The organism is Furfurilactobacillus curtus, assembly GCF_054657915.1.
In genome coordinates this window covers 1725312-1840654 of the sequence record NZ_BAAHXU010000001.1, presented here as the reverse complement: position 1 = coordinate 1840654, position 115343 = coordinate 1725312, and the positions used below count along the sequence as shown (strand labels likewise).

Annotated in this window: 102 protein-coding genes, 1 other RNA gene and 1 other annotated feature (2 of these 104 cut by a window edge); of the genes, 29 read left to right on the top strand and 74 right to left on the bottom strand. The window is 44.0% G+C overall.

Translation table 11 applies throughout. From position 1 onward, the window contains the following. On the top strand, positions 1-1872 hold the 3' portion of the coding sequence (gene helD, locus ACYQ0Y_RS08585) for an RNA polymerase recycling motor HelD (RefSeq protein ID WP_459935474.1). The gene continues 396 nt to the left of window position 1, outside the view; 1872 of the gene's 2268 nt are visible here — the last part of the coding sequence; its start codon lies beyond the left edge, outside the window; its stop codon occupies positions 1870-1872. A gap of 19 nt (positions 1873-1891) precedes the next feature. Beyond that, a complete protein-coding gene (locus tag ACYQ0Y_RS08580; protein ID WP_407883327.1) occupies positions 1892-2365 on the top strand; it encodes an RrF2 family transcriptional regulator in 474 nt (157 codons plus the stop codon). Positions 2366-2454: 89 nt separating this feature from the next. Here ACYQ0Y_RS08580 and ACYQ0Y_RS08575 read toward each other — a convergent pair whose 3' ends face one another. From ACYQ0Y_RS08575 to ACYQ0Y_RS08550, 6 genes are all read right to left on the bottom strand, one after another. Further along, complete coding sequence (locus tag ACYQ0Y_RS08575) at positions 2455-3627, bottom strand: cation:proton antiporter (protein ID WP_407883325.1); 1173 nt, start codon at positions 3625-3627, stop codon at positions 2455-2457. A 488-nt stretch (positions 3628-4115) separates the two neighbouring features. Continuing rightward, positions 4116-5450, bottom strand: a complete 1335-nt coding sequence (locus ACYQ0Y_RS08570; RefSeq protein ID WP_407883324.1) for a dihydrolipoyl dehydrogenase family protein — start codon at positions 5448-5450, stop codon at positions 4116-4118. A gap of 64 nt (positions 5451-5514) precedes the next feature. Next, positions 5515-6510, bottom strand: coding sequence for an ABC transporter ATP-binding protein (locus ACYQ0Y_RS08565; RefSeq protein WP_407883322.1), 996 nt, complete (start codon positions 6508-6510; stop codon positions 5515-5517). Next, positions 6510-8042: an ABC transporter permease/substrate-binding protein gene (locus ACYQ0Y_RS08560; protein WP_407883320.1), complete on the bottom strand. Its 1533-nt coding sequence runs from the start codon at positions 8040-8042 to the stop codon at positions 6510-6512. Before ACYQ0Y_RS08560 ends, ACYQ0Y_RS08565 begins: the two co-directional genes overlap by 1 nt. 274 nt (positions 8043-8316) lie before the next feature. Continuing rightward, positions 8317-9567: a tyrosine--tRNA ligase gene (tyrS, locus tag ACYQ0Y_RS08555; RefSeq protein ID WP_407883318.1), complete on the bottom strand. Its 1251-nt coding sequence runs from the start codon at positions 9565-9567 to the stop codon at positions 8317-8319. A gap of 75 nt (positions 9568-9642) precedes the next feature. After that, positions 9643-9827, bottom strand: a binding site (T-box leader). Positions 9828-9932: 105 nt separating this feature from the next. Further along, the gene (locus tag ACYQ0Y_RS08550; protein ID WP_407883316.1) at positions 9933-10427 is read right to left on the bottom strand and encodes a hypothetical protein; all 495 of its coding nucleotides are present in this window, start codon (positions 10425-10427) and stop codon (positions 9933-9935) included. A 365-nt stretch (positions 10428-10792) separates the two neighbouring features. Between ACYQ0Y_RS08550 and ACYQ0Y_RS08545 the strand changes: the two genes are divergently transcribed. Further along, on the top strand, positions 10793-11014 hold the full coding sequence (locus ACYQ0Y_RS08545) for a hypothetical protein (RefSeq protein WP_407883314.1): 222 nt from the start codon (positions 10793-10795) through the stop codon (positions 11012-11014). A gap of 65 nt (positions 11015-11079) precedes the next feature. Here ACYQ0Y_RS08545 and ACYQ0Y_RS08540 read toward each other — a convergent pair whose 3' ends face one another. The 3 genes from ACYQ0Y_RS08540 to ACYQ0Y_RS08530 all read right to left on the bottom strand — a co-directional run bounded on the left by ACYQ0Y_RS08540 (position 11080) and on the right by ACYQ0Y_RS08530 (position 13817). Beyond that, entirely contained in the window at positions 11080-11301 is a 222-nt protein-coding gene (locus ACYQ0Y_RS08540) for a hypothetical protein (protein WP_407883312.1), read from the bottom strand. A gap of 202 nt (positions 11302-11503) precedes the next feature. Next, positions 11504-13048 (bottom strand): BCCT family transporter, encoded by a 1545-nt coding sequence (locus tag ACYQ0Y_RS08535; protein WP_407883310.1) that lies wholly within the window; start codon positions 13046-13048, stop codon positions 11504-11506. A 190-nt stretch (positions 13049-13238) separates the two neighbouring features. Continuing rightward, on the bottom strand, positions 13239-13817 hold the full coding sequence (locus ACYQ0Y_RS08530) for a sugar O-acetyltransferase (RefSeq protein WP_407883459.1): 579 nt from the start codon (positions 13815-13817) through the stop codon (positions 13239-13241). A 163-nt stretch (positions 13818-13980) separates the two neighbouring features. Here ACYQ0Y_RS08530 and ACYQ0Y_RS08525 point away from each other — a divergent pair, with 163 nt between their 5' ends. Continuing rightward, positions 13981-14532, top strand: a complete 552-nt coding sequence (locus ACYQ0Y_RS08525; protein WP_407883309.1) for a M15 family metallopeptidase — start codon at positions 13981-13983, stop codon at positions 14530-14532. A gap of 302 nt (positions 14533-14834) precedes the next feature. Here the strand turns inward: ACYQ0Y_RS08525 and ACYQ0Y_RS08520 are convergent, their stop codons facing one another. Beyond that, entirely contained in the window at positions 14835-15650 is an 816-nt protein-coding gene (locus ACYQ0Y_RS08520) for an SPFH domain-containing protein (protein ID WP_407883307.1), read from the bottom strand. Positions 15651-15669: 19 nt separating this feature from the next. Beyond that, positions 15670-15990, bottom strand: coding sequence for a type II toxin-antitoxin system antitoxin (locus ACYQ0Y_RS08515; RefSeq protein ID WP_407883305.1), 321 nt, complete (start codon positions 15988-15990; stop codon positions 15670-15672). 159 nt (positions 15991-16149) lie between these two features. Between ACYQ0Y_RS08515 and ACYQ0Y_RS08510 the strand changes: the two genes are divergently transcribed. Together ACYQ0Y_RS08510 and ACYQ0Y_RS08505 are read left to right on the top strand one after the other, a co-directional pair. Continuing rightward, entirely contained in the window at positions 16150-17928 is a 1779-nt protein-coding gene (locus ACYQ0Y_RS08510) for an ABC transporter ATP-binding protein (RefSeq protein WP_407883303.1), read from the top strand. 91 nt (positions 17929-18019) lie between these two features. Further along, positions 18020-19447: an MFS transporter gene (locus tag ACYQ0Y_RS08505; RefSeq protein WP_407883301.1), complete on the top strand. Its 1428-nt coding sequence runs from the start codon at positions 18020-18022 to the stop codon at positions 19445-19447. 142 nt (positions 19448-19589) lie between these two features. Here ACYQ0Y_RS08505 and ACYQ0Y_RS08500 read toward each other — a convergent pair whose 3' ends face one another. The 7 genes from ACYQ0Y_RS08500 to ACYQ0Y_RS08470 all read right to left on the bottom strand — a co-directional run bounded on the left by ACYQ0Y_RS08500 (position 19590) and on the right by ACYQ0Y_RS08470 (position 23811). Further along, positions 19590-19949 carry a hypothetical protein gene (locus ACYQ0Y_RS08500; RefSeq protein WP_407883299.1) on the bottom strand — a complete coding sequence of 120 codons (360 nt, stop codon included), beginning with the start codon at positions 19947-19949 and terminating at the stop codon, positions 19590-19592. Positions 19950-19974: 25 nt separating this feature from the next. Then, entirely contained in the window at positions 19975-20595 is a 621-nt protein-coding gene (locus tag ACYQ0Y_RS08495) for an isochorismatase family protein (RefSeq protein ID WP_407883297.1), read from the bottom strand. Between the two features lie 274 nt (positions 20596-20869). Then, positions 20870-21628, bottom strand: a complete 759-nt coding sequence (locus ACYQ0Y_RS08490; protein WP_407883295.1) for a DUF1003 domain-containing protein — start codon at positions 21626-21628, stop codon at positions 20870-20872. 367 nt (positions 21629-21995) lie between these two features. Then, complete coding sequence (locus ACYQ0Y_RS08485; RefSeq protein ID WP_407883293.1) at positions 21996-22121, bottom strand: hypothetical protein; 126 nt, start codon at positions 22119-22121, stop codon at positions 21996-21998. A 105-nt stretch (positions 22122-22226) separates the two neighbouring features. After that, positions 22227-22760, bottom strand: a complete 534-nt coding sequence (locus tag ACYQ0Y_RS08480) for a GNAT family N-acetyltransferase (RefSeq protein ID WP_407883291.1) — start codon at positions 22758-22760, stop codon at positions 22227-22229. Positions 22761-22763: 3 nt separating this feature from the next. Beyond that, on the bottom strand, positions 22764-23303 hold the full coding sequence (locus ACYQ0Y_RS08475) for a GNAT family N-acetyltransferase (RefSeq protein ID WP_407883289.1): 540 nt from the start codon (positions 23301-23303) through the stop codon (positions 22764-22766). Then, positions 23293-23811: an ASCH domain-containing protein gene (locus ACYQ0Y_RS08470; protein ID WP_407883287.1), complete on the bottom strand. Its 519-nt coding sequence runs from the start codon at positions 23809-23811 to the stop codon at positions 23293-23295. Before ACYQ0Y_RS08470 ends, ACYQ0Y_RS08475 begins: the two co-directional genes overlap by 11 nt. Positions 23812-24031: 220 nt before the next feature. Here ACYQ0Y_RS08470 and ACYQ0Y_RS08465 point away from each other — a divergent pair, with 220 nt between their 5' ends. Next, positions 24032-25207 carry a DUF998 domain-containing protein gene (locus tag ACYQ0Y_RS08465; RefSeq protein ID WP_407883285.1) on the top strand — a complete coding sequence of 392 codons (1176 nt, stop codon included), beginning with the start codon at positions 24032-24034 and terminating at the stop codon, positions 25205-25207. A 51-nt stretch (positions 25208-25258) separates the two neighbouring features. Here the strand turns inward: ACYQ0Y_RS08465 and ACYQ0Y_RS08460 are convergent, their stop codons facing one another. The 10 genes from ACYQ0Y_RS08460 to ACYQ0Y_RS08415 all read right to left on the bottom strand — a co-directional run bounded on the left by ACYQ0Y_RS08460 (position 25259) and on the right by ACYQ0Y_RS08415 (position 32462). Continuing rightward, on the bottom strand, positions 25259-26044 hold the full coding sequence (locus tag ACYQ0Y_RS08460; protein ID WP_407883283.1) for a tyrosine-protein phosphatase: 786 nt from the start codon (positions 26042-26044) through the stop codon (positions 25259-25261). Between the two features lie 2 nt (positions 26045-26046). After that, positions 26047-26817: a CpsD/CapB family tyrosine-protein kinase gene (locus tag ACYQ0Y_RS08455; RefSeq protein ID WP_407883281.1), complete on the bottom strand. Its 771-nt coding sequence runs from the start codon at positions 26815-26817 to the stop codon at positions 26047-26049. Positions 26818-26844: 27 nt separating this feature from the next. After that, the gene (locus ACYQ0Y_RS08450; protein WP_407883279.1) at positions 26845-27744 is read right to left on the bottom strand and encodes a YveK family protein; all 900 of its coding nucleotides are present in this window, start codon (positions 27742-27744) and stop codon (positions 26845-26847) included. Positions 27745-27904: 160 nt separating this feature from the next. Beyond that, on the bottom strand, positions 27905-28156 hold the full coding sequence (locus ACYQ0Y_RS08445) for a YaaL family protein (RefSeq protein WP_407883277.1): 252 nt from the start codon (positions 28154-28156) through the stop codon (positions 27905-27907). Between the two features lie 24 nt (positions 28157-28180). Continuing rightward, on the bottom strand, positions 28181-28780 hold the full coding sequence (gene recR / locus ACYQ0Y_RS08440) for a recombination mediator RecR (RefSeq protein ID WP_407883275.1): 600 nt from the start codon (positions 28778-28780) through the stop codon (positions 28181-28183). 22 nt (positions 28781-28802) lie between these two features. Next, entirely contained in the window at positions 28803-29108 is a 306-nt protein-coding gene (locus ACYQ0Y_RS08435; RefSeq protein ID WP_407883273.1) for a YbaB/EbfC family nucleoid-associated protein, read from the bottom strand. Between the two features lie 39 nt (positions 29109-29147). After that, positions 29148-31067: a DNA polymerase III subunit gamma/tau gene (dnaX, locus tag ACYQ0Y_RS08430; protein ID WP_407883271.1), complete on the bottom strand. Its 1920-nt coding sequence runs from the start codon at positions 31065-31067 to the stop codon at positions 29148-29150. A 109-nt stretch (positions 31068-31176) separates the two neighbouring features. Further along, positions 31177-31263, bottom strand: an RNA gene (gene ffs, locus ACYQ0Y_RS08425) — signal recognition particle sRNA small type. A 75-nt stretch (positions 31264-31338) separates the two neighbouring features. Beyond that, complete coding sequence (locus tag ACYQ0Y_RS08420; protein ID WP_407883269.1) at positions 31339-31851, bottom strand: nucleoside deaminase; 513 nt, start codon at positions 31849-31851, stop codon at positions 31339-31341. Then, the gene (locus tag ACYQ0Y_RS08415) at positions 31848-32462 is read right to left on the bottom strand and encodes a class I SAM-dependent methyltransferase (protein WP_407883267.1); all 615 of its coding nucleotides are present in this window, start codon (positions 32460-32462) and stop codon (positions 31848-31850) included. Before ACYQ0Y_RS08415 ends, ACYQ0Y_RS08420 begins: the two co-directional genes overlap by 4 nt. A 224-nt stretch (positions 32463-32686) precedes the next feature. Here ACYQ0Y_RS08415 and nrdH point away from each other — a divergent pair, with 224 nt between their 5' ends. The 10 genes from nrdH (at position 32687) to ACYQ0Y_RS08365 (ending at position 41462) form a co-directional block, all read left to right on the top strand. Then, positions 32687-32920, top strand: a complete 234-nt coding sequence (gene nrdH, locus ACYQ0Y_RS08410) for a glutaredoxin-like protein NrdH (RefSeq protein ID WP_407883264.1) — start codon at positions 32687-32689, stop codon at positions 32918-32920. 84 nt (positions 32921-33004) lie between these two features. Continuing rightward, positions 33005-35170 (top strand): class 1b ribonucleoside-diphosphate reductase subunit alpha, encoded by a 2166-nt coding sequence (gene nrdE / locus ACYQ0Y_RS08405; protein ID WP_407883262.1) that lies wholly within the window; start codon positions 33005-33007, stop codon positions 35168-35170. Positions 35171-35216: 46 nt separating this feature from the next. Beyond that, positions 35217-36176, top strand: a complete 960-nt coding sequence (gene nrdF, locus ACYQ0Y_RS08400) for a class 1b ribonucleoside-diphosphate reductase subunit beta (RefSeq protein ID WP_407883260.1) — start codon at positions 35217-35219, stop codon at positions 36174-36176. 310 nt (positions 36177-36486) lie between these two features. Next, on the top strand, positions 36487-37062 hold the full coding sequence (locus ACYQ0Y_RS08395; protein ID WP_407883258.1) for an LOG family protein: 576 nt from the start codon (positions 36487-36489) through the stop codon (positions 37060-37062). Positions 37063-37067: 5 nt separating this feature from the next. Then, positions 37068-37643: a VanZ family protein gene (locus ACYQ0Y_RS08390; protein WP_407883256.1), complete on the top strand. Its 576-nt coding sequence runs from the start codon at positions 37068-37070 to the stop codon at positions 37641-37643. Continuing rightward, entirely contained in the window at positions 37624-38034 is a 411-nt protein-coding gene (locus ACYQ0Y_RS08385) for a peptide deformylase (RefSeq protein WP_407883254.1), read from the top strand. The genes ACYQ0Y_RS08390 and ACYQ0Y_RS08385 overlap by 20 nt, the downstream gene beginning before the upstream one ends. A 36-nt stretch (positions 38035-38070) precedes the next feature. Further along, on the top strand, positions 38071-39054 hold the full coding sequence (locus ACYQ0Y_RS08380; protein WP_407883252.1) for a LacI family DNA-binding transcriptional regulator: 984 nt from the start codon (positions 38071-38073) through the stop codon (positions 39052-39054). Between the two features lie 336 nt (positions 39055-39390). Further along, entirely contained in the window at positions 39391-40263 is an 873-nt protein-coding gene (gene scrK, locus ACYQ0Y_RS08375) for a fructokinase ScrK (RefSeq protein WP_407883250.1), read from the top strand. A gap of 22 nt (positions 40264-40285) precedes the next feature. After that, positions 40286-41038: a DUF6198 family protein gene (locus tag ACYQ0Y_RS08370; protein WP_407883248.1), complete on the top strand. Its 753-nt coding sequence runs from the start codon at positions 40286-40288 to the stop codon at positions 41036-41038. Between the two features lie 31 nt (positions 41039-41069). Further along, positions 41070-41462, top strand: a complete 393-nt coding sequence (locus ACYQ0Y_RS08365; RefSeq protein WP_407883246.1) for a VOC family protein — start codon at positions 41070-41072, stop codon at positions 41460-41462. Between the two features lie 168 nt (positions 41463-41630). Here ACYQ0Y_RS08365 and rfbB read toward each other — a convergent pair whose 3' ends face one another. The 14 genes from rfbB to ACYQ0Y_RS08295 form a co-directional block, all read right to left on the bottom strand. Next, positions 41631-42659, bottom strand: a complete 1029-nt coding sequence (gene rfbB / locus ACYQ0Y_RS08360; RefSeq protein WP_407883244.1) for a dTDP-glucose 4,6-dehydratase — start codon at positions 42657-42659, stop codon at positions 41631-41633. Between the two features lie 673 nt (positions 42660-43332). Beyond that, positions 43333-44856 (bottom strand): lipopolysaccharide biosynthesis protein, encoded by a 1524-nt coding sequence (locus ACYQ0Y_RS08355; RefSeq protein ID WP_407883243.1) that lies wholly within the window; start codon positions 44854-44856, stop codon positions 43333-43335. 29 nt (positions 44857-44885) lie between these two features. Beyond that, a complete protein-coding gene (locus ACYQ0Y_RS08350; RefSeq protein ID WP_407883241.1) occupies positions 44886-46115 on the bottom strand; it encodes a hypothetical protein in 1230 nt (409 codons plus the stop codon). 34 nt (positions 46116-46149) lie between these two features. Next, positions 46150-47160 carry a glycosyltransferase family 2 protein gene (locus ACYQ0Y_RS08345; RefSeq protein ID WP_407883239.1) on the bottom strand — a complete coding sequence of 337 codons (1011 nt, stop codon included), beginning with the start codon at positions 47158-47160 and terminating at the stop codon, positions 46150-46152. Continuing rightward, positions 47120-48097: a Stealth CR1 domain-containing protein gene (locus tag ACYQ0Y_RS08340; protein ID WP_407883237.1), complete on the bottom strand. Its 978-nt coding sequence runs from the start codon at positions 48095-48097 to the stop codon at positions 47120-47122. Before ACYQ0Y_RS08340 ends, ACYQ0Y_RS08345 begins: the two co-directional genes overlap by 41 nt. After that, positions 48090-49232 carry a glycosyltransferase gene (locus ACYQ0Y_RS08335; protein ID WP_407883235.1) on the bottom strand — a complete coding sequence of 381 codons (1143 nt, stop codon included), beginning with the start codon at positions 49230-49232 and terminating at the stop codon, positions 48090-48092. Before ACYQ0Y_RS08335 ends, ACYQ0Y_RS08340 begins: the two co-directional genes overlap by 8 nt. A gap of 82 nt (positions 49233-49314) precedes the next feature. Next, positions 49315-50403, bottom strand: coding sequence for a glycosyltransferase (locus ACYQ0Y_RS08330; RefSeq protein WP_407883233.1), 1089 nt, complete (start codon positions 50401-50403; stop codon positions 49315-49317). Further along, positions 50403-51152, bottom strand: a complete 750-nt coding sequence (locus ACYQ0Y_RS08325) for a glycosyltransferase family 2 protein (protein ID WP_407883231.1) — start codon at positions 51150-51152, stop codon at positions 50403-50405. The genes ACYQ0Y_RS08330 and ACYQ0Y_RS08325 overlap by 1 nt, the downstream gene beginning before the upstream one ends. Positions 51153-51182: 30 nt before the next feature. After that, positions 51183-51845 (bottom strand): sugar transferase, encoded by a 663-nt coding sequence (locus ACYQ0Y_RS08320; RefSeq protein ID WP_407883229.1) that lies wholly within the window; start codon positions 51843-51845, stop codon positions 51183-51185. Between the two features lie 15 nt (positions 51846-51860). After that, positions 51861-52799 (bottom strand): NAD-dependent epimerase/dehydratase family protein, encoded by a 939-nt coding sequence (locus tag ACYQ0Y_RS08315; RefSeq protein ID WP_407883227.1) that lies wholly within the window; start codon positions 52797-52799, stop codon positions 51861-51863. A 349-nt stretch (positions 52800-53148) separates the two neighbouring features. After that, positions 53149-55722 carry a bifunctional lysylphosphatidylglycerol flippase/synthetase MprF gene (mprF, locus tag ACYQ0Y_RS08310; protein WP_407883225.1) on the bottom strand — a complete coding sequence of 858 codons (2574 nt, stop codon included), beginning with the start codon at positions 55720-55722 and terminating at the stop codon, positions 53149-53151. A gap of 173 nt (positions 55723-55895) precedes the next feature. Then, positions 55896-56852, bottom strand: coding sequence for a beta-galactosidase small subunit (locus tag ACYQ0Y_RS08305; RefSeq protein ID WP_407883223.1), 957 nt, complete (start codon positions 56850-56852; stop codon positions 55896-55898). Next, positions 56833-58731: a glycoside hydrolase family 2 TIM barrel-domain containing protein gene (locus ACYQ0Y_RS08300; RefSeq protein WP_407883221.1), complete on the bottom strand. Its 1899-nt coding sequence runs from the start codon at positions 58729-58731 to the stop codon at positions 56833-56835. The genes ACYQ0Y_RS08305 and ACYQ0Y_RS08300 overlap by 20 nt, the downstream gene beginning before the upstream one ends. A gap of 866 nt (positions 58732-59597) precedes the next feature. Beyond that, positions 59598-60047, bottom strand: a complete 450-nt coding sequence (locus ACYQ0Y_RS08295) for a MerR family transcriptional regulator (RefSeq protein ID WP_407883220.1) — start codon at positions 60045-60047, stop codon at positions 59598-59600. Between the two features lie 265 nt (positions 60048-60312). On the opposite strand from ACYQ0Y_RS08295, the gene ACYQ0Y_RS08290 reads away from it, so the two are divergent. Further along, positions 60313-61827 (top strand): MDR family MFS transporter, encoded by a 1515-nt coding sequence (locus tag ACYQ0Y_RS08290; protein ID WP_407883218.1) that lies wholly within the window; start codon positions 60313-60315, stop codon positions 61825-61827. Next, the gene (locus tag ACYQ0Y_RS08285; protein ID WP_407883216.1) at positions 61827-62564 is read left to right on the top strand and encodes a DUF4811 domain-containing protein; all 738 of its coding nucleotides are present in this window, start codon (positions 61827-61829) and stop codon (positions 62562-62564) included. The genes ACYQ0Y_RS08290 and ACYQ0Y_RS08285 overlap by 1 nt, the downstream gene beginning before the upstream one ends. Positions 62565-62984: 420 nt before the next feature. On the opposite strand, the gene ACYQ0Y_RS08280 is transcribed toward ACYQ0Y_RS08285, so the two are convergent. Further along, positions 62985-63218 carry a hypothetical protein gene (locus tag ACYQ0Y_RS08280; RefSeq protein ID WP_407883214.1) on the bottom strand — a complete coding sequence of 78 codons (234 nt, stop codon included), beginning with the start codon at positions 63216-63218 and terminating at the stop codon, positions 62985-62987. 16 nt (positions 63219-63234) lie between these two features. Here ACYQ0Y_RS08280 and ACYQ0Y_RS08275 point away from each other — a divergent pair, with 16 nt between their 5' ends. Then, entirely contained in the window at positions 63235-64251 is a 1017-nt protein-coding gene (locus ACYQ0Y_RS08275; RefSeq protein ID WP_407883212.1) for a coiled-coil domain-containing protein, read from the top strand. 1358 nt (positions 64252-65609) lie between these two features. Here ACYQ0Y_RS08275 and tkt read toward each other — a convergent pair. The 6 genes from tkt to helD (ACYQ0Y_RS08245) all read right to left on the bottom strand — a co-directional run bounded on the left by tkt (position 65610) and on the right by helD (ACYQ0Y_RS08245) (position 75295). Next, complete coding sequence (gene tkt, locus ACYQ0Y_RS08270; RefSeq protein ID WP_407883210.1) at positions 65610-67643, bottom strand: transketolase; 2034 nt, start codon at positions 67641-67643, stop codon at positions 65610-65612. 469 nt (positions 67644-68112) lie between these two features. Further along, entirely contained in the window at positions 68113-69414 is a 1302-nt protein-coding gene (locus ACYQ0Y_RS08265) for an APC family permease (RefSeq protein WP_407883209.1), read from the bottom strand. Between the two features lie 176 nt (positions 69415-69590). Beyond that, positions 69591-70175, bottom strand: coding sequence for an aggregation-promoting factor (gene apf / locus ACYQ0Y_RS08260; protein WP_407883207.1), 585 nt, complete (start codon positions 70173-70175; stop codon positions 69591-69593). Positions 70176-70576: 401 nt separating this feature from the next. Further along, positions 70577-71788 carry an MFS transporter gene (locus ACYQ0Y_RS08255; protein ID WP_407883205.1) on the bottom strand — a complete coding sequence of 404 codons (1212 nt, stop codon included), beginning with the start codon at positions 71786-71788 and terminating at the stop codon, positions 70577-70579. Positions 71789-71939: 151 nt separating this feature from the next. Continuing rightward, on the bottom strand, positions 71940-72866 hold the full coding sequence (coaA, locus tag ACYQ0Y_RS08250) for a type I pantothenate kinase (protein ID WP_407883203.1): 927 nt from the start codon (positions 72864-72866) through the stop codon (positions 71940-71942). 110 nt (positions 72867-72976) lie between these two features. Further along, entirely contained in the window at positions 72977-75295 is a 2319-nt protein-coding gene (gene helD / locus ACYQ0Y_RS08245) for an RNA polymerase recycling motor HelD (RefSeq protein ID WP_407883201.1), read from the bottom strand. A 587-nt stretch (positions 75296-75882) separates the two neighbouring features. Here helD (ACYQ0Y_RS08245) and ACYQ0Y_RS08240 point away from each other — a divergent pair. The 3 genes from ACYQ0Y_RS08240 (at position 75883) to ACYQ0Y_RS08230 (ending at position 79795) form a co-directional block, all read left to right on the top strand. Continuing rightward, entirely contained in the window at positions 75883-76530 is a 648-nt protein-coding gene (locus ACYQ0Y_RS08240) for a VTT domain-containing protein (protein ID WP_407883200.1), read from the top strand. Between the two features lie 25 nt (positions 76531-76555). Further along, a complete protein-coding gene (locus tag ACYQ0Y_RS08235) occupies positions 76556-78418 on the top strand; it encodes a monovalent cation:proton antiporter family protein (protein WP_407883198.1) in 1863 nt (620 codons plus the stop codon). A 720-nt stretch (positions 78419-79138) separates the two neighbouring features. Further along, positions 79139-79795 carry a histidine phosphatase family protein gene (locus tag ACYQ0Y_RS08230; protein WP_407883196.1) on the top strand — a complete coding sequence of 219 codons (657 nt, stop codon included), beginning with the start codon at positions 79139-79141 and terminating at the stop codon, positions 79793-79795. A gap of 206 nt (positions 79796-80001) precedes the next feature. Here the strand turns inward: ACYQ0Y_RS08230 and ACYQ0Y_RS08225 are convergent, their stop codons facing one another. From ACYQ0Y_RS08225 to ACYQ0Y_RS08185, 9 genes are all read right to left on the bottom strand, one after another. Continuing rightward, positions 80002-80310, bottom strand: coding sequence for a hypothetical protein (locus ACYQ0Y_RS08225; protein ID WP_407883194.1), 309 nt, complete (start codon positions 80308-80310; stop codon positions 80002-80004). 100 nt (positions 80311-80410) lie between these two features. After that, a complete protein-coding gene (locus ACYQ0Y_RS08220) occupies positions 80411-81406 on the bottom strand; it encodes an alpha/beta hydrolase fold domain-containing protein (protein ID WP_407883193.1) in 996 nt (331 codons plus the stop codon). Positions 81407-82221: 815 nt separating this feature from the next. Next, entirely contained in the window at positions 82222-83190 is a 969-nt protein-coding gene (locus ACYQ0Y_RS08215; protein WP_407883191.1) for an ABC transporter ATP-binding protein, read from the bottom strand. A gap of 16 nt (positions 83191-83206) precedes the next feature. Continuing rightward, complete coding sequence (locus ACYQ0Y_RS08210; protein WP_407883189.1) at positions 83207-84328, bottom strand: ABC transporter ATP-binding protein; 1122 nt, start codon at positions 84326-84328, stop codon at positions 83207-83209. A gap of 12 nt (positions 84329-84340) precedes the next feature. Further along, positions 84341-85363, bottom strand: coding sequence for an ABC transporter permease (locus ACYQ0Y_RS08205; RefSeq protein ID WP_407883187.1), 1023 nt, complete (start codon positions 85361-85363; stop codon positions 84341-84343). Further along, entirely contained in the window at positions 85363-86292 is a 930-nt protein-coding gene (opp3b, locus tag ACYQ0Y_RS08200; protein ID WP_407883185.1) for an oligopeptide ABC transporter permease, read from the bottom strand. Before opp3b ends, ACYQ0Y_RS08205 begins: the two co-directional genes overlap by 1 nt. 183 nt (positions 86293-86475) lie before the next feature. Beyond that, positions 86476-88113, bottom strand: coding sequence for a peptide ABC transporter substrate-binding protein (locus tag ACYQ0Y_RS08195; protein WP_407883183.1), 1638 nt, complete (start codon positions 88111-88113; stop codon positions 86476-86478). Between the two features lie 374 nt (positions 88114-88487). Continuing rightward, positions 88488-88877: a hypothetical protein gene (locus ACYQ0Y_RS08190; RefSeq protein WP_407883457.1), complete on the bottom strand. Its 390-nt coding sequence runs from the start codon at positions 88875-88877 to the stop codon at positions 88488-88490. A 187-nt stretch (positions 88878-89064) separates the two neighbouring features. After that, positions 89065-90702: a peptide ABC transporter substrate-binding protein gene (locus tag ACYQ0Y_RS08185; RefSeq protein WP_407883181.1), complete on the bottom strand. Its 1638-nt coding sequence runs from the start codon at positions 90700-90702 to the stop codon at positions 89065-89067. Positions 90703-90933: 231 nt separating this feature from the next. On the opposite strand from ACYQ0Y_RS08185, the gene hflX reads away from it, so the two are divergent. Further along, complete coding sequence (hflX, locus tag ACYQ0Y_RS08180) at positions 90934-92214, top strand: GTPase HflX (protein ID WP_407883179.1); 1281 nt, start codon at positions 90934-90936, stop codon at positions 92212-92214. An 88-nt stretch (positions 92215-92302) separates the two neighbouring features. Here the strand turns inward: hflX and ACYQ0Y_RS08175 are convergent, their stop codons facing one another. The 9 genes from ACYQ0Y_RS08175 to ACYQ0Y_RS08135 form a co-directional block, all read right to left on the bottom strand. Continuing rightward, the gene (locus tag ACYQ0Y_RS08175) at positions 92303-92458 is read right to left on the bottom strand and encodes a hypothetical protein (RefSeq protein ID WP_407883177.1); all 156 of its coding nucleotides are present in this window, start codon (positions 92456-92458) and stop codon (positions 92303-92305) included. A 421-nt stretch (positions 92459-92879) separates the two neighbouring features. Then, the gene (locus tag ACYQ0Y_RS08170; protein WP_407883175.1) at positions 92880-93533 is read right to left on the bottom strand and encodes an amino acid ABC transporter permease; all 654 of its coding nucleotides are present in this window, start codon (positions 93531-93533) and stop codon (positions 92880-92882) included. 11 nt (positions 93534-93544) lie between these two features. Then, positions 93545-94183, bottom strand: a complete 639-nt coding sequence (locus ACYQ0Y_RS08165) for an amino acid ABC transporter permease (RefSeq protein WP_407883173.1) — start codon at positions 94181-94183, stop codon at positions 93545-93547. Beyond that, positions 94183-95013 carry a glutamate ABC transporter substrate-binding protein gene (locus tag ACYQ0Y_RS08160; RefSeq protein ID WP_407883171.1) on the bottom strand — a complete coding sequence of 277 codons (831 nt, stop codon included), beginning with the start codon at positions 95011-95013 and terminating at the stop codon, positions 94183-94185. Before ACYQ0Y_RS08160 ends, ACYQ0Y_RS08165 begins: the two co-directional genes overlap by 1 nt. Positions 95014-95030: 17 nt before the next feature. Then, positions 95031-95768: an amino acid ABC transporter ATP-binding protein gene (locus ACYQ0Y_RS08155; RefSeq protein WP_407883169.1), complete on the bottom strand. Its 738-nt coding sequence runs from the start codon at positions 95766-95768 to the stop codon at positions 95031-95033. Between the two features lie 158 nt (positions 95769-95926). Next, a complete protein-coding gene (locus ACYQ0Y_RS08150) occupies positions 95927-96808 on the bottom strand; it encodes a DUF6681 family protein (RefSeq protein ID WP_407883167.1) in 882 nt (293 codons plus the stop codon). A gap of 47 nt (positions 96809-96855) precedes the next feature. Further along, the gene (locus tag ACYQ0Y_RS08145; protein ID WP_407883165.1) at positions 96856-97269 is read right to left on the bottom strand and encodes a hypothetical protein; all 414 of its coding nucleotides are present in this window, start codon (positions 97267-97269) and stop codon (positions 96856-96858) included. Positions 97270-97372: 103 nt separating this feature from the next. Further along, positions 97373-97816, bottom strand: a complete 444-nt coding sequence (locus ACYQ0Y_RS08140; RefSeq protein WP_407883164.1) for a Fur family transcriptional regulator — start codon at positions 97814-97816, stop codon at positions 97373-97375. Between the two features lie 75 nt (positions 97817-97891). Further along, positions 97892-98452, bottom strand: coding sequence for a guanylate kinase (locus tag ACYQ0Y_RS08135; RefSeq protein WP_407883162.1), 561 nt, complete (start codon positions 98450-98452; stop codon positions 97892-97894). A 628-nt stretch (positions 98453-99080) separates the two neighbouring features. On the opposite strand from ACYQ0Y_RS08135, the gene ACYQ0Y_RS08130 reads away from it, so the two are divergent. The 4 genes from ACYQ0Y_RS08130 (at position 99081) to ACYQ0Y_RS08115 (ending at position 104100) form a co-directional block, all read left to right on the top strand. Further along, positions 99081-100463 (top strand): APC family permease, encoded by a 1383-nt coding sequence (locus tag ACYQ0Y_RS08130; protein ID WP_407883160.1) that lies wholly within the window; start codon positions 99081-99083, stop codon positions 100461-100463. 227 nt (positions 100464-100690) lie between these two features. Then, entirely contained in the window at positions 100691-101440 is a 750-nt protein-coding gene (locus tag ACYQ0Y_RS08125) for a WxL domain-containing protein (RefSeq protein ID WP_407883158.1), read from the top strand. Between the two features lie 114 nt (positions 101441-101554). Further along, positions 101555-102571: a WxLIP family cell surface protein gene (locus ACYQ0Y_RS08120; RefSeq protein ID WP_407883156.1), complete on the top strand. Its 1017-nt coding sequence runs from the start codon at positions 101555-101557 to the stop codon at positions 102569-102571. An 11-nt stretch (positions 102572-102582) separates the two neighbouring features. Beyond that, positions 102583-104100, top strand: a complete 1518-nt coding sequence (locus ACYQ0Y_RS08115) for an Ig-like domain-containing protein (RefSeq protein WP_407883154.1) — start codon at positions 102583-102585, stop codon at positions 104098-104100. 100 nt (positions 104101-104200) lie between these two features. Here ACYQ0Y_RS08115 and ACYQ0Y_RS08110 read toward each other — a convergent pair whose 3' ends face one another. The 5 genes from ACYQ0Y_RS08110 to ACYQ0Y_RS08090 all read right to left on the bottom strand — a co-directional run bounded on the left by ACYQ0Y_RS08110 (position 104201) and on the right by ACYQ0Y_RS08090 (position 109916). Further along, a complete protein-coding gene (locus ACYQ0Y_RS08110) occupies positions 104201-105280 on the bottom strand; it encodes an ABC transporter substrate-binding protein (RefSeq protein ID WP_407883152.1) in 1080 nt (359 codons plus the stop codon). Then, the gene (locus tag ACYQ0Y_RS08105) at positions 105277-106101 is read right to left on the bottom strand and encodes an ABC transporter permease (protein ID WP_407883150.1); all 825 of its coding nucleotides are present in this window, start codon (positions 106099-106101) and stop codon (positions 105277-105279) included. The genes ACYQ0Y_RS08110 and ACYQ0Y_RS08105 overlap by 4 nt, the downstream gene beginning before the upstream one ends. Next, positions 106091-106909: an ABC transporter permease gene (locus tag ACYQ0Y_RS08100; RefSeq protein ID WP_407883148.1), complete on the bottom strand. Its 819-nt coding sequence runs from the start codon at positions 106907-106909 to the stop codon at positions 106091-106093. The genes ACYQ0Y_RS08105 and ACYQ0Y_RS08100 overlap by 11 nt, the downstream gene beginning before the upstream one ends. After that, a complete protein-coding gene (locus ACYQ0Y_RS08095; RefSeq protein WP_407883146.1) occupies positions 106906-108006 on the bottom strand; it encodes an ABC transporter ATP-binding protein in 1101 nt (366 codons plus the stop codon). The genes ACYQ0Y_RS08100 and ACYQ0Y_RS08095 overlap by 4 nt, the downstream gene beginning before the upstream one ends. A gap of 290 nt (positions 108007-108296) precedes the next feature. Continuing rightward, positions 108297-109916, bottom strand: coding sequence for a peptide ABC transporter substrate-binding protein (locus ACYQ0Y_RS08090; RefSeq protein WP_407883144.1), 1620 nt, complete (start codon positions 109914-109916; stop codon positions 108297-108299). 498 nt (positions 109917-110414) lie between these two features. On the opposite strand from ACYQ0Y_RS08090, the gene ACYQ0Y_RS08085 reads away from it, so the two are divergent. Further along, entirely contained in the window at positions 110415-112847 is a 2433-nt protein-coding gene (locus tag ACYQ0Y_RS08085) for a Xaa-Pro dipeptidyl-peptidase (RefSeq protein ID WP_407883142.1), read from the top strand. Positions 112848-113104: 257 nt separating this feature from the next. Here ACYQ0Y_RS08085 and ACYQ0Y_RS08080 read toward each other — a convergent pair whose 3' ends face one another. Continuing rightward, positions 113105-114964, bottom strand: coding sequence for a heavy metal translocating P-type ATPase (locus ACYQ0Y_RS08080; protein WP_407883140.1), 1860 nt, complete (start codon positions 114962-114964; stop codon positions 113105-113107). A gap of 173 nt (positions 114965-115137) precedes the next feature. Continuing rightward, a protein-coding gene (locus ACYQ0Y_RS08075) for a hypothetical protein (protein WP_407883138.1) crosses the window boundary here: on the bottom strand, positions 115138-115343 show its 3' portion. 121 nt of this gene lie beyond the right edge of the window; the window shows 206 of its 327 coding nt (coding positions 122-327); its start codon lies beyond the right edge, outside the window — the gene reads right to left on this strand; it ends in the stop codon at positions 115138-115140.

The following is a 115343-nucleotide window of genomic DNA, read 5'->3' as shown; positions in this document are numbered from 1 at the left end:
TCGGTGAACTATAGCACGCCTGCAGGCCGACAAACCACAAACCTAACTAAAAAACGCCAATTCACCATTAAGAATGGTCAAATTATCAACATGTTTGATACCAACGAGACCGTTGGTGACGAAATGCTACAAGCCGTGCTTGGCCAACAAAACGATGCAGTCATGCAAAATATCGTTGCTACCATTCAAAAAGAGCAAAATGACATTATTCGCGACACCACCTCGGACTTACTTGTCGTTCAAGGCGTGGCCGGATCAGGCAAGACCTCTGCCATTCTACAACGAATTGCCTATCTGTTGTATCACAGTCGCACAGCCACCGAGCATACTTTACAAGCGGATCAAATGGTGCTCTTTTCTCCGAATCGTCTGTTCAGTCACTACATCTCAGAAGTTTTGCCGAGCCTTGGAGAACGTAACATGCGCCAAGTGACCTTAGCTGATTTTCTGACCCAACGGCTTCAAGGACTAAACGTTGAGACGCTATTTGAACGCTATGAAGCTGACGCCGCCCAAACCAATTCGCTGTTTCCCGATGTCCGCGATTATTTAGAAAGCCCTGCTTCCGTCAACGACCTGTCGACCTATTGTCAGAATTTAACGCCAGCTGAGCTACGCTTTAACGATGTTTTGTTAGATGGTCGTCTCTTTTTCACTAAAGAAACCATTGCCGCTATTTATGCCAGTCAGCCGGACACCATGGGGACGCCGGCTAAATTTTTAGCCACTAAAAATACGCTTATCAAACAATTAAAAGCCCGTATTCGTAGTGAAGCCAAGGCGGATTGGGTTAATGAAGCGCTAGATAATTTGGACACCGAACACTACCATAACTTACTTGGCAAACGGTTAGGCACGTTCAAAAATGTCGATGCAGAATTAAAGTACGCCGCACGTCTGATTGTTCGACGCCAATTTGAGCCAATCTATGATGCGCTATTTAACAATTACTTCTTAGATATTTATCGCCAATACGATCACTTTCTTCAACAGGTTCATCCTCAGTCTGTTGATGCTGAACATTGGGCGATGCATGAGCAGGACTTCGACACCGACATTGAATATCACCGACTCGGTTTAGTGGATGCTGTCCCGTTACTATTCATTCGAGACCTAATTACCGGCGGCGGACAAAATCGTAGCATTGCCTATTTGTTCATTGATGAAATGCAAGATTATTCACTGACACAAATGTGTTATTTCAAACACGCCTTTCCAAAAGCAAAATTCACGTTGCTTGGGGATAGTGAACAAGCCCTGTTCAATCGGCTGCAAACGCCAACTGACTTGTTGAATCACCTCGCCAGCGCATTTTCAGCCAAACACCCTAACTTAATCACGCTAAATCGAAGTTATCGCTCAACTAAGCCAATCACCGAATTTGCAAAGGGCTTATTACCAAACGGTGATCAAATTCAAGCCTTTAATCGACCAGGTGACCTCCCACGCATTTTTATGCGCTATAATGAAACAGATACATTGGCGGTAACACGGCAATTAGCGCAACGTGAAGTAGCTCAATCTGGTACTGTAGCCGTCTTAACTAAAGATCTTACCGCCGCTCGGATCGTTTATCGCGAACTGCATAGTCATGTCAATGTCACTTTACTCAATGACACAGATCGCACTTTACCCAGCGGTGTTGTCGTCTTACCCGTTTACTTAGCCAAAGGCTTGGAATTTGACAGCGTCATTGCTTACGATGTTTCCCAGCAAAATTATCCAGATGACTCGGCAATTGGGGCGCTCTACACAATCGCATCACGTGCGATGCATCATCTAATCCTCGTTTCCAACGGGCCTGTGAGTCCAGTCATTAGTACGATTCAATCACAGCTGATGATGATTGAACATGTTGTCAAAGAATCATGATTTTTAGAAAGAGGCGCTTATGAAACTCGATTTTTCTGTGGCCGTCCACAGCTTACTTTACCTTGATGAAAATAGTCCACGGAAAATTACGAGTGCAGAACTGGCCAAATCGTTACAGCTTAATCCAGTCATGATTCGCAACATTTTGTCTGTGCTTCACAAACAGGGATATATTGAGGGTTCAGTTGGCAAGAATGGTGGCTATTTACTCCAACGGCCGTTGGCTGAAATGAATGTCGGTGCATTATACGATCTGACGATTCCCCCCACGATCAGCTACGCGCGTTTCATCACCGGCGACTCAAAGGGTTTAGTTGCCAATGATACCGATGACAGCGATATTTCTGCCAACATCAATGAAACGCTCACGGATTTATTCACGTTAGCCGATGCTGACTATCGGCGTTTTTACCACCGCTTTTCCATGACCGACCTAAAAACCGATTTACATCAACATGGTCATTTCATCGACCTAGTAAATCAATTAAGTTAAAAGCAAGCTGAAAATCGCTCTTTCAATGAAAAAAGTTGTCATCCCAAATCGGGAGACAACTTTTTTTACATGTGCTCTTTTCACTAACCTTACTCTGACTTTGTCGCTGCTACACGTTGCTTGCTTAACGACCAGCGTAATAGTAACGGCGCAACTAAAGTGGCCAGTACGATCACAAAAATCATATCCACATACATTGGTTTGGCAAGCAAATGTGCATTGAAACCAATTTGAGCGGTGATCAACGCCATCTCACCACGGGCCACCATCCCCGTTCCAACCACGCGCCCACTATCGCGATTAAAACCCGTGACTTGAGCTCCAAACTGTCCACCGACCCATTTGGTCAACACGGCTAGGGCCGTCATCAATAAAATAAAGGGTAATGAAGCGACAAAGTTGGTAAAATCGACACTCAATCCGATGCTAACGAAAAATACTGGAACAAAAAAGGCGTTACTGATCGGCTCTACATGCTCGTCAATTACTTTTTTCACGGATGTCTGGGCGACTGCAATTCCTGCAAAAAAGGCACCAATGGCACCAGATAAACCGACTAGTTCTGCTAGGTAAGCCATCGCCAAACAAATCACAATAGCAGTCACCGTCCGCGCCGTCGGGATTAATAATCGTTCGCTAATACGGGTCAAGAGCGGCGCAACCCAGCGCACCAGCAGGTACACGGCAACGAAAAAGGCTGCTTGAAAGACCAATTGCAAGCCTAGGTTAGTAGATGGCCCATGGCTAGCTGAGCCACCCAATACTGCCACCATCAAGCTCAACAACAGCACGCCAATAATGTCATCAGCGACCGCCGCCCCTAAAATCGTTGCTCCTTCCTGCGTATCTAATGCGTTAAACTCCCGCAGCACCACCACCGAGATACTGACCGACGTCGCCGAGAAGACAACCCCGATGAACAGTGCCTCACTCCAGCCATAGCCAAATAGTAAACTGGTTGCACCCATTAGGACCACGGGCAAGATGACGCCACACATCGCCACGGCTAATGCCGGCCGTAAATAGCGTCGCAACTGGCCGATGTCACTTTCCAACCCAGCCATAAACATCAATAAAATCACACCCAGTTCGGCAAATTGCGTGAGGGTGGTCGATGACTGAACCCAATTTAGCACCCCTGGGCCAATTACAATCCCGACTAACAATTCACCAATAACCGCCGGAACCCCGAGACGGGCTGAAAAATGCCCCGCAATGGTCGTTGCCGTCAATATTAAAATCAAGGTTCCAATAAAGTTCATTCATGCATCCTTTCGTTAGATCCCGTTCCTCTTGCCCAAACGTTGGGCAAAACACGCTCTAGTGTATTCTATTCTAGCGTATTTTTACGCTTGCGCCTATCAAAATCAATTGATCCAATGCCCGCTACGTTCAGATTGGTCTGCTTTTCCGGGAACCCACTACATTTCAACGCGATGCTTGATGCCGTTTTGTAAAAATCGGCATTACCCTTGGTCTGGGCAACAAGCTGTTGGCAGGCTTAACCGCAGGTGCCGGACACAAAAGAGTTTGGGACAAAACTAATATCTAAATAGCCAAAACGCGGAACATAAGTCATATGTCTCCGCCTAAAAGCGAACTGTCAACGATGAATAAACCATCACCATTTGCAGTTCGCTCTCAGTGCATCGTCACTTACCGACTTATGTCCCGCGCTCTAAACGCCATGATTTGGGTAAATTTGAGTAGCTCTAATTATCTTAATTCTATATAAAAGATATTGCTCGGCTTAAAACAGGTAACTTAAATCGGATGCAGGCGTTGGATAAGCCATGATTTGATTGTTCACGTCAGCCACCGTCGCCCCTTGATTAATGAGCGCCGTGAGATAATTGATTAACTCATCTGCGATCGTACTCAAAGCGCTGGCACCAACTAAGCGTCCTTGCCGATCCAAAACAACCTTAACTTTGGCCAATGGATCATGAATTCGTTGATACGTGTACCAATGCGTCATATCAAGCGCCTTAACTCGTCGGTCAGTGGTCGTGGTGGTCTCTGCTGGACTAACCCCAACTTGCGCCAGGCGTGGCATCCCAAATACCACCGTTGGAATCGCAGGATATTGGATGGCCTCAGAATGAGCGCCAGTTAAAGTATCAGTTAAGTAGCGTGCCTCAAAGCCAGCCACAGGCGTTAACTTCGGTATGGATTTTTTAGCCACAACGTCACCTAACGCATAAATATGCTCGTTAGTCGTCTGTAAATGGTCGTTCACAACGACTCCATGCCTATCCGCGGAGACACCGACCGCTTCTAGATTCAAAGTGTCGACATTAGCAATTCGTCCAGTTGCCGCTACTGCAGCCGCCACCGTTAAGTCAAACTGTTGATCACCAGTTAATTCAATACCGGTACTGGTTTTGGCCACCTTAGTTAGGGTCACATTTTCGTGAAAATGAACACCGGCCTTAGCCAATTGATCACGCAAATCTTTCACTAACTCTGCGTCAAAAGCGCGTAAAGCACGATCGTGTCGTAAAATCACATGCACGTCTGCACCTGCCGCATTGGCAATGTCAGCCAATTCAAAAGCAATGTAACCACCGCCAATAAACGCAATCTGTTTTGGCAATTGACGCCAATTAAGGAAGTCCGTGCTGGTTTGAAGTAATTGCGCACCATCAATGGCTGGCCGTACCGGTCGTTGACCAGTCGCTAAAATGAATTGTGCCGCTGTCAGCGTCTCTTCACCAACTGCTAGGTGGCCAGCGGATGTAAAGGCCGCGTGACCATAAAATGTTGTAATTTCACTGTGCTGTAATCCTTGTAGTGTGTCATCAGGAATGGCATCCGTGTATGCAAACTTATTGCGCATTAAATCAGGCCAGTTGATCGTCGTCGTCCCATCTAGTCCGGCGTGAGCCAACTGTTCAGCATGACGTTTAGCTTCGACGGCCGCCACAAGGATCTTTTTAGGATCACATCCGCGGTTGGGGCAAGTACCACCCCACAAATTTTCTTCAACAATCGCAACGTTTTTGCCAGCAGCTTTCAGACCATAAGCTAACGCTAAGCCACCTGGACCGCCACCGATCACAATTTGATCAAATGATTGCATCATCCACCTCCATTTTCTCCAGTGTAACGACTTCACCACGGTAACGAAAGTAAACTGCTCTAAGGTTCTAGCGCTGGCCCAAATACCGCACGATATCAGCAGCCGTGACAAATCCTAACTGACGTTTACCATCCACTACACGCAAAGCGGTGGCATCATCTAATTGGCGGTATACTTCCCCTAGAGTTGCATCCGCGGTCACGGTCACTGTAGTCGCATTGGAATCATCCAACTGTTGTTGTGCAAACCCCATCATTACGAGCTTGCTAACGTATACATCGCGATCTTGCTTAGCAACACTTTGCGCAAAGAATTGTTGCACAAAATCATTGGCCGGATGCTGAGCGATTTCCGTCGGCGTAGCAACTTGTAAAATCTTGCCCTCGCGCATGACAGCAATGTGATCACCCATCTTAAGGGCTTCGTCCATATCATGGGTCACAAAGATAATCGTATCATGGCGGGCTTCGTGTAAATCAAGAACCAAGTCTTGTAACTGCGTTCGCGAAATCGGATCCAAGGCTGAAAAGGCTTCGTCCATCAACACTAATGGTGGATCAGAAGCGATTGCTCGGCAAATCCCGATTCGCTGCTGTTCACCACCGGACAGCTCTTGTGGCATTCGTGTCCGATACGTCGCTGGATCTAATCCTACCGATGTTAGTAATCGATCAATCAGCGCATCAATCTCTGCTCGAGCAACACCTTTCATTTCTGGAATTACCGCAATGTTTTCAGCAACAGTCATCGTCGGAAACAACGCAATTTGTTGCAAGACATAGCCGATATTCCAGCGTAGTTGTTGCAAGCCGATCGTTTCTATATCTTGGCCTTGAATCGTAATTTGCCCACTAGCCTGCGGTTGCAGTTGATTAATCATCTTTAAGGTCGTGGTTTTGCCGCTACCCGAGGTTCCGACTAACACAAAAATTTCACCTTGTGGGATGGTCGAATTGAGATCATCGATAACGGCTTGTCCATCAAACACTTGACTGACATGGCTAAAAGCCACCATTGGCGGATTCTCATCAACTGCGGATTTAAGTTTAGCTGACTGCTGCATCAACGATCACCAGCTTTCAATAGGTGGTTAGCCACCAGATAACGTTTCGCCACTGAGGCAGATGATTGGTGTTTCACATTCACTTCATAATTCATTTCTTGCATCTGTTTTTCCGTAATCCGCCCCGCCAGCTTGTTGAGGCTTTTGACGACACCAGGATATTGTTTAGCCAAGCTTGCTTTCATCAATGGAGCTCCTTGATAAGTGGGAAAGAAATGGCGATTATCTTTGAGCACTGTTAAATGATACTGACGCAATTGACTATCGGTTGAATACGCGTCCACAAGATTAACTTTACCGGTATGAATTGCATCATAACGCAAAGTTGGTTCCATCGATTGTGCGGATAAGTGTAAGCCATAACGCTGGTTGATCCCTGGCAGTCCATCCGGTCGATCAATAAATTCCAGTGTCATCCCCGGCTTCAATTGATTTTCCACCTGCTTTAACTCACTGATGTCATGCACATCCCATTGCTTGGCGTCCTGACTACGAATGGCTAAAGCAAAGGTATTGTTATACGCCATCGGTTTCAAATAGGTCAGATCATCTTGCTGTTTCAAAGCTGTCGCAGCCTTTTGATAAGTCTGTTGCGCCGTTAACCCTTTATCGTTAACCGGTTTTTGCAATAAGCTTTCTAATACTGTGCCTGAAAATTCTGGGTAGATGTCTACTTGATCATGCCTAAGTGCATTAAATAAGAAACTTGTCTTACCAAAATTGGGCTTTAACGTCACTTTCACTCGTGGATTATCCTGCTCAATTAAATCTTGATACATATGAATGAGAATATCCGGTTCTGAACCAAGCTTACCAGCGATGACCAATTGCCTTTGTGGTTGGCGCACTAAATTCACCACACCAGCTGCGCCGAAGCCAAGCAAGATCACTAAGCCACCGATGACTAACCGTTTTAATGAAACTTTTTGTAACCGCATGATCACCCAACTCAAAACAATCGCTAGTAAAGCAGACCCCAGCGCCCCAATTACGGTCAACGTGGTATTGTTGCGATCAATCCCTAATAAAATGAATGTTCCGAGGCCACCAGCGCCGATCAGAGCTGCTAACGTGGCGGTACCAATAATCATCACCATTGCCTGGCGGATTCCTGAAATAATCACGGGCGCAGCAATCGGTAATTCAACTCGCACAAGTTTACGCGTCCGACTCATACCGAACGCAGTAGCTGCTTCTTCGATTGACGGATCAATTTCATCAATCCCGATATATGTACTTTGAAAAATTGGCAGTAGTGCGTAAATCACTAAAGCAATCACTGCCGGAACCGCACCAATTCCCACAATTGGAATCAACAAACCAAGTAACGCTAACGATGGGATAGTTTGTAAGACACCAGCAACTTGGAGCAGAACCGCTGCCACGCGTTGGTGTCTCGTGGCCCAAATGGCGAGCGGGATGGCAATTAACATCGCAATAAGTAACGCGATTAGCGATATTTCGATATGTTGCCACAAAGCCGTGATTAACGCCACGCGTCGATCAATTAGTGTTTGAATAAATTGATTCATGACTCTATGTATCCTCGTTTTCTGACAATTTAATGAAAAGCCGTCGTACAGGTCACAAAAATCACAACGCGACAGGGACAACTGTACATCTACCGGAAACTATTTGTCAATTTGTTCGCACTAGATCAGTGTAAAACCCACCAAGTGTTTCTGGGCGTTAGCAAGAATCAGACTTTGGCTGAACAAAAGACTCAGTGCAAAACAAAAAAACGCCAATTAATCCCCAAGGTGGAGGAGACTAATTAGTGTTTATTTACGCAATATACGTCAAAATTTACGCCGTTCGGGCTAAGAAATAACGTTTCTTTCCCCGGCGAACGATCACAAACTTGCCATCGAACATCTGGCTAGGATCAATAACTGCTTCTAAATCTGTTTGCTTATCACCATTGATTGTGATTGCCCCATTCGTCACATCTTCGCGCGCTTGTCGGCGTGAAGCTTCAATGCTGCTGTCCACTAAGAAATCAACAATATTCTGTGGTGCTGCCACTGTCGTCACACTTGGAAAGGCTTTGAAACCTTGTTCGATTTCATCAGCTGTCAGCGCTTTGACATCTCCAGAAAATAACGCAGCTGTGATCTTTTGTGCTTGTGCCAAAGCTGCATCGCCATGGACAAATCGCGTAACTTCTTCGGCTAACCGGCGTTGCGCGACGCGTTTCCACGGCTGACTTTGGACCTGTTCAGCCAAGTCGTTAATTTCTGATTCATCTAAGAAGGTGAAGTATTTCAAGAACTTCACGACATCCGTGTCCTCTTGGTTAAGCCAGAATTGGTAAAATTCATAAGGTGTTGTCTTTTCAGGATCTAGCCAGACGTTACCACCTTCCGATTTACCAAACTTGGTACCGTCAGCCTTTAATAGCAACGGAATCGTCAAGGCAAAAACCTGTGTCTGTGCCCCTTCAACTCGTCGAATTAGATCAAGCCCAGCGGTAATGTTACCCCATTGGTCACCACCACCGATTTGTAATTGGACGTCTTGTTCGCGATATAACGTCAAAAAGTCGATTGACTGTAGAATTTGATAGGTGAATTCGGTAAACGAAATGCCCACTTCCAAACGTGATGCCACGATCTCCTTGTTGAGCATCGTCTTCACATTGAACAACTTGCCGTAATCACGTAAGAAATCGAGTAAAGTTAATTTTGACAGCCAGTCATAGTTATTGACCAATCTAAATTGATCTTCACCAAACAATTTAACTAATTGATGCTTCAACGCCGCTTGGTTATGACGAACTTGATCCATCGACTGCAGGACGCGTTCCGCTTTTTTACCAGATGGATCACCGATAGAACCCGTAGCACCACCAATGACAATCACTGGTTTATGACCGGCCAATTGAAAACGTTTTAAGATCATAAATGGAATCAAATGGCCGATATGCATAGAATCCCCCGTTGGATCAATGCCACAATATAATCCGATTGATTTCTTCGCAGTTAATTGTCGCAAGCCATCTTCATCACTCGTTTGATTAATTGCACCACGCCAACTCAATTCGTCAATAATATTCATTATCCCAACTCCTCATCTATTTTAATACCAATCCCAACCAGGTACAGGTGCATAAAAAAGTCCCCTGCAAGTTATGCAAGGGACGAAATTTTCCGCGGTACCACCCAAGTTATTACATATCTGTAATCACTCTCATCGATATCGGAGATGCACCGTCACAGCTAAAACCCGTGTTGTACTTCATGAAGATAACCTGATCGGTTCTCACCACCACCGACTCGCTAAACAGAGAATCACTTCACTACTAGACTCGAATGAATCACACGCTAACTGTTAATCTGGTGTTATTGTACTGATCTCTTTAACGGCTGTCAATGCAGAGTGAAAGCCAGTCCGCTTTGAAGGCCGACCAGCCATAATTGGTCTCATTTGACATAGAAAATATAATCCAGCGTGGTCGGATTTTCTTCCGGTTGAAACCTTTGCGGATCATAACGCTCGTAAGCATAAGGCAAATGTTCCCAATCCGCTTCTGTCATCATGTGGCGCAGAATCAGTTCTTGTTTAGCAGCATTCATCGCCCGATCGCCAAACAAATCACCAGTATCAGGATTGCCGTTGACCCAAGCGATAGCGGCAGAACTAGCCGGCACCGTAATTGCTTTAAAACCATCTGGAACCTGTTGGCTCTTGCGGAACCACTTGCCAATCCAGTACGTAGGTGTTGCGCCATCAAAGACCAATAACCCAATTTTGGCAGGATCTAATGGCTTGTTGACCGTCTCCAGCCGTTTAAATTTATCAGAAGTTTCCCAATCCAACCAAGCATAGTTATAAGACCCTTGTTCTTGATGATCATAAGGTAAGCCAAATAGTTGGCGTTCTGGTTCGGACACAAGTTCACGATGTGTTACTTTCATATTCATTGATCTCCTTTAACTGAGAAGTCTCTCCTGACTTTAGCTAATCCACGTCAAGAATACAAGAAGGAGCGCTGAGCTTAATAAATTTAAAACAGACCTATTTACATATATAAAAGAGTTAATATATGTCTACTTTATTTCAATTATGCTTTTGATTTTTCAATCATCACTCATTGACCACAACTTTAGCTCAATCAGACACATTATTTGAAACAGTTTTAAAAGCGATGCTAGACTGAATTTAGACCAAGCCAGTTTCATTTACCCTCTTACATCACTTTCACACATGGTTAGTCATTACAAACAATCTTTTAATTACGTTGCGTCCCGTACGTTTAGTCACCTTGAGATCGGAGGTGGTGATGATGCTAGTGGTCCTCGTTAATCGACAAACGCAAAAACGGCAGGTAATTCATGACCTAGAGTCGATCGCCTTAGTTGATCACGATCATGAAGTTCATCGACCACAATACTACATCCCCAATGCCAGACAACAATTGACGGCAATCGCGTTTATTTTGACTAGAACTCACGATGATGCGGTTCAATATGCAACTCAGGATTGGGAATTACGCCACGATTGAATCATGGCGTTCAACGATCAACTGATTTCGACATACAAAACGCCTTGCGATTGCAAGGCGTTTTGTTAATGCTTGTATAAATAAGTATACGTTCCATCCTCATTTTTGCGGAAAGTAAACTCGTGGTCTTGTGTATCACTAGTTCGCCAACGAGTTACGCCGTAATGGATCGAGTCAGATTCTTGTAAACGCGTTAGCACTCCGCCAACTAATTCACGATCATCATTAAATGATCCGCGTAACACTCCCTTTAGCGCAGGTAGAAATTCATCCAAGTTGGTAATCATCCGGCTCACTCCCTTAGCTCATTCTCTCTTAGACCTCCTTTATTTTACCAAAAAAACCGGTTTATGTGAACACTATCACAAAAGGTCATTAAGTCAGAATGAGCTAAGTGTAAATTACAATGAAATTCACCGGAATGACCACGATGACACCAATTTGATTAATCAAGACATCAGTGTTGACCAACGTAAACTTGGCACACGCTTAAACCGTTCCATTTCCGGAAATTCTCGCTCGCATCCGTTCACGTCGCTCATTAGCTGGTGCAATCATTGCGGCCTTCTTCATGGCCGGATCAGTCGTCACTGCCTGGTAAATGGTCACCAACAACGCCATCGCGACAAAAATCAAGGGGAACCCAGCAATGGTACAGATCGCTTGCACCGTCGTGAAGCCACCAACTAAAACAATGCCTAACGAAAAGACGAGGAAAATGACGACCCAGGCCATCCGATTCCACCGAGTTGGCTGTTGCCGTCCGGTCAGTGTCAGGCTGGTGAAAGAAGCGACGATGAATGCTGACGAAGAAATAGTCGTGGCCAAAAAGACAAAGCAAGAGAGACAAAATAGTAACAACATCACGATTTTAAACGGTAAGGTCTGAATCATGGCTGCCAACACGGCTGCTTGTCCCTGCGTATTCAAAATATGCACTAAATCAAGGGTCCCCGACTGTTGTAACCATAGGGTGTAACCGCCGAGCACCGCATAAAAGCTCAGGCAGCCACCAACCCCATAGGTCAACATCCCAACGATGACTTGGCGAATGGTCTTTCCTCGTGAAATTCGCGCGATAAACAGGCCCATCACCGGCATGTACGCTAACCACCAGCCCCAATAAAACATTGTTTGTCGTTGGGCGAATCCGTTAACGCCGGGATTAGCCTTATTGGCCGATAATGCAGCAAAATGTTGAATCAATAAGCTTAAGGTTTGTCCTTCTCCATTAAGCAGACGCCACGTTGGCCCAACTAACAACACGATGATCAAAAAGCCAATCGCTAAATAAATGTGCCAAGCTGATAGTCGTTTAATTCCCTTATTCAAACCAGCATAGACAGTTAGCGCAAAGAGAATAAAGAGAACACCAAACAACGTCAGTTTTAACCAAATCGTATCTGCAACGCCAGTTAAGGCGCTGAGCACCTTGGCAATAACAGGAATCTCCATCCCAATAGATGAGCCAATGCCACCCATAATGCCAAAAACGACCAAGAAGTCAATTATTTGACGAACTAGATGACGGCTTCGACCTGGGCCGGCAAGCATCGGCATAGCTGAGCTCAATCGCTGAATTGGCAAACCTTTGACATGCATCGGATAGGCGATTGCAATCGTCGCTGTTGCAAACATCATCCACGCCATTGGCCCCCAGTTGAATTGCCCACACACATTAGCATAAACATACGCCGCTGTAGAAAATGGCTTGGCGCCAAAGGCAGGATGTTGTAAATAAGCTAACGGGTCCGTCGCACTCAGCATCAAGATACTGGCATCAATTCCTGTCGCAAAAACCATGCTCCCCCACTGAAAGCCACTATAGTCTGCTTTAGTACCCGCTTTGCCGAGCTTGATGTGGCCGTACTTCGAGAATGCCAAGGCCATAAAGAAACAAAAATTAACAATGTAAATCAATAGATATAACCACTCGGTGTGGCTTGTTAATAAGGTCAAAATCGCGTTCATAGATTGCTGAACGGCTGAGCCGCCAATGATTAATACCAATGAAACTAACCCAAAGAGAATCATGGTTGGAACAAAGACAGCTCGATCGACATTTTGACGCTTTAAAATTTTAAGTCGCTTCTTTCTTTTTTAAACAAATTTCTGGTTACCAACAAACGGGCACATAAAAACGCTATGCATGTCTGATTTTCATCACCTGCACAGCGTTTGGTCGCTCGATACAAATGCGATTAATCCATAATAAGGATTAATCCTAAATAGGGTTGTCACCTGGTGATCCACTCGGAACTTGTTTGATCACTCGCGCGGGATTACCTGCAATCACAACATTATCACCAAAGCTTTTCGTGACAACCGAACCAGCCCCGACGACCACGTTATCACCTAAGGTCACGCCTGGTAAAATCGTCACGTGTCCGCCTAACCATGCGCTATTGCCAATCGTAATTGGCGCACCAAATTCCACGTCGGCATCTCGGGCCACCGGATCCAGTGGATGAACGGGGGTATACAGACCCACATCGGGGCCAAAATAACAATGATGACCGATCGTAATCGGACAAGTATCCAAAAACGTATTGTCATAATTCGCATAAAAATGGTCGCCGATGTGAATATTCCAACCATAGTCACACTTAAAAGCGCTCTCGACAAAAAAGTCGGGACCTGTGTCAGCTAATAACGTCTGCAACCGATGATTACGCTTTTCATTGTCCGTTTGCGCGTTAATTTGTTGCAATTGGGCACGCATAAATTTGCGTCGTTCAGTTAGTTCTTGATCAAACTGCTCGTATGGCTCACCAGCAGTCATCCGCTCTCGACTTGTTTTCATAACTTTCATGTTATTAACGCTAGCACTCTTTCATTTTTCATGCAAAGTTCATTTGCGGAACAATGCCCGTTTAACGGCATTACCACGGGCATAACGCCCTTTACTAGCTTTTTTATCCGCAACCGTGTCATAATTAATGAAAACGTATTCACGGAGGTTAACCATGAGCCAAGAACCTGAATTCATGAATATCCAAACCGTCAATCCTCATATTATTGTCGATTTGAAATACGCAACGACTGACAACTTCACCCATCAAAAAATTTATGACTTTACAACTGCAATTGCGCGAACACCCACAGCTAAAAAACTCGGCACAGCCGCTAACCAACTCTATCAACAAGGCTACCGGATAAAGGTCTGGGATGCCTATCGCCCGGTCAGTGCCCAAGCTAAACTCTTCGAGGTTTATCCCGATCCACAATGGGTATTACCGCCTGATCCCAATAAAAGTCACCAAAAAGGGGTGACCTTCGATCTAACATTGACTGATCTAGATGGCAATGAGCTGCCGATGCAAAGCGCATTTGATGCATTTGGTGAGACCGCCCGACGCGCTTACCATCGCAGCCCTGAAATTGAAGCCAACTACCAAGTCCTCAACCGAGCCATGATTGGCGCAGGCTTTCTCGGATACAGTGAAGAATGGTGGGATTATCGCGACAGTAACATGGACGCGATGGGCCCAGCTTCCGCGGATCCGAATGACTTTTAACAGAGTGTGAGCCATCACGGGTGAAGGTGAGCACCAACGGACAAGCGTAATTGGGCGGTCTTGGCCCGGTTATGCTTGTTGGTTGGGCGCAACCTTCAGTGATGGCGAGCACGTTTTCATCAGCGTGTGAGCCAGGCCGGGTTGAGTCCGAGCAACAACAGACAAGCGTAATTGGACGGTCTTGGTCCGGTTACGCTTGTTGGTTGTGCACAGGACTCAGGTCTGGCGAGCACGTTTACACACAATAAAACAACCGGTCCGCTTCATAGGCGGCCCGGTTGTTTTATTGTGTCAATTAACACCTATTTCGTTTCCTTCAGTAGTTTGCCAATCACTGGCACCTGGCCAAAATCAGTGGCGCTGTCAGTCGGCACTACGACTAGATTGGCACTCGAATTTGCCAATTGAGCGTACGCATTAATCGACTGGTTAGCAAAATACTTATCCGTCGCGTTGCTAAGACCGGCCTGAACTGTGTCAATCCGATAACGCTCTGCATCTGCTCGTGTTCTAGTGGCTGTAGCTTCCGCCGATGCCGTAGCCATTAAGGCATCATTTTTGGCTTTATTGGTGAGTTGGATTGAGCGTGCTTCCCCTTCCGCTTGCGCGATCACTGCTACCCGCTGACGATCGGCGGTTAATTGTTTGTCCATCGCTGCTTGAATCGCTTTAGATGGGGTCAATTCATCAATATTAATCCGATCCACGTTAATGCCATACGTGTTAGTAAGATCGCCGATGGCTAGTGCCAACTCTTGATTAATTTTAGCTGTTGAACCCAGCGCTTCATTCAATTCCATTCGACCGATAATATCTCTTAGATGTCCACGCACGAGTTGCGCCATTGATTCAACCGAGTCGGTATTATCATATTGGTATTTCATGGCATTCGTAACGTGAAAGTTCAGCGTCAGACTTGCTGATACATCCGCATTGTCTTTGGTGATGATCGAATAATTAGGTAAGGCCAACGGTTCCATCGCCAAACTGACATTTCGGATTTTTTGAATCATGGGTACATAAAAGTGCAGCCCTGATTCCACACTATGACCATAACGACCTAGTGTTTCTACTAATCCTTGATTGTTTTGTGGCACAATTTTAATTCCAAATGGCATAAGTCATTCCCCCTGTATGTTAAACGCGTTTCAACGTTAAGATGTTGCCATTACTCTCAATCACCGTGTAAACTGCATTTCGATCCACCGACTCGTTGGCATCGATTAAATAGCGATAAAAAATTCCGGCAATTGAAACTAATCCCGTATCAACCATGAGCGCCGTGCCAGACACGGTTTGTCCAATAATTTGTCGTTGTTCAAAGGTTACTTTGCCCACACTAGTCCCTAGAACCTGAACAATATGCGCGTTCACACTACGCCCTTCTCGCCGTGCCACATTCGCCAACTGATCATAAAGTGCCTGATCCAATCGCAACAAGAAGCGTTTTTCGGCCATTTTGACCACTCCCTTTATATCGTAATGATATCACAATGATATCATTAGGTAACTTTTTTCTTATTTGTTAACCGCCCCAACCGCCTAACTCGCGAAGTACAAATGTTTGGCTCAAACCAGCGAATAGCTTACCGTTAGATCAAAAAAGGTAGGCTGCTTATGAAGAATCAAACGACGACCACGTCAGTCACAACGGGCCAGATGTTTCGTTTTGTCTTCGGTCAGGTTCTCAATCGACGTTGGCTATTAGGACTTAATGTTCTCGCATTGACCGTCATTTCATTATTGGAATTCGTCATTCCACAATATGAACAATACATCATTGACCACGTCATCCCTCGTCGTGACCTTGGCCTTTTAACAGAAGTGGTCTTAGGTCTCTTAGGCACCGCCATTGCCTTAGGTGTTTTAAATTATCTATCCACCTATTATATGGGGATCATGAGTCAAGGAGCCATCACCAACTTACGAACCGAGTTGTACCAATACACCTTGCGTTTGGATACGCACTTTTTTGAATCCAGTAAAACTGGGGATTTAATGGTTCGCTTAACCAGTGACATTAGCAATTTGCAGAGTCTCATCTCCGCGAATATGTTGTCCATGATTGGTAGCATCGTTACCTTTATATTCGTTTGGATCTATATTTTTATCATTAACTGGCAAATGGCCGTCGCGGTTACGTTGACATTCCCCTTGATGTTTCTTATCTACCGCGTTTTTCGTACACGGATTCATAACGCTTTTCGTGCGGCCCGAGCGTCGCAAGCGCAGATGTCAAACCAAATGCAAAATACCTTAACCCAAATTGATTTGATTAAGAGCTACACCAATGAAGATCTAGAGGAGAATCGCTTTGGTGCCTATGCCCAAACGAACAAACAGGACATGATCAACGCCACTCAAAACCAAGCAATTTTCTCTCCCTTGATTGATTTTGTAAACTACCTTGGTGTGGCAATCATCTTGGCGCTCGGGGCGTACTTTGTGATTCGCCGGCAGCTAACGGTTGGACAATTGGTGGCTTATCTGAGTTATGTGGCCATGTTACAGGGGCCAATTCGTGCTTTTACTCAAATCCTTAATCAACTCCAACAATCATTGGTTTCTTATGGCCGGGTTATGGATATTTTGGCTCTCAAGCCTGCCATTACCAACGCGCCTAACCCCGTGAACTTTCCTGCAATCAAGCAAGGTGTAACCCTAGATCATGTGTCGTTTACCTATCCAGACAGCGACGTTTCTGAAAATGGCCCGGTTTTGCCGGCGGTTACTGACATCACGTTTACGATTCCTTTTGGTAAAACCACGGCTTTGGTTGGCCACTCTGGCTCTGGCAAAACAACGCTAACACGCTTGATTGACCGCTTATATGACATAGATAGCGGCACGATTGGCTTTGACAGTGTCCCGATTAAAGATATCCGTCTAAGCTCGCTTCGCAAAAACATTGCGATCGTCTCTCAAGATGTCTACATCATTGATGGATCCATTCAGGACAACATTCTGTACGGTCGTGAGAATGCCACTGATGATGAAGTCTGGCAGGTGGCACAAATGGCTGATATTGCCGACTTTATTCACAGTCTGCCGGATGGGTTAGCGACGCAGGTGGGTGAACGTGGCGTCAAATTGTCTGGGGGACAAAAACAACGGCTGTCAATCGCTAGAGCATTGCTTAAGAATGCTCAAATTGTCATCCTAGATGAAGCCACCGCTAGTCTAGATAACGAATCAGAAAAAGCGATCCAACATGCTTTAGAAAACCTCATGAAAGCTCGAACTTCACTTGTCATCGCTCATCGTCTATCCACTATCCACAGCGCTGATCAAATCATCGTCATGGATGACGGTCATTTGGTTGAACAAGGCACTCATGAATCACTGCTAAAGGCCAATGGCGCTTACGCCAAGCTCTACAACGCTCAATTCAGCTAGCCACGATTATCAAGGAAACTTCTTCGCCAAAATGTCCAGTAGCGCTTATAGTTAGGTTAGTTAAGTGTTTAATAAAAGGCGGCGATCAGCGATGAAAAAGCAAAACACACTTCAAATCACACTAATTCTTGGCCTATTCTCGCTCATGAGTAGCATTTCTGGTTCCAGTGTCAACTTGGCATTACCCAAGATTAGCACTGCATTGGGTGTTTCAAATTCAGCTTCCGTATGGGTTTTACAAACCGGCTTAATCACGACCGCCATTCTACTCGTTTTATTCGGTCATTTAGGTGATTTAATTTCTAAGAATTTCATCTTCCTCTATGGTGGGCTTATCTTCATCATTGGGTCTACCTTGTCCGGACTCGCCCCAGCATTTTGGCTATTGCTGGTGGGACGTGTGGTTCAAGCAGTAGGATCAGCGATGATCATGGCCAATTCCATGGGCATTGTGACTGACGCCACTAACAACCAGCAGCGAGCTGAGGCACTCGCAACGATTTCAATGTTCACCTCGGTGGGCTCCATTTCCGGGCCGGCGCTGGGGGGCTTTTTAATGGCTGTCTTCTCATGGCGAGGTATCTTTTTATTTAATGTGCCGTTCGGATTAATTGTTTTATTCGTCGGTTTTCGTGATTTACCGACACCGCATGAAACACTGCACGCCATTCGTCAGTCTGCTCATGGTTCAAATTGGACTGGTCAGAATTTATTCACGATCGGGATGATTATTTTCTTTCTCAGCAGTCAATTTTTCCAGGGCACTATGAGCAATGTTTTGTTGGGTGTCCTTCTACTCGTCGTCGGAGGCGGAATAACCATTGCCGCCTTCATTCAAGATGATCGATCCAAACAACCCTGGATTTCACCACAAGTGATGCACAATCCAACCTACATGGTGTCGATTGCCACCTTATTTTTAACGATGATGGTCAATGTTTTCTCCAATGTTCTGTTAACATTTTATCTTCAAAATTACTCTGGTTTGTCACCACTCGTCAGCGGACTAATCATGGGACTTCAATCGGTCATTATGCTATGTGTATCTCCTTTAGCTGGCTTTCTTGCGGGACGGATTGATCGTAATTTACTAGCGCTAACTGGTTTAATCTTTTTAACGATCTCTCAAGTCGGTTACGTTTTGTATCCTGCTAACTTGGATTGGGAACGCATCATTGTCCCAATCTTAATTAACGGTTTCGGCATGGGCTTCTTCTTATCGCCTAACAATGCTCTTACGATGAGTGTCGTGAGCCATGAACTCTCTGGCGTGGCTGGCTCATTTAGTTCATTAGCTCGAACACTAGGGATGACCACTGGAATTAGTCTAGCTTCATCAGTCCTATTCATTCAACTTCCTGGCGTTCACCAGATCACTCGTACAGTCGGGCCTGCTTTCCTGCGGGCCTTCAGCAATGTATTCTTACTAGCGACTGGGCTATCTGCATTAGCCGCCATTCTAGTCATCTATCGCATGGTTAAAGCCCGCCAACAAAGAAGTGTTACAACCGCTAAATAATTTTTTTGCTGCAGGACAAGGTAGCAAACTTAGCTAACGCTGATAAACATAACCATCTGTCATACGAGTCAAAAAGAAAAATCCTTAACTCTAAAACCGAGTTAAGGATTTTTTCGTTGTTAACGATGTTTATATTTCAAAATTAATAATCAACCTTGACCGCTTTGATCTGTTCAATAAGGCCATCCATCGTTTTCACCGCAGCTTGGTACTTGGTCATATCGTCTGCACCGAACTTAGCGTTGAAGCCCTCTAAGCCACCAGCGGCAAATTCATACTCGTATTGGTAAACATCTTCGTAAGCAGCTGCAAACGCTTTTAACAATGGATGATTTTCTTCGCCGCCTAATTGTAAAGCCATTTGAATCACCCGAAAATCGGTGTACGCCATCTCAAACTGAACTGCCCAAGCGCGCATAAATTCATGTTGCGCCTGAATGTGTAGAAAGTGATGATCGACGGTCCATTGTAGTCGATCAATGGAATCTTTAACATCTAACATATCTTTGCCTCCTTTTGTCTAGTTATTAGCTTAATTTCAGGAAAACACCTGCTTCAGTCATTAAGTTAGTAAAGTCGGGTACTGTCTCAGTCCTGTTCCAATCACGCTGTAATTCACACGCTAATTGAGCAATCGTGGTCGGTTGCGCTCCAGCAGCGGTAACCCGTTGAATCGCAGTTTCATGCGCAGTGACTGAAGTTCCTCCCACCGCGTCCACAACCGGAAAGACCTCGAACCCTTCCCGCATTGCATCGAGGGTTGGAAAGGTCAAACAAGCTTCCGTCCATAAAGCGGCAATAATAATTTTGTGTTTACCCGTTGCTTTCACTGCATTGTAAAAATCTTCATCTTCCCAGGCATTAATTGAAGTCCGATCATATGATTTAACATTGGGTAAAACAGCCTTCAATTCAGGAATCGTATCTTGATTGCGACCGGTAGCAACATTAACAGTTGAGAGGATCGTCGGAATATGAAAGGCGTTAATAATTTTCTGTGTGACGACAATGTTTCGAATTAGTTGAGCCCGGTCCATCGAATTAATTGAATTGATTTGTGTTGGTTGATAATCGATCACCGTAAAGACGGTATCGTCAGGATTCATCAATTCATCTACATGAAAATCACGTTTTGGTTTACTTGTCATAAGTGCACATTCCTTTCCACATCAAATTAATTGAGCCGTGGGTTGATACAACGATTCCCCTACTGTTCTAATATTAAAATAAGCGACATCGAAATGAATCGCAATTTTTCGTACTTATAAGCTCGTACCAACTCAATTCAACGCTCATGGATACGCTACTCAGCATGCCTTGCCAAGTACAATAGTATTCACGATTAGGAAAAAGATTAGATTAGCGCGGCTTACAATACGATTGCACAAAAAAACGACCACCAATGGTAGTCGCGATCAAAATCTATTTCGAAGGTGGTAATTGCTGGTCAAAGGATGTCTGCAGACGTCGTAGTTCATTGACCTGAGATTCAATAGAACCCAACATTTCTGTTTGAATCTTTTGAATCGCCAACAGATTCGGCTGATCTTGTTGGATAAGATGATCGACCTTAGAATGGAGCACGCGAATTTCTTCTTCTGATTTCAAATTCACGTGATAGTCATTAATCGACTGTAACCGATCATATTCAGCCGCCCGATTTTGACTCATCATGATGAGCGGTGCCTGAATCGCCGCCACCATGCTTAAGAACAAATTCAATAGAATGAAAGGATAAGGATCAAAATGGACACCAAACAGGTGCAACGAGTTAATCACAATCCAACCAATCATGACCGTAATAAATGAAATAATAAAGGGCCAGCTCCCACCGAAGTGCGCGACAGCATCCGCAACCCGCTGACCAACTGTTAGTGAATGTTCCAATTGCTCCCGAACATCGATCGCTTGATAGGTGTCTTTTGCTAAAACACGCGTCAACTTTTGATTAAGCTTATGATTTTGCCGATAGTCTTTGGCAATCATTTGATCCATTTTTAATAAACGATAATGAACCAAATGTTCACTACAGATAAAATCTTGGTTTGTCGCCTTGGGAAAGTCCTGACGAATCAACGCCTTTAAGGAACCATCCAAGTCTTCTAGGAAAACACCATCTACTAGATCAAACGACTTCTGATCAACCAGACAGTGAACTGAACCACCGTTAAATTCTTGCATGAGAGCATTCCTCTCGCTTAGTTGCTAAATTTGACGCGTCCACAGTTAGCTAGGCGGGATCTATGTCCGTCTTCTGACTGCAAACACGCGGGACCATCGTCGCTGGTTGAACCAAGCTGATAATCTGTTGTAAACATATTGCCCACCTGCCTTTCCTAATTGCCAAGTAACTTACGCCCTCATTATATCGGCCCAACGCTTCACTTTTCAAGTCTTTTGCCATTAAAGAAAGCAGTGCCAAGCAAGCCGGGGGTATCGAGCGCTACCACAGACAACAGGTCGATGGAACTTGACAATGAAATCTGAGCGAAACAAAAAAACCACCACTTAATCGCGATGATTTTTCGTCTAAGGCATATTACATTAGCTATTCAGTCAAATCTTCCTTTAGTGTTTTTGTCCGCGGTGGTCGACGAATCGCAACTTTGAAGTCGCTCCAAATTAGAACCACTGCCGTCAAGATCATTAATAAAATTGCTAATAGGGTTTCCATCTAGCAAGCCCCCCGTTCCTAATAATTTAAGTGATTGTACCACGGTTTGCTCATGATGGGAATTCTTTTGTTTGAAATAAGCTTTAACTAATCAAAGCCACTCGTTTACTGACGCCAATCCGAACGCAACAATCCGTAGACATAACGATCTAGCCATCGTCCGTCAGCCAATAGTGCTTCACGATCAGTTGCTTCTCGTTTAAAGCCCACCTGCTCATAGACATGGATCGCCATGGGATTATTTTCGTTAACTGACAAATTAATTTTAAATAAGCCCAATTCACCGAATCCCCAAGTTAACAAACCTTCGATTGCTTCGCGACCGTAACCATGATTGCGTTGGGCACCCACAAAAATGCCAATTCCCAATTCGGCTGTTTGGTCCGCTAAGCTCACGTTAGTCAATTCAATCCAACCCAACGGCTGATCCGTCGATTGCAGACGCATCACAAAGATAAAGTGGGTCGGATTAGTGGCATTTAACATATTAATAAAACGTTGCGGCGAACGCGGGGTTTCAACGTCCCAAGCACTTAACTGAGCAAAATTATCGTCCAATTGATGGCGAGCAAAATAGGTTGCATCACCCGGATAAGCCTCTGTCAGCAACAAACGCTCCGTTTTAAATAAAGATTTCATTGATTAACCCTCACTTCGCCAATCATTCTGCAATAACCCATACAAATTCTGATCCACGCGTTGCCCCGATATGAAGCGTTGCTGTCGCAGTGTGCCTTCCTTATTAAAGCCGACATGCTCAAATAAGTGTTGCGCAGACAAGTTATCCGCGTTAATCCACCCCCGTACTTTATGCAAATTGAGTTGATTAAAGGCAATTTGTAAGGCGAGCTGGATTGCTTCTCGGCCGTACCCTTGATGTCGATTTTGTTCATTTAAAACGGCAATACTGAGCACTGCACCACGATTTTTAAGCTGCATGTCCGATAATCTTAACCAGCCCAACAATGCTTGCGTTTCACGAAGACGAACCATTAATGTCATCACAAGCGACTGCGATGAAAATTCTTGCACAAATCTAGCAGCGTCACGTGGCCATCGATTATCTGTCGCCATCGCAATCAAAGCAGGATCAAATTGGGTTTGTACCAATATATCAGCGTCCGTTGATTTGAACGCAGCTAAGCTAACCCGTGGACCGATGAAGTCATTTTCAATTACCATTTTCATTCATCCCCAAATCCGTTGGCGTCACGACTAACTCAAACACCTCACAAGAGACCGACAATTGATCGCTAAATTTAATCGCCTCCTGCGCTAATTCTTGTCGCCAAAACGCTTCATGTGCGCTCCGCCAATTGGCGAGGGTTCGGTCTCCTTCCCCCTCGTGATAGGCATGCTCAGCGGTTACTCGATTAAACGGCATTGTTTCTTGAACAACCGTCTTTATAATCGCCACCGGCTGTTGTTGACCATCCAAAACAATATCGTAATCCCCAACTTGTACCGGTGGCTCATTGATTGGGTCAGTAACGGCTGATGAAGTCGCCGTTTTAATGCCCTGGACCACCAATTGGGCTAAATCGTTAGCCATCTGAGGATTGTTGCCAAATCCCCACGGTTCTGGTTGCGGTAAAACAGGCAAGTCGTTACTGTTCAAAAACCGTTGCCAAAAGCTTGCGATCGTCGCTAATTTCACCGGATCGTGAGCTTGATCGAATACTTCAGTCATCCTTATCACACCTCAATTAACCTCAACTCATCCAATAAACTGGTTTTAAGATTAGATTTATATTAGCATACTCATTTTAATGTAATCAAACATTTTTCAAATGACCCGCTTCGTTCACTAAGATGTTTTTCCGTGGGGGTTTTCATGCGCAATCGTTTTAAAACCTGTAAAATGAAACACAGTACTTGTTTGACAACCATTCGTAAAAAAGGAAATCATTATGTCCTCAGACAATCATAAAATTGCACTACCAGCTGCTGTCATTAAGCAGCTTCGCCTTCATGTCGGCGACCAATTACAAATCACCGTGCCGGCTGATGACAGTCAACAGGTGACGTTAAAAGCCCAACACGCCACACGAGAACAACAGACTTTGCCGACGCGCTGGTTCCTAATTCCATCAATTTTAGCTAGTCTCATCTTTTTCGGTTACTTTGCCAGTCGTAACCAAACACAAATTGCGTTAACTGGTAATGACTCGATTGCTAGTGCCGTGATTACATTGGGATTGATTACCGGTTCGTTATCTTTTATCTTTTTTTACTTCATTCAAAAGCGCGACATTCAACGTTGGCTAACAGGTTCACTATATTGGCGCAGTTTTCCTACTATCCTACTATCTTTTATTGTCATTTTAACTGTTGCCGTGTTGGGATTTTTCTGGTTTATGGGGATTTTATTTAAAAGCGTCACCTTTGACCAATTTACATCTACCTTTCTCTTCTTTTTGTTCGTCAGTTTAATTAATTATTTGATGATTCTCTCAGTAACAGCCCTATCGGCCAATATGATTTTCCTATTGCTAATTTCCGTCATTGTTGGCGGTGCCCTATCTGCCATGATCACAAATAGTAATAAACGTTGGTGGGAACATAACATCAGCTTCTTGGGGACCCAAAAAGCCAGTTACAGTTGGCAATTTAATTTGACGTTGATTGTATCGGCGCTATTAACTTTGGCATTAGTCGATTTTATTTTTGTCAATTTGCAGAAACGCTTTGGCACAACTCGCCGACTCATCACATTGCGAATTTTGTTAACTTTAACGGCGCTTTCATTAGCAGGCGTGGGCGTATTTGCCAATAATGGCCGCGGATGGTTGCATCTGATCCACGATCAAATGGCTTCACTGATGGTCTACTGCATCATTGCTATTATTATTGGCATTCGCTACTTTCTACCCCGCTTAACGCCTGAATTCATCACGTTATCCTACGTCATTGGTGGATTACTTGTCACCGCCTCGTTACTATTTCAGCCGATTGGTTACTTATCACTGACGGCCTATGAATTAATCGGCTTTACCATGGCATTTGCCTGGCTGCTACTATTATTGCAGCGGCTCCAACGACTCGTCGTCGGCGAACAAGCCACCTATACCGTTACAATTGAATAATAAAAAATGCCACACCAACGTCTTCACAGACATTGGTGTGGCATTTTAGGATTATCGTCTAAACCCAAACAGACCGCGCCGTTTTGTTTTAATTTCTGAAACAATGGGGCGTTCTACGGGGTTGCCATTTAAAATATTTTCGGCACTGCGCTCAAAAAGTTCCGCTCGATCGGCGCCAAAATCTTTAGTCAACTTTTCAAATGCCTGCCGCATCTCATACTTACGACCGGGTAAATGATGGGCATCCGACGCTAACACATTGACTTGCCCAGCTTCAATGAGTTGGTAACTAAAGTTGGCAACTTTTTTGCCAAATGTCCCGACATAACTACTGGCCGTCAATTGAGCTAAACAATCGTGCTGTCCGATTAGTTCAAGGAGTAATTCTGGCTTAGCTAAGATGGCCGTATTGCGTTCTGGATGAACAATCACTGGGATCACGCCACGTTGCTCAATTTCAGCAATCATTGCCTTGGTGTAGGCTGGCACTTCATTGTCTGGAAATTCCAGCATCATGTACTTGCCAGTCTCGTCTGCATACAGAATATCATCTTGATCTATAGCGGTCAGTAAATCACCATTAATCCGCACTTCTTGACCAGGAAACACTTTTAAATCAATGCCATTGAGTTGTAATTGCTCAGCAAACTTAGCGGTGGCCGTTAGTACATCCGCCTTATGGTTTACGTAAACCCCATTGAGATGATGTGGCGTTAATAAAGCATGGGTCACGCCGTTATCAACTGCGTCAGCCGCCAGTTCTAATGATATTTCCATGTTCTTAGACCCATCATCCACACCGGGTAATAGGTGACAATGCAAATCAACAACTGCCATGATTATTTATCCTTCTTCGTCTCCGTACTCCCGTAACCATATCCGTAGCCATAACCGTAACCGTAGCCATAACCGCTGCGTTCTGATTCTCCAGTGCTATCGTTCATAACATAGCCTAACACGTTCGCGTGAGCCAAATCCAATAGTTCCTTAGTTCGCGATAAAGCAGCTTTATTGGTGACCCCGAAACGAACGACCAACACCACGCCGTCAACTTTAGCGGTCAATAGTTGGGCGGCAGTCACAGTTAGCATTGGCGGCACGTCAAAGACGACCATGTCAAAGTCATCATGCATTCGCTTAATCAAGGTGTCCATCCGTTTAGAGTTCAACAATTCTGATGGGTTGGGAGGCACCGGTCCACTAGTCACCACATACAGATTTTCAACAGGCGTCGTCTGGACCAGGTCGCGGTAATTTTCGACCTTGTTCTGTGCGAGGATGCTCGTCAGTCCATTCACATTTTCGACGCTAAACGTCTTGTGCACGGTTGGCCGTCGCAAATCAGCATCCACAAATAATACCCGTTTGCCTTGTTGGGCCCACGTAATGGCCAAGTTAGCTGAAACGGTTGACTTGCCTTCACTGGCATCAGCCGACGTAAACATGATGGTTTTTACAGGATGTGTCACTGATGCAAATTCAATATTGGTTCGAATCGTACGGAATTGTTCTGAGACGATTGCTTTTGGGTGAACAGCCGTGATGACTTTCGCCCCGTTTAGCATCGTGTCTTCAGAAAGTTTTTTTGTCTTACGATGAAATAATGCCATTTTTCTCTCCTTCAACCTATAACGCTGCTAAACTCGACTTGATAAATGCTTTGGTTCTCCACTACGGCCACTATTACTGTCAGACCGAGGTTGTAGGACATCAGCAATCACCTTGGTAATCTTCTGTTGACCAGAAATTCGGGTCACATGCCCTAAGTTAGTCAATCCCAGCATCTCATTCAAAGCTGCTTCGTCTTTAACCGTCCGATCAGTCAATTCACGAACAAAGGCAATAACCAGACCTAGCATTAGTCCAAGAACAATACCAGCCACCGTTAATAAAGTTGTACGTGGAGAAATCTTTGTTGGATTTGCGACTGCTTTGGAAACAATGGTCACATTATTCACAGATAAAATTGATTTAATTTGTCGTTTAAAGACCTGGGCCGTCACATTGGCAATCCGGGCCGCTTCGGCCGGATCAGTAGCTTTTACAGTCACCGCAAAGACCTGCGAGTTCTGTTGATTGCTGATACTAATTGCTTTTTTCAGTTGTGTTGGTGAAACGTTGTAAGTTTGCGCACTACTTGATCGTGTCACCGCTGGCTTAGCAGCTTGCACCAGAATTCGGGTGCCATCCGCATTCGTTCGATACTTGGCCTTTACCGCTGGTTGTTCCACAATTTTAGCAGGATGGGCCAGTTCGCGACTCACACCGTTTAAAATCACCGGATTCGTAATGATATCTTTGTAGGTCGTGATCATTTGAATATCCGCTTGTTGATCCGAATATTGCGCGCCATTGTTAGTACTGTTGTCGCTCTTCCGACTAACCAAAATTTGTGTGTTGGCACTGTATTTAGGTGTCATCACAAACGTCGCGGTGGCCCAAACGGCTGCCCCAGCAATAATTCCTAGTAAAACGATTCCCAAAAAGTGCTTCTGAACCACGCGCCAAGCCTGCATTAGGCTCATGTTTTGTTCCATAACCAAACTCCTTAATTCCTCAGATACTTATGTAGTTTACCGCAACCGCATTCTTAAAATAAGAATACAGCAATACTATCATACAAAAAAAAACTGTGAATTACTTTAAAATTCACAGTCGTTACAAAGAAGTAATATAAAAGTTATCAAAATAGATACTTTATTCATCAAATACAGAAGCTTGCAACCGACCGCGGACCTGACGAATCCGAGCCTCGCGAAACAATAATAAATATTTTTGTCGTGCTAAGGCAGTTTGGGCGATTAATTCACGTCCATTGTCATCCTCAACGACGGCATTTTGAGTTTCTGTTGCCCGATCCCAGACGCGCTTAGCATAATCGATATCATCCAGGAGGACTTCATTATATTGCGCGCGCATTCGTGAACGCCGATGACTAAACCACATCATTACTCCTCCATAAAGTGAGACCCTTTACATTTCTGTACGTCCTTCAACAGCTTTCAATAAAGTCACTTCATCCGCATAATCAATGTCGGAACCGACGGATAGTCCATGGGCCAGTCGCGTAACCTTGATTCCCGCTGGCTTAATCAACCGTGATAGATACATTGCGGTTGCTTCTCCTTCTGGCGTTGCGTTAGTGGCAACAATAACTTCTTGAACTTCGCTGTGCTCCTGCAAGCGTTTAACTAAACTGGTGATATTGATATCCTCAGGTCCCTTGCCTTCAATTGGCGAAAGCACCCCATGCAAGACATGATACAATCCATGATACTCACGCATTGCTTCCATCGACATGATGTCCTTGGGTTCTTCAACCACCAAAATGGTTGTCTGGTCGCGGGTCTTATCCGAACAAATGACACACGGATCCGCTTCCGTAATATTGCCACAAATCGAACAAAAATGCAGATCACGCTTCGCTGAAATTAAGGATTTCGCAAAACCAGTGACATCATCACTATCCATATCAATCGTGTAAAAAGCCAACCGGGTGGCTGTTTTGGCTCCAATTCCTGGCAACTTCATATAGCTTTCAATCAGTTGGGCAATTGGCTCTGGGTAATCCATTCTCTACCTCACTTACACCTGACTACAGGCCCATACCACGGGAATATTTCCCCATGGTGGCTTGCGTCGCTTCATCAATTTGGCTCATGGCATCGTTAACCGCTGCCAGTACCATGTCAGCCAACATATCGGGATCATCTGGGTCGATTGCAGCTGGGTTGACGACCAAATCAGTCATCTTGTGTTCCCCAGTAAAGGTTGCCGTCACTAAATCATCAGGTGCTTTGCCGGTAAACGTCTGCGCGTTTAATTTTTCCTGATCGACCTTCATTTGTTTTTGCATCTTTTGTGCTTGACGCATCAAGCTTTGCATATTGCCACCCATCATAAGTTGTTACCTCCATAAAATGTTTTTAACGACATTACCTTAATCATCTTTAACGGTCACATTATCGGCGCCAAAAATTGCTTGGGCTTTAGCAACAATATCATTCACTGGTTCACTAATGCCATCATTTTCTTCATCAGTCGACTGGACATCCTCAGAACTACCCACGTTTGGCGCAGTTGCCATCGAATCAGCCGTTGTCACAACAGCTTGCGAACTGGCTGACGTGTTATTCGTGTCACTACCAGTAGTTAATTCGTCTTTGTGATCAGTTAAGAAATCCTTGCGAATCTGCGGCCACTGGTCCTCTGGTACGAATAAAACCGTTGTCACTTCACCCGTCAATCGATTAAGATCATCCTGCAAGGTTTGTCGAAGTTCATCATCGCTGGCCGCCTTATCAAAGAAAAACGAATAACTAAAGGAGACGATAACTCCTTCGCCACTGGCGGCTACTGGCTTGGAGACATTCATCATCGCACGCTGCGTGATGGGTAACATCCCCAACAATTGATCCCAGACCTCCCGCATCGCATCTAGGTCACGCTTAGTTGCTGACCGTAGCACCGGATAAATTTTAGCCAAATTGACGCCACTTCCTTGATGGCTAGCTGGGGACGCTGGTTTAGCTTTAGCTTGTCCGGCTGACTTAGCTGATCGGACTGGTGATGAACTAGCTGACATCGAAGTAGTTGTAGCTGTGCTATCGTCAGGAGTAGCTTGGACAATGGCTGTTTTGGTAGCTGGTTCACTCATCAATTGCGCTAACTGTTGTTTGAGCACGGTGACCTGTTGTTGCAGTGCGACAACCGATGCTGAATCGGTCGTTGACGTTGCTGGCGTCGCGCCATCTGTAATGGGGACTGACTGATCAGCATGTGCTTTAATCTGCGCCAATTTTACCGTTAAGACTTCCAAATAGACATCTGGATGCGTGGTAAACCGTAACTGTGTGGAAACCTCATTCAGCGCGTTGATCATTTGATAGAACACATCAGGCGCTGTTGACTGGCTCAATTGCTGAAACGCTTCATTGTTTCGATCACTGCCGGTCACCATCGCGGGGGCTTCTTGGTACAACAACAAGTCACGCACATAGCTAATTAAATCTTCGACAAAGCGGCCCGCGTCTTTCCCATCATCGAGAACTTTCTGCAGTGCGGCTAACCCAGCGGTCGGATCGTGGTCAACAACTTTTGCGACGTAATCAGTCAACAGTGACTCTGTCACACTCCCCGTGACTAGCAAGGCATTAGTTAGGGTTACGATATTGTCGCCAAAGGAAAGGGTCTGATCTAAAATGCTCAAAGCATCGCGCATGCCACCTTCAGCCGCATTAGCAATAACGCGTAAGGCATCAGCCTCGTAACTCACTTGTTTTTGGTCCAAGATAAACGTCATGCGATCGATCGCTTCTTGAGCTGTGATCCGTTTAAAATCAAACCGTTGCGTGCGCGAGATAATCGTCGCCGGAATTTTTTGTGGTTCTGTGGTCGCCAAGATAAAGATCACGTTAGCTGGCGGTTCTTCGAGCGTTTTCAATAGGGCATTGAAGGCGCCAGTAGATAACATATGAACTTCATCAATGATATAGATTTTATAGGTTGCTTGAGTTGGCGCGTATTTCGCCTTATCCCGAATATCACGAATCTCTTCAACACCATTATTAGAAGCCGCATCAATTTCGATAACATCATTCAAGGTGCCATCCGTAATTGCCTGACAAATTTCACAATGGTTACACGGTTCCCCGTCCTGCTGGTTGGGACAGTTAATCGCCTTGGCAAAAATCTTCGCCGCTGACGTCTTTCCGGTCCCCCGCGGGCCACAAAAAAGATAGGCGTGACTAGTCTGATTCGTCATAATGGCATTTTTTAATGTTTGCGTAATGACTTGTTGCCCAACAATTTCGTCAAATCGTTGCGGTCGCCACACGCGATAAAGTGCCTGATAGCTCATGCGATCCGTCTCCATTCTCCGATTAAACCAACAAAATTCTCTTAACAGTATACTGGTTTTTGACGTAAATAAAAAGCGTTCAGCCCATGGCCAAACGCGTTAATGTCTTATAAACATGAAGCACAAACCGCCGCAGACTTAGTGCTGCTACCTTCCGGTCCTGACACAATTCGTGAGGGCGACCTTGCCTCATGGCCTTTCGGCAACTATATATACTACCTTACTCATCCCAAAATTGCCACCACTTTGTCCGAAAACATCCCGATAAAAATTAATGTTGTCGCGGCTTAGGCTTACCACGCCCCAAACGAATTGCTTTAAAGAACGTTTGCATCAAACCACTAGCAGCTTCAGCCATGATGCCTTCATGAACCTCAACTTGATGATTGAACCGCCCATCCTCCAGCAATTGGTAAAGCGAACGCACCGTTCCAGCTTTAGGGTCGCGAGCGCCAAAATAGACCGCGCCAACCCGCGCATTAATGATTGCGCCACTACACATCGGACATGGCTCAATGGTGACAAATAACTGACAGTCCGACAAACGCCACGTCTTTAACGTGTGATTGGCTTCACTGATGGCCATTATCTCAGCATGTAAAGTGGCATCTTGGGCGTGCTCCCGCAAATTATATCCGCGACCAACAATTTGGCCTTCATGCATCACGACCGCGCCAATGGGAACTTCGCCCACGCTACCAGCAATCCGTGCCTGCGCCAAAGCTTCTCGCATGCCAAAGTCAATTTGGTCGTCTGTCAATTCGATGCTTTGACGATTGCTCATGCCGCTGGCTCCGTCAAAACTGACCGCAAGATATAGTAGCCTTTATCTTTTTTGACCACTTCACAATTACCAAACGTCGCGGCCATTAGTTTCTTTGCCGATGGTGCGCCTTGCTTTTTTTGTAGCACCACCGTTAAGGCACCACCAATAACTAAATGACCTTGGGCACCGGTGATCATATCGTCAACAATTTGCTTGCCAGCCCGCACCGGCGGATTCGTTAAAATCGCTGCGTACTGTTCGGTGACCGCTTCATAACGATCTGACGTAAAGATGTGAGTATTGGTTAATTGATTTTGTATTGCATTTCGCCTGGCCAGCGCTAGCGCACGCTCGTTAACATCGACTAAATCAAGTTGTCGCTCCGGGTAGGCTGCAGCCACTGCTAGCCCAATTGGGCCGTAACCACATCCGAGATCTAAAACCTTACCTGACGGAACGTGGTCTAGATCAACGGTGCTTAATAAAACACGTGAACCATAGTCAACCGTGCGCTTTGAGAAAACACCATTGTCCGTGGTGAAATGCAATTCGTGACCTAATAATTGAAAATTCCACGTCGCTTCGTGGTGGACTGTCTCCGGATTTGGCGTATAATAATGATTATTCATTGCTTGTCATTGACCTCATTTCTGATTTTATTTTACGGGATTGACGCTCACTTGCAACGCGAAAAAAATTTAAAATCGACCAGCCTTACTCGCACACCATATCTTGTGGTCATCTTCAAAAAGACGACACAAAATGTGGTGTTTTTAGTTGCATTTACGGTGGCAGACTTTATACTAATAGTCATCAAGAAGTAATTTACACCCGCAGAGAGGAAGTGGCCATTATGGCTAAAGTAACGGTTTTTACGAAGGATAATTGCATTCAATGTAAGATGACAAAGCGTTTCTTGACCGAACACAACGTGGAGTTTGAAGAACGTAATATTAATCAGCACCCTGAATTAATCGACTACTTAAAGGGTCGAGGCTTTCAAGCAATGCCAGTGGTTGATGCGAATGGTTTGGATGCTGTCTCTGGTTTCCGACCAGACGTACTTGCTCGCCTTGCGACCGCATAGTTAAAGACACAAGTCGTAATTTCTGGCGCACGTGAACGTTGCGTGCGTCTTTTCTTTTAACAAAAATCTGGAGGCGTGGCTGGCATGGCTTTAAAAGACTTAACTGATGTGACTTATTACGACCTAAATAACGAGATTAACATTCCGGTGAACGGTCAAATTCAACTCGACAAGGACCAACAAGCCCTCGATGCGTTCATCAATGAAAACGTCAAACCCAATACAATGACGTTTGGTTCGTTGCGGGAACGTTTCGACTACTTATTAGATCATGAATACATCGAACGGGACTTCTTCGAGAAATACGATTTTGCCTTTGTCGAAAAGTTATACGACTACTTACGCGCCCAAAATTTCCACTTCAAGACCTTTATGGCTGCTTACAAATATTATGCGCAATACACCTTACGGACCAATGATAACCAAACCTATTTAGAAAATTTCATTGATCGAGTCGCCATGAATGCCCTTTTCTTTGCCGACGGCGATGAACAATTAGCCATGGATTTAGCTGATGAAATCATCCATCAGCGTTACCAACCGGCCACCCCTAGTTTCCTAAATGCCGGCCGGGCCCGCCGCGGTGAATTAGTCTCCTGTTTTGTCTTATCTTTAACCGATGACATGAACTCGATCGGACGGGGCATTAACTCTGCACTTCAGTTGTCTAGAATTGGTGGCGGCGTTGGCATTAACCTGTCAAACTTACGGGAAGCTGGCGCCTCCATCAAAGGCATCGCCAACGCTGCTTCTGGCGTCGTACCAGTCATGAAGTTGTTGGAGGATTCTTTTTCCTATTCGAATCAATTAGGCCAACGCCAAGGTGCCGGGGTCGCTTATCTATCTGTCTTTCATCCTGACATCATCGGCTTTTTGGGGACGAAGAAAGAAAACGCCGATGAAAAAGTTCGAGTCAAAACGCTCTCATTAGGGGTTACAATTCCTGATAAGTTCTATCAGTTAGTCGCTGATGACGCTGACATGTACCTCTTTTCACCGCAAAGTGTCGAAAAAGAGTACGGCACACCATTTTCTTACGTGGATATCACCAAAGAGTACGATAACTTGGTGGCCAACCCGAACATCAATAAAAAGAAAATTCGCGCCCGAACTTTGGAAACAGAAATCAGTAAGTTACAGCAAGAATCCGGCTACCCATACGTAGTTAACATTGACACGGCTAACATGCATAACCCGATTGATGGCAAAATCATCATGAGTAACTTGTGTTCTGAAATTCTCCAAGTCATGACGCCTTCAACCCTTAACAACAAACAAGAATATGAAGTTTTGGGAAAAGATGTCAGTTGTAACCTTGGTTCCACTAACATCGTTAACTTGATGGCCTCACCTGATTTCGGCCACTCCGTTGAAGCGATGGTCCGCGCCCTCACCTACGTCACAGACCACAGTGATATCGACGTGGTGCCTAGTGTACAATACGGCAACGACCAGAGTCATGCGATTGGTTTGGGTGCCATGGGGTTACATGCTTACTTTGCCAAAAATCATATGCAATATGGTGATGAAGATGCCCTAGATTTCACTAAAGTGTACTTCATGCTACTCAACTACTGGTCTCTAAAAGCCTCCAACAAAATTGCCGCCCAACGTCATCAAACTTTTGGTGGTTTTGAAAAATCAGATTACGCAAATGGCAGTTACTTTGACAAGTACATCAGCGAAGATTGGGGACCAAGCCGCCAAAAAGTTGCCAAGTTGTTTGACGGAATCTTCATCCCAACTAAGGCGGATTGGGCCGCGCTAAAAGAAGCTATCATGACGGACGGCTTGTATCACCAAAACCGCATGGCAATCGCCCCAAATGGTTCCATTTCTTACATCAATGACACGACAGCCAGTCTGAATCCGATCGTAAACCGCATCGAAGAACGTCAGGAAAAGAAAATCGGCAAGATTTATTACCCAGCCCCATATCTGTCTAATGACACGATGCCATATTACAAGTCTGCTTATGACATTGACATGCGAAAAGTCATTGATGTGTACGCGACCGCCCAAGAACACATCGATCAGGGCATGGCCTTAACCTTGTTCATGCGGTCAACCATCCCAGCAGGCCTATACGATTGGAAAGCTGGTCGCACCGATAAAATGACTACTCGAGACCTCAACATTCTTCGTTACTACGCTTGGAAAAAAGGTTGTAAGTCGGTTTACTATGTCCGGACATTCACGGATAATGATGGTGAAGTCGGTGCTAATGAATGTGAAAGTTGCAGTATCTAAAAGTTAATCCAGATTAAGCGACTGCCAGCGAGTAAGGAGAGTTTTTATGGAAAACGGTTATTATAAGGCCATTAACTGGAATCAAGTTTCAGATGAAATTGACAAAGCAACGTGGGAAAAGTTAACGGAACAATTCTGGTTAGACACACGGATCCCCGTTTCTAATGACATGGACGACTGGCGCACCTTAGATGACGATCATAAATGGGTCGTCGGTCACGTCTTTGGTGGCTTAACCTTGTTAGATACGTTGCAGTCTCAAGATGGGATGGCTGCCTTACGTCGTGACGTGCGAACGCCTCACGAGACGGCGGTCTTAAACAACATTCAATTCATGGAATCCGTCCATGCCAAGAGTTATTCCACCATTTTCGAAACATTGAACACGCCTGATGAAATTGATGAAATTTTTGATTGGAGTGACTCAGAAGACCTATTACAAAACAAAGCCAAACGGATCTACACGTTATATCATGACGACGGAAATCCGTTGAAGAAAAAGATTTCCAGTGTCTTCTTGGAAACATTCTTATTCTACTCTGGCTTCTACACACCGTTGTACTACCTAGGCCACAATAAGTTAAACAACGTGGCGGAAATTATTAAATTGATTTTACGGGATGAATCCGTGCACGGTACCTATATCGGCTACAAATTCCAGCTGGCAATGAAAGACCTGACTGACAATCAACAGCAAGAACTCAAGGACTGGATGTATGACTTCTTGTACTATCTTTATGACAATGAAGAAAAGTACACTCACCTTGTCTACGATCGCGTTGGCTGGGCCGACGATGTCTTGAAGTTCATCCGTTACAATGCCAATAAAGCCTTGATGAATTTAGGTCAAGAACCGCTCTTCCCTGAAGGCGCCGAAGATGTAAATCCCGTCGTCATGAATGGTATTTCCACTTCCACCTCTAACCACGACTTCTTCAGTCAAGTCGGTAACGGTTACCGACTCGGCAATGTTGAAGCGATGGACGATAACGACTACAAGATATAAAAACCGCCTCATAAAAAGGCGACCGGCCTGCTCAGTCCAAGAGCAAGCTGGTCGCCTTTTTTAGGTTACAAGGGGTTGGCCACTTAGATCAGTATCGATTTAGATTGGTCTACTTTTGAACTAATTCACTTATTTTTTGAAAGTCATAGTGCCTACCCGCATTTTGACTAATTAAGGTTGGAAGTGAAACTTTACTGTTGTCCCAAACTCGTTTCAATAAAATTCATTATCCTGTTCACTGTGTTGTCTCATCTGTACAAATCATCATGGTATACTAATCCACAGAAGTTTTTAACGGAGGTGTCAACCCATGGCAAAGATCAATTCACTCTGCGTCTTTTGTGGCTCGTTACCCGGGAGTCACCCAGAATATGCCATTCAAGCAGCGCTGTTGGGTGCTTATTTAGCGGACCATCATATCCGCCTGGTTTATGGCGGATCGTCTGATGGTTTAATGGGCACTGTCGCCAATGCAACCATCGATGCCGGCGGACGGGTAACCGGAATTATGCCGCGTTTTCTCAAAAAAATCAGCACTGAAAGTAATAACCTCACCGATTTGGTCGAAGTGAGTACCATGGATGAGCGTAAAGAAAAAATGCTAGAGCTCTCCGACGCATTTATCGTCTTACCCGGTGGTTTCGGCACCTTTGAAGAACTAGGCACCATGTTGTCATGGAGTAAAATTGATATTCATACCAAGCCAATTGCACTCTTTAACATCGATCACTTCTATGATTCTCTATGGCAATGGTTTGTCGACGCAGCAGAGGCGCAGTTCTTACCGATTAGTGATTTGAAACTGATGGTCAATGCCAGCTCCATCGACCAAATTTTCGACTACTTTGCCACGTTTAAACACGTGACAATGATGCCGCACGCGTGATTGCCATGCCATTATTGATTAAATTTATACCGCTGATCTTAATCTTAACCAGCTTCCAAATTTGGTTCACAGCCTACCTAGGGAAGCTCCCAAGCGCAAACGTGTGGCAAAAGATCACGCTTATTTCCGCTAATGTCTATGCTTGGTGTGGGTTGGCCTTAGTCTTTATGCCGGCATTATTTCCGTTATCCTTTAGCCACTTTCATTATGTCTATCACACGATTGGACAAGCGATCGTAATCACCCACCCCTATCAAACGATTGACAGTCAACAAATCTTTAATGTCCTGATGACATTTCCTGCCGGTGTCTATTTACGACTTTTTGGTGTTCGGCGTCTTCGCTTGCGCCAGGTCATCTTGATCGGGTTAGCCCTAGGACTGACGAACGAAGCTGGTCAATTTATCCTCGATCAGCTGGTCAACCTCGGTCGCTCTGTGGCAATTGACGATCTGCTAAATAATGCCTTGGGGTTAGTGCTTGGTTTCTACTCGTTAACGCGACTTCCCACCTTACGTCAACTCTTTCACTTACCGCATTCCCTTACTCAACGAGGTCACCATGATTCAACCAATCAATAAAAACCCTTTAACCTTGTCCCAGATAGCTCCCTCAGCGACCCTTGCTGACCAGCAAGCTGTCATCGACCTAGTCGACACTTTGCGCGCTCACCAAAATGAAGCAGTCGGCATGGCGGCCAATATGATCAGTGTGAATCGGCGAATCATCGCCATCTATCTAGGCCCATTAGTGTTGCCACTGATTAATCCAGTCATCACCCAAAAAACGAGGACTTACACCGCGACCGAGGGCTGTTTGTCTTGGCCAGGTCAACGGCAAACCACCCGCTATCAAACAATTACGGTCGACTACTTAGACGCTCGCTTTAAGTCGCACACCCAGACATTCACTGATTTAGCTGCCCAAATTATTCAGCATGAAGTGGACCATTGTGATGGCATCGAAATTTAAGCTGGTCTGCCGTTTATCCAAAAAGGAGCTCCTGTCATGACGCAACGAGTCACCATTGCTGATATTGCAAAACGAACCGGGCTAGCATCATCGACTGTTTCACGCGCACTGCGGGATAGTCCACGCGTTAAGTTAGCGACTCGCCAGCGCGTGCAGCAAATCGCCAATGAACTAAACTTCCGTCCCAATACGCTGGCCCAAAGCATGCGTAATCAACGCACAAACGCAGTCGGTGTTGTGGTTAGTAACATTTTAAATCCATATTTCACTGAGTTGCTGCGGGGCATTAGCGATGAATTGAGTCGAGTTGGTGATCACTTAATCTTATTCAACACGGATGAACAGGCCATCAAAGAAACTAACGTGTTAAAAACGTTGACCGGGCAAATGGTTGACGGGTTAATCGTCGCTAGTACTGGCGGCATTGACAATTACGAAGACCTCACGGAAACAACCCCTACCGTATTTGTTGACCGCCTCCCCAACACTGCCAGCATTAATCGCTATGACGCCATTTTGACCGATAACCCAACGGCCGCAGCCGGATTAACCCAATGTTTACTAGACAGCGGCGCTCACAGGGTTGGTTTTCTTGGCGGTCAAGTGACTTTTTCGGCTAACGAACGTTTAAACGGTTATCAACAAGCGTTATTAACTAATCAGTTGCCGGCAAAACGCAATTTAGTTCGGTACACAGATTATACGCTAGCGACGACCACCCATGCGGTCCATGAATTACAGCAACAAGCGCACGTCGATAGCTTACTGGTGACGGACACTGTTATTTTGGCACAAGTCTTAACTGCACTGCACGCCATGGCTCAACCAATCACTTTAAAACTGGCCACTTTTGACTACTTGCCGTGGTTTGATTTTTTACAAGTCCCTTTAGTGGCAGCCCAACAGGCCACTTATCAGATGGGTCACGCGGCGGTCACCACACTACTGCAACGGATCGCTCAACCCGACGTACCAATCACGCTGACGCGCTTTCCAGTAACTTATCATCAAAATTTCTAATATATTGACCAAAATAGGGCCCTAGAAAGCGGTGATCAAAACCGCTTTCTAGGGCCCTATTTCGGTCTTCATGAAACTAAGGCCTAGTTTTCATAAATGTCGGCCGTTTTCAAAGACAATCGATTGTCCTCTGGATTTTGTAGGGATTGCTGTTTTCAAGAAAAAGTTCGATCTGCCAGCTAAGCCGATGAGACTGGGATTTAAGCCCCTTTTCCGTTAAACAGGAAAAAACGATTTTTACACAAAATTCGATTGTTGTAAATCCAGCGACCGGTTAAGATACATTTATGTAAGCGTTTACTGAATGCTAATTTCGCCTTATGAAAGGAACACATTATGTTATTAGGCAGTATTGAGGCCGGCGGTACGAAATTTGTCTGCGCAGTCGGCGATGAAAATTATCGGACCAAAGATCAAGTTAGTTTCCCCACCACCACTCCAACAGAAACCTTGCAACACTGCATCGACTACTTTAAATCATTCGACATTCAAGCGCTGGCAATTGCCTCGTTTGGTCCGATTGAATTGCGGCGCCACGATCCAAAATTTGGCTATATCACTAATACACCCAAGCCTGGCTGGGCAGACACTGACTTTGTCGGCACCTTGAAGCAAGCCTTCGATCTACCCATTTATTGGACAACCGATGTGAATGGCTCCGCTTATGGCGAATATGTGATGACCACGCTCACCAATGAACGCATTAACTCGCTGGTCTATTACACCATTGGTACCGGTGTTGGCGCTGGTGCCATCATTAATGGCGACTTTGTTGGCGAGCTTGGGCACCCTGAAATGGGCCATGTCTTGCTTAAACGACATCCGGATGATCTGGATTTTGCCGGCATCTGTCCATTTCACGGCGACTGTCTGGAAGGTCTCGTCGCTGGGCCAACGTTTGAAGCACGCACCGGTCACAAAGGTCAAGATGTGCCCTTGACCGATCCAGTGTGGGACATCATGGCTTACTATGTCGCCCAAGCGGCCATTCAAACGACATTGACGCTACGTCCCGGCAAGATTGTCTTCGGTGGTGGTGTCGTCAGCGAACCCTTCCTCGACAAAGTCCGTACACAATTCGCCGACTTATTAAATGACTATGTTGCCGTTGGTAACCTCCATGATTATCTAACCATGCCAGCCATCAAACACAACGGTTCGGCCACGCTCGGTAACTTTGCTTTAGCGCTACGTGAATATCAAGCTTAACGACTTTGAAGGAGGAAACATCATGTCATCAAACTCAACCCGAACGATTTCAATGTCAAAAGCGATCGGTCTCTTTATCCTGTCATTAGTGATTAACTCGGCCGGCAATGTGCTCACATTGGTCACGACCGCCAAAATTCACCCTTCCTTTTTAGGCTCTGCTTACTGGACCGCCGCCGAAGCTAACTTAGGCCACGCCATTCATTGGAACCTATTCTGGGCCTTTCTCGTCTTTGGCATGCTCATTACTGTGCTCAACGCCATTTTGGTTGGTCACTGGGAATGGCGCCGGGCAGTTGGTAATTTGATCTTTATGGTGCCCTTCTCGGCGTTAATTCAAATCTTTGCTGATTTCTTCAGCGGTAACGATCCGCAATTATTTGCAGGCCTGCCGATGGCTCATGGTCCGTTAATGATCGGTCTATACGTCATCTTAAACTTCTTTGGCGTCGTGTTGATCGCCATCGCGATTTCGATTTATCAACGCGTCAATCTGGTCCTCCATCCGGCCGATGATTTGATGCAGATTTTACGTTTTAAATACTGTCATGGTAACGCTACAGTCGCCATGTGGATGTCTTACATTCCACCGACCTTGATGGCCATCCTCGCCTTTGCGATCACCCGCCAATTTACCAACCTTGGCATCGGCACCTTATTCGCTCTCTTATTCCAAGGTGGATTGACCGGCATCGCCGATCACTTCATTTTTCCTCACTTGACCCACCAAGCCGTTGACGTTGGTGTACCTGACCCAAGTCACGCCACAATTTAACTCGGCTTAAAGCTGAAAGGAAGTCATACTTATGAGTCTCACAGATTATGTTGACGATGTTCAACACATCGGTATCCCCACCACAGATTTAACTCAATCAATCGCCTTTTGGAGCAGCTTGGGATTCACCAAAGTCGGCCAATTCAAAAATGGTGAGGGACAAGTCGCTTTCATGCGGCTCAATCACCTCACCATCGAAACCTGGACGATGGCTGAAACTCCGATGCGGCCTGGCGCCATCAACCACATCTCATTAAACACCACTGATGCAGATAAGACATTCGCTACGGTCAAAGCAGCCGCTTTCAAGTTGATTGATCAACACGTCCAAAGCTTGCCGTTTTGGGAGCATGGGATTAAGTACTTCAATATTGAAGGGCCTAATGGAGAGATCGTGGAATTTTGTGAGATTGTAAAGGGATAAAACAATATGGAATGGCGCTGATCCACATATCTCGTGTTGATCGGCGCCATTCCATATTGTTAATTGCGATTCAGAAACTGCTGTAAAGCTTCCTGCCAACTAATGATCTCAAATTCGGTTGCTTCACTTCATGTCAACGATCAGAACCCCCATCTCGACTTTTCCTTATTACTGACCATTTTCCGCGTACTTCGCTTCCACAGCGGCTTTATCCTTTTGCCACCAATCTTGATGGTTAGAATACCAATCAATGGTATTCTTCAAACCAGCGCGAAAATCGGTGAATTGTGGACGCCAACCAAGTTCTTCGCGTAACTTAGTTGAATCAATGGCGTAACGTAAATCATGCCCAGGACGATCCTTGACTTGATCATAAGCGTCGCTTGGCTGTCCCATCAACTCAAGGATCATCTCTAAGACCGTCTTATTATCCTGTTCGCCATCTGCACCAATCAGATAAGTTTCGCCAATCTGTCCCTTGGTTAAAATCAACCACACTGCGGCGGAATGATCATTCGTATGAATCCAGTCTCGCACATTCTTGCCACTACCATATAACTTCGGCCGTTCGCCACTGAGAATATTAGTGATTTGGCGAGGAATGAATTTTTCAATAAATTGGTAAGGCCCGTAGTTATTGGAACAGTTCGAAATTGTTGCTTGTAAACCAAATGAACGCACCCAGGCGCGAACTAGCAGATCGCTACTAGCTTTTGAGGAAGAATATGGACTTGAGGGTTTGTAACGGGACGTGGGTGTAAATTTCTCACCGACTCCTTCGCCATGACCCGGCAAATCTTCTCGAAGTGGCAAATCACCGTACACTTCATCCGTTGAGATATGGTGGAAACGTTTATTATATTTCCGGGCCGCCTCAATCAATGTGTAAGTGCCAATAATATTGGTTTGAATAAATGGGGATGGATCTTTAAGCGAATTATCGTTATGACTCTCCGCTGCATAATGCACGACCGCATCTGTTCCTTTAACTAACTTATCCACAATAATTGGATCACAAATATCACCGACCACCAGTTCAACACGATCACCTAGTAAATCGGCAATATTCTCCTTATTGCCCGCGTAGGTCAATTTGTCCAGAACCGTGACCTCCGCTTCTGGATGATTGTCATGAACATACCGAACAAAATTAGAACCAATGAACCCGGCACCACCAGTAACTAGAATTTTCACCATAACTCCTTTAATTATAGTATTCCATCTCTTCTATCTTCACTATTCTACACGGTCGTCAAATACCCGCTGCACCTAATAATGCCGATTAACTAAAAAGAAAGAAAACACTATTTCGATGTTTTATAAAAACATGACACCTTCAAAAAAAACACTTTTGAATCAAGTGTTTTTTAAGAACGTCGGTTAATCGTGTTTTAGTTACTAACTTAGCAGTTACACCCGCTTCGTAACCAAATTGATTTTTTGTTATCTAAGCATTTATAAACCAAAGAAAAAACATCCTGTTCCTAAGGCAACGCCTTAAGTAAACCAGGCCACCTACCACGGAAAAGGATAAAGGTTGTCGAAAAGAAATCAAGATTAAAAACATCTTTCACTACAGTGGCTAAATTCATCAATGCCCTTACGTAAATCAATTTACCGTCATCACGTAGATATTCTACTACCATGAGTCAATTAGTCTTTCAAGGACTTCTATTAAGAATAAGGTGATTGATCAATACCAATTTATGATGATTCAAGCATAGTAACTAAGAAAACGTAATTATAGACGATCATTTGTTACTGCTGACGTTCAAAATGATCACGTTCTTCACTTTACCAATGTGCTTTCAAAATTTACAAAGAGCCTGTTTTCATTTCACTTTCAACTTTGTTCATGATGAACTGGAAATTAATTTCTGCGAGCCAGCTGACATATTCTCCTATACAGCTGTGAAAATAGCGGATTCTTAAAAAAGAATAAGCAATAAGTCAAAGTAGCAATGGAAAAACTAATAGAAAAGGAAATTATTTGGCCAAGCAATGTTGCTTTAAATATAATTGTCTCAAACCAGTAAACTAGGCTAAACTCAATCACAAGAATCAAGAAAGGAATGCCAAATTTACCATACTTTGTCAGACTTAAACTCGGTATGATATGCCGAAATACGGACAACGGTTCATACCAAATAACAACGACAATAGTCGACAAAATAGTCCCTAAAATTATTCCTTCTATCCCAAGGTGGAACAATTTTAAAAAACATAATGATAAAAACAAATTTATTATCGCCTCAAATGGAGCTTTCCATTTTTGTGCCCATTGTAAACCAAATGAATCGGCAAACATCCAAGAGGGCGTTCTTATGAGCGTCAACCAAAGATTAAATGATATTAGCCACGTTAGAAAAAACGGAAAAACATTCTTTTCCCCTAACCAAATCCTAACGAACGGAGTAACAAGACCAAAAAAGAAGAAGAAAATAAAAGTCGATAAACTATATATACTGAAACTAATTTCCATAAATATTCTTCTGTTTTCAACTTCTGTACTTTCAACCCCCATCTGACCGATACTTGGCGTAATGGCTTTAGAAATTGTTTGCATAATTTGACTGATAGCGGCCGTTAAGACAGTATAGTTTGAATACATTCCAACAACAACTAGGTTAGTAAACATCGACAAAAGTATATTGTCAGAACTAATCACGACCACGCTGCCAACTTTGTTTGAAACTCCACCAATACCATTTCGCCAAAGAGTGCTCATTTGGTTAGTCGTCACACTCGTTTCAACGCTGTTCAAAACCTCAGCATAATGTCGTTTAACAAATTCTGTGATAACAACATTTGTCAGCACTGTTCCTAAAACCTGAATAACCATATAAACGACAGGATTAGGCACGACTAATAGCTGAATGATTTGAATTAGATCAACCACGATTATAAAAGCCGAGGTAACACCACTGACTATATAACTCTGCTGATCAGCTATTAATAAGGATCTATTATATGTATTCAAATAACCAACTACAGCATTTAATACATAGAGAAAGTAAATTGTATAAACACCAGAAAGGTTAACCCTCGTTCCGATGATGCTTGGAATGAATGGAACAACTGTAACTCCAATTAAAAATACTAAAAGTGCAATAAGCCTGTATACCTTTTTATAAAGTTTCAGTATTCCCTTAACAACAGGAAAATTCTTTTCATGGAAAGGCTGATAAAACAAAAATACAAAAACTGTATCTAAGCCTAAATCCGCTATTGAAATGACAGAAAGTAAGCTAGCATATACACTGTTTAATCCTAAATATTCTCTACCGAGAAATCTAACAAAAAAAATTCTAACAACTAAAGATAAGATCAGTTGAACTGCATATCCGCCAGTAGAATATAAAACATTTCTAAAAGCTCTTTTGGTGTTTGACATTATTCAACCTCGATATCTACTTCTAAAATTTACAGCCGAAACCATACTATTCCATAAAAATTAGCATGAAGTGCACTAATGTTGTAAAACAAATTCAAAATGAACACAAATGTCAATATTAATAACGGAGCATATAAAAACGGACCACTAGTAAATCTAGAAGTCGTGACAGCAGTCAACAAAACGAACAACATAGGGACCAAAACAGCTAACCTCATGCCAAATGAAATAGAAATCAATGAGATAAGAAAGTAAATTTCAAAAATAGTACAAATTCTTTTTAAAGACTCTACTTTTTGTCTGAACAGTGGATTCATTTCCTGCTGTTTTAACATCATCGAGCTCATTGAAATTGCAACTAACCCAAGTGTGAGCGCTAAAAAAAAATGAACAAGTCGTTGGGGAGACAAGTAGTAATCAAAAGTCGTTGATTGATATCCGTTAAGTCGATTAGAGATCATTCTAAGATAGCTATTATTATTTTGAAAGACATTCAATAAAATCAATACCAAACCAAACACAGAGGTTCCTATCAGTGAAACCCATTTGCTGAAAAAATTTTTTTGATTTAGGATGATATATACTATAACGGGAATCACAAGAATCATCACACCTGGATGAATTAAAATTGGAACTATCAACCAAAACAAATGTGAATATCTCGTTGAAGCTGTCTTAGTATCTAAAAAACAAGCATCAACAATGCTAAAGAGAGCTAAAGCACAGGCAAGAGAAAATCGCATACCACTGATTAATTCTAAATAATTCAGCCAAGTTACACTAGATAAAAGAACAAGAATTTTTGCCAATCTTGTAATTTCAAATATCCTAGCAAATTTCCAAACAGTATAAAAAACTGCGGTAAATGTCACACCAGCAACTATAAAGGGTAACGCTTCAACTTGTAACCAACGAGCAACCACGTACATTAGACCAGTAAACAATGGATAGTTCAAATAATCTGGGGCCCACATTTTCAACCAATATTTCAGACCACTTAGTGGAATATTCTGCATACCTTTCACAACAAAAAAGATTCGAGTAGCATCATCAGTGATTAAAGGTTGAAAAAAAAGTGCAGGGTACGCTAATGAAAAACCTCCAATAGCTGAGACCAAAATAGATTCCTTACTGAAGGCCAAAACTAAGACGCTGCCTAAAAAGGAAATTATTGGTGAAAAATAAAAGCTGGAAAAAAGCAATAAAAGTACCGTAAACTTCAAAAGAAACTTAGGGACAGCGTTCTGCGCCTGAACCATCAAAAACCTCCTCATGTTACCTGTAATTGTCTATTTACCGGAAATAAATAAATCTCAGTAAGACATTAATAATAAGGTAGTAAAATGTTTTTAATCTCAAATATAAACTAATTCGTCTAGTTGAACCGGAGAACGAAAAAAGCATTCGCAACAATCGATTAGCATTACTTGCGACTAGTCTTGATCGGACAAATTTGATGTTTAATGAAGAAACCCACAATGCCTGGATAAGCATTCGTTCGTTATTAAGACAAAGTACCTTTTTAGAAACACCCATTTTATTTAATGAATTATTGACTAGCCACAGTGATAGTAATTTGTCACTAAGGTTAGTATACGTGATCGAATGTGTGATGCTGTCCTTACGCTGCACATAGTTATAGACAACTCGATTTAAATATAGAATACTGTGGATATTCTCATTTTCCAATAATTCAAAAACGAATGGCATATCCTCATAGTTCATTTGCCTAAATCTAAGTGTTCGTATCAATGATGTCCTAATGATTTTTGTCGGCAAATAACCTGCAACAGGATCCGTGCCTCCACCAATTATTGCATGTATATAATCCGCTTTACTCAAAGAAATATAAAAGCTATCGTCCTTAAACAGATGTCTATTAAGCTCAGTTCCATCGTCATCAACCTGAGCATAACCAAAAGACAAAATATCCACGGATGTTTGCTCTAAAATCATAAAGATATCTTTTAAATACACGCTGTTTAGAAAATCATCGCCATCATAAAAATAAGTATAAGTTCCATTAACCTGTTTTAGACCAACGTTTCTAGCTGCTGACAATCCCATGTTTTCTTGCGTTACAACCGTAATATTGGAAAACTGATTAGATAGTTGATGACCGATCAGCTCAGTATCGTCTGTCGAGCCATCGTTGATTATAAAAATTTCAACTTTTTCATTATTCAAAAAAAATGACAGGCTTGTTACAGCCTTGGTTAAAAAAAATTCAACATTATATGCAGGAATAATGATCGATAATAATTTACTTTTCATATTTTGATTTTTGTGGATAGTTTGTCTCAAGAAAATCGTTCACCTTGTTAAACGCCTCTTCATTTGCGCATCCATCATCGTTAATAACAACAACCTTTGATTTTTTTTTGATTTTTGGTATCTGTTTTTGAAAATCGCTAAGGGTAAAAAACTGTCCTTTTAAAAAACCAGGAGCAAAATTGCCATTCACATTCCTCAAATACCTTATTGCCCATTCGTTAATATCAGTGAATTCGCGAAAACGATGGTTCCAAGTGCTTGCAAAATTTTCAAAAAAAGTATCATAAGCTTGTTCAAAATCCGCTTTTCTAAAGGGCATTATCAAATGTTGGTTATAAAATCCCAAAAAGCCTCCATACGGTAAGGACAAAAATGTTCGTAGATTTTGAACACCATAATGATAGTTAAAAAACAATCCCAAGTGCTTCTTCATCACTTTTCTCTTAGAGAAATGCTGATTAATCAATGCCACTCCATTAGAAGAAATGTGAAAAAAACCATCAGACATTGGTACCGTTCCCGTCTCAATTAATGAATCAACAGGTAATCCATTCCTAAAGAAATCAGTTCTTTTTGTGCGATTCACGACTAACGTCTCGTCGTTAAAAACGATGAAGAAATCACCCAACTCCTTTATATTACCGATACTCGTTAAAATAACATTAGAATTAAAGGTAGGCAATGCTCCGACGATAAAATCAGAGTGGTCAACAATGATGACTTTTTCTTTATTAATCCACGATGGGACTTGGTGATCAGTAAGAAGAAAAATGCGACCTACCCAACTCATGTTTTTGTCGATAGATCTCAACACATATTTTAAAGTTCCATAATCACGGTATCGGTTACTTGTATTGTTTTCATCATTTAATAACGTTTTTGATTCGTTAAATCGTTGTCTTTTCCTCTTCCAATCTGAATCCTCCCCGTCTACCCATGGGATTACGACGTCAATCTGCTTATCCATCTTTCATTGCCTCGTCAAACACTTCATAATATTTATGTAAAACTTGTTCTAACTCAAACCTTTTAACTAGCGGCTCGATTGCTTGCTGCCTTTGGCTCAAGCTCTTAAGACTTTCAGTGATTTTCATGGCCAAATCGGCCTCTGTAACTTTACTTGGAATCATCACGTCGGACAAGCCGTTCAGGATTTCTTTGCTTCCAACGTTTTCAGTTGCAATAACTGGAGTTCCAAGGATAAGGCTTTCGATTATTGAGGTTGGATAGCTCTCCACTAATGACGTAGAAATAAACATCTGACTATTTTTTACGTACGGCGTCGGATTTTTTTGAAATCCAAGAAAGTATAGTCCTTCAGTCTGACCAAATTGCGATTTCAAATTATTCAATTCTCTTCCATCACCAATAATCGTCAATGAAAGAAGAAAATCATTTTTCCGAGCCTGTAAAAAGCCCTTAATTAATAAATCAACCCTCTTTATTGGGTCCATCCTTCCTACTGTTATTAATCGAATCGTTCCCTTCGTTTTTTCTTTCCATTCCGTAAATTCACTATTCAGTATATTGGCTTGCTTTCGAATGCGTTCTGTATCAATTGGGTTTGGAAGAATTGCTGTAGGCCACAAAAAATCAGAACCAAATCTCCTTTTAAACGATACTTCTCCTCCACGAGACACAAAAATTATTTTTTGAAATTGTTCGTATGCCTTCTTTTGAGCATCCATATTCCTAAAAAAAATATCAGTCCAAGGATTGGAGCTGAGATCCGTATGTACCCAAGCAATTTTAGGTCCATCTAATACGGACGAGATTTCTGTAGCAATTCCTTCCAAATATGCCACGGTCAAGTCTGCTCTACCTAATCGTCTTTGAATTATCATTTTAGCAAGCAAAGGGAAATATTTCAAAGCCTTAAAAAAAGAAGAACGTGCAACCTTGGAAAAAAAGCCCTTCTCCAAAGGAACTATGTTCCTGATTGAGACATCTTCAGGAACCTCATCTAGAAGTTGTCCTTCTTTAGTGTGTAAAACTAATTCAACAGAATAGCTATTTCGATCATAGTTTTTTAAAAAATCAATAAGTGTTTTTTCTGCCCCACCAAATTTTAAATTTTGTATAACAATTCTAATTTTTTTCACTCTGCTTATCCTCGAAAAATAAAAGTGCAACACGTTCATTCATTTCCCAAATGTTAACTACTCTATTACTCATTTCTTACGACTATTTTCTGTAAAGAGTCATTAATTTTTTTGCAGCCACTTTATTATCGTAAAAAAACAATCTTGAAGTAGTTTTTACAATTTGTTCGCTTTTAAAAATTTCTGTTATCCAAAAGCGAAATGAGCCTGATGATATAGGTAAAAAAAGACACTCGTTTGTTAACTTAATTTCGGAAGAAATGTTCTGAGAAAAAATGGATTTCAATCCTGCAGCTTGTGCTTCAATGCCTACAGTTGGCAACCCCTCATATAATGAGGGTAACAAAAATATATCGCTCATGCTTAACAACTGATCAATATCTGTTCTTTCACCTAAAAAGACAATAATATCTTCTAACCCTTTAGCCCTTGAAAGGCTTTCCAATTCGTCCAACAAGCTACCTGTTCCGACAATAAATAATTTAAAGTTATTTTTTTGTCGCTGATTCATTGAATCGACAAGATCAATTAAAAAAGTCTGATTTTTTTGTTTCTCCAGCCTTCCAATGTTAATCCCAACAACAGTGTTTTCCTCAATGCCCATCTTTTCTCTGTTGCTTTTGCGATACCGTTTGGCATCTACGAATTTAGCTAAATCAATACCATTAGGAACAATTAAAAATTGCTTACCTAGGAACAAGCTGTTCCCTGCGTCTTCACTGACCGCTACTAGATCCGTTGCAGTTGTAATAAGTAATTTCTTTAGAAAAAAAGCTAATAGTAAATGTGTCCGTGTGAAACCCTTTCCATCTGACGTTGCATGACTGACCGCAACTCTCGTCTTGATCCCACAAATAAGGGCTAGAAGTAAATTAATACCACCACCAAAATAAATCTCATTTTCTACTGCAAAAAAGTTTTTAGTCCGAAGCAGTCTAAAAAGTTCCTGAATATATTTGAAAAAATGCCGATTTGGGTCCGGTAAAACAAAAATTTTGCCACCCATTTTCTTGATTTCATCATTATACGGAGTGACGTCCTTGTACGTATCATATATGACGAAATCAAACACAAATTCGGACAAATCAACAGTTCTAAAAATATTCATCATGAAAGATTCGGCCCCACCTAAACCCATCCTTCCTTGAAAATGAAGAATTCTTTTGACCATCAGATTTTCCTTTCGATTTGAGAAATTAAATACTTGGTAAAGTAATAACTTGCCTTCAAATAACCAAATCCTAAAAAATTATAAAAAATCTGAAAAGTCCATTTTGCGGCCTTTACTTTATTTGAAGTTTTTGACTGGTGCACCAAGTAATCAGCTAGCGGATCTGTAGAAAAACGAAAAAAAGTCAGATTATGGTCCCGTGCTAAACTAAGCCACAGCGCATAATCTTCGTGATCAATTTTCGGAAAATTTATCCATTTTTTTAGGACAACTTTTGTATCTAAAATGACCGTGAGCATTCCAATAGGATTTCCACTCAACAAATCATTGAATTTATACTTCGAATGTTTTGAAGTAACAATTGCGGTTGGCCGACCATTACGTATCTTACGATACGTTCCAAAGGAGGCCGAAACTTCATTTTTTTCCATGAAATAAAGTTGATTTTCTAATTTTTTTTTATCCCAGCGATCATCACTATCTAAAAAAGCGATGTAGCGTCCCAAACTATTTTTGACGCCAATATTTCTAGAATTAGAAATTCCCAAGTTGCGTTGTAAATTAACTACTTTCACACGCTCATTGACTGCATATCTACTCAATAACATTGCCGTATCATCAGTTGACCCATCATTTACAACAATTAATTCAAGATTAGAATAACTTTGCTGTAGAACAGAATCAATAGACTGATTAACTGTATCAGCAGCATTGTACACCGGCATAATAACAGAAACCAAATCTATCATTATTAATTCACACCAATTCCCTTCGAAAATTCATCTGGCGCCGTCTCCAGTTAATATGACTCTTAAAGTTCCAAACATAATGTGAAAGTCCATTCGATAACTCACATGCTCGATATAGTAATTATCAAGTTCAGCTTTTTTCTTAGGAGTTAGCTCGTATCCTCCGTGAATTTGCGCATAACCACTTAATCCAGGCAAAACTCGAAGTCGTTGTTCAAACCCAGGACACTCATCACTAAATTTATGAGTCATTAAAGGTCGTTCAGGTCTCGGCCCGATGAAACTCATTTCACCCTTAAGTACATTCCAAATTTGTGGTAATTCATCAATACGCGTCTTCCGAATGAACTTTCCTACAGCAGTGACACGCGGGTCATTTTTCTGGGCCCACATAGCACCAGATTTCGATTCTGCATCATTACTCATTGATCTAAGTTTAGTGATTTTAATAACCTTTCCCATATATCCGACCCTTTTTTGGGAGTAAAATACGCCCCCCTTGGATGTAAGCCCGACTAATAAACCAAAGAGAAATACAATGGGCAGAGCAAACAAGCCAAGGATAAGTGCAAAAACAAAATCAAATATCCGCTTTACACGAACGTATTCACCACTAACTGGTGAACCAATTTTTTCAACAAAAAGCAAATCATAAGTGCCATCATTTCTTTCGATAACATGTGTTACTTCCATAGTCTCTCCTCCACATCAATTGAGATTAATATATTGCCAATACCTCGTTAATCCTTCTGAAACAGAAATTTTGGGCATGTATCCTAATTCTTTCAGCTTATCAACACTAGCCACTGATACTTTTATATCTCCTGTCCTAGCATCCTGCATTGAGACATTAATATCCGTCTGTGCAATCTTCTGATATGTTCTCACTATTTGATTTAAAGAAGTTTCATGACCAGTTGCAATATTAAAAACATCACCTTTAACATTGCTCCCAAAAGTTAGTAATTCAAGCGCATCTAAAACATCACTTATATATACAAAGTCACGAGATTGCTCACCATCACCGAAAATCTTGAACTCGGTACCTTTTTGTAGCGCCTCAGTCAGGATAGAAATTACGCCCGAATATGGTGACTTAGGATTTTGCCGTGGACCATAAACGTTAAAAAATCGAACTGTGACAAAGTTCAACTTGTACAAATTTGCATATGTAACCAAATAGCGTTCAGTGGCAAATTCGTCAATTGCGTATGGCGTAATTGGAGAAACTTTAGAGATCTCTCGTTTCGGTAACTCTTGTTCATTACCATAAACAGCCGCTGACGAGGAAAAAAGAACCTTTTTAGGCTTCAAACCATTAGTTCGTATTGCCTCTAGTATGTATATGTTAGCCTCTTGATTAACTTCATGTGTATAAAGTGGGCGCTCAATCGAATCAGCAACGCTGGCCACGGCCGCCAACAAGAAAATATACTCAAAATCATTATCGACAAGTAATTTTTCCATAAAGCCATGATCAATAATTGAATGTTCATAAAAAGTAACTTGTTTAGAGTCTGGAATGTTTTCTTTAAGACCCATTGAAAGATCATCGACAATGGTAATTTGATGCCCTTCACCAATTAATCGTTCAGCTAAGTTAGAACCAATGAAACCGGCTCCCCCTGTAATTAAAACTTTACTCATTTTTATGTGTTCTCCTTCAGCACTATAACTATCAAAAGTTAACTAGACTTAAGTATAAGCCAGAAGTCCTTAATTATGGGCATTGTTACAATATTGAAATGAATTCATCATCATACTACTCTATTTGTCTAATCAAATATTCGCAAGCTTAAATAATGTGAATAACTTTTATCTTAAAGCAGTGAATAGCTAAAATAAACTTACATTGCTATTTCACAGCGTTTTGAAATCGTATACATTCAAGACTGCCAATTTAAGTCTCGTTAAGAAAAAAACTTACTGCTAGTTTCTTAGCAAAAAGAAACCGGTAGTAAGTTTTACAAAAACATTTCATTTGAGTAGAGCCATTCTATTTCCGCCTAAAGATCAGCACCCGCTTCTCGCCATTATTTCGCTTTGCATTTACCACGGCCGTAATCTGCATCATGGTAAAGACCAGCGAACTGCGCCGTCGATAAGCGATGTACTTTCCGTGCCAGGAGGTGACGTACTTTTCTTTATAATTACGCAACCCTTGGAATCCATAGAACCGGTAGCCGTATTCATAGATCAAGTGGGCGATGCGTTCTTCAATGAAGCTAAAACGCGACACGCCGACATTAGCTAACGGGGTCATCCCCATATTAAAGTCCTTAAACCCTTGGGCGGCGTTTAACTGTAATAGGTGAATGAACATGACATCCATTGTGCCAGATGGCGCGTCTTTGCCGTAGCGCATCAAGTCGATCGAGGCAACATCGGTATGAGTGGGCATATTCGTTGTAAAGGCGATAATGTGCCCATCTTGATTACGCATGACGTAGATTGACGCCTGGTTGAGATAGTAGTCATCAAAGAAGCCCAAGGAGAAGCCACTCTCGTTTTGACCGTCAAGCCATGCATTGGAGATCTCACGCAATTCAGCCAATGTTTGCTCACTAAATGGCGGCTGTAGTTCCTCAAAGGTAATCCCGTCGCGATCGAATTTACTCATCAGGTTGCGATCAGTTTTACGTTTTTTACCATCCATACTAAACGATGGCAAATCAACGAAGCCTTCTTCACCAAATTTGAAGAAGTCGTACCCTTTTTCATGGAGGCTCATCGTCATGTCTTCATCGATCTCGTAAAAGACAATCGAATATCCTTCTTTATCAGCGACATCCAAAAAGTCATCAATCGCGGCATCGCGATAAGCTGGATCCCCGACCGGCTCGCCCATCACAATCAAGCGATCGGCCTTTTTTTGGTACATGAAGAACACTTTATCTTCGCCATCCACTTGATAGAAGTACAACAACTTATCCTTGAGATAGGCTAGATGACTAACTTCATTGCCACCATACGTTTGAATGACGTGATCAACACGACTAGCATCAAACGGGGTTGTGAAGATCGACGATTTACCGTTGTGCAGATACCAATACACGACCACCAGAATCACCATCGCAATGGCAATCGCCGTTAAACCGCTAAACCAAACGCGTTCTGTGGGAAACAAAGCCGCGCGTGGAACATGATGGAGTCGTTGATAATTGGGGGTGTTATATACCCCGACAACAATGTACGTGATAAAGATCCCGACAAAGCTGAGTCCATCGACTAAGATGGCGCCCCAAGAATATTCGAAATGTTCGCGATAAAATTCCTTATGCGACAGCCACAAAGCAAACAGCACGGCCACTAAAAAGACCGAAATTTTAATGGAAGGATCCTTCCACAAAGTATTGAGGGTCGCCATAATCAGCACAATTGTGGTTGGCCAAAATGCCCGTTTGACCCGCGAATTGACCCCTCGTGCTAAGCCAATTAGGAGAAAACCCATGATGATATTAGTCGCTTGATTGGCAAAGTAGACGACGTAGCCATAAAAGGCCCCATAAATCTTGTTATATTCCTGCAGATGGGGAAAGGTCGAAACTAAGATAATCATCACGCCTGAGAACCACAGAAATAGGGTTAAGAAAACGTGCGCCACTCGACGGAAAAGCTGCAGTGGTAGACCCTCAAACGCCTTATTAAAGCGGCTTCCAGCATCGTTAACAAAGAATACGACCCCGACCAAAAATGGCAAGATGTAGTAAAAAATCCGGTATAACAGCAGCCACACGAGCGCATCAGCTTTACCGACCCCGATAAAACCCAGACCGGTAATCATGAAGGTGTCAAAAGACCCGATTCCACCAGGAATCATCGACACAACCCCAGCCACTGAGGCCACCGCAAACATTGGCACCACAGCGGCCAAATCAACCTTAATGCCCATTAAATAGCCAATAAAGATAAAGAACAAGGTGCAGCTCAACCACTCAAAGCTCGATCCAGTCATTAACGAAAGTTGGCGGCGCCATGTTAGATCATTGAAGAATTCAGAGTCGGTAAACCGGGTGGTCAATAAGACGACTGGAAAGTACAGCGCTCCACCGACGAGCCAAATCCAATAACGAGCAAAGATGGTCCCGATGCCCAGGACAAACACTTGAAAGAGGGCAATCCAGCAGACCAGTGACAATCCGGTCAATAAAAAGAGCGCAATTTTGGAAATTGCAAAGAGAATTTCTTTGCGTGTTGCCCCTTTACTATAGAAGTTGGCTCGCAGACTGGCCCCTAGTAGTCCACCGAAGCCAGCGATGTTCGTGAAAGTGTTAACGGTCCAGCCAGAGCGAATCACATAGCCCCGTTTAAACGTCCCGGGGAGAAATTTCACAATATTAAAATCGTAATTTAACATCGGCGTGACCGCAATAAAGCCGACCACTAGCATCACGAATAAGCTAGTCATCGATTGATTAGCAAAGATCGCGGCCACTTGTGCACCACTAATCTGCTGCAGATCACGGCCAATCTCGTGAACAACATACAGCAACACCGAAAAAACAAAAAGTAATCGTAAAAGCATCATGTGGCGATTAATGGCCGCCCACGCGTTACGCAAAATTTGCATCTGGTTTCTCTCTCCCCGTCATTGGACAAGTTGTCCCAGTAAAATGTTGATTTTAGTGTACCATGTTCCATGCTAACGGTTGAGCTCTGGCCCTCCTGATTTTAGATAAACATCATAAGTTAGCCAACTTTTCATATAAAAACAGCTGTCAAAGACAGCTGTTTTTATTTAGACTATTCTGGCCTAATCACAAAATCACATTCATGATCCATCGTCGCGTCAATATGATACGGTGCTGCAACATCTGCGCCCCAACTGTCGATGCCACCAACACCACGAACAGCGCCGAATAGACTCAGCACGGTACGTCGTGGAATTGGCAACTCTTCAATGTGTGTCGCATTTTCTAACTCGAATGGCGTGTATGGTAAACAACTAAAGGCAAATGTTGGCGTGCCCACTATAGCGAGTGAAAACGGAGCTGCATCAGGGTCTGCGTTATTTAACGTTTGTCGGCGGGTCACGGTCAGTTGCTTGGTATCCATGTGCATCCCCATTTCTTGCGGGACCAAGTAAGGCGTCACGGGTAGGCCATCCACATGGTAGGTTCCAGTTGTGCCGCCAGCCATACGGTCCGGATAGGTTTCTCCAGATAACCCAGTGTAGTCAAAACTACTGGCAACAGTGGGCATCGTTAACCGCAAGCCAAACACGGGTAATTCAGGCAACTCAGACTGACCGCCAAAGTGTTCGTGAATCGCTAATGTGCCATCTGCGCGAACTGTGTACGCAATAGCTACCGTCGTACTGGGCACGGTCGTCGTTTGGTAGGTGAAGGTTACGATCACTGATGACGCCATTTCGTGATTCGAAAACCGATTATTTTCTGGCGCTAACGGTAAGCCCAGATCAACGCCATCAACTTGAACGTTAATCGCCACACATGGTGAGAACAAATCAGCGCCCAACCACATAGCGGACCGTTCGGAAAAATGGTTGCCGCGATCATTGTCCGTGGTAGCGCGCCAAAAAGCCGGCCGAGCCACCCGATACAGCCATTCTTTGCCGTCAATGGCTAGTGATTCTAATCCCCCACGATCATAACTAAAACCATAGTAAACATGCGGGCCATGCACGCCTAACACCCCATCGCCGTAAATTACACGTAGGTTATCTGTCGTATTTGCCATAGTAGTAGGCCACCTCCTGTAAAGCTGGTTTTGGTGTCCGATCTGCGAACATCACCCCGTCACCAGAAAATTCATAATCCGAGTGGCGATCGTCAAAATCCCCACCATATCGCAGAACTGGTTGACCGGTAACTTCATCATTGACCCACAAAGCCTGATCGATAAAGTCCCAGATGAACCCGCCAGCATAACTAGGGAACTCATCAAATAAGGCCATGTAATCACCAAGACCGCCGAGCGAGTTGCCCATATCATGCATATACTCGCAATCTAAGAACGGTTTGGTGGGTGATTCCATCAAGTATTGGCGAATTTCAGTTGGAGCGGCATACATGCGACTTTCCACATCAGAAATCTGTTCTTCATACGCGGGATTTCGAATGACCCCTTCATAATGGGTTAACCGACTGGGATCAACCGACTTATAATAGGCGTTCATAGCGGCAATATCCTCGCCAGCATAGGATTCATTACCTAATGACCAGAATAAAATTGCCGGGTGATTTTTAAACGTTTCATAGTTGTTAACAGCGCGGTCTAGCACCGCAGCCCGCCATTGTGGCAATGATCCTGGCACATTGACAGATGGTTCAACAGCACCGAGTTTCTGCCAAGTCCCGTGTGTTTCTAGATTATTTTCCGCCATCATGTAAATACCGGCTTGGTCACACAAATAATACCAGGGAATCTGATCGGGATAATGACATGTTCGCACCGCATTGATGTGTGCCTGAGCGAAGGTTTTTAAGTCGGCTTGCATATCAGCCATTGAGATCACCCGTCCGTGATCGGCACTCCACTCGTGGCGGTTGACACCATTTAAAATTAACCGCTGACCGTTAAGTAAAATCACGTTATCTTTAATTTCAATGCGACGAAAACCGACACTTGCTGGTACTGCCTCAACCACGTGACCGGTGACGTCTATGATGGTTAAGACGAGCTGATACAGGTATGGATCATGATGATCCCAACGATGGACTTGCGGCAATGTCAAGCGATCAAAGGTCACTGTCGCATCGGTTGTCTTAACTGCCTGTTGTTGAGTGGCAATCGTTGCCCCAGTAGCATCGAGCAAGCGCAATTCGATATGTTGACCAACTTGTCGTTCACCACTTAAAGCAGCTTTAACCGTTAACAAGCCTGTTTCAAAGTCATCGCTGAGTGTCGGTTTAAGCGTCAAATCTTCTAAATGAATTTTTGGCCGGCTAACTAACTGAACACTGCGAAAGATCCCCGAAAATCGAAACATATCTTGATCTTCTAAAAATGAGGCCGTACTCAGCTTGAACACGGCAACGGCTAGCAGGTTATCGCGTGATTTAACATACGGCGTTAAATCAAATTCCGATCGGGAAAAACTATCTTCCGCATAACCGATAAAATGACCATTGAGCCACACATACATCGCCGTTTGCACACCATCGAACTGAACAGCAATGCGCTGATGAGCCCACTGCTGCGGTAAATCAAAGTGCGTCACGTAAGCGCCCATTGAATTGTCAGGGGCTTGACTGAACATCCCAGCCTCCACATTTTGCCCCAACGTATAAGCTGCCCGGCGATATTCTTTACCTTCCCACGGATATAGCGTGTTGATGTACTGAATTTGCGCGTCATTGTGCAATTCGATATGCCCTGGGACGGTGATCGTGGTGAAATTGCGACGATCATCCTCCGGTTGGAAAAAGTGTTGTGGGCGCGCTTGCGGATTAGGTGCAAACTTAAAATCCCATTCCCCATCCAGTGACTGTGTTAACGAACTAGTCTCAGCTTTCATTTCTTGCTCATTAATATAGAAGAAATGATCACTATGTGCTGGCAATGTCCCGACCCGAAAAACCTGCGGATCATCCAACCAGCTAAGTTGTGGTTCCATCTGTTAACCTCCATGATTCTTGCGTTGACAGTTTTAGAAAGCGGTTACATTTATATGGTACCGCAAGTCACTACAAACTGCAGGGGTGATGCACAAGATGAGTCAAGTGGCTCATCATCAATTGCTAAACGGCGCCGGGTCATTAAACCAAACCGCTATGGTTACCAAACAGGAACACTGTCGAGCTCCAAAGACCTGAGGCTTGTGCTTAACCCGTAATCACCAATTGGCAAAAGACGCCAACTGGTGGTCACTGGTTAATGCTCAGCCTCAAACCGGCCTTTTCCGCTCTGAATATAAAAAAACACCCCACCAGATTCCCTTAACTGGTGAAGTGCCGTAACAGGTAGTTGATGACACCATGAAAACGGTAATTTTCATGAAACATATTGTTTTAAATACGATCACTAATCACCCCGGAAGGATGATTCTCGAGCGCATTCCGCGCGATTTATCGAACCTTTTCTACAAAAAGTTGTCCAAAAAACACTCACAACATGAAGCAATGGCCCAGCCGTAAAGATCGGCCATCTCCTGGGAATTTTTGGGTCATCAACTGCGATCCCTGTTACACCCTCAGCTTAGCATGTACAGCCGCGTGCGACAAGTGAATAAAATCAGAGTGCTCGCAAGACCGGGTGAGTCTGAGCAACAACGGACAATCGTAATGGGGCGCTTTTGACCCGGTTGTGATTGTTAGTTGTGCACAGGACTCAGGTCTTGCGAGCGCGTTTTCGATAGCATGTGAGTCATCACGGGTGAAGCCAATCGCCTACAGGAAATCGTTCTCATAACCTAATCAGATCATGACTGTTCATCACGCACCGTCCTGACGCTTGGCAGCTGTTCAAGTCACGCCCACATCCTTATTCCAGTCGAAAATGGGTTCCTGATGAATCCACTTGCGCAATCAGGTGCTTGGTCGGTTCCGAGTCAAATGAACCAAAATCAATAATGTGACTACCATCATCCACTAATTGCACACTTTCTATTCGATCAGTAACCAGGTGCTTTAATGTTTGAATCACATCACGATGTTGTGCCATTTTTTGGGCAGCAGTTGCTAATGTGTAACCCTCGTCCAGGTAAGCCTTCATCGCTCGAACCTTAAAAACAGTTTCGTATTTATACTTTCGATTACCTTCACTCTCGCTCAAGCAGTTAATGTAACCTTTGTCTGTCCAATACCGCAATTTAGTGGTTGTAACGCCTGTTGCTCGGGACAAATCACCAATACCGATAGTAATAATATCGTCATGTTTAAAAATTTTTGCTAACCAGGCTTTGGAGCCTTCGCCCCCTGCAAATTGTTCCATGCTGTTACCTCAATTATCTATTGACGTTTAGTAGCTTTTTAGTTAATGAATCTGTTATGACTAATATATAAAAAATATAATTATCCTTAGTGCTATTTTCTAAAGGACTGATGTCTTAGTTAATCATCCAAAGTACTGACATTTCCTTGAACTATTATATATTTTGAAATATCATTGTCAACTTGCTTGACACTAATCACATGAAGTCTTATATTAATCCTCGTGCTTTTTAAACATGAATTTTGTAATGAAAGAAGGAACTCCTATGGCAAAAGCCGTCGATACCAACGGCAAACCGTATAACCGTGCCTTAATGGTTGTCGTTTTGCTAATTGGGACATTTTGTACCGTCCTGAATCAAACTATTTTAACGACCGCTTTCCCAACTTTGATGAAAGCCTTCGATATTTCTACTTCGACCGTTCAGTGGCTAACCACTGGTTTCTTAATGGTCAACGGGATCATGATTCCGATCTCTGCTTACTTATCAAGTCGTTTTAATTCAAAATGGCTGTACATCTCCGCGATGGCGATCTTTGAAATTGGGACAATCATCGCCTTCACTGCGCCAAGCTATGGTGCCTTGCTTACCGGACGCTTGGTGCAAGCCGTGGGGGTCGGGATTGCGATGCCATTGTTACAGACTCTGATGCTAACGATTTTCCCCGCTAGTTCTCGTGGTGCCGCCATGGGATTGGCCGGAATTGTTATCGGGGTTGCACCTGCTATTGGACCAACTCTATCTGGATGGGTCATTGATCAATATCAATGGCGTGATTTATTTGGCATGATTATTCCGATCGTGGCCGTTGTCATTGTCGGCGCATTATTCTTTATGAAGTCGGTTATCGAAACAACCAAGCCACGACTAGACTGGCTATCTGTTGCGATGTCGACACTTGGATTTGGTTCATTATTATATGGCTTCTCATCCGTTGGGGACGATGGGTGGACATCTGTGAAGGTCATTTCAACACTCGTGCTTGGCGTTATCATCATTGCCTTATTCGTTTGGCGCCAGTTGACTATGGACCACCCTTTCCTTCAACTACGTGTCTTTAAGTCTAGCGAATTTACCATTGCCGCAATTCTAAGTTCTGTCGTGATGATTGCCATGACTGGGGTTGAAATGGTCTTACCATTGTACTTGCAAATTGTTCATGGGATGAGTGCCTTTCATTCTGGACTAACCCTTTTACCGGGTGCCCTGATGATGGCGGTAATGAGTCCCATCACCGGCCAAACTTTCGACCGAATTGGTGCTAGGCGTCTCGCTATCGCTGGGCTATTTCTTCTAACCGCGGGTACTTTACCTTTTGTCATGATCACCAAAACCACGCCAACGATCTACGTAACTTTCTTGTACGCGGTTCGCATGTTTGGGATTTCCATGGTCATGATGCCAGTGACGACGGCTGGGATGAACGCGCTGTCCTTTGATTTGATCTCTCACGGAACCGCGGTTAACAACACAACCCGGCAGGTGGCTACTTCCATCGGGACTGCCGTCATGGTTTCAGTTCTTTCAAACGTCACTAAGAACGCCATGCCTGCCCACCACGTGCTTACTCAGACCCCGCTGGTCTACAAGGTTCGTGCGATTAATGCAACCTTAAGCGGTTACCACGCAACTTTTTGGGTAGCGATCGGCTTTTGTATTCTCGGCTTTGTCTTGGCTTTCTTCCTTAAGGGATCCAAACGAGCTTCAACTCACGTCACTCAAGCGAACACAGACGGCTTAAAGACTCCTGCAGCCACTGATAATGGAGGTGAAGCCTAATGATTTTAGTCACCTTAGTTCTCGGTGCCATCGCCTTTTTCGTTTGTTTTGTCTACATTAAACCAGTTATCTGGCGAACGGTTGGGACGTTGTTGGCGCTTGTCTTCCTCATTCCATCCTTACTCATGATCAACTTAAACGATCACGATCACTTTGGCATGAAGAAAGTGACCACCACTACAACTAAAGTCATCTATTCCGCCGATCCAACCGGCAAAATGAACATGATGCTTTATCAAAATATTGGTACTAAAGGCACCGAAAATACGCAGATTTATGCGACCAAAAAGGGTCAAAAGAAGCCCGGTCATACGCAGGTTAACGAAAATACGTTTAACCACGTCAAGTCAACGACTGCTTCAACGGCTACTTTAACCACCAAAGAAACGCGGTGGGTCTACAAGAACAACGCGACCAAATTGTGGTTTAACGTCGCTAATAATAACCACGAATTGATTAAACGAACGAACACGTTCCATCTACCTAATGACTGGGTACACTTATCAACAACGCAAGCCAAACAGCTGAAAGCACAAATGGCTAAACAGCAGACCCCTGCTGCCCAAGCGCAAGTCAAACAACAGGCCGCTGCATTCGTTAAGCAACAGATGCAAGCCGCCATCGCAAAAGATCCTAGTTTGGCCAATAACCAAGCTAAGCAACAACAATTGAGCAAACAATATGCCGCTCAATTCCAAAGCCAACTGATTAAAAAGGCTGTGGCAAATTTGAAGTAAAATGTCATCTTAACACTGGTGATCACCAAGAAATCACCTTTCTTCAATCCAGAAAGTGACGTTTACTCCAAAAGTTTGCATTAAATAAATTTACTAATTAGGCAGTTAATTCTCGTTCAAAATTGAACGGTGATTAGCTGCCTAATTTTGCTTGGATTCGCCCTCAATTCTAATAATCAATTTCATACACTGACTGCTTGATATAGTTCGTAGTCTGAGCGGCTGGCGGTCTTAACCAATTAATCCCGCTTGTGGAACCCGACAAAATCTGAGGGCAAGCCGGTGGTGTCGAACAACCACGAACATGTTAATTTGAGTCTGACTATAAAAAATCTCCTCACCTTCTCAGCCGTCCGTTTCTAAAACCGGTTAGCTGAAAGACAAGGAGATTTTTTTCATAATGCAACAGTTGATGAAAAGCTATTTGCGTTTTCTAACTGGAAAGACAGTCAATGTCGCAGCGGCCAAGATCGCAAACAACTCAACTTGCTGGTCAATTGAATCGCGGTGAGTGGTGCTTGTCTTCGGTAACGCAGATTTTGGATTCAATGATGAATGTAAATGTGATGCATCTAGCCGATTAACCCCAGCCGGATCTTTGATTACGTCTTGTGGTGTCGTTGTGACCGGCTTGGCTGACCGATTATTAGCCACAGAGGTGTCAGAACTGGTGGTTAAATTGTTGCTAGTAGCCGAAGAATCAGCTGAACTAGAGTTAACGGAACTAGCAGCGGACGAATCAGCCGAACTGGAGTTGGCGGAACTAGTAGCGGACGAATCAGCCGAACTGGAGTTAGCGGAACTAGCAGCGGACGAATCGACCGAACTAGAGTTAACGGAACTAGTAGCTGACGAATCAGCTGAACTGGAGTTGGCGGAACTAGCAGCGGACGAATCGACCGAACTAGAGTTAACGGAACTAGTAGCTGACGAATCAGCTGAACTGGAGTTGGCGGAACTAGTAGCGGACGAATCAGTTGAACTAGAGTTAACGGAACTAGCAGCGGACGAATCAGCCGAACTGGAGTTGGCGGAACTAGTAGCGGAAGGATCGACCGAACTAGAGTTAACGGAACTAGTAGCTGACGAGTCAGCTGAACTGGAGTTGGCGGAACTAGTAGCGGACGAATCGGCTGAACTGGAGTTGGCGGAACTAGTAGCGGAAGAATCGGCTGAACTGGAGTTAGCAGAACTAGTAGCTAACGAATCGGCTGAACTAGAGTTAGCAGAACTAGTAGCTAACGAATCGGCTGAACTGGAGCTAGCAGAACTAGTCGTTGACGAATCAGCTGAACTGGAGTTGGCAGAACTAGTCGTTGAAGAATCGGCTGAACTGGAGCTAGCCGAGCTAGTAGCGGAAGAATCAGCTGAACTGGAGTTAGCAGAACTAGTAGCGGAAGAATCGGCTGAACTGGAGTTAGCCGAGCTAGTAGCGGAAGAATCGGCTGAACTGGAGTTAGCAGAACTAGTCGTTGAAGAATCAGCTGAACTGGAGTTGGCCGAACTAGTAGCGGACGAATCGGCTGAACTAGAGTTAACGGAACTAGTAGCGGACGAATCAGCTGAACTGGAGTTAGCAGAACTAGTAGCGGACGAATCGGCTGAACTAGAGTTGGCCGAACTAGTCGCTGACGAATCAGCTGAACTAGAACTAGCTGAACTATCTCCATCAATTTTGGTAACATAAACATTATTTACCCTACCGGTTGTTGCTTCGGCGATTGTTTCCTGTGGATTGGCAAGTTGATAACCAGTCGGAATATTTTGAAAATCATTGTAAACAATTTGAATATAAATATAGTCCCAAGAGCCAACTTGTTGACCAGTTGCTTGATCAATGTAGTTATAAGTAGTCGTGATACTATCATATTCCTTGTTGTATTCAGCTAATGAAATTACCGGAATATGGTAATCGAAGGTAATGTTATCATCGGTGGAAATTCCATAGTCTTGCGTATCTGAGTGCCAGTAACTGGCATGATATTGACCGGCATAAATTGGGAATCCATGAACATCTAATGCTGGATGATTGAATTCTTGTTTAGAAATTGTCGCGACTACAGTTCCATCTTCTTCTAGGTAAACGACACCATGATCAACCTTTGCATCACTTGTTGCTGAAGAAGAAGTAGCTGAGCTAGTAACTGAAGAGTCAGCCGAACTAGTAGCTGACGAATCGGCCGAACTAGAGTTAGCAGAACTAGTGGTTGACGAATCAGCTGAACTGGAGTTAACGGAACTAGTCGCTGACGAATCAGCTAAACTGGAGTTGGCCGAACTAGTAGCCGAAGAATCAGCTAAACTGGAGTTGACCGAACTAGTAGCCGAAGAATCAGCTGAACTGGACTTGTCTGAATTTGTACTCGATATCCCAGATGATAATGCTGTAGTAAAATTCAATATATGGTTATTCGTCTCGAGGGGTTGTTGTGTTAGTTGATTACTCGCCTGTACCTTCATAGAGGTTGCTAGAAAACCTGTAAAAGCCAAACTTAGCGTAGCCGAAAACAGCCAAAATTTATTTGCCCTTTTTGTTATTAGAAACTGGTTTGATCGTCTACTCATTTTGTATTCCTCCATTTACTCAACAGTGACAGACTCTGGCTCAATAGCCGTATCGGTCGATAGGCTGTTTTTTGGCATTAGGGTCGTTATAGGTCTCCACAACTAACCAAGATTTAACTAGGTGACTCGATATTGTTTTTATCATGATTCTTCCCCCCAGAAGAAAAAATAAGTGATTTCATTCACGAATTATAAAAATATTAGCTTTCCTTATGAGGTAGTATAATGCACAAAATGTTATATTTCAATTTTGAATATTTTCTTTAATGTACGATAAAACTTAAACCGCCGCAGTATCAGTCAAGACATGTTGCAAGAAGCTCCAAGAAGCGTGGTTAATCCACAGCAACAAAATACTAATACCCATATGAATTGATTCAATCTAAATACTGAGGGAGATGCCGATAGCAGTGAATAATTAAAGCGACCAAAAAAGAGTGTTTGGGACAAAACCCAAACACTCTTTTTGATCTAGATTGTTTATCTCGTTGAAGCAAAGTCTGACAAAGCATGTAACCGTGTGTTCACTAATGATGCATAGGTGTCGACAATCGTATCAGTAGTAAAGTGGAAACGTTTGACCACTTCGCTACCCTTACCACTCAGGCCAAAGCTGTCGATCCCGATCACTTTCCCATCTAGCCCGACATACTTGCCCCAATCTGTGGTCCGACCCATTTCAATCGCCACACGATTTCGCACATCATGAGGCAAGACTGTTTCACGGTAAGATTCTGGTTGGGCGTCGAACAGATCCATACTTGGCATTGAAACAACGCTGACATCCTCACCACGATCTACTAATCGCTGTTGGGCAATGATCGCTAATTGAACCTCTGACCCAGTTGCGATTAAGATCCCATCTGGCGTGCCCCCTTTTTGTGGTGAAATCACGTAGGCCCCACGGCTCACCCCTTCTGGATGCAGTTTAGCCCCAGCTAGAACGGGTAGGGTTTGACGAGATAGAATTAACGCTGTTGGGCGATCATGGGTTCCCATCGCCTGCTGCCATGCCGCAATCGTTTCATTGGCATCGGCCGGTCGAATCACCGAAAGCCCAGGCATCGCACGCAATGCGGCCAGTTGTTCAATCGGTTCATGCGTTGGCCCATCTTCCCCAACCGCGATTGAATCGTGCGTGAAGACATAAGTGACCGGTAACTTCTGCAGAGCCGCCAAACGAATCGCCCCGCGCATGTAATCTGAAAAGACCATAAAGGTACTGCCATACACCCGTGTACCGCCATGCAGCGCAATCCCGTTCATGGCACAACCTTCTGCAAATTCCCGCACGCCAAACCACAAATTACGATTGACCGCGTTATCCACATCAAACCGACCATTATCCTTCAAATCAGTCTTATTGGAAGCAAACAAATCAGCCGAGCCACCCCACAATGAGTGTTCTCGCTTACCTAATGTCTGCAACACCTTGGCGGAGGTCAACCGCGTAGCTTCAGCATCGCCAAGTTCATAGTCATCGGTTAAATCACTGAGATCAACACTCTTAATTTGACGCACATCATCCGCAAAATAGGCCGCCAATTCAGGATATTGCATCGCATAGCTTTCCATCATGTGGTTCCATTGTGCCTCAGCCTTATGCCCACGACGTCGAATCGAACGATAAAAGCGTTCATACACTTCGCCTGGAACGTAAAACGGCGCGTATGGCCAATCGTAGGTTTCTTTAGTGGCAGCTAAAGCTGTTTCACTCAACGGCGCGCCATGAACTTTATTGGTGCCTGCTTGTGGTGAACCATAGCCAATGGTTGTTTTGACTTCGATAATAGATGGGCGATCTTCAGCGGCTTGCGCTTGTTTAATCGCATGATCAATCGCGTTTAGGTCATTGCCATCCCCCACGCGGTGGTAGTCCCAACCATAACTTTCAAACCGTTGATGAATATTTTCGTTAAATGCATTCGACAAGGGACCGTCGAGTGAAACGTCATTGGAATCATATAACACAATTAATTTGCCCAGTTTCAAACGACCGGCCAGACTTGCCGCTTCGTGGGAAATCCCCTCCATCAAGTCACCATCACCGACCAGCGTGTACGTGTAATGATCAACAACGTTAAAGCCCGGCCGGTTGTAGGTTGCCGCTAAGTGTTCTTCAGCCATCGCCATGCCAACAGCCATCCCTAGCCCCTGTCCTAGTGGGCCAGTCGTGGCTTCAACGCCATCCGTCCAGCCATACTCTGGGTGCCCTGGCGTCTTACTGCCCAACTGGCGAAAATGTTTTAAATCAGTCATTGAAACCTTGTAGCCACTTAAATGCAACAGACTGTATAACATCGCTGATCCATGACCAGCTGACAAAACAAAGCGATCACGATTAAACCAGTGTGAATCTTTTGGATTAACGGTCAGATGGCGGCTCCACAACGTATAAGCCATTGGTGCAGCTCCCATTGGTAATCCAGGGTGACCTGACTGTGCCCGATCAATGGCGTCGAGACTTAACGTCCGCACACTATTTACCGCTAATTGGTCAATTGAATCAAACATAAATTCATCATCCTTTTCTTTTAACAATCCGGCGAGTAAATCACGACCGGTGCTTTTGGTCTATGTTTGATACAATAGCGGTCTCATCATAAGTCAGCAAGAATAAAATGGTGATAATGATGATAATTAGCTTAAAAATTCATGAACCGTTAAAATTGGAATACCGTTTTATGTCCATAACTATCAAGATGTTTATCACATTGGTCTATATTTTAGCACACGGTTGTATTTTGCCATTATTTTGTTGACGAAAAGCCACATTGTTAACCAAAAATCCGTCTATTTTTATAATTGGTATAGTTAAAAACCACTCAGCCACTTGATCCCTTGACTGAGCGGTTTATTGTATTTGTCGAGCTACCCAAGCCTGATGTCTGTGCCTAGCCCAGCCTGCCTAATTGGCAAAGAGCGCCAACCAGTCAGTCTCAGCTAGTGCTCGACATCACCCGGCTTGTTTCGCTCTGATTATTTATCGATGCTGATTTTGTTGCTGTTCAAGTTCACGGCGCCGGTTACGCGTTAAGAAATAAAAGGGGATTGCAACCACCAAGGCACCCAGTCCCCAAATCAAGTTCACCAATTGCGCCTGCGCTAGTAACCAAAATGAAACCAATACTGCAATAATGGGAATCACTGGTCCAAACGGAACCCGAAAGGCTCGTGGTTGATTTGGACGCGTTCGACGAAAGACCAACACCGCTAAAATCGTCGGCAAGTATTGAGCAAATCGCGAGACAACTGAAATGGCAGCTAACGTACTAAATGTGCCCGTCAAGGCCAGTGGCAATGCTAATAGAACCGAAATGATGACCGCAACATCAGGTACACCACGCCGATTCAGGTGACCAACAATCCTCGGCATCACGCCGTTATCCGCCATCGCTTGACCACTACGCGGTACCGTAAATGACTGTGCAATGGCAATGCCGGTAATCGAGATCACAGTCCCCGCACCAATAATTGCTTTGCCAACTGGTCCTAGAATCGCTGACAAAGCTGTTTGCATCGGTGCCGTCGTTGTCGCCAATCGTGGTCCCAAGATACCAATCGAGACGGTTTGAATTAAAAAGTACAACAACGCCACCAGACCCATGACAGTGATGATCGCTCGCGGCACATCATGTTGGGGATTTTTCATGGCTTCGGCGGCAATAACAATGGCCTCAAAACCGGTAAACGCATAAAACATCACAATTGCCGCTTGACCAAATGATCCGGTTGCATAATGCCCATGCGGAAAAAACGGCGTAAAATTACCCGCATGCATGAAAAAGAGCCCAATTGCGACAAAAAACACTAGCGGAACCATTTTGGCCACAGTGACAACATCATTCAACCATTTGGTGACGTTAACACCGAGAATATTAATTAGTCCTAACCCAACTAAGAGACCCGTAATAATCGTTGCGTGCCACACTGGTTGCGCTAACACTGGCCATAAAGCGCCCAAAGCGGTCGCTAATCCTGCTGCCATAGTCGCCCAGGCAATAATACTAATCACCCAGATAATAAAACCAACTTCGTAACCAATAAAATCACCAAATGCGGCTTTTGCATAGACGTACGGGCCGCCGTTTTCACGAAACAAGCTTGCATCCTCTGCAAAACAAAATGCAATACTGATCACTAAAAGCATGTCAAATACAAAGACTAATAAGCTAGCTGGGCCGATTAATTTCATTGCGGTATTTGGCAACAAAAAAATTCCTGAGCCAATGATGGCATTTAGGCCAAACAAGACGATGCTGATAAAGCCAAAGCGTCCCTTCATTGCAGTTCCTTCTTCCTATAAATAAATATAAACATTATTATGCACCTTAGAGGGTACTCAAACGCAAATAAAACTCGTGAGAAAATCAGCCAACTTATTTCAAGACACTAAAAAGGCCGTCCATCACTGGACGACCCTTAATCAATAGACTTAATTATTGGCTTACGCCAAGTTGCTTACCACCAACCGTTTGCTTCCCAGAAGGCTTGGGCGCCGGCCCATGAACCGTAACGAGAATCAGCGTATTGCGTTGCAACAGCTTCTTGATGAGCTGGTGATAAGTCGCCGCCCAACTTGTCTAAACTAAGTTGGTATTTGCCGTAGTATTGACCATTAACGGCTGTGTATGAACCACCAGATTCGCGAGCAGCAATGTAAGCTTGGGCTGCTGAATCAGAACCAGAAACCGCTGGGGCTGCAGGAGCAGCGGTTTGTGCTTGAGTGGTTGTTGCTTGCTGTACTGCAGCAGCTGGTTGTTGCGTAGCTGTTGTCTGCGTTTGTTGCTGGGTCGAGGCAGCAGTGTTAGCACCATCGGCATCAGGAACAGTCAGTGATTGATCAACAAAGATTAAGTTCCCACCATTTTGCAAGTGGTTCGCGTTTACAATGGCTTCAACAGTACTGTTGTTTTCAGCAGCTAACTTAGAAACCGTGTCACCACTTTTAACAGTGATATTGGTGTCAGCATTTGCGACGACACTCCCTAAACCAAGTAATGCGGTTGCGCTAGCAGTAGACAAGACTAATTGTTTGATCTTCATATGCTAAAATTTCACTCCTAAGGTTGTTTGATGTAACCAGGATTGGTTACATGCTGGCTAATTAACTCGTAATGGTGAGTTAAGATTTCTTTAATAACAATAACTTAACGATGACCACTATACAGATTGTAAATAACAGAAGAATACCGTAAACATTACAAATTCAGCCGTAAATGTCATATATTCCGATATCTGAAACATTTCGTAATATAACCCAATTCGTGAAACGTCTTGTGCCCCTAACAATTTATCGACTTATCAGTTACTTGTGGACAATTGTTTTCAGACCTCTTTACGGCTCTTATTGCGATGACATAGCGGTTTAACTGACCACATAAAAAGATGCATTTTGCAAGCAAATTGCAAAATGCATCATCGTTCGTCTCGTTTAAGTTAAAAAGCTAGGATTCTGACTGGCGCCGTGAAAAAAGCCAACTAATGACGAAAATTGCCATAGCTAAAGTCACACCCATTAAAATAAAGGTACCTTCGCCCAACCAATCGATAATAAACCCGAAGATAAAGTTACCAACCGGATGCATAAAATCAACGGAGATAAACCAAATTCCGAAAACTCGTCCTAAATAGGCCACTTCCGTTTGATCTTGCACTAAGGTGTATAAACTAACGCCGATTCGTGAAATCAAAAAGCCATAGATGCCAGTAACGACCAGCAACACCAAATATGGTCGCCACACGCCGGCAATCAACATCACCGCCGCGAGTAAATAGATCTCATGTTCAATTTGATTCATGGTGCGTACTTTTTGTGAGCGGATCAGACTCAGGCCTCCGAGCATGCCGCCAATTGCCATCACCGCCATTAAGTAACTATATAAGTGCTCATCACCATTGAAATAATGTTTAACATCATATGGTAATAATAAATTAAAGGCGGCATAGAAAATATTCACGACACTGTCAACAACGACCATCTGAACCAATAATGATTTGCCTAACACATATTTAAAACCGCTAGTGAGACTTGACCATATTGACAATCGCTGACGGCGTTCCGGTTGATAACGATATGAAATGCCTAACACCAGTGCGATAGACAACAAAAACGAGGCCGCATTAATAAACAGAAACTCGCGGAAATTGACCCATTTAATGGCGAGTAACGCGCCACCCAATAGTGGGGCAAAAATATCTGCCAGATTAATTGACGTGTTAGACAAAGCATTAAAGCGTTGTAGCGCTGACGTTTCAATCAATTCTGGCACCAATGCTTTGGCCGCTGGAAAGTTGAAACCTAGACCAATGTCTAAAATCACCGTTAACAGTACCAGCTGATAAAACACTGGATGATTGACATCGACAATTAAGGCCATTAGTAAACAAGCAATAAAACTCAAAACATCTGACCAAAACATGACCATTTTACGATTCATGCCGTCAACCAACGGCCCCGCTAATAAATCAGCCACGACCAACACAATTCCGCCAATCCCTTGAACAATTCCCAGTAAAGAGGCAGTCCCTGTGGCCTTAACAATGAACCAATTTAATCCAAAGATATACAACGCATCTCCGAGTCGTGAAATGAACGGACTTAAAAACAACGGCCAATTGAACGTCCGTTTACGATTAACTACCGGCAATTCTGACATCTAACCGCCCCCTTTCCATATCTGTTAAATTCGTTCTATCATACCAAAAAATCAGCTATCGTCGCCTGCTTTTGGCTTTTTCAAAACAAAAAAGCCCAGTCAAGATGATCACACTCACCCAACAAGGCTCTACTGGTCTGGACAACCAGCTTCAATACTTCCGCAGATAGACAGCATCAATGGTATGATGCCTGACTTTATGCAAAATGACGTTAGCCCGATTACGCGTTGGCAGAATGTACGCTTTCAGGTTGCGCAAATCAACATCATCCCAGACCTGTCGTGCATATAGAAATGCATCTTCTCGTGATCCAGTCGCCAATTCATGATAAAAATTAGTGGGATCGTTGAATGCAGAATTCAGCAAAATATTGAACCGTTCCAAGAACCAATGCTCAACTAATTGCGGATCCGCATCTACATAGAGGGAGAAGTCAAAAAAGTCACTGACAAAAATTTCAGCTTGCGAAGGTAATTGTAAGACGTTGATGCCTTCAACAATTAAAATGTCTGGTTGATCGATTTCGTCATACTCATTAGGAATCACGTCATACACCTGATGTGAATACTTAGGTGCTTGGACATGAGGCTTAGATTGTTTGACATCATTTAAAAATTGAATCAGTCGGGGCATGTCATAACTATCTGGAAACCCCTTGTCATCGGCAATCCCTTTCGCCTCTAACACGGCATTAGGGTATAAAAACCCATCAGTGGTGATTTGTTGCACTTTTAGTTGCGGGTATAAGTGTCGTAATAGCAAGGCTAATAGCCGAGCAGTTGTCGACTTTCCAACGGCAACTGACCCAGCAATCCCGATTAAAAAGGGCACATGCCGGTGAGAAACGCGCAAAAAATCACTACGTTCATCATTAGCCCGTTGGAAATCCCGGTACTTCAATAGAATGTAATGCACCAATGGCATGTAAATTTCGCGCACATCGTCCAATGAAATACGGTCATTTAATGAGCGTATTTGTTCCAAATCAATCTCATCTAATGGTACAGACTCAGCATCGAATAATGTTTGCCACTGATCACGTTTAAATTGGTCATAATTATCAAGTTGTTCAGCCATTTGCTTGCCCCACGTTTTTAAAAATTCCTGTTCAGTATACCATAGCAAAACGGGTGTGAAACCACTTTTTGAAAGCGGCTTCACACCCGTTGTTATTTTGATTTCACGCGTTACGCAGTGACTGTTTCTCGCGTATACAACGCTGCTGGCACACGATCCATTAATGGCGTTAATTCACCAGTTGCGAGCAATGTTAATTGGTGCATCGCCCGCGAGCAGATCGTGTAGAGCAATTGCCGCTCACTTTCGTCATAGTAAACTTTCTTAGAAGCATCCCACACGATCACCGCGTCAAACTCTAACCCCTTTGCTAGATACGCTGGGACAATTAAAGTTCCCGGGACTAAGCGCTGATTTTCCGTTCGAATCAGTGTAGCCTTCACTCCGGCGGCCTTCAATTGATCGGCGACCGCTTCACAGGCCGCTAATGTTTTCCCAATAATAGCGGTCGTCTCATGGGCTTGGTCGTTAGCACTCAGTTGTGTCAATAGCCGCTGTTCTTGTGCGGATTGAGTTGGTGCTACCGAGACAATCGGTTTATTACCTGCCCGATTAAACGCCGTAATTTGTTCCCCATCGACTAACAAGGCCTTCGTGAAATCCGTGATCTGTTGGGTCGACCGATAGGATTTCGTTAGCTGAACAACCCGCGTCTTTTCTGGATCAAACATCGTTGATAGTTCACTGAGCAATGTCCGGCTGTTTTCTTGTGTGAAGATTGCCTGGTTTAAATCACCGAGTAATGTAAATTTAGCCCGTGGAAAACTAAACTTCAGAAAAGCTAATTGAAAGGCCGAATAATCCTGCACTTCATCAATGAAGACAAAACGAATTGCTTTCTCACCTTTTTTGCCAGTCATCATATCGTATAAGTATAGATAAGCAGAGGTGTCAGCTAATGAAAGCTGATGGTTTCGGTAACCTGATAACGTCGCTTCAACACTTGCTTGCCACTGTGCTTCACTGATTCCTTGCGCGGATAAGTCAAGCATGGCCGGTACATGACGCAAAAAGTGTGCGTATTGCGCGTTAATGTTCAAATACCGACTCCGTGAAATGGCCAATTGAACGGGTTTAAACGCCTTCATCACGATTTGTCGCGCTAAGAAACGATACTCTTTATCTTGGCTATCGAATTCACGTGGTTGATCTCCAAACATGGTATCGACTTCTTCACGGGTCAAATTCTGCACTGCTTCTTCAACCCATTTGTCGCGAATCTCCGTTGAAATACGGCGATTCAAGATCTTAATGAGCTCCTCACGCGTTGCTGATAATCGATTGGCCAAATGATAATTTTCGTTGAATGAATAATAAATTTCTGCAATTTTTTCCTTACTGATGAAGACTTGATCACGAAATTTAATATCACGAAAACGCATGTCCGCTTGTTCCAAATGATTTGCGTACTCTGTGACCACGTTAAAGTAGTTAAGGCTCCCCTTTAACGTATTTACCGCACGAAACTGATCATCCGTTGTTGCTTCAAAACGTTGTTGCAATGTTTCAACTTGAATTTTCGGCAGACGGCGATTGGTGTACTGCAAGTATGTCATCTGCACCATGTTTTGTTCACCTAATTCAGGTAATACTTGATTGATGTAATCGTTAAACAACTGATTAGGTGAAAACAAAACCACTTGTCCAGCGGTCAAATTTCCCCGATACCGATACAGCAACCAGGCCACTCGCTGAAGCACAGCTGCCGTCTTCCCAGATCCAGCTGCTCCCTGAACAAATAGGAGATCAGAATTGGTGTCTCGAATAATCTGATTTTGTTCTTTTTGAATGGTGGTCACAATACTCTTCATCTTAGTATCGGAGGCATTGCCTAACGCCTCCATCAACATCGAGTCACCGACAACTTCATCGGTATCAAACATCGTCACAATCACGCCATCTTTAATCTGAAATTGACGTTTTAACTTCACATCCACAGTTTGTGGACCATCAGGAGTCTGATACGTAATGTCGCCCAGGCCACCATCATAATAAATTGAAGAGATTGGCGCCCGCCAATCGTAAATCAAAAAGTGATCTGGTGAGTCGGCAAACGAACCCAGGCCAATGTAAATTGTCTCTGGCTTACCAGTTGGACCTTCTTGAAAATCAATTCGGGCAAAATATGGCGTCTGTTCTAACTTCTGCAACACGTCTAACCGTTGCGTGGCATGTTGCCAGCTATTCTGGCGTTCATCAAGCATTTGTTGTTGTGCACGTAATGACATGGCAGTATCCGTCATGCCTTCATAGCTACCTGTATTTAGATGAACCTCGCCAAATGCCCGTTCAATATCTTTTCGGTCTCGGGCCGCAGTGGCAATATCCTCACTAGCGACCTGTTGCGCAACCTTAATTTTTCCAATGACACCATCTAGATGCACTTGTTCTTGTTGCTCGGCTGAGTCAGTCACGTGATCGCCCTCCATCTTGTCTATGGTCCCCCTTGATTCACTTAAAATCAAAGTTAATCAGCGAAAAATCGTACTAAATATTATAGCTCAATTAGGGTGGTTAAGTAAACTGATTGGTATGAATCGATGGCGTTACCTTTGCGTGGGCGGGTGTCAAAAATTGGCGTTAGATTCCCCCTTTTACAAGGTTATTACTGTCGACCAACCTGAACTTTGCGGGTGTTCGGCTGGAACGCCGTGGGCCTGCTCTGAATCCGGAAGTACACAGGCTGAGCCGATGCCTACTACGTCCAGGTTGGTCTACTTTCGGTTCACCCGCTTAAATTTTGGGGCTAGTGTAAGCACCAAAGTACAATTCATACTGGCCTGATCCTAAACACCACCACGCCAAAGGATTAAGTCTGGCGAGCGCGTTTACATCAGAGCGTAAGCCATCACGAGTGAAGACGAGCGCGTTCCGCCAGAGTAAGTCAACCGACTGAATTTGGTCAATCATGATCCACATAACTAAAAATTCATCAAAGTCAGCTCCGATGTCTCGCTATTCATACCTATTTTATCTACACTTAAGGGTAATCGGAGGACGACGAGGAGGACAGTGCATGTCACAACTCTTTCACATTTTGAGTCACTTACAAGAATACATTTTGCCGCTTTTCTCTTGGATGGGCGATTGGAGCTACGTCACCTTGTTTCTTCTGATCTTTGCGGAAACCGGCTTGGTGATTTTTCCATGGCTCCCTGGAGAATCTTTGATCTTTGTGACTAGCGCCATCGCGGCCGCGACACAATCAAATTTAGACATTAAAATCTTAGTCCCCATTTTCTTTTTTGCAGCAGTATTGGGCGATACGATAAACTTTCGCATTGGCGCTTGGCTGTTGCGCTTCAAATTCATTAATCGTCATCTGCGTGGTGGCTTAGAACGCGGCCGTGATTTTTTTAAGCGATATGGCGGTCGCGCCGTCATCTTCGGCCGTTTCGTGCCACTCATCCGCACATTTGTCCCACTCTTAGCTGGTTCAACGAAGATGAGCGAACGTCGATTTGCGATTTTAAACGTTATTGGCGTCGCATTGTGGGTCACTGTTGGTAGTGTCCTTGGCTACTACTTCGGCCGTCTCCCATTCGTCCAGCACCACTTTGCCTGGATTTTTGTTGGCGTCGCTGCAATCGGGATTTTACCTGGCTTTATCGTCGCATTAACACGACATCTACGCCGTCACTCTAATCACTTCTATCGACCATAATGCTTAACCTTGGGAGGCACGTTCCATGGGGCAACTTTCACTATTAATCTTATTATTAGCGGCCTTAATGACACCCTTGTTAATGGCTCGTTTTAAAATTACGTTCTTACCGACCGCCGTCGTCGAAATCATTGTCGGTATTGTCCTCGGCACGAGCGGTTTCAACTGGATTCATACCTCGAGCACGCTCAACCAATTGTCCACATTAGGCGTGATTATTCTATTATTTTTAAGTGGCATGGAAATTGATTTCAGCCTTTTTCGTCGCCATCCCCTACCTCAAACGGCACGTGCAAAGAAGGCCGCCGCCAATTCACCGCGACAACTGGGTCCACTCATGCTCGCCATCCTCGCTTATGGCACCGTCGTCATATTAGCAATTGCAATGGGTTGGACCCTCAAAACCACCGGCTTATTCACAGATCCATGGTTAGCTGCCATTTTATTTGCCACCATCGCGTTGGGGGTGGTAATCGCTACGCTAAAAGAAAACGAATTGCTCAGTCGCCCCTATGGACAAACCTTGCTCTTAATCGCAGTTCTAGGTGAAGTGGTCCCGATGCTGAGTCTCACGGTCTATGCGAGTCTGGTCGGTCATGCGAGCAAATCAATCTATTGGGTGCTGATCTTATTCATTGTCGCTGCCATCTTGCAACTACGCTTCCGCACCTTTTTCACGTGGTTTGAACGAATTAATAAATCAACCACTCAGTTGGACATCCGCTTAGCTTTCTTCCTCATTGTCGCCCTCGTCACTGTGGCTGAAACGGTGGGAGCCGAGAACATCCTCGGGGCGTTTGTTGCTGGTATTGTGATGAAATTACTCGAACCACGACCAGCGACGCAAGAGAAACTCGATTCAATCGGTTACGGCTTCTTCATCCCGATTTTTTTCATCATGACTGGCGTTAAATTAGACATCCCCGCCCTAATGGCCAGTCCGCAGACCCTCTTATTGATTCCTTTACTATTTATTGGCTACGTGGTGGCCAAACTTGCGATCTGGCCCATTCTGAAATTACGCTTTAAGGCCGTCAATGCAACGGCCGGAACTGCCCTATCGGTGACCACCATCACGTTAGTTTTGGCTATTGATTCCGTTGCTGTCTCGCTCCATCAAATGACGAATCAACAAGCTGGTGCCTTTTTGTTAGCGGCGATTATTACCTGTATCTTTGCACCACTACTATTTAACCGCTTATTTGCTGCTGACGCTGAACCATTGCCCAAACAAACGGTCCATTTCATTGGCACCAACATCACCACCGTCCCGGTGGCCCAGCAACTGGCTAAAGGGTGGTATGACATTGCCATGTTTACGGATAAACCAGAAAACTATCGTGCCTATAATAGTGAAGTTAATGTCACATTGGTCGATCCATTCACGCCTAAACGACTCGCTGATATTGGTGCCTTTGATGCCGATATCTTGTTTATTGGTCATTATAACGCGGCCCAAAACGCCGGCGTTGCCTTAGCTGCTAAAGAATACGGTGTGCCCCGCGTATTGGTTCGCTATGAAGATCGCAATATTTTAGATCAAACCGAAGATCAACTCACTGCAGCAGGGGTCGAGGTCTTCAATACGGGGGAAATCACACTAGCCTTGTCGCGCAGTCTCATTGAAGCGCCTGATACCTTGCGCATTTTGACCGACACCGATGCGGGAATTTTCGAAGTCACTATCCTGAACCAGCGTTTCACCGGCATCAATCTCAGCGATCTGCCATTCATCAATCAAATCACAATTTCACAGGTAATTCGTAATCGACAATTTATCAAACCAACTGGAAATTTAGTGTTACAGCTCAATGATCGCTTAATTTTCACTGGCTCTAAAGCCGCCATTGCCGACATCCGCGCAGCTCTTGGGACCGTTAATCATTAGTAAAATCGACTGGCTTAACTTTGTCACTGGTTCTGTCACCCTGCAATTGATTGTCGACGTAAAGTTTAAGCGGGTAGAATTCTAAGAATAAAAAGGGAGTGACCCCTCTAGTGATCGAATGTTAATTTGAAGAAAACAATCTAAACACACTGGAGGAATCACGCTTGTCGTCTGTATTACAAAAAATCATTACCGAAATGGTCACTTCGTTTGGAAAGTCCGCTATTTCATTACTTGCAGGTCGACAGGCGGACCGGATTAAGGCAATTGGCGAACGAACATTGGACACGAGTGTTAGCACAAAATGCGATAGTATCAAGCCCACAGCTTGTCCAATAGGATCAAAATCGCCTTTGGTCCGCCCGATAGAAGCGATCACGCTGCAAGTCGAAAGATAGGTGAGTGAACTGAAAAGTAGACCAACCTGGACGTAGCGGGCATCGGCTCAGCCTGTGTCGTTATCGTTAGCGTCCTTCGCTTACGATAAAGTCTGACTGTGAAATCAGGGTACTTCCACGTTCAGAGCAGGCCCACGGCGTTCCAACCGAATGCCCGTAAAGTTCACGCTTGGTCGATCGTGGATAACACTGTCAAGGTTTAACCTATCACTAGTCTAAGTGACTACCCCACTAAAAGTTGACGCCATCAATTGACTAGATTGATTGGAGCGAAACACCGGAATTTGCTATGATAGGACTATTAATAATTACGGAGGCTCTCATGTCATTTAATGTTTACATGGTTCGTCACGGGCAAACTTATCTGAATTTATATCATCGGATGCAAGGGTGGGTGGACGCACCGCTGACCGAAAAAGGAATTAACGATGGCGAACACGCCGGTTTATTGCTGAGCCAGATTCCGTTCGATGCTGCTTATTCGAGCGATTTACCGCGGACTTTTGCCACGGGAAAACTAATTTTGGCCGCCAATCCTAGTGCACTTTCACAGCCGATTCAGCGCCCAGAATTCCGTGAACAATTCTTTGGCTTCTGGGAAGGCTATGATGACATGCTCATGTGGCATCAAATCGGTTCCCCCAAGGGCGGCGATAGCTACAACGCCTTGATCGAAAAGCTGGGACTCAAAGATGCAACTAACTTGGTCGCTGACGCTGACCCTTATCATCATGCGGAGCACTACGATGATTTATGGCGTCGAATTCAAGCTGGCATCACCTTCTTGCGGCAACAACATCACGATGGTGATAATGTCTTAGTGGTAACCCATGGAACGTATTTACGACATGTCATCGATCACTATTCCGACAAATTTGCATCCCAACCTGGGCCACGCAATGGTAGCGTCACTAAATTAACCATCGACGCCGACCACGTCACAGTTAATTATACTGATCGTCTCGACGCTCAACTTTAAGGAATAAAATAAATAAGCAGGTGCGACTTCAATTGGGTGCGCACCTGCTTATTTTTTGTTCGCCCTTAAAAAACGGCTAGTTACCCACCGAAGACCATTTTGGATAAACCACCGTCATCAAAAAAGACGCCCACTTAAGCTGGAGCGCCTCGTAAATTAAAATTCAGAGCGATTCTATTATGATACGTTCAGCAACGATTGCCGAGTTATGCTTGCTCAGTCGTATATCGCGGTGCTGCCAATAGCGGCTGTCCAGCCATTCTGTCATGTTGTGACGACTGTTTTAAAGCCATCGTCAATGCCGCTAATTTAGGGTCACGATGCACGTGAGTTAAGTCAACACGATCTTCTTCACCTTCAACAAAACGACGCGCCACCTGATTGATTTGACGGGCCAGTTGCTTAGTCGGTCGTGACTGCTCCGAGCTTTCATAAGCGGCAATATCATGAACCAAGCGTCCGAGTAATTCGTCATTTTCAATATGGTTAGCTAAATACAAGATCACTTCATTCATCCTGAGCACCTCGCCTTTCGCCTGAATGTGACCAACAGGATAAAACTATTTTTGTCTGAAGTCAACCATATTAAATATCTCAGCGTAACACAAATCTCAACTAGCCGATTGCCAATGGTTGTTCCAGCACAAAAATCAGTTGATCAAAGGCTTGATCAGTCTCGGGTAACGGCAAGCTGAAGAAATTGTGCATCATATAAGGATAATCGAAAAAGTCAATGTCAACGCCAGCTTGTTTAGCCTTTTCACGAAATTTAACTGCGTCTGGATAAAGTAATTCCCGCGTGCCAACAAAAATGGTTAACCGTCCCAGCCCAGTGACATCTCCATACAGCGGACTAACGTGCCAGTCGGTCGTGACGGTATTGTGCGCATAATAATGACCCATCATCACTTGTAACGAGTAACGATCTAAGACCGGATCGGCAGCCTCATAATACCGAATTTCATCATTGGTTAAGCCCACATCTAACACCGGGGAAAGGGCCACAATGTTTTTCGGTTGCGGCAGGTCCCACTCCTTTAGTGCCTCAGCTAATGTCAATGCCAAGCCACCCCCAGCGGAGTCGCCAATAATAATTAACTTAGCCGGATCGACTGTCTTGAGTACCTCACGATACAACCGTTCCAATGAGGTTAAAACATCCTGGTAGTCGTAATTTGGAGCCAGTGGATAGATCGGCATTAACACTGTCCCTGATAATGTATCAGCTAGTTTACGGGCAAACCGAATTTGCATCGCTTGTGGCTGATTCCAAAAACGACCGCCATGCAAGTAAATAACGGTATATCGATTGTCATGATAACGTCCATGGAATTCATAAGTTGAAGGATACGTTGACGACATGATCGCATGATACTTGGCTTTAAACTGCTGATTCATTTGCCAAGGTTTCGCATTTTTTTCAGCAAAATATTCATACGTGACTAAATTTTCCGCATGCTTATAGGGACTAAACATTTTTTTGGGTTGTAGACGCATTAACCCAGCCAAGACCTTACTACTAACACTACGACGCTCAATCAAACGCGCCTGAGCCGTGACGGCTGCGGCCCCTAAAAGCGCGGTTGCTGTCAGGATCTGTTTAACCTTCATGGAAATCCTCCAAAATTGCTGGCTAACATCAAAGCCAAATTGTGGTTTTCGTATCCACCACAGTTTACAACTTATCTAGGGCGGTTGCCTAGCTTTTATCAGAGAGTGTGAGCAAGACCGAGTGAGGCCGAGCAACAACTGGAAATCACGGACGGGTGGGCTTCACCCGGTAGTGATTGCTGGTTGTGCATAGGACTCAGGTCTGGCGAACACGTTTACATCAGAGTGTAAGCAAGACCGAGTGAGGCCGAGCAACAACTGGAAATCATGGACGGGTGGGCTTCACCCGGTAGTGATTGCTGGTTGTGCATAGGACTCAGGTCTGGCGAACACGTTTACATCAGAGTGTAAGCAAGACCGTTTTGAATCTGAGCAACAACGGACAATCACGATTGAGCAGGCTAATCGCAAGGATGGAGCATTATTAAAGAAATCTGGTCTTTCAGTTATATTTTCAGGTCTATTTAAGCTTGATTCAGTATCTTAAATATTGTTGATAGCAATATTGCTATCACACTCCTACACTCCGAAAGAATTCATCCCCCAAAAGCCTTCCTGTTATGGCTAGCAGGAAGGTTTTTAGCTGGCCGAACAACTTTGTTCAAAAAAATTGGTGGTTTTTAAGTTATTTTAAGCTCCACCAGTTATCTTAGATAGTGTTGATGGCCAACAACTCTGTCAACAATATCTCCTGACATATTTTCAAAAAATAAACCACTCTAACAGCGACTTCCTCAGTGAAGTCGCTGTTTTTGTTGAACAAAAAAGTCGTTGACCGCCTTCACTTGAAAGCAACCAACAACTTCAAATAATCACTAAGCTTGCTGTAAGACTTCTAGGCCGGCCTTACGAGCACGATCTTGATACATCCCAATTTCATCTTCAGCCGCCCGAACAAAGTGATGCGGTGCAATTTCCACCATCTTACGTGGTTTACCATCACTTTCACGACTGGAATCATAGTCCAACTGCTGTCGGGTCCGTTCAATCTCTGGATCAGGAATGGGCACGGCTGACAATAGGCTCGTCGTATAGTCGTGTAGTGGTTTGGTGTAAACCTCATCGGCTGGGCCGATTTCTAACATTCTTCCATAATGCATCACTCCGATTCGGTCAGAGATATACTTCACCATTGACAGGTCATGGGCGATGAAGAGATAAGTCAAACTCTGCTTAACTTGCAATTCCTTCATCAAATTAACCACTTGCGCCTGAATCGAAACATCCAGTGCTGAAATGGGTTCATCTGCAATGATGAATTTAGGATTAACGGCCAACGCCCGTGCGATTCCAATCCGTTGACGCTGACCACCAGAGAATTCATGAGGATAACGACTAGAATGGTCTTTATTTAAACCAACCGTTTCCAGTAAATCTTCCACCATTTTAGAACGCTCTTCGTCATTTTTAGCTAAATGGTGGATATCAATTCCTTCAGCGACGATGTCTTTGACTTTCATCCGGGGGTTTAATGACGCATATGGGTCTTGGAAAATCATCTGCATTTCTTTCCGAAATTCCAACTGTTCCTTACGATCTTTGATTTTAGAAACATCACGTCCATCAAAGCGCACCTCACCGCCAGTTGGTTCATATAAATGAATGATTGCTCGCCCAGTCGTCGTTTTGCCAGAACCCGATTCACCAACTAGGCCAAACGTTTCCCCTTCGTAAATGTCGAAGGAAACGTCGTCAACGGCACGAACTTCATCACGTTTGCCAACGTTGAAGTACTGCTTCAGATCTTTAACTTCTAAAATCTTTTTCCGATCTGTGTAATCCATTTTGACGCTCCTTTCTTTATTCACGATCATCGTCGCTCGGAGCGGCCGGTGTCGGTAGCGGTGCTTCTGGTCGAATCAATTCGCCATCGGCATTGTGCATCTTGGCCCATTGATCTTGTCGTTTCGCAATGGCCACCGGTGGCACCACTTGTGGTGAACGTGGATCTAATAGCCAAGTTGCCGCGTAATGTGTTTCAGAGACCTTAAAGAACGGAGGTTCCTGTTCTGCATCAATCTTTAGCGCATACGGATTACGGGCCGCAAATGCATCTCCCTTAGGCGGGTCGAGCAAATCTGGCGGCGTACCAGGAATAGCGGACAAGTCGCCGCTGCGCGTATCTAGCGTCGGCATCGAGTTCAATAACCCCCATGTATAAGGGTGTTGTGGATTGTAGAAGATTTCGTCAACCGTGCCGTATTCCACGATTTTACCGGCATACATAACGGCAATCCGGTCAGCCATACCAGCAACAACCCCAAGATCATGGGTAATGAAAATGATGGAAGTCTCAATCTTTTCTTGAAGTTCTTTCATCAATTTCAAGATCTGTGCTTGGATGGTTACATCCAAAGCAGTCGTAGGTTCATCGGCGATCAGAACTTCTGGATAACAGATTAAAGCGATTGCGATCACGATTCGTTGCCGCATCCCACCAGAAAATTGGTGTGGGTAATCGTTGATCCGGTGTTCTGCATCAGTGATACCAACCAACTTTAACATTTCTAAAGCTTGCTCCATCGCTTTTTCGCGTGAAACATGATTGTGAACCCGCAATGGTTCAGCGATCTGACGACCAATTTTCATTGTTGGATCCAACGAAGTCATTGGGTCCTGAAAGATCATCGCAATATCTTTACCACGAATTTGTTGCATTTCTTGTTCAGACTTCTTAAGGACATCTTGACCATGAAACAAGATTTCACCACCAGCAATTTCAGCATTGTCGGCGTTCAATCCCATTAAAGCCCGTGTCGTTACCGATTTACCCGAACCAGATTCACCAACAATTGCCAGCGTTTCACCCTTTTTTAAATGGAACGAGACATCACGAATCGCCTTAACTTTACCTGCATAGGTGTTGAAGTTAATGCGCAGGTGGTTGACTTCGATTAAATTTTCATTCTCAGTACTTTCCACGATTAACGTCACCTACTCTCTTGAACGTGGGTCAAAGGCATCCCGTAAGCCATCAGCAAACAGGTTGAAACAAATCATGATCACCATCAACACGATGGCCGGGTACCACATCTGGAAAGGTAAAAACTGGAAGTTCTTTTGCCCATCAGAAATCAAGGTCCCTAGTGAAGCAGTCGGTGGTTGGATCCCAATCCCAATGTAAGAAAGGAAGGCCTCAAAGAAGATGGCGCTGGGGATCGTAAACATTGTCTGAATAATGATGACCGAGCTCATGTTGGGAATTAAATGCCGCATGGCAATCTTCCATGAACTTTCACCTAGCGTACGAGCCGCCAAGATATATTCTTGACTCTTCAAAGTCAACGTTTCGGCCCGAATCAAACGGGCCATCGTCGTCCAACCGGAGATCGCGATCGCCAAAGAAATTGACAACAGTGACCCTTTCATCACGACCAGTAACAAAATCATGTAAACCAAGTTAGGGACGGAAGACAGAATTTCGATAATCCGTTGCAGAATTAAGTCCGTTCGGCCGCCCCGCCAACCTGAAATCAGTCCATACCCGATCCCGACAGTTAAATCAAGCAAGGTGGCAATTAGCGCAACCGCCAGGGAGACACGGGTCCCGGCAATGATCCGTGACAACAGATCACGACCTAAGTAATCCGTGCCCAAAATCCAATATTTGCCAGCAGGTACATGCTGGGCGGTGTAGGCATTAACCCGGCCACCGTCAACACTTTTTGTTCCGTCTAGACCAGGAATATGAACACCTGGAATTTTTGGTGGCAAGTTCGTATATGCGGGTTGCGCGTTATTCGGTTGATGCGGTGAAATCACCGGGCCAATCAAGGCTAACGCGAAGATGACCAATAAAATCCACATTGAGACAAAGGCAATTTTATTTTTCTTTAACCGCCGCCATGCATCCTGCGTGAAAGTCAACGACGGAGCGGCAATTTTTTCATTATCTAGATGATCTTCTTTACCAAGCGGTTCAAATGCATCATCTGGAACATTGACGTTTTCAGCCATTAGCCTTGACCTCCTTGCAGACGAATTCGTGGATCAACAATACCGTAAACAATATCCGTTAATAACAAGACGACCACGAGTAGCACGGAGTACATCATCGTAATCCCCATGATCGTTGGGTAATCGTTAGTCGTAATCGACTTAACAAATTGTTCCCCAATTCCGGGGACGGCGAAGATATTTTCCACCACCAGCGATCCAGTCATCAGGTTAACAGTCAAGGGACCAATTAACGTAATCAATGGGATCAAGGAATTACGCAAAGCATGGTGATAAACCACGCCGGTCTGTGATAACCCCTTGGCCTTCGCTAATTCAATGTAATCGGAGCTCATAACATCGACCATTTCAGTACGGATAAACCGCGCCGTCGTGGCAAAGGGCGAACCTGCTAACGCAATAGTTGGTAGAATCGTGTATGCGAAGTTCCCCCAACCAGCCACGGGGAAGGCCCCAGCTTTAAGGCCAAGATAGTACTGCAACAAAATGGCCAAAACAAAGCTTGGAATGGAAATCATTAAGATTGAAATAATCGTCATCGTACCATCAACCCAGGTGTTGCGGCGAATGGCAGCGATGCCCCCAACGATGATCCCTAATAACACGCCAATAATCATTGCCTGTACCCCTAATTGGAAGGAGGCTGGCATCCGCGTTGCTAAAAGGTAAGACACGGGTTGATTATCAAATTGGAATGAAAGGCCAAAGTTGCCGTGAACCATTCCGGCTAGATAAATTACATATTGTTGCCATACTGGCTTATCTAACCCATACGTGTGATAAATCATTTGAATCTGAGCATGCGAGAGTTTCGACTCGTTACTTAACGGTGTCCCTGGCAACAACTTCATCATGAAGAACGTGATGGTCGCAATCAGAAATAGCGTTAGGAGGAGGTAAAACAAACGCTTCAGTAGGTATTTTGCCATAAACTACTTCCTCACAATCTAACCAAACGAGTAATAATTGCTAGATTTTCAACAAATGAGATTTTGCTGAAAATCATTAACATTTATCTTAAAACAAAACGTGGAGAGAAACCAGAACGAAATGGTCTTTCTCCACGTTGCCCGAAACGGTTAACCCTTTCGGTTCGTGCGAACGTCACCTGATTACTTAACGTCAACGTTCTTGTAGTTCCAGTTAATTCCTGCAGAGTTGTAAATGAGACCCTTAACATAACTCTTGGTCAAGAATGGACCAGAACCTGATGCTGTCCCCCAGTAAAGTGGCACGACCCCAACATCTTTCGTCAAGATCTTTTCAGCATTAACTAAATCGTTGTAACGAGCTTGCTTATTATTAGCGTCCTTACCAGCTGAGTCTTTAACCAAAGTATCATACTCTGCGTTATTCCACTTACCATCATTTTGAGAGTTGTCGGAAGTCATAATCGATGAATAAGTGTATGGATCATTGTAATCAGCGCCCCATAGTGAAACAACAGAGTCAAAGTCGCCAGATTGTGACTTGGCCAACCGATTCTTAAATGGCACATTTTGCAGTGTTACCTTAACGCCTGGTAGCTTTTCAAATTGTGATTGTAAGAATTCGGAATTTGACTTACCTGTTGAGGTATCATCGGCCAGTAAACTAAAGTTCAAACTAGAAATGCCGACTTCTTTTTCCCCTTCTTTAAGTAACTGCTTTGCCTTGGCTAAGTCGTGATCTGTGTAGCCACTAACTTCAGCCTGCTTAGCAAAGTCTTCACCTGTGGATGGGTTCTTGGCAATGTCTGTTGGAATAAAACCAGTAGCTGGCTTTGAGCCGTCTTGTAAGACGTTATCAGTCAATTGCTTGCGGTCAATGGCCAAAGACAAAGCTTGCCGAATTTTTTCGTTCTTGAAGGCTGGTACCTTGGCTTGGTTAAGCTCTAGGTAAGCTGACGTTGAACCAGGATAAAATTTGTAATCTTTACTCTTCTTGTAGTTGGCAACCTGTGAACCAGTCAATTGCGTCTGATCAATTTTACCGGAGTTGTATAAGTTAAGATCCGTGTTAGCTTCCTTAACCACTTGGAAGTTGATGGTTTTCGTCTTAACCGCACTCTTGTCCCAGTAAGTATCGTTCTTAACCCACTTCCACTTAGTGTTGGTCCCTGTCCAACCTTCCATCTTAAATGGACCATTGTAAACTTGGTACTGCGACTTCATCCCATACTTTGAACCATACTTGTCGACCACTTTTTGATCTTGTGGGAAGAAGATTGGGAACCCAAGTAACAATTTGAAGTAAGGAATTGGCTTTTCAAGGGTTACTTCGAGTTTGTACTTGCCGTCTGCCTTAACCCCTAAACTATTTACGGCTGCCTTTTTATCCTGAATAGCAGAAGCATTCTTCACGCCATCAAATAGATAAGCATATTGAGACGCGGTCTTCGGATTATTAGTCCGTCGCCATGAGTAAACGAAATCTTGCGCGGTGACTGTGTCTCCGTTAGACCACTTGGTGTTCTTACGCAAGTTAAACGTCCAGTGCAGCCCGTCTTTAGAAACCGTTGTCTTGGTGGCTAATGCATTTTCAGGCTTCGCATCTTTACCGATGCGATAGATCCCCTCTTGCGTGTTAGCTAGGGCAGTCAATGATGAATTATCTGTCACCTTAGACGTGTCCATACCTGGCAATTCAGCCGTAGTAGCTAAATTTAATGTTCCTTTATGTGAAGATGCACCTTTGCTGCCACACGCTGCTAACGTAATGGCAGAGATGGTGGCAACTGCGCCGAGTGCTAGTACTCTCCGCAACTTCATATCCCCAACTCCTTTTTCAACTGTACATCCACCACAATGAGTGATGTACGCTCCTAGTTAGATCCATTACTCCAGTAATCGACCATGGCCCTCAAGACAAATGATTCAATTTGAAAACCTTAGATTGAATACTAAATGAGAATTTGGTTAATGTCAATCGAGATTCTGCCATTTTTAAAAATCACGTTTGTTATCAGGGTTGAAAAAGGCTCCAAATCATTGTTATATAAGCGATTCGCTTACAACATTACAATCCTATTTCTGGTGATAAAATTAATCATCGATGTCAGAAAACGTTCGTTATTCCTGTGATCTGCGAAAATTTAAAAAGCATTTTTCTCATTTAATCCATGGTTTTTTTCATTTAAGTCAAATTATCTATTCGCTACGCGGGTCAAGTTGACCGTCAGGACTTCATCAGGTGTTGTCTGGTAATCAGCTAAAATCCCCTTAACGATGCCCTGTGAAGGACCGTGAGTGGTGACAGATTGTTCATAATTTTGAATCCAAGTCGCCACAGCATCAAAGCCAAATTCAAAGCCTTCGAAGACCTGCATATATTCTGTAGCACGCGGGTTCGTCGTCACAATCGTAATTTTAGTTACTTGTTGATCAGTAACAACCAAGGTTAGTTTAATAAGTCCGTCATCGTGAACTGTCTGAGTGCCATCTGTCAATTGTTCAGGTAATTTATATTGTGCTAACCGCATATTCTGGTTATACACATCGCGCACATATTGATATGAACCTAATGTTAATGCCATCATAAGGACCTTCCTTTCTTAATTACCGGTATCGTAGCAATTAAGCCCCAGTGGTGCGATTAATTGCCCTCGCTAAATTAACCAAGGCAAGTGGATTGTCGAACTCAACAAAAAACCGCCACTCTCCAAATTTCGAAAAGTGACGATCTAAAATATCAATCAAACTCATTCATTATTTCAACAAAGCTTATTTAACATAAGCTTCCTTATAGTTCCAATTAATTCCGGCTGAGTTGTAGATAATCCCTTTAACGTATGGTCGTTGCAAAAATGGTCCTGATCCGGAAAATGAACCTGTGTAGAGTGGCAAAACGCCATAATCCTTAACTAAGGTTTGGTCGGCCGTGACTAAGTTCTTAAACCGGGCTTCTTTGTTCAATGCATTTTTGCCCGCAGAGTCGGCAACATTCTGGTCATACGTTGCATTCTTCCAAAGACCATCGTTGTAAGTCCCATCAGAAGTGAAGAGGGCAAACGTGTATGGATCGTTGTAATCAGCGCCCCACAGCGTGACAACTGATTGGAAATTGTGATCAGCCGAACGTGTTAGGCGTGTCTTATATGGCACATTATTAACGTCAACTTTGACTCCCGGCAACTTTTCAAATTCGGTTTGCAAGAACTCTGCATTTTTCTTCCCGGTATCAGTATCATCCGCCATTAGGCTGAAGTGTAAATCGGTGATACCAGCTTCTTGCTCACCTTCTTTTAACAATTCTTTGGCCTTAGTTAAATTCTGTGTCAATGCGCCTTTGACCTCAGCTTCACTCGCGAAATCTTCACCGGTGGATGGATCCTTTGCCAACTTAGGTGGTGTAAATGTCTTAGCTGGCTTGGAACCATCTTGTAGCACGTTATTGGTTAACTGTGTCCGACTGATTGCGTAAGATAATGCTGCCCGAATCTTTTGGTTCTTGAAGGCAGGCACTTTGTCTTCGTTCAATTCAACATAGGCCGCCGATGAACCAGGTCGGTAAATATAATTTTTGTTGTTCTTGTATTGAGCGACTTGATCCCCAGTCAACTGGGTCATATCAACTTTCTTGGAGTTATATAGGTTAAGCGCCGTGTTGGATTCTTTAACCACTTGGAAATTAATCTTATCTAGCTTCACGTGCTTCTTATCCCAGTATGTGTTGTTTTTGACCCAACTCCATTTAGAATTCGTCCCCTTGTATCCGGAAACTTTAAAGGGCCCATTGTAAACTTGTGTGGCTGAAGTTTGACCATATTTCTTACCATACTTGTCAATGGCTTTTTGGTCTTGCGGGAAAAAGACTGGAAAGCCGAGTAATAATTTAAAATATGGAATTGGCTTCGATAAAGTAACAGATAATTTATACTTGCCATCAGCTTTAATGCCTAAAGAACTCAGCTTTGCCTTGCCCTTTTGCACAGCATCAGCATTCTTCACCCCTTCAAATAGGTAAGCATATTGAGAACCGGTCTTGGGATTGTTCGTCCGTCGCCATGAGTCTACGAAGTTTTGGGCTGTCACCGTGTCACCATTTGACCACTTGACGCCGTGACGCAAGTTAAATGTCCAATGAAGCCCATCCTTAGACACGGTGGTCTTAGTAGCTAATGCATTCTCAGGCTTTGAGTTCTTGCCAAGCCGATAAATTCCTTCCTGTGTATTTGACAGGGCGGTCAGTGACTCATTATCTGTCGCAATTGACGGATCTAGAGTCGGCATTTCAGCCGGTAACATCAGGTTTAACTGTCCCTTATGCCCCGACGCTCCCTGACTATTCCCACAGGCTGCTAATGTGAATACCGATAACGTTGCTGCCGCACCTAGTGCCAAAATTTTTCCAACTCTCATTCAACCACACTCCTCAACCCTCAACTCAGGCAGTACACCCCTCGCATCAAACTTATGTAACGAAAAGTTGAATTGATATTAGATTAAAATAAAATTAAAGTCAATGTTTTTTTGCTAATTTATTTTTAATCATCCCATCAATAAGCGTTACCATCCCACCGTCATCACGGCCATCATTGGATTCATGCTATACTAAGTACATTAAAATCATTTAGAAACGAGGCAACGTCTATGGCTGAAACAGCTGTTGCACCTAAGGCAGTCATTATCGCTGGTCTAAACACTGGAGATCGCAACTTCGACTATTCGATGGAAGAACTTGCTAATTTAGTGGCTGCCAACCATATGATCGTCAAAGAAGAGGTCCGCCAAAAATTGGATCGGCCACATCCTGGTACTTACTTCGGCAAGGGGAAAGTCGCCGAACTAGCCACAATCGTTGCCAGTGAAGACTTGACGACCATTGTGACTAACGATGAGCTAACCGCTTCGCAAATTCGTAACCTTGAACGGGAAACCAAAGCATCGGTTTTAGATCGAACTGCCCTCATTTTGGATATTTTCGCCAATCGCGCCCAGACACGTGAAGCTAAATTGCAAGTGCAAATCGCGCAATTGCAGTATCAACTTCCCCGCCTCCACACGAGCGTCAATCAACGGCTAGACCAACAGACAGGTGCTGGTGGTGGCGGTGGATTCACTAACCGCGGGGCCGGTGAAACGCAACTGGAAATGGACCGGCGAACGATCAATAACCAAATTAAACACCTGAAAGCAGAATTGGCTGAAATCACTAAGGCTGCCACAACTCAACGCACCCAGCGTGAAAAAAATGGCTTGCCAACGGTCGCCTTAGTTGGTTATACCAATGCCGGCAAATCGACAACCATGAATGGCCTAGTTCGTAAATTCGGCGCTAATGAAGACAAGCAAGTTTTCGAAAAAAACATGTTATTTGCAACCTTGGATACCAGTGTCCGGCAAATCACCCTACCAGATCAAAAACAATTTTTACTGTCAGATACCGTCGGCTTTGTCAGCAAGCTACCACATAACCTAATTGAAGCCTTTCGATCAACCCTAGCGGAGGCTGCCAATGCGGACCTACTCATTCAAGTCGTTGATTTCGCCGATCCAAACAGCGAAGCGATGATGACGACGACTAATGAAACACTGGCGGCAATTGGCGTCACCGATATTCCAATGATCGTTGCGTTTAATAAGGCCGATTTAACGGACGCCAATTATCCGGTTCGAGAAGGCATGCAACTCATATACTCGGCCAAGGATGACGCTTCATTAGATGAACTAATCGCAATAATCCGTGAGCAAATTTTTCAAAACTATCAAACCGTAACGTTGTTGATCCCCTTCGACCAGGGTAATATCCTTAACTTTCTCAATGAAAAGGCACATATTTTGGCCACTGATTACGTCGCTGAAGGAACGAAAATTACGGTTGAATTAACGGATGAATCTGCCAAACGATTTGAAAAATATCGAATCGACTAAGCAACGAACCTAAAAAGCACGTCGCCAAAGCCCACAATTATGGGTCTTTGACGACGTGCTTTTACATTGCAACGCTAAAATTTACCAGCTAAGCGTGCCCATGCCACCGCTTACGTAATTCATTTAGCTGCATTAATAACTGTGCAACGCTTAGTAACAACATAAATTTTCCCAAGAATCCGGGACGCTTTGGGGTTGTTGCTGAAGTAGCATCTGGTTTGGGCTTGAATTTATCTTTTTTCATTTACAATAGCCTCCCAATGAAGTTGTCTGACCAGCTAATCAATTCTTGCCTATCATTATCATACCGATTCTATTTAGGTTCCGTCCAATTTAAAGACCAGGGTCGCGACTTTTATGGAGCGAATTACTGTTATTCACTTCCGATGTAGCTTGCCGACCCCTAACATTCTGTCACCAAAACTTTACACTAACAGTCGGGGATAAAATTAACAACTGTCCGTATGTGTGATCAGCAATGACATCCAAAAACCATGTTTACTACATCAACTGCCAAAAAAGGATTAGCAAACGTCTCTGCTAATCCTAAAATATGGCTATCGCGATAATTTCACGGCTTTGCAGACTGGACCTACTCATCTTAAGTGCAATGTTGCAATCACTTAAGCAGTTGTTCGTCAATTGATCCTCGTTAAGCTTGAAAGCTACGCCATTCGCCGGTCGATATAATTGGCGACAACGGATAAACCATAACAAACCACAAAGTACATCACCGCTAATGCAAGGAACATCGGAATGATGTAATTAGCGTTTTGCCCGTAAATAATCTGCGCATGGAACGTCAAATCTGGCAATACGATGATCGTGGCCAACGATGTATCCTTAATCAAGGAAATAAATTGACTGACCAAAGCCGGAATCATTTTCTTGTAAGCTTGTGGTAAAAGAATGTGTCGCAATGCTTGCCAATAGGTCAACCCATTGGCTCTAGCGCCCTCCATTTGACCAGTTGGAACAGCTTGAATCCCCGAACGAATAATCTCAGCCAGCATGGACGATTCAAAGATCGTCATCGCTAAAATAGTGGCAGGAATAATTTCTGGTTTAAAGCCAAAGTTAGGCAAACCAAAGTAGGTAAAGAAGATAATCAACAATAGTGGCAAATTACGGATCACATCGATCACAAATCCCACAATTGCAGATAAGTACTTGATTTTAGTGTAACGAATAATCCCTAATAGTGAACCAACGATGAAGCTTAAAATGACAGAAATGACTGATACTTCAACGGTTACCCAAAGCCCTTCAAGTAGGTAGCGTAAGTTGATCCATGAATATGCATCGATAAATGATTTCATCGGCTTGCCCCCTACGCTAAGCGTTTTTCTAGATGACGCATGTAATAACTGATTGGCATCGTAATAAACAGATATATCACACCGACAACCATGTAACTATTAATCGTGTCAAATGTCGTTGAAGCAATGTTATTGGCCTGATACATTAAATCAAAGCCAGCTACGAAGGCTAAAACGGATGAATTTTTCACTAAGTTAACAAACTGATTCCCCAATGGCGGAATGACTAACCGAAAGGCTTGGGGCAAGACAACATAACGCATGGCCTGCCAAAAAGTAAGCCCGTTAGCCCGCGCACCTTCCATCTGCCCGGAGTCAACTGACTGAATGCCAGAACGGACCGTTTCAGCAATAAAAGCCGATGTATAAATCGTTAATCCGATTGTACCAGCCGTGAAACCATTTACTTTTACAATATACATCGGAATGACCAAGTAAAAGAAACTCGTGATGACCAACAATGGAATATTACGGAAAACTTCGACGTAAATTCGGGCAATGACTCGAGCTGACTTGCTTTCGGTCACTTGCATAATCGCAAACAAGGAGCCAATGATTAGGCTAAAAAACAGTGCCAAAATGCTTGACAGCAATGTCCAGCCCAGACCAGTAAGAAGTTCGTTCCAGTGCGAAGTTAAAATATTAGCCATTATCGCTCCAACTCCTTGTAGTTAAATCCGGGCACATTCCCGAACCACTTTTTGATCAACGCATTGTATTCGCCATCGGCCTGCATCTCTTTGATAGCCTTATTAATCTCGCGAACAAATGGACGTTGCCCTTTGTTGACCGCGACCCCATATGGTTCTTTGGTAAAGGTCCCGCCAACAACTTTAAATCCAGGATTTTGGACTGCCATTCCATAAAGGATCCCATTATCGGTTGTTAAAGCTTGCCCTTGACCGGCTTTGAGTGAAGTCAATGCCTGCGCGTAGTCTTGTAATTCCAAGACGCGGGCTTTGGGTGCATACTTTTTAATATTTTGAACTGAATTCGCACCAACTACTCCTAACACGGTCATGCCCGGCTTATTTAGATCCCGTACATTCTTGATGTCACTGCCATTAGGCACTAAAAGTGACTGGCCAGCATCAAAATATGAATTGGAAAAATCAACGATTTTCGCCCGTTCAGGCGTAATCGTCATCGTCGCAATGATGGCGTCAATGTTACCATTTTTTAATAGCGGAATCCGAGATTGGGAAGTGACTTGAATAAACTTCGCTTGTCCCTTAGTTCCTAGAATATGTTTGGTGATGTGCTTGGCCATATCAACGTCAAAACCTTTAATCTGGTTATCACGCACATCCATTAAACCAAATAATTTTGTATCAGCCTTCACGCCCCACGTGATTTCATTGGAATGACGATCCAGTTGCAGAATGTCTTTTTGGGCCAACGATTGGCCACACCCGCTCAGACTAACCAGCAACAAACAGAGTGCTGCGGTAAGGGTCGCAAGTTTAAATCGTCTCCTCATGCGTGTCCCCTCCTCAACTAGTGGTTAATAATCTTGCTCAAGAATTGCCGAGCCCGTTCTTCTCGTGGATGATCAAAGAAAGCTTGTGTTTCATCGTCTTCCAAAATTTGTCCATCAGCCATGAAGATAACTCGATTGGCCACTTCACGAGCAAAACCCATTTCATGCGTTACCACTAACATCGTCATACTCGAGTCATTGGCAATCGTCTTCATAACCCCCAACACATCGTCGATCATTTCTGGGTCTAACGCTGAAGTTGGTTCATCAAAGATCAATGCTTTAGGCTGCATCGCTAGTGACCGGGCGATCGCGACCCGTTGCGCTTGTCCCCCAGAAATTTCGGCCGGCATATTGTCTGCTTTGTTAGCTAGACCAACCTGATCCAAGAGCTCCATGGCCAATTTTTTATTTTCAGCTTCATTCTTATGTAACACAATCCGCGGTGCTAACATAATGTTTTCCAGCACGGTTTTATTTTCGTACAAATTAAAATGCTGAAACACCATGCCCACATTCTTACGAATCCGGTTTAAATCCGTTTTTGGATTTGCTAAATCTTGGCCGTTAACGATTAATTGACCACTTTGAATGCGTTCCAGTCCATTAATCGTCCGTGACAAAGTACTCTTCCCGGAACCTGATGGTCCAATCAGCACCACCGTTTCACCAGCTTCAATTGTTAAATTGATGTCCTTTAACGCATGAAAGTCACCGTAGTACTTTTGTACGTCGTGAAATTCAATCATTGACATAATCGGTCCCTCACCCTCAAATATTCTCAATCCTTGGTACTTTCAATGCTTTCACAAGCCGTGTTATTAGTTTAGTCCAAAAGAAGAGGACGTGTCAAAAGGCGACTCGCCTAATTCACGTCCTCGACTAGTTTAATCTTAAGACTATTTTTGCTGCATTAGTGAAATTCTTGCTCGTTACTTGGTGAACCTGTCGCGACTTCATGAAAATTTGCAGCATCTGTCCCGGTTTTCTTCTCTGAAAACGCGACTTCTACTTTAATCGTGTATGGAAGTTGCCGTTCAATCGTGCCTGAACGACCAGCCGTTTTCGCTAAACCACCTTGTAAAACTGCGCTTGCAATGAACAGGTCAAACCGTTGTTGTGCTTGATTAATATCCGACAACCCTACTCGCGTAATTCGGCCGACTGGCAGAGCGGTCATTTGGTTGAGCCCAGCGTAAACTAACAGGTGACCAGCCTCAGATTTGAGGATTGCAAATGGCAATGGAACGCCTTCGCCAATCGCAAATACTGGCTGGTTGCGCGCTGTCGCGGCAGTTAATACTTCCTGATCCGATTGCCCCTCGTAATCCTGTGGTAAAAGGTTGGCATCGTTGAATTGGGCCGCAATCGTCGCTAAATTTTTATGCTGAGCGCCATTCACCGTCACTTTGGCGGGAATAACTTGTTTGTTATCATATAAGCCTGTGGCAGGCGCAAATCGATCCAATTGATCGCGTTGTGTCAATTTATCTTCCTGTTGTTTAAGCCGTTCATCGCCCAACACCTTGGCGATCCGTTCTGACGGGTCCAAAGGGAATCGGCGTTTGAGAAAATAAAAGAAAAAATTGACCGCCGTACAATACATCAAGAATAAAAAGACGAGAATTAACAGTGCACCACGAATATGGCCGCCGTTTTGAATGAAACGAACCCCAATATACAGTAGGTACCAATCACCCAGAAATCCCAGAATTGTATAAATTCGTCCTTTTAACTTCGTATTGACGTTAAAATAACCTAAAAAATGGTTGGCCATGTCTAACAATGATAGCATCTATTCACCTTCTTTGATTGATCTGGCTGATGATTAACGAACGGCCCTCACTGCCCTGTCGTCGTCTGATTATCAGTTGAAGATTGTTGATTTGACTCTTGATTTGCTGGTTTACTCTGACTCGTGGAATTGGCAACACTACTGCTATTCGTTGTGCTTGAAGCATTCGTCTGATCATCATCCGTTGGTTTTGCACTAGAATTTTCTGTCGATGTATCATTACTTGAACGATCCGTGGCCGAATTGGTCGAAGTCTTCTGTTCCGAATTACTTGAAACACTTGTTGAACGTTCACTAACCGAGGGGCTACTCGAGCTAGTGGAATTGTCACTTGTGCGAACGGTTGGGGCCCCCTCTGAAGTATTTGTCACCCGATTGACCACAATATTGGTCGCTGAAAGCGCCAAGATAATCGAGACCACGGCGACCGGTGTAATAAACGGTGGAATTCGATGATCCATAAAAACACCTTCCTTTTCAATCACATCTTCACTGGGTTTTAGTATAAACAAAGACCGCCAATAGTCGTGATTGGCGGTCGTGATTTAGATGTAAATTAAGATTTCAACTCGCTTGTTCGGCGGAACAAGCAGCGCAAAGGCCATAGATCTCAAAGCGATGGCCTTCAATTTGTGCGCCAGGAAGTTGGTTTTCAAAAAAGCTCATATCCAATGGACACATTTCTAATTCCGTGACTCGTCCACACCGCCGACAAACAAAGTGGTGATGATGCATATGTGCAAAATCACACTGAAATTTCACGCGCGCCTGATCCCCATCAACTTGCTGTTCGACCAAGCCCAAATCAACGAACTCTTTGATGTTTCGATAAATTGTAGCATGACTCATACCTGGATATAGTTGCCGCATATAGGCATCTAACGCGGTTACATTCGTATAATAATCCGGTTGTTCAGACAAAAAGGTCAACATTGTGCGACGCTGTTTAGTGATTTTAAAATGGTTTTTTTGTAAAACCGTCACGGCTTCTGTCACATGATCAGTCATGGGCGTCCCTCCCCATTTAAATAGTAACTGTTACCATTAACAGTGTACCAGATTTCAACCTAAAAAGCAGCTACCTTAGTTGGCAATAGCCGCTGTCACAATATCATCAATCTTCACCTTAGTCGTCGCCAAATTGTCATTCACTATCACGTGTGCCACGTTCTTTAAAGCTGACGGTAATGTGAGATCGCGCCGGTATTCAGGGCTGTCCAAACGTTCCTTAAGCATCATGCTATCATCGCCACGCTTCGTCATCCGATCAATGAGATCGGCATCTTGACTGACCGTTAAAAAGATAATCACAGCTTCTTCCCCGAGCTGTTCGGCGTACGTTACCGCTCCCTTCGTATCCAATACAATCGTAATGTATGGATTACTTTCAAAGGCTGCGTCAAGGCCTTCATGAGAAGAGCCATAGCGGTAACCTGCATAAGCAACTTGTTCTAAATAATGATTCTGATCAAATGATTCATCATTTTCAAAATAATAGTCGACCCCATTCATTTCACCCTTGCGTGGGGGCCGCGTTGTGTGTGTGATGACCTTGGGCATATGATAATAATCCCGCAAGTAATCACTAACTGTGGTTTTGCCAGTACCAGTCGCGCCGGTAATGACAAAGACACGCTTTTTCATGTTGTTCCTCCGTTTTTCTCATTAACAGCTTTTAATCATACACCATCCTGAGATTCTTTTGAACTGATCCGAAAATGGAATCTTCGAGTTAGGTCGGCCACTGTAAAAATTGGCATTGCAAAGTGTAGTCTCATCTTCGTCTTGATTTATAAGTCGCCATGGTCCTTCAGTAATAGCCTGCCACAAACTCATGCATTTGTGGCAAAAAGATGATGCCTAGCCGATCGAGTTCAGGTTGGTCGTCAGTGAACAACATTGTAAAAAGTTTAATCTGACATAGTCTAAAATCGTTTTCCTGTTGACTTTGAATTCAAAAAACCGTATATTGATTAACATTAAATGAGATTTATTCTCATACTCCGAGGTAATCAACATGGAAAAAACGCATCTAACTCACAACATGAACATGGCGTTTAGTCTGTTTGGATAGTGCTTGCGCCAGTCAATGGACGTAAGCACGGTAAACTTCCGGTTTACGTCCAGACGACTTATTTTTCAATGTTGAAACTGCCGTTTGGATGAAAAGGACTTTTCTTTCAACCAAACGGTATTTTTGTGTCCGATTAAAATTTAAGGATCAAGCCTACCCGCGGTTGTAAGCACGCATAGACTACGCTGAGGTGATCATATGACAATTTTAGAAAAAATGCGCCAGAAGGAACCATTAACGAACTACTTAGATGCCGATCGACGCTTAGTTAAATCAATGTCGGCCCGTGATTTAATTGCCTTAGGCATCGGTGCTGTCATCGGGACAGGGATTTTTATTTTACCTGGTACTGTCGCCGCCACCAAGGCCGGTCCAGCCATCATCTTGTCCTTTATTGTGGCTGCAATTGTCTGTGGACTGGCCGCCATGTGCTACGCCGAATTTTCGTCGGTACTCCCAATTGCAGGCTCAGCTTATTCCTATGGCAATGTTATTTACGGACAATTTATCGGCTGGCTATTGGGCTGGGCACTCGTGCTTGAATACATGTTATCAGTCGCCGCCGTATCAACCGGTTGGGCCGCTTACTTCAATGCTTTACTTAATGGCTTCGGTCTTCATCTTCCCCATGTGATCACCGGCTCTTTTGATCCGCATCACGGTACTTATGTCAATTTGGTTGCTGTTCTGATCATCTTAATTGTGGCTTGGCTCCTTCATCGAGGGATGAGCACGTCAACGCGGGTCCAAAACGTGATGGTTGTCATCAAAATTATCATTATTTTAGTCTTTGTCCTCGTCGGCTTATTTTATGTTAAGCCTGCCCACTGGCGTCCGTTCTTTCCATACCATGGCGGTGTTTTGGCCGGTGCTTCGGCTGTATTCTTTGCCTTTTTAGGATTTGACGTCGTCGCCGCTTCAGCAGCTGAAGTTAAAAATCCCAAGCGCAACATGCCCATTGGAATTATCGGGACTTTGGTTGTCGCCTCCCTTTTGTACATCGCGGTATCGATTGTTTTAACTGGTATCATTTCATACCGTGACCTAAATGTTGCTGACCCTGTTGCGTTTGCTTTACAAAAAGTTGGTCAAAATTGGGGCGCTGGTCTCGTCTCATTGGGCGCTTTAGCCGGTATGTTTACGATGATGCTTGCGATGATTTACTCATCGTCACGATTAGTCTATGCCATTGGTCGTGACGGCTTATTGCCAAAAAAGTTGAGTCATATCAATGCCCAAACTGGTACGCCAACTAATAGCTTAGTAACGATCACCACGATTATTGCCCTCATGGGTGGCTTAATTCCTCTCGACCAATTGACTAATTTGGTTAACATCGGGACGCTTATCGCCTTTACCTTCGTTTCATTTGGGGTCATCCCGTTACGACACCGTCAAGACATCAACCACGATCATGGATTTAAAGTGCCGTGGTACCCTGTCTTACCAATTGTTTCTGGGCTCACCTGTCTGCTACTCTTGGGACAGTTACCACGAGAAACTTGGCTTGCTTCGGCAATTTGGTTCACTCTAGGAATTGTTTTGTATTTCACTTATGGGATGCGTCACAGTCGTAACTAAAAAATTAATATGACCTATTGTGCTGTTCGACAAGGAATAAAGTCCTTTGTCTAGCCGGTTTCAATAAACCTATTTAAATAGTTTACTCGTAATATGATATTTTAATTAAAATGAGCGTATTGTGTAATGATTAACTAGCTATATATGTAACCCGTTTTACAATTTTTATGGTATTATTATGTCTAGTAAATTTCACACAAGTTATCTAGGTTAGAGGGAGAGACAACATGTCTAAGTCAAAATTATGGTTCAGTTCCGCAATGATGGTGCTTACCTTAGGACTATTGCCAGTCACCGCAGTTAACGCCCAGACTCATGGACCAGGCACTAGCGACAATAACATTAGTTCGACAAAAGTGGGCGAAGGTTTCATTTCAACTGGATCTGATGCTAATTCACAGGCTCAAGCTCGGTCTACGGCAGAGTTTAACGTTCAAGGTGGCGATTTAACATTGGATAGCGTGCCTGACTTTCAATTTGGCAGCGTCAAGACCAGCGCCATTATTACTGGTGATCAAACACTTCACTTGAGTGATAACAACGTTTCAAAGAATGCGGCTAATTTGGACGGTAATAACACTGGTCACTTATCCATCACCGATTACACCGGTTCTAACAACGGTTGGCATGTTGTTGGCGCACTTGGTCAGTTCAAAAACACCACGACTAGCGGTGCTGTTATTGATCAAGCAACCCTTGCCTTATCACCATCGACGGCTACCAGTGACAACAGCCAGACTGCCCAGGCTAACAAAACGACTTTGACAGCTAGTGCTACCGATACGAATTGGGGGACTGATGCCCAAGCAATCTGGACAGCAGCAGCTAACCAAGGTCAAGGGCAGAACACGACCACTTATGTAGATACAAATAACACGTTAACGATTGGTAAACAGACCAATATTGCGGCTGGTACCTACCAAGCAACCCTTTATTGGGCATTACAAAACGTTCCAACTGCTCCGGCGGCGAACTAGTTTATCTTTTAAACGACGACATCATTCGATTGGTCGCCCTACGAAGTCCGTTTTGTCGGTAGCGACAGAACGGACTTTTTATCACGACCCTCGCTTATTTAAGAAAGAGATATTATGACAAACAAGCGTCACTTCTATTTATCATCACTCTTACTAACATTGAGCTTTCTCCTATTCGGTTATGTATCCATGGCCCCAGCGGTTGCAGCTACGCCGGATTCGGGAGCTGGCTTTACGATCAGTCCCCAATTTCCGGCCAACCAAAATTCGCAAACGACAGGCTACTTCGACTTAACCGTCGCGCCAAAAGACACGCAAGAGATCACCGTCAACGTAATCAATACGACTGATCACGCACGAAAACTGCGCGTCCAACCGACAGATGCATGGACTGGCGACAATGGTTTGGTCAACTACACGCCGAATCCGAAAAAGCGACCAGAAACGAAGACGTCCTTTACTAAATTGACTAGTCGCGGAGTCACCGTTGATTTAAACGCTCATGAAGGCAAACCGGTCACTTTCACGACTAAGGTGCCTGCACAAGGTTTTTCTGGACAGATTCTCGGAGGAATTTTTGTGACTGACCCGGCGGTAACTAAAACGACCGGTAAACAAAATTTCAAAATCAATAACCGTTACGCCATGATTATTGGGGTCCTATTGCATCAAGCTAACCGAGCTAAAGTCACTCCCGATTTAAAATTAGCCTCGGTCACCGGCAGTCAAAAGAACCAACGGGCCACAATCTTGGCTACGCTTAAAAATCCACGTCCAGTTTTGTTTGGTAAAATGACGATTCATGCCAAAGTAACCGGCCAAATGCGAACCACGACAACTTTGAAAAACTATGAAGTAGCGCCTAATAGTCGTTTTAACGCTGCCATCGATCTCGGCGAGCGTAAACTCCAGCCTGGTCGCTATCATCTTGACCTAACCGCGAAGTCTGGTCGACACACTTGGCATTTCAAACGCAATTTTACAGTAACAAAAAAGGCGGCAAATCAGGCCAATGAACACATCAAAGTTAAGCAAAACTGGTTATGGTTGTGGATTACACTTGGCGTCTTGGCTGCCGGATTACTCTTGTTTGGTGGTTATTGGCTGGGTCGACGTCGACAAAGAAAGTGAAGGTGATCAACTTGAAACATTTACGATGCCTGATCACGATTTTTTCACTCCTGCTTGGTTCCGCCGGCGCGTTGATGACTGAATCAATTACACCAATCCAAGCTGACAGTTCCTACCCGACTAATGGCACGCCAAGCGGACCACCGTTTCAATTCTTGGGTGGCTATTTAGTCGGGGGCTTTTCCCAACAACCTGCCGACATAAATACAATCTCCGACCAATCCTACAGTCTCACTGTTAATGGCAATCGCGGCTTCTTTGACCCGCTATTTTTGAATAACATCACGTGGTACGAATATGGTGACAATCACAAATGGACCCAGGTCAATCAGACTAACTTGCTGCCAGCTACCTTGACGACTTCAACGCATGTAACCCAAGTGACCACCCGCTATTACCAAGCAGCCCTCAACTACTCTGGATTTTTATCAAGCAAAACATTCTGGTCACAAACAGCTAAGGTCACGATTTCACCACAAGCCGTCAGTGCCACTGATATTAGTGTCGATGCGGCTTCTGATACCTTGCCAAATGGAAATTCAATCAATATGCAGGCCATCTTAACGCCGAGTAATGCTACTGACAAAGTAACCTGGTCTATCGATAACTCAAGTATCGCGTCAATTGATGCCAACGTGGGTACACTGACCGCCAATAGTGATACAAAAAAGTATGGACCAGTTAAAGTCACCGCCACAACAGCCAATGGCCTTTCTGCCAGTAAACAAATGTATGTCGGTGCTTTACAAGACACCGTGGTGCCTGAAGGCCAGACCGCGACGTTTTCGGTTAAGGGCTTTCCAACTGGCAGTTCCATCATCGATTGGCATCAGGTTACTCCTGACGGCACAGATACGATTGCCACCAATCAGCCAAATATATCCGCAGGAACCGGCACGAATCAATTAAAGAATGGCATCTTGACCATTAAAAACACCACCTACGCCCAAAATGACTATCGTTACTACGCTGACATTCAACTTCCTGATGGCAGTCAAAAAGCGACCACGAATTCAGCAACTTTGGAAGTCATCAAAGGTCAAGACCTTTCGTTAGATGCCGTCCCCAATTTTGTTTTTCGTAAATCTGATCAAACGCCGCTGTCAATTAGTGACATCGCTAAGGGCACGACACTGACCGCCTCCAAGACGGTCGACGTCAAGAATCAGACTGGCAATTATGATGGAAATGATCGTAACGCACTGTTTGTCTATGACCCGCGGCCAGCCAGTTCCGGTTGGCGTTTATCAGCTTCCATGTCACCGTTTACCAACTCCCAGACTGGTCAAATTTTCGGTGGTCATGGCGGGCTTGCCACGCTGACGATGATTGACACCACCGGACAAGCGGTTGGCCAATTAGTTGATAATCAAACGAATACGCTCATCAAATCAAATAGTAAGCCAAATCTAACTGCGGATGCCGATCTGAGTCCTAGTACATTAACCCTTCAACCCACGAGTTTGGTCACACCAGGCCAGTATGACGCTACCATCTACTGGACTTTAGCCAACGTGCCAAATCCTTAATAGCCAAAAACGATGAACATCTGACCAAATCTGATCAGACGTTCATCGTTTTTTAACTGCCACCTTTTCTCAATTGACTCAGGCAAAATTGTAGCAAAGATTATTTTCTAAACATCTTAAATTGAAGAAACAAGTCATTGTATACGCCAGTTTCTCGAACACCCAGGTCTTGATAGACCTGGGTCTTTTTTAAGACCTGAGCACTCGGATAAAATTGTTGATCATTTCGAATGGAAGCTGGTAATAATTGTTCAGCCGCTTGATTAGCCGTTGAATAACCAACGTACAAGGCATTCTGCTTCGCATTCTCCGGCCGGTTCATGAAATTGATAAACGCATAGGCGGCTTTCAAATGTTTGGCTGTTTTCGGAATCACTAGGCTATCAATCCATAAGTTAGTGCCCTCAGATGGAATCACATAGTGAAGATGCTCATTATTACTAATCATTTCCGCAGCATTGCCAGAGTAAGTCACCGCTAAAGGCGCTTCATTTTGTTCCATGTACATCATAATCTCGTCATCCAACACTGCTTTGACGTTCGGCGTTAATAAATTCAGCTTGGCTTCGGCAGCGTTTAGCTCGGCTTGGTTATGCGTATTGACGGAATGTCCCTGTGCAATCAATGCCATCCCCAAAATATCTCGTGAAGAGTCAACGAGCATGACACTATCTTTATATTGCGGTCGCCACAAATCATTCCAGGTCGTGATTTCGCCGGGCTTAACGTACTTATCATTATAGACGATCCCTAATGTACCCCAGAAATAAGGGACCGAGTATTGATTGTGCGGATCGAACGCTAAGTTCTTAAATTGCGGTGCCACGTCATTCATTCCCTTGATTCGTTTGGGGTCAAGGCGTTTAAGCAGATGATCAGCCTTCATTCGTTGCACCATATACTCGCTAGGCACCGTCAGATCGTAGCTAGTACCACCCTGCTTAATTTTCGTAAACATAGATTCATTGCTATCAAACGTTTGATAAGAGACGTGATAGCCTGTTTCTCGTTCAAATTTGGTAATCAATGCTGGATCAATGTAATCGCCCCAATTGTATAAATTGAGGACATTATTCCCCGCCCCGGTAACACCTTCGACCTTCTGTAAATGACGGGCTGTTAAACCTAAGCCCAGACTAATCGCCAAAATTAAAACCACTAAGCTAACTAATCGTTTCATTTAATCACCGCCTCCACTTCCTGGCGGTTCTTAGCTTTGCGACCTTGATTATAACGATCCAAGAAGTAATAGCCAGCGATGAGCACTAACGAAACCATGAACCATAAGGCTGACAACGCATTGATTTCTAAATCAACCCCTTGCCGAGCCCGCGAATAAATTTCCACGGATAACGTGGAAAAGCCATTTCCGGTGACGAAAAAGGTGACCGCAAAGTCATCAAGTGAATACGTGATTGCCATGAAAAATCCAGAGAAGATCCCTGGCATAATTGCTGGCAAGATGACGCGCGTTAGCGTTTGCCAACTATTGGCACCCAGATCAGCAGCCGCATCGATCATTGACGCATTCATTTCATTTAACTTCGGCAAAACCAGCAAGACAACAATGGGAATGGAAAAGGCGATGTGGCTAAGTAAAACGGAAAAAAAGCCCAATTGGAGGCCAAGCATAGTGAAAAAGATTAAGAAGCTGGCTCCGATGATCACGTCTGGTGAGACCATCAAAATGTTATTAAGTGACAAAACCGCTTGTCGAACTGAACGGTGCCGTGTCTCATAAATACCCAGCGCCCCCGCCGTCCCAATAACAGTTGCACACAGCGATGACAATAAGGCCACAATCAACGTATCTAAGACAATCTGTAGTAGGCGTGGATCATGAAACAAGGTCTGATAATGAGCAAACGTAAAGCCGTGATAGTTACTCATCGTATTGCCTTGGCTGAAGGAATAGACCACCAGAAATAGAATCGGGGCATACAAAATGATAAAGACGACCACCAGATAAAGTTTGGACCAACCCCCCAGTTTATTTTGCATGACGGGACCTCCCTCTTGGTTTCCGTTCACCCGTCACCAACATCGTGATGACCATTGCGACAATCAGAATCACCCCGATGGTCGAACCCATCCCCCAATTTTGCGTCACGAGGAAATGTTGTTCGATTGCAGTACCTAAGGTGATCACGCGATTTCCGCCGATCAGTCGAGTAATCATGAAAAGTGAAAGCGACGGAATAAAGACCGACTGAACACCCGCTTTAACTCCATCTAAAGTGAGCGGAAAGATCACCCGACTAAAGGTTTGCCAACCGCTAGCCCCCAGATCACGACTCGCATTGACGTATGAGGGACTGAGCTGAGCGATGGCGTTATAGATCGGCAAAATCATGAATGGAATTTCAATATATGTCGCAACAAATAAGAAGCTTGCATCTGTGAATAGGAGTTGCTTGGGACCAATCCCAATGAAAGTCAAAAAATCATCAACTGAACCGCTGCGCGACAACAACCCGATAAAGGCATATGTCTTTAGCAACAAGTTAATCCATGTTGGCAAAATAATGAGCAATAGCCACAGCTGTTTATGTTTCAATTGATTCAATAAATACGCAGTCGGGTAACTAATTGCCAATGTAATGACGGTAATCAAAAAAGCATACCACACGGAATTAAAGGTCATCTTTAGATAGACCCCGGAATGAAAATAGTCTGCATAATTGCTTAATGTCGCGTGCCCGCTGATGTTAAAAAAGGATTGATAAACAATCAACACGACCGGTGCAATGACAAACAGACCAATCCACAATCCATAGGGAATGTAATAAAAGGCTTTGTTCTGTCTCACCGATCAGATTCCTCCCCTTCATAAGTTTCCAGCCGAGCGTCAAAGTCTGCTTCAGATTCATTAAAGCGCATGACATGGATATCCTCTGGATCAAAATACAGGCCAACTTGAGCGCCAATCTCTGTTTGATGAATTGACTGCACCCGCCAAGTATTACCGGTGGCATCTTGGCCAGTAATTTCAAAAAAGACCCCGCGGAATAGTTGTGTGGCCACGGTAATCGTGAGTTTTCCCTGATCAACGGTCGTAATATCCAAATCTTCTGGCCGGATGACGACCTCGACAGGTTCGTTGGGGCGCATCCCCGCGTCGACACATTCAAACTCGGCATCGGCAAAACTAACCCGATAGTCGCGAACCATGTGCCCACGGACAATGTTACTTTCGCCAATAAAGTCGGCTACGAAGTGATTGATCGGCTCATCATAGATATCCACCGGGGTGCCCGTTTGCAAAATTTGGCCCGCATTCATGACAAATATTTCATCACTCATGGCTAAAGCTTCTTCTTGATCATGCGTCACAAAAATAAACGTGATCCCTAAGCGTTGCTGAAGCGCGCGCAATTCATACTGCATCTCTTTACGTAATTTCATGTCTAAAGCTGACAACGGTTCATCAAGCAACAACACATCTGGTTCATTTACAATAGCCCGGGCAATTGCCACCCGCTGTTGTTGCCCACCAGAAATTTCATTAATCTCTCGATCTTCATACCCGGATAGCTGAACCATTTTCAGTGCATCCAACACCCGCGTTTTAATTTCAGCTTTGGGTACCTTACGTAAGCTAAGGGGAAAAGCGACATTATCAAAGACGTTAAGATGTGGGAACAAAGCATAATCCTGAAAAACAGTATTAACTTTCCGTTTATTGGCAGGAACCTCATTAATCCGTTTCCCGTCAAAATCCACTTCTCCGCTGGTCGCATCAGTAAAACCAGCAATGATTCGCAAAATTGTGGTTTTTCCACAGCCAGAAGGGCCTAAAAGGGTGTAAAACTTTCCTTGTTCAATTTCAAAATTAATCCCCTTAAGAACTTCTGTATCTCCGTAACGTTTCACAATATCCTTAAATTCAATAATGGTTGCTGCCAATACGCAAGTCCTCCATCATCCTTAAATCGGCGTACGTACGCCGTTTTCATCCAGTTCCATAGTAACCGAAACTAGCCCAAATAACTAGCATTCTCATCAAGCTTAAATGGGTTCATGCTAAAACATTTACTAATTTTTACCTCATCAATTGAGAAAACTAAAAACTGACTTTTCACAACCATCTCGCTGACAATGTGGAATCGGTGCACTCCTTGGCAACGAAAATTCAAAAAGTGATCCACCGAGCTTTACTCAGCAGATCACTCATCTAATTGTATCGACTCACAGACTTACTTCATGTAAACATCCCGGAAATATAGGGCAGTACCATTCGGATCAATGACTAATCCTTTAACATTTGGTCGTTGCATGTATGCGTAGGCGCCTTGGAACACCGGTGCAGTGAAAGCATCGTTTTTAACGATTTCATGTTCCGCATCCTTCAACACTTCCCAACGCTTTGTTGGATTGGTGGCGTAAGTTGAGTTCGCTTCCGCGACGTCCTTCAAGAACGTTGGATTTTTGTAATCTGTATTCAGGTGATAGGCGCCACCGTCGGTAATGAATTGGTATGGGTCTTGATAGTCGGGGCTCCAAATCCCATAGATAATATCGAATTGGTAATTATGACCAAAGTTTAAACGTTGCTTTAATGGTACTTCACGCACAGAGATCTTCAAATCTGGCAATGTCTTTTGGTAGGAACTCTGCATAAATTCAGCTACCGCCTTCGCTTCCGGCGTGTCCGCTGACAAGAATTCCAACGTCAAGTTCTTCTGCCCGAGTTCTTTCAAGCCTTCCTTAAATTCTTTTCGCGCATAGGAAGGATCATAAGGCGTTAAACGTCCACTGTAGGCCCGAAAATCCTTGCCTGCTGCATTAGTGACAAAATTGGCTGGCACAATACCATCTAACGGTGTCGAACCATCTTGAAGCACATCCTTCGTCAATTGCGTTTTATTAAACCCAGTTGCGAGGGCGCGCCGGATATGCACATTAGCCGTTGCTGGTCGCTTTGTGTTGAAGTTCAAATAGCCAATCGCTGGAATTTTGCGAACATGATAACCACTACGACCCTTATATTGCTTCACATACTCGTTATCAAGATCAATGAAATCTAACTTGCCTGACTGATATAAATTGGCAGCCGTGCTTTCGGACTTGATGGTCATCATCGAAATTTTATCAATCTTGATGGCCTTCGCGTCCCAATACTGATTATTCTTAACAAACGTCCATTTGTCGTTGGTTCCCGTCCATCCGGTTACTTTGAACGGTCCATTATAGATGGCGTGACGAGAAGACGTGCCATAATCCTTCCCTTGCTTTTTTACGTAAGCTTCGTCTTGCGGCGCATAAGGGGCGGTCGTCAATAATTCTTTAAAGTAGGTCACGGGATTAGCCAACGTCACCTGCAAAGTGTGTTTATCCAAGGCCTTCACACCAAGCTCATTTAGGGGCTTTTTACCTAAACGAACCTCCTGACCATTTTGAATCGGATCAATATTTTGGGCATTAGGCGAACCAGTGGTTGGATCAGCTAATTTTCGCCACGCATAAACATAGTTGGCGGCAGTGACCGGATCCCCATTGCTCCATTTATTTTCACGTAATTTGAACGTATAAACGCGTTGATCATTAGAAACACTCAACGACTTAGCGCCCGCTAATGTTGGTTTGCCTTGGGCGTCAATGCGATACAACCCTTCAATCGCGTTTTGAATGGCTTCTCCTGAACTAATATCTGAGTATCGACTACTATTCAACGTGGCCAATGCATCAACTGTCCCCACACGAAAATTATTCTTTGATTTCGTAGCAGTTTGTTGACCACATGCCACTAATGTCACCGTTGCGACTAACGCAACGGTGATTAATCCAACAATCCGTGTCAATTTTCTTCTTTGCACTTTTTACCCCTCCAAAAAATAACGATCATCAATCGATTTAGCTCATGGCAATAAAAAAGTCCAACCAGTGAATCACTTGGTCGGACCTGTCACAATTCCACGTTTACTACCGCCTACAAGTGTCGACTGTCAAAAACGTCAAATCAAAACAAGCCCCTAATTGGGACGATTGACAGACTTTCAATTGACTCGACATTCTTGTTTTCATCGCAGAAGCTCCTCGATTTTATCTCTAGAATAAACTTACTGAAAATAAGTGTTGCTGTCAATTAAAAAGTATATCTAGATTAACTTTTACAATGTTACTCACTTGTCAGCCAACCTGAACTTTGCGAGTATTCGGCTGGAACGCCGTATCCAGCTGTTTTTTCAAATGAGGCGACTATGTCGGTCGTGATTTGTTATATAAACGAGAATCATGACCGCTTTGAGTCCTATGCACAGCAAAAGAAAGCGGTATAATGAACGATAAAAATGATGCGGTGAAGGAGTTTTTCGATGAAAAATAATCAGTTTGCTCGTTTAAATGTTGACCTAGAAACAGCAATCGATGAATTACAACAAATTCGTTTTTACGATGAGCCAATCGCTAAAGCAACAAACGGTGTATTCACCTACCGTTTACTGCTGCGAAAAGCCTTTCTATCCGTCAAAACTGGTGCTGGATTTGATGAAAAGCTTGCCAACTACCTAGCAACGCCAACGTTAGACCTTAGCAACTGGCTTGATCAAGAAAAGCCGGTCACTGCAACGGTCTTTTACCGCGTTGCCTTGCAATTATTAGGCTTTTCAGTTGATGTTGATTTTGACCTTACCGATCCATTGACGGCGATGCGAACGATTCAATTACCCCTTCATCAAAGTAAACAAGTCACGTGGACAAAAGCAGATGTCTTAGCCGCTTGGTATCTCCTTTTAACCACCCATACTAAAACAGGTCAGACTTACTTAGACCACTTAGCGACCAATGGTTACTTCACTAATTTTTATACATTACCCACCGACCAAAAACCATTATTCTTTAATGGCAAAGCACAACCCGTTTTTGACACTGCCACCCTCATTCGTGAAGTTGTCTATGTTGAAAGTAGCGTCGATTCCGATCATGACGGACAACTTGACTTGTTAAAAACGGAAATCATCCGACCAGCAGATACCAATACTGGTCTTAAAATTCCGGTCTTATATACCGCCAGTCCTTATAACCAAGGTACCAATGATGAAGCTGGTGAAAGCATGACCCATAATGTCAATGTGGCTTTAACGGCTAAAACGCCAGATCAAACGCGCTATGAGGATATCGCTTATCAACCCGATCAAGCCGATACGCTGCCTCAGCCACGTGCCGTCAATACGGAAACGACAATCGCAGCGGAAACATTTGGCCGCGAAGCTAGTTATACCTTAAATGACTACTTCTTGGCTCGCGGATTTGCGGCCGTTTACGCTGCTGGCATCGGTACCTTAGACTCTGACGGCGTCCAAACTTGTGGTTCTGTTGAGCAAACGCAGGCCACGGTAGCAATCATTGAATGGCTTAACGGATCACGAAAAGCTTTTACAAATCGCACGGATCAGGTGGCCATCACAGCTTGGTGGTGTAATGGCAGTATCGCGATGACGGGACGTTCTTATTTGGGTACTTTAGCGACAGCTGCTGCGACGACAGGCGTTGATGGCTTAAAGACGATTATTTCTGAAGCCGCGATTTCATCGTGGTATGACTATTACCGAGAAAATGGTTTAGTCGTTGCACCTGGTGGCTTTCCCGGCGAAGATGCAGATGTCTTAGCAGTCGAAACTTTTAGCCGAATGTTGGCGCCTGCCGATTATCGCCGAATTAAGCCGATCTTTGACGCCGAACTAGCGACTTTACAAGCCGGCATGGATCGAGAAAGTGGCAATTACAATCGATTTTGGGATGAACGTAATTACCGAAAGAACCTCAGTCAGATCAAGGCCGACATCATTATGGTACACGGCCTCAATGACTGGAATGTCAAACCGCATAATGTTGAGCGTCTATGGGCTGGACTCCGGGGCCTACCGATCACTAAAAAGATCATCCTCCATCAAGGCCAACATATCTACATCAATGCATTTCGATCATTAGACTACACGGACATGATGAATTTGTGGTTGAGTCATGAATTATACGGTCTTGATAATGGCGCTACAACTGTTTTACCTGATGTTTTGATTCAAGACAATCTGACGCCAGAGACCTGGACATCTTATCAAGACTGGGCGGAACCAAGTGTATCCAAGCAACGCTACTTCTTTGCCAATGACGCCTTGGTGGATGCTCCCGCCACGCACAGTGCCCAATCATTTAATGATCATTTACCCGAGGCTGTCTTCAATCAATATCGAGATCACAACGAGCAGTGGCAGCAAGACTTACTGACGGACAGCAAGAACAATTTAGCCGATGCGCGCCTGTTAATGAAGACAAGTCAGTTCGCCAAAGACCGCACCATCGACGGCAATGTCGCCGTTCATGTCTCAGTGGCTGTTAACCAGCCATTAGGCCTTTTGAGTTTTCAACTCGTCGACTACGGCCAATCCAAGCGCTTCAACGTCTCGCCAACGACGTTAAACGCCCATGGTCTAGATTTAGGTTATCGTTGGCGTGAGGATGCACTGCGTGAATTCACGCTGGCCAATCACACTACACCATTCAAGATGATCACTAAAGGACACATCAATCTACAAAATCGACAACATCCTTGGCAAAACGATGAGCTAAAACCTAATCAGTTTTACGATGTCGATATCAGTTTACAGCCAACCTTCTATCACCTACCTGTAGGCCATCAACTCGGACTCGTAGTCTATGCGACAGACTTTGGGATGACTGTTCGCGGCAATCAAGATCTGCGCTATTCGATTGTCTTAGATCAAAGCTTTGTCGATATCCCCTTTAAATAAAGCCATTGTTTGACTTAATTAAAACAACCCAAATAACCCAGAGTCTGGGACAAAACTAAAATCTAAATTTCATTTCCAATCTAACTAGCCAAAACACGGGACATAAGTCAAGCAACACCGCCTAAGAGCGAACTGCCAACGATGAATAAACCATCATCATTCGCAGTTCGCTCTTAGTGCTCGTCACTTACCGACTTATGTCCCGTTCTTGAGTTATTTGTGATACTGACACACGCAACTTATTCGCTTTAATATCATTATTCCACGACGTTTAGTGATGAGGGCTCAGACTTAGCAACTGTTTCACCTGACTTAACATTCGTGTCGGAGGCCTGTACAACACGACGACCAGTACGAGCACGAAGCGCATACAATATTGTGACCGTATCGACAATTTCTTGGCACAATGCCCCCAAAATGGCCGGGATAAGTCCAAAGCTAGCGATTACCATCAGGCCCGTACAGATCGCAATTCCAATCAGCACCGCTTGACGCGCAATGACCATCGTATCCTGTGCAATCAGTGTCACTGCTGCGACTTTACTTAAATCATCTTTTAACACGACCGCATCGGCAGATTCACTGGCAGCCGTTGCTCCATGGGCGCCCATGGCAATTCCTACATCAGCCATGGCCAATGACGGGGCGTCGTTAACGCCGTCACCAATCATCACAACCGGTCGCTGCGCGGGTGTTAATTTAGCCAACACGGCAATTTTTTCGGCTGGCAATTTCTCAGCATCCACGTGATCAATGCCCACTTGCCCGGCAATTTGATTTGCAATTGCTTGCTGATCTCCTGAAATCATCATCAATCGCTGGGCACCTAATCGGTGCAGCATACTCATCGTTGTAGATGCTTCCGGTCGAATATGATCGGCTAAGCTAATAACACCAGCGTATTTTCCGTCAATATTGACATAAATCGCTGTGCTGTCCACCTTTGTTGACGCTCCAGCAAAAGCTGCTTTTCCTGCTTTCACTCGATGCCCATCTACCACTGCGGAGACACCGAACGCTGTCACCTCACTAACATCTTTCACAGGCAGCAACGTTGTCACGGCAGCGGTCAATGAACGCGCTAAAATATGCGTCGATTGCTGTTCAGCAGAAGCTGCCAGTTGTAGGACTTGTTCGGCAGTCCATGGGGCGCACGCTTCTACCTGCTTAACACTCAAACAACCGCTCGTAATCGTACCCGTCTTGTCAAACGCAAACGTCTTAGCCTTGGCTAACTTCTCTAATGTTGTACCAGATTTCACAATGATTCCGTGACGACTAGTGCGGCTCATTCCTGAGACTAACGCAATCGGTGCCGCCAAAATCAGCGGACACGGTGAAGCAACGACTAGGACTTGCGCAAAACGAACCGGATCTCCGGACCACCACCAAGCGAGTCCAGCAATCACATAGGCCACTACAGTGAAAGGTACTGCATAACGATCGGCCATGCGAACAAATCGTGCTGGCCTTGCTTCAGATTCTCGGACTAAGTGAACAATCCCCTGATATTGACTATCTGCGGCCACTTTGGTGACAAGCATTGTCAAAGCCGCATCCCCGTTAATCGTACCCGACATTAGTTCTGCGCCAGCATGCTTTTCAATCGGTGTTGACTCACCCGTCAGACTAGCTTCATTGACCAAACTTACTCCGCTAAGCACCTGACCGTCGACTGGAACTTGTTCACTAGGTTTGACCACCAACACATCATTGATTTTAACTTCATCAACACTGACATCTTCAAATTCATTTTTTATCTTACGATGAGCTTTAGTTGGTGTTTGATCCAACAATGTTTTCAATTCTCGTTTAGCCTTGTGGGCGGCATAATCTTCTAATGCATCTCCACCAGTTAGCATTAATAATACGATCATGGCAGCCCAATACTCGCCTACCGCTAATGTCGCAGCTACCGCTGTAATGGCTAATAAATCGATTCCGAATTGACCTTCTTTTAAGGTCTGAATCATATCCCACAACATTAATAATGCGATCAGCACTCCAGTGATCGTAATAAGCCACTGAGCCAGCATCGGTCGAGACAACCCAAACGCCAAAATCAAGGCCACCGTACTCGCGACTAAAACACTCCATAATCGTCGATAATTACGCATGGTTGGACCTCCTCTAGCAGTTCAATCATTCCTCCTCTTATTATAATGGCTCTAATGTAGAAGAGCGAATTAAATGCCCATTAGCAATGCCACGAACAACGTGTCGTAACCTTGAATAAAACGCCAACCATTGCAACCTAATGTGATATAAGTCTTGATTGTGATCAAATTGATTAGCCAACGAACCAAGCCCACACAATCAGGACCAATTCACCTAATGCTCGCAAAATATGCACCCGCCAATTAATCTGGTCGTGGTTTTGACGATCGATTAAATACTCAACAATTGAAACGACAATACAGCCACTCAGTAGCAATAAAACACCCAGTAAACGTTCTTTGGTGAACAACACCTGGCATAAGATTAAAATTCCACCCA

What these genes read in the sequence shown, in the direction of transcription:
- ACYQ0Y_RS08125 (WP_407883158.1), top strand. Translation starts at nt 100,691, where the DNA reads ATGTCTAAGTCAAAATTATGGTTCAGTTCCGCAATGATGGTGCTTACC.
- ACYQ0Y_RS08255 (WP_407883205.1), bottom strand. Translation starts at nt 71,788, where the DNA reads ATGTCAGAATTGCCGGTAGTTAATCGTAAACGGACGTTCAATTGGCCG.
- ACYQ0Y_RS08240 (WP_407883200.1), top strand. Translation starts at nt 75,883, where the DNA reads ATGTCACAACTCTTTCACATTTTGAGTCACTTACAAGAATACATTTTG.
- ACYQ0Y_RS08120 (WP_407883156.1), top strand. Translation starts at nt 101,555, where the DNA reads ATGACAAACAAGCGTCACTTCTATTTATCATCACTCTTACTAACATTG.
- nrdH (WP_407883264.1), top strand. Translation starts at nt 32,687, where the DNA reads ATGGCTAAAGTAACGGTTTTTACGAAGGATAATTGCATTCAATGTAAG.
- ACYQ0Y_RS08175 (WP_407883177.1), bottom strand. Translation starts at nt 92,458, where the DNA reads ATGAAAAAAGATAAATTCAAGCCCAAACCAGATGCTACTTCAGCAACA.
- ACYQ0Y_RS08165 (WP_407883173.1), bottom strand. Translation starts at nt 94,183, where the DNA reads ATGGCTAATATTTTAACTTCGCACTGGAACGAACTTCTTACTGGTCTG.
- ACYQ0Y_RS08495 (WP_407883297.1), bottom strand. Translation starts at nt 20,595, where the DNA reads ATGACAAGTAAACCAAAACGTGATTTTCATGTAGATGAATTGATGAAT.
- ACYQ0Y_RS08515 (WP_407883305.1), bottom strand. Translation starts at nt 15,990, where the DNA reads ATGGCCGAAAAACGCTTCTTGTTGCGATTGGATCAGGCACTTTATGAT.
- ACYQ0Y_RS08230 (WP_407883196.1), top strand. Translation starts at nt 79,139, where the DNA reads ATGTCATTTAATGTTTACATGGTTCGTCACGGGCAAACTTATCTGAAT.
- coaA (WP_407883203.1), bottom strand. Translation starts at nt 72,866, where the DNA reads ATGGCTGAACAACTTGATAATTATGACCAATTTAAACGTGATCAGTGG.
- ACYQ0Y_RS08080 (WP_407883140.1), bottom strand. Translation starts at nt 114,964, where the DNA reads ATGCGTAATTATCGACGATTATGGAGTGTTTTAGTCGCGAGTACGGTG.
- ACYQ0Y_RS08195 (WP_407883183.1), bottom strand. Translation starts at nt 88,113, where the DNA reads ATGAAGTTGCGGAGAGTACTAGCACTCGGCGCAGTTGCCACCATCTCT.
- ACYQ0Y_RS08285 (WP_407883216.1), top strand. Translation starts at nt 61,827, where the DNA reads ATGATTTTAGTCACCTTAGTTCTCGGTGCCATCGCCTTTTTCGTTTGT.
- ACYQ0Y_RS08220 (WP_407883193.1), bottom strand. Translation starts at nt 81,406, where the DNA reads ATGAAGGTTAAACAGATCCTGACAGCAACCGCGCTTTTAGGGGCCGCA.
- ACYQ0Y_RS08385 (WP_407883254.1), top strand. Translation starts at nt 37,624, where the DNA reads ATGATTCAACCAATCAATAAAAACCCTTTAACCTTGTCCCAGATAGCT.
- ACYQ0Y_RS08565 (WP_407883322.1), bottom strand. Translation starts at nt 6,510, where the DNA reads ATGCAGCAGTCAGCTAAACTTAAATCCGCAGTTGATGAGAATCCGCCA.
- ACYQ0Y_RS08340 (WP_407883237.1), bottom strand. Translation starts at nt 48,097, where the DNA reads ATGGATAAGCAGATTGACGTCGTAATCCCATGGGTAGACGGGGAGGAT.
- ACYQ0Y_RS08350 (WP_407883241.1), bottom strand. Translation starts at nt 46,115, where the DNA reads ATGGTTCAGGCGCAGAACGCTGTCCCTAAGTTTCTTTTGAAGTTTACG.
- ACYQ0Y_RS08135 (WP_407883162.1), bottom strand. Translation starts at nt 98,452, where the DNA reads ATGAAAAAGCGTGTCTTTGTCATTACCGGCGCGACTGGTACTGGCAAA.
- ACYQ0Y_RS08490 (WP_407883295.1), bottom strand. Translation starts at nt 21,628, where the DNA reads ATGCAAGAATTTAACGGTGGTTCAGTTCACTGTCTGGTTGATCAGAAG.
- ACYQ0Y_RS08460 (WP_407883283.1), bottom strand. Translation starts at nt 26,044, where the DNA reads ATGGCAGTTGTTGATTTGCATTGTCACCTATTACCCGGTGTGGATGAT.
- ACYQ0Y_RS08500 (WP_407883299.1), bottom strand. Translation starts at nt 19,949, where the DNA reads ATGTTAGATGTTAAAGATTCCATTGATCGACTACAATGGACCGTCGAT.
- ACYQ0Y_RS08510 (WP_407883303.1), top strand. Translation starts at nt 16,150, where the DNA reads ATGAAGAATCAAACGACGACCACGTCAGTCACAACGGGCCAGATGTTT.
- ACYQ0Y_RS08130 (WP_407883160.1), top strand. Translation starts at nt 99,081, where the DNA reads ATGACAATTTTAGAAAAAATGCGCCAGAAGGAACCATTAACGAACTAC.
- ACYQ0Y_RS08370 (WP_407883248.1), top strand. Translation starts at nt 40,286, where the DNA reads ATGTCATCAAACTCAACCCGAACGATTTCAATGTCAAAAGCGATCGGT.
- ACYQ0Y_RS08435 (WP_407883273.1), bottom strand. Translation starts at nt 29,108, where the DNA reads ATGATGGGTGGCAATATGCAAAGCTTGATGCGTCAAGCACAAAAGATG.
- ACYQ0Y_RS08330 (WP_407883233.1), bottom strand. Translation starts at nt 50,403, where the DNA reads ATGGTCAAAAGAATTCTTCATTTTCAAGGAAGGATGGGTTTAGGTGGG.
- ACYQ0Y_RS08215 (WP_407883191.1), bottom strand. Translation starts at nt 83,190, where the DNA reads ATGGATTACACAGATCGGAAAAAGATTTTAGAAGTTAAAGATCTGAAG.
- ACYQ0Y_RS08450 (WP_407883279.1), bottom strand. Translation starts at nt 27,744, where the DNA reads ATGGAACAAAACATGAGCCTAATGCAGGCTTGGCGCGTGGTTCAGAAG.
- scrK (WP_407883250.1), top strand. Translation starts at nt 39,391, where the DNA reads ATGTTATTAGGCAGTATTGAGGCCGGCGGTACGAAATTTGTCTGCGCA.
- mprF (WP_407883225.1), bottom strand. Translation starts at nt 55,722, where the DNA reads ATGCAAATTTTGCGTAACGCGTGGGCGGCCATTAATCGCCACATGATG.
- ACYQ0Y_RS08505 (WP_407883301.1), top strand. Translation starts at nt 18,020, where the DNA reads ATGAAAAAGCAAAACACACTTCAAATCACACTAATTCTTGGCCTATTC.
- ACYQ0Y_RS08390 (WP_407883256.1), top strand. Translation starts at nt 37,068, where the DNA reads ATGCCATTATTGATTAAATTTATACCGCTGATCTTAATCTTAACCAGC.
- ACYQ0Y_RS08420 (WP_407883269.1), bottom strand. Translation starts at nt 31,851, where the DNA reads ATGAGCAATCGTCAAAGCATCGAATTGACAGACGACCAAATTGACTTT.
- opp3b (WP_407883185.1), bottom strand. Translation starts at nt 86,292, where the DNA reads ATGGCAAAATACCTACTGAAGCGTTTGTTTTACCTCCTCCTAACGCTA.
- ACYQ0Y_RS08465 (WP_407883285.1), top strand. Translation starts at nt 24,032, where the DNA reads ATGTCCTCAGACAATCATAAAATTGCACTACCAGCTGCTGTCATTAAG.
- ACYQ0Y_RS08535 (WP_407883310.1), bottom strand. Translation starts at nt 13,048, where the DNA reads ATGATTCTCTTTGGGTTAGTTTCATTGGTATTAATCATTGGCGGCTCA.
- ACYQ0Y_RS08445 (WP_407883277.1), bottom strand. Translation starts at nt 28,156, where the DNA reads ATGATGTGGTTTAGTCATCGGCGTTCACGAATGCGCGCGCAATATAAT.
- ACYQ0Y_RS08575 (WP_407883325.1), bottom strand. Translation starts at nt 3,627, where the DNA reads ATGAACTTTATTGGAACCTTGATTTTAATATTGACGGCAACGACCATT.
- ACYQ0Y_RS08315 (WP_407883227.1), bottom strand. Translation starts at nt 52,799, where the DNA reads ATGAGTAAAGTTTTAATTACAGGGGGAGCCGGTTTCATTGGTTCTAAC.
- nrdF (WP_407883260.1), top strand. Translation starts at nt 35,217, where the DNA reads ATGGAAAACGGTTATTATAAGGCCATTAACTGGAATCAAGTTTCAGAT.
- ACYQ0Y_RS08295 (WP_407883220.1), bottom strand. Translation starts at nt 60,047, where the DNA reads ATGGAACAATTTGCAGGGGGCGAAGGCTCCAAAGCCTGGTTAGCAAAA.
- ACYQ0Y_RS08235 (WP_407883198.1), top strand. Translation starts at nt 76,556, where the DNA reads ATGGGGCAACTTTCACTATTAATCTTATTATTAGCGGCCTTAATGACA.
- ACYQ0Y_RS08545 (WP_407883314.1), top strand. Translation starts at nt 10,793, where the DNA reads ATGATGCTAGTGGTCCTCGTTAATCGACAAACGCAAAAACGGCAGGTA.
- ACYQ0Y_RS08190 (WP_407883457.1), bottom strand. Translation starts at nt 88,877, where the DNA reads ATGGCATTAACATTAGGTTCATATCAATATGTGCGCGATGTGTATAAC.
- ACYQ0Y_RS08155 (WP_407883169.1), bottom strand. Translation starts at nt 95,768, where the DNA reads ATGTCAATGATTGAATTTCACGACGTACAAAAGTACTACGGTGACTTT.
- ACYQ0Y_RS08205 (WP_407883187.1), bottom strand. Translation starts at nt 85,363, where the DNA reads ATGGCTGAAAACGTCAATGTTCCAGATGATGCATTTGAACCGCTTGGT.
- ACYQ0Y_RS08520 (WP_407883307.1), bottom strand. Translation starts at nt 15,650, where the DNA reads ATGCCATTTGGAATTAAAATTGTGCCACAAAACAATCAAGGATTAGTA.
- ACYQ0Y_RS08325 (WP_407883231.1), bottom strand. Translation starts at nt 51,152, where the DNA reads ATGATAGATTTGGTTTCTGTTATTATGCCGGTGTACAATGCTGCTGAT.
- hflX (WP_407883179.1), top strand. Translation starts at nt 90,934, where the DNA reads ATGGCTGAAACAGCTGTTGCACCTAAGGCAGTCATTATCGCTGGTCTA.
- ACYQ0Y_RS08170 (WP_407883175.1), bottom strand. Translation starts at nt 93,533, where the DNA reads ATGAAATCATTTATCGATGCATATTCATGGATCAACTTACGCTACCTA.
- ACYQ0Y_RS08160 (WP_407883171.1), bottom strand. Translation starts at nt 95,013, where the DNA reads ATGAGGAGACGATTTAAACTTGCGACCCTTACCGCAGCACTCTGTTTG.
- ACYQ0Y_RS08320 (WP_407883229.1), bottom strand. Translation starts at nt 51,845, where the DNA reads ATGGAAGTAACACATGTTATCGAAAGAAATGATGGCACTTATGATTTG.
- ACYQ0Y_RS08140 (WP_407883164.1), bottom strand. Translation starts at nt 97,816, where the DNA reads ATGACTGATCATGTGACAGAAGCCGTGACGGTTTTACAAAAAAACCAT.
- ACYQ0Y_RS08380 (WP_407883252.1), top strand. Translation starts at nt 38,071, where the DNA reads ATGACGCAACGAGTCACCATTGCTGATATTGCAAAACGAACCGGGCTA.
- ACYQ0Y_RS08485 (WP_407883293.1), bottom strand. Translation starts at nt 22,121, where the DNA reads ATGGAAACCCTATTAGCAATTTTATTAATGATCTTGACGGCAGTGGTT.
- ACYQ0Y_RS08365 (WP_407883246.1), top strand. Translation starts at nt 41,070, where the DNA reads ATGAGTCTCACAGATTATGTTGACGATGTTCAACACATCGGTATCCCC.
- ACYQ0Y_RS08540 (WP_407883312.1), bottom strand. Translation starts at nt 11,301, where the DNA reads ATGATTACCAACTTGGATGAATTTCTACCTGCGCTAAAGGGAGTGTTA.
- ACYQ0Y_RS08110 (WP_407883152.1), bottom strand. Translation starts at nt 105,280, where the DNA reads ATGAAACGATTAGTTAGCTTAGTGGTTTTAATTTTGGCGATTAGTCTG.
- ACYQ0Y_RS08395 (WP_407883258.1), top strand. Translation starts at nt 36,487, where the DNA reads ATGGCAAAGATCAATTCACTCTGCGTCTTTTGTGGCTCGTTACCCGGG.
- rfbB (WP_407883244.1), bottom strand. Translation starts at nt 42,659, where the DNA reads ATGGTGAAAATTCTAGTTACTGGTGGTGCCGGGTTCATTGGTTCTAAT.
- dnaX (WP_407883271.1), bottom strand. Translation starts at nt 31,067, where the DNA reads ATGAGCTATCAGGCACTTTATCGCGTGTGGCGACCGCAACGATTTGAC.
- ACYQ0Y_RS08355 (WP_407883243.1), bottom strand. Translation starts at nt 44,856, where the DNA reads ATGTCAAACACCAAAAGAGCTTTTAGAAATGTTTTATATTCTACTGGC.
- recR (WP_407883275.1), bottom strand. Translation starts at nt 28,780, where the DNA reads ATGGATTACCCAGAGCCAATTGCCCAACTGATTGAAAGCTATATGAAG.
- ACYQ0Y_RS08150 (WP_407883167.1), bottom strand. Translation starts at nt 96,808, where the DNA reads ATGCTATCATTGTTAGACATGGCCAACCATTTTTTAGGTTATTTTAAC.
- ACYQ0Y_RS08415 (WP_407883267.1), bottom strand. Translation starts at nt 32,462, where the DNA reads ATGAATAATCATTATTATACGCCAAATCCGGAGACAGTCCACCACGAA.
- ACYQ0Y_RS08470 (WP_407883287.1), bottom strand. Translation starts at nt 23,811, where the DNA reads ATGACTGAAGTATTCGATCAAGCTCACGATCCGGTGAAATTAGCGACG.
- ACYQ0Y_RS08185 (WP_407883181.1), bottom strand. Translation starts at nt 90,702, where the DNA reads ATGAGAGTTGGAAAAATTTTGGCACTAGGTGCGGCAGCAACGTTATCG.
- ACYQ0Y_RS08085 (WP_407883142.1), top strand. Translation starts at nt 110,415, where the DNA reads ATGAAAAATAATCAGTTTGCTCGTTTAAATGTTGACCTAGAAACAGCA.
- tyrS (WP_407883318.1), bottom strand. Translation starts at nt 9,567, where the DNA reads ATGAATATTATTGACGAATTGAGTTGGCGTGGTGCAATTAATCAAACG.
- tkt (WP_407883210.1), bottom strand. Translation starts at nt 67,643, where the DNA reads ATGTTTGATTCAATTGACCAATTAGCGGTAAATAGTGTGCGGACGTTA.
- nrdE (WP_407883262.1), top strand. Translation starts at nt 33,005, where the DNA reads ATGGCTTTAAAAGACTTAACTGATGTGACTTATTACGACCTAAATAAC.
- ACYQ0Y_RS08570 (WP_407883324.1), bottom strand. Translation starts at nt 5,450, where the DNA reads ATGATGCAATCATTTGATCAAATTGTGATCGGTGGCGGTCCAGGTGGC.
- ACYQ0Y_RS08480 (WP_407883291.1), bottom strand. Translation starts at nt 22,760, where the DNA reads ATGAAATCTTTATTTAAAACGGAGCGTTTGTTGCTGACAGAGGCTTAT.
- ACYQ0Y_RS08560 (WP_407883320.1), bottom strand. Translation starts at nt 8,042, where the DNA reads ATGAATCAATTTATTCAAACACTAATTGATCGACGCGTGGCGTTAATC.
- ACYQ0Y_RS08290 (WP_407883218.1), top strand. Translation starts at nt 60,313, where the DNA reads ATGGCAAAAGCCGTCGATACCAACGGCAAACCGTATAACCGTGCCTTA.
- ACYQ0Y_RS08105 (WP_407883150.1), bottom strand. Translation starts at nt 106,101, where the DNA reads ATGCAAAATAAACTGGGGGGTTGGTCCAAACTTTATCTGGTGGTCGTC.
- helD (WP_407883201.1), bottom strand. Translation starts at nt 75,295, where the DNA reads ATGGAGGGCGATCACGTGACTGACTCAGCCGAGCAACAAGAACAAGTG.
- ACYQ0Y_RS08225 (WP_407883194.1), bottom strand. Translation starts at nt 80,310, where the DNA reads ATGAATGAAGTGATCTTGTATTTAGCTAACCATATTGAAAATGACGAA.
- ACYQ0Y_RS08305 (WP_407883223.1), bottom strand. Translation starts at nt 56,852, where the DNA reads ATGGCAAATACGACAGATAACCTACGTGTAATTTACGGCGATGGGGTG.
- ACYQ0Y_RS08580 (WP_407883327.1), top strand. Translation starts at nt 1,892, where the DNA reads ATGAAACTCGATTTTTCTGTGGCCGTCCACAGCTTACTTTACCTTGAT.
- ACYQ0Y_RS08300 (WP_407883221.1), bottom strand. Translation starts at nt 58,731, where the DNA reads ATGGAACCACAACTTAGCTGGTTGGATGATCCGCAGGTTTTTCGGGTC.
- ACYQ0Y_RS08475 (WP_407883289.1), bottom strand. Translation starts at nt 23,303, where the DNA reads ATGGTAATTGAAAATGACTTCATCGGTCCACGGGTTAGCTTAGCTGCG.
- ACYQ0Y_RS08525 (WP_407883309.1), top strand. Translation starts at nt 13,981, where the DNA reads ATGAGCCAAGAACCTGAATTCATGAATATCCAAACCGTCAATCCTCAT.
- apf (WP_407883207.1), bottom strand. Translation starts at nt 70,175, where the DNA reads ATGAAGATCAAACAATTAGTCTTGTCTACTGCTAGCGCAACCGCATTA.
- ACYQ0Y_RS08145 (WP_407883165.1), bottom strand. Translation starts at nt 97,269, where the DNA reads ATGGATCATCGAATTCCACCGTTTATTACACCGGTCGCCGTGGTCTCG.
- ACYQ0Y_RS08550 (WP_407883316.1), bottom strand. Translation starts at nt 10,427, where the DNA reads ATGAAAGTAACACATCGTGAACTTGTGTCCGAACCAGAACGCCAACTA.
- ACYQ0Y_RS08530 (WP_407883459.1), bottom strand. Translation starts at nt 13,817, where the DNA reads ATGAAAACAAGTCGAGAGCGGATGACTGCTGGTGAGCCATACGAGCAG.
- ACYQ0Y_RS08455 (WP_407883281.1), bottom strand. Translation starts at nt 26,817, where the DNA reads ATGGCATTATTTCATCGTAAGACAAAAAAACTTTCTGAAGACACGATG.
- ACYQ0Y_RS08265 (WP_407883209.1), bottom strand. Translation starts at nt 69,414, where the DNA reads ATGAAGGGACGCTTTGGCTTTATCAGCATCGTCTTGTTTGGCCTAAAT.